The sequence below is a fragment of the Cognaticolwellia beringensis genome, from assembly GCF_002076895.1.
Taxonomy (GTDB): domain Bacteria; phylum Pseudomonadota; class Gammaproteobacteria; order Enterobacterales; family Alteromonadaceae; genus Cognaticolwellia; species Cognaticolwellia beringensis.
In genome coordinates, this window is record NZ_CP020465.1 from 3575633 (window position 1) to 3690975 (window position 115343).

The window sequence follows — 115343 nt, forward strand, 5'->3', positions numbered from 1 at the left end:
ATCTGTTTTGCGGATGATCAATAATCGCTGACCAAGCAAGCCCTGCATTATGGGTTTAGCTATTAAAATTTTGTTTTCTGCATTGAGTTTTGGGTTGCCTTGTACCGTGGCAAAAACATCAAATAATTGCTTGCTAAAAACGCTTGCTTCTTCACTAATTGATAGATTACGTTCATCGATATCAATACTTGTCTTCACTCCTGCAGCGCTGAGGGCAGCTTGCAGTACTTGTTGTTCGTAAAGTTGTCTTGAGGGCGTTTTATTGCCGTTCCAGAATGATACTTGATGAGCCTGCGCCGTCAGGGGGGCCAAGAGTGTAAGACAAATCAGATAATGACGAGTCAAACAAAATAAATTTTTCAAAGGCAAACCTCTCAACAATGGATGGAAAAATTAAGGCGAGTCAAGGTTGATTTGAACAATGCCCAATGCAGATTAATCTCTTATATTATAATAAATTATTTTGCTTTCTAAAGACAACATATAAGCTTTAACTTTTAAACTTAGGCAAACCTGACGATTTCTTATTTTTTCTTTTTCAGTCGGGGAGTTTTATCAAGAATACATGTTTAAAAATGACTGTTTTCTTACCAAAGCTCAAGCTTTAAGAACCTCTGCTTGACAGTAAATTTCCGGTACATTCTATTTTTATTTCTATTTCTTGTTTGCGCACTTCGAAGTCATGCCGTTAAAATATTTTGAACGGCGGCAATGTTGGCTTACTCGTCTATCAATATAAAATAAGGTTAACGTCTTTTAAATACCAAAAGTACCTCAACATGTAATCGTTCCTAACGACCGCCGTGACGGATAAAACGATAAAAATCATTAGGTCAGTTTGAAGCTTATAGCTGCCGATGATCTTTCATTGTAAACGCTAACTTTTACCACAAACCAGAATTACCACTTACGAATCAGGCTAAATTATAAGTAATTTTTGCTTCATAAAATCGATAAACACACGGTTTTTATTTGGTAGGTATTTACTTTGCACATACTGTAAACAAATATCGCCTTGGTAGCTCCCTTTTAGCTGCCAATCTTCCAATAATGGAATGAGTTTCCCCGTTTCAATGCCTTGTTGCGCGATATAATCTGGTAAAGCACCAACACCAAAACCCTGTTCAATAGCATCTCGGCGCATCTCACTGTGATTAATTAGATATGACCCTGAAACTTGTACGGTAGTTTGTTGATTTTTATTACTAAATTTCCAACGACCATCAGCCATATTTTCACCTAAGCATATGCATGCTAAATTTTTTAAATCATCGGGGTGTAATGGTAGGGTGTGTTTGGATAGAAAATCAGGGCTAGCACACACCACATTTTCAACATGTCCAAGTTTGACGTTTACCAAGGCTTCAATGGGGTTGTCATTAATATGAATCAAAAAATCTACACCGTCATGGATAGGATCTAAAATACGGTCGGATACCTTCAAATGCAGCTGAATGTCTGGGTAGCATTTCAAAAACTCAACAAAGAGTGGTCTTAATACTTTATTGGCTAGTGATTTTGGTGCTGCTACTCTCAATAATCCACTAACTGTCGATGTTGCAGAGTGGCTAGCATTAACAGCTTGATCAGCAGATTCTACCATTTGCTTACAATAATTAAATGTTATTGTCCCTGACTCCGTTAATGCCAGTTGCCGTGTAGTTCGCTGTAATAATTTGATGCCTAATGCATCTTCCAATCGGCCAATTTGACGACTTACTGCTGAAGGTGTAACTCCAAGCTTTTTTGCCGCCTTACTAAAATTTCCCTGCTCAACCACAGTGACAAAAATCGCCATATCAGATAATAAAGGGATTAATTTATTTGTGTCCATGAGGCACAAGTCCTTTGTCAGTTAAGTGTATTGTTTAAATTAACTCATATATTAACATAGTTGCGTTGTAATAAATGAGTTGCTCCGAGCATACTTAAAATTGTAAGAGGAAAATATGGAATTTTTAATAAATACTTATATGGCAGAAATTATAGCAGTGAGCACAATTGCTATTTTTATGGCTATATTACCAGGTGCTGATTTTGTCATGGTGACGCGCACGAGCATCTACAATGGCCGTTTTTCAGGCTTATATATGAGTTTAGGTATGTGTTTATCTGTTTGTATTCACGCTAGCTATTCTATTGCTGGATTAGCCGTAGTGGTAGCAAATTCTCCATGGTTATTTTCAGCAATAAAATATTTAGGTGCGGCTTATCTTATTTATATTTCTTGGCAGTTATTAACAACACGTGAGAGTTTAAATAAAGACAAAGGCAACCCTACGACTCAAATGTCACCTTTTATGGCATTACGTTTAGGCTTTACTTGCAATTTATTAAACCCCAAAACAGCTATTTTCTTCTTAAGTATTTTTACGCAAGTTGTGTCGATAGATACGCCGTTAATTATGCAAGTAAGTTATGGCCTGATCATAATGTTGGCACATTTTGTTTGGTACAGTGGTGTGGTTTTATTGTTATCACACCCCAGCATATTGCCTCGTTTCAATCGGCAAAAACAAAAAATTGATAAAGTAGCAGGATTTGTATTGATGCTAATTGCTATAAAGCTAAGTTTAGTTAGTTATGTTTAAGTAAAAAATGGCTTCGTTTTAATGTCGGATAAAACGACGAATATAATTAGGCTGGATTGAAGCTCATTGCTGCCTATGTGAGTCAACCTCCGTACGCTAATTGTCTCATTATTGACGGTTTTCAAATGTATCAAAGGCTGTTGTAACAAAAAACTAAATAGTAGGTTACTTGCCAATAGTCATTCTCTGTAAAGTTCAACCTATCTACAAGTTAACTTTTAGGTTTCTAGTTTTAAAATTAAACTAGGGTGGCGTTGGTTGGTAATTAACTCAATAGAGCATATGAATGACCTGGTCAACTAAATTCAGACACCCTAGTTAAGTTCGCTAAGCTACCTTTTTCAGTTCTCTTTCTTTACACTCAAATTCATTGGGGTTTTGATAACCAAGATATGAGTGCATTCTTTTGCTGTTGTACCACATCGCGATGTAGTTCAGCACATCTTGTTGAGCTGCATAACGTGTTCGATAGTTACGCCAATGCACGCGTTCTTGTTTTAAACTACCAAAGAAGCTCTCTGCTACCGCATTATCCCAGCAGCAACCTTTCTTACTCATACTACCAACAAAGCCATGTAACTTGAGTATTCGTCTATATTGATGACTCGCATATTGAACACCTTGATCTGAATGTACTATCAGTCCAGCCTTTGCTTTTCGTTGCCACATTGCCATGGTGAGAGCATCACAAACAAGTTGAGCTTTCATTCTTGAACCCATGCTCCAACCGACAACTTTACGAGAGTATAGGTCGATTACTATCGCCAAATATAGCCAGCCTTCTGAAGTCCATATGTAGGTAATATCTTGCACCCACGCTTGGTTAGGTTGTTGCACATCAAAGTCTTGCTCAAGTTCGTTCGCGTAAACGGGCTTGTTGTGTTCGCTGTTTGTCGTTGCTTTATATTTTTTCTTGTAACGTACCCAAACGTTTGCTTCTTTCATTAATTGCGCTGTTTTTCTACGGCTAACTGGGAAGCTGAGTGCATTCAACGCTTTCTGAATACGTCTTTCGCCATAAGTATTATCGCTAAATTTTGCAATATCTTTCACCCATTTCAGCATCTCTTGATGGGTTGTATCAATGGGTCTTTGAGCCTTTCTTTTCTGATAACTATAATAATTGTTACTTTTTATACCCAGTACTCGACACATCAGTATCACAGGCCAGATCTTCTTATGTTGGGTAACAAACGAGTATTTTACTTCGTTTCTTTTGCAAAGAAGACCGTCGCTTTTTTTAATATCTCACGCTCCATTTCTAGGCGCTTTACTTGAGCTTTAAGTTTACGGATTTCATCTTGCTCTGGCGTTAGCTTTCCATTTCCTCTAAAAGCATGACCATCATCATTTTCAGCTTCTTTGATCCATCGACCAAGCACTTGGGCACTGACGTCTAAATTTCTAGCGGCTTCTGCTACAGCGTAGTTTTGATCTCTAACGAGTGCAATTGCATCTAGTTTGAATTCTTTTGAATAAGTTTTACGGTTTTTCATTTGTATCTCCAGTTAAGTCTATTATGTCTTAACTGGGGTAGTCGTATCAATTAGACCACGTCAGAACTAACTAAAAGAATCATGAATTAGTCTAATAAATTAGGTATATTGAGAGTTTGTAATTATAATTTATTTTTCACTTCTCACCGAAGTTTGGGTTGAAAAAGTGAAAGTTAGCATGCTACTGGTTGGTATTTTAGTGGTATTAGATATGCACTATATTTAGTGATAACTTTCCATTTAGTCATGCTATTAATACCCACAGATAATGCCAAAATTGATAAATCATTTAAAACAGGAGTTGTATGAAATACACCTTATTTCTTCTTATTTATTTCACTGCATTTATATCGTATAGCGATGAAAAAATTGAAGTTATTTATTATAAATCTCACAATCCACCATTTCAGTTTGATAATAACGAACGTGAAACTGGTTTTATAACTCATATAATCAATTCATTATCGAACGTAGATGTTTTGTTTAAGCCAAAGAATTTATCATTTAATCGTATGATAAAGGAGATGAGTACTAGTAAAGAACATTGGATAAGTTATGGATCTGATTCATGGGTTGGGGCTCAATCTACTTCCTTGTCTGAAATATCAGTATGGAAAGTTAAGCATGTATTTTTTACATTAAAATCAAATGATTTTGATGGTATGCGAAGTTTATTTGATCAAACCTTAGTGTTAATTGATGGCTTTGATTATCCAGGATTAGATTCTTATATTAACAAAGGTTTAATTAAAAAAGTTATACGCGTTAAATCACCAGAGTCAGCTATTTTATCAGTTTTGGAAGGAGATGCTGATGTTTATCCAGAGATGCGAGTCAGAATTCAATATTTTTTAAACAAAATGCAGGTCAATAAAAACGACGTAACCCTACATGATAAAATCAATATTATCCCAGAATATGAAATAAAACTTTGCTTCTCTAAACACTTTCCTCAATCGTTAAAAGCTGACATAGAAATAAAACTAAGAAACATGAAACGCTTAAATGAGTTTGAAAATATTATGAAAAACCTAATAGAATAAATTAAGTTGCTATAGTAAATTCTACTAGCAACAATAAAATCAATTACTTAATCTATTAACTCTATACTTCCTAACGTGCAACGTGAATTTTCCTATCAAATTGTAGTGTTCGATAAGTCACCATTATGTAGTTTTACAGAACAGGTTTGGCGTTCTAGCTTAATAGTGAATGACCGTTATGGCTTAGTTGTCTATCAAGATGAAATATGGTCAACGACTTTAGCATACCCAAAGCAGCTTAAAGTGTGATTTCACCCTATGACAATAATGTCGGATAAATGACAAAGATGATTAGGTCGGATTGAGCGTGTAGAAGTATTAGCAAACTAAAAACACATTAATTCAATTAAAAAATTTATATAGTGCATTGCTCATACAAGGCTTTAATAAGTGCACGTTACCCTAGAAACTCCCTTAACTAACCCATACTAACCTGTAGGTGAATCAGCACCTTAAATTATGCTTATATATAGGTGTAACAGTGTCTTAAACTATGTTGGCTGTAATTTACGGGTCAATTTCAAATATAAAAATTCTCAACCTGCCTCGAATTCTCAACTTAAGTGGCACTCGCCACATTTGACTAGCGCCACTTAAATCGAGAATCTGAGGCACGTGGCACTCATAATAATCAATAACTTAAATAATATGAAAAACAGCGGAGTGCCACTTAAGTTGAGAATTATCTCTATTAGTGGCACTTATTTCGAGAATTATTTTGTGCGAATATTATACACTTTTTGTCGGTTTGATATTAGGTGTATAACAAATGTTCTCAGTGTTATTCATCCAGCCGAACTTGATCACATAACATATATTATTAGAATTCAATCTGCAAACATTCCTAATATTTTTGCGTGTGACTATTTCTATTTCTTTGAATATAAATAGGTGGTTGAAAGGGGTGTTATTGGACAGTAATAATTAATTGAATAAAAAGGAGTGGATTATTTGATATATCGCAATGTACAGTACTTCTAATTAAGTACAAAGTGACGTGGTCTAATTGATACGACTACCCCAGTTAAGACATAATAGACTTAACTGGAGATACAGTAAGCGCACAATTAAGCAGTGCGCTTAGCTATAATCGAAGTCTAGATGCACATTCCATGGCATTAGATCGGTAAAATCATCATCGTCACTTTGACGTGCGGGCAATGTTTTGAATAAATGCTGGAAGTAATAATATGGATTGATGTCATTGGCCCTGCACGTCATGACAATACTATAAAGTATCGCACTTGCTTGTGCACCATTGACTGATTTTGAGAATAACCAGTTTTTTCTACCTGTTGTAAACGGCCGAATATCTCGTTCAGTGATATTATTATCAATCCCTAAATGACCATCTTCAACGTACCTAATCAGTTTATGCCACTGGTTGAGATTGTATTTTATTGCTTTGCCAATATAACTCCCCGCGATCACTTTATCACTGGCTTCATCAAGCCATGCTTTGAATTGTGTTAAAATCGGCAGGGCTTTTTCTTGTCGTAATTGATACCGTGCTTGTGGTGATAACTTTTTGTTCTTCGCTTGAGTTTCTATTTTATATAATTGACTGATAAAGCTGATCGCTTTATGCGCACGGCCTTTATTTTTCGACTCTGCTTTTAAGGCTTCATCATATTTACGTCTAGCGTGCGCCCAACATCCCACAGGAATAACGCCTTCAATACCGTCATAAACACTGTAACCATCGCATTGTAAATATCCTTGATAATCTCTGAGGAACGCTTCTGCGCAAGCACGACTACGACCCGCTTGATAGTCGTAAATAACCACTGGCTGTTTACTGACTTCATTACTGCGATAAACCCACATTTGTGAATTGCTACTTGGATTATCACCTTCATCAAGGACTTGTACACGCGTTTCATCCGCACATAAACTATGCTCACCAAGTAAGTGGCGCTGCATTGCTTTGACTAATGGCTTAATGAGTACGCCGACCTTAATGCACCAGTTGGCTAGGGTTCCTCTGGATATTTTTAAACCGCCGCGCTCAAAGATATCAACTAAACGATACAGCGGCAGTGCATCACAGTATTTAGCAGTAACTACTGCGGCTAAGGCCTCAGGACTCGCGATACTACCAGGAATAGGTTGAGCTGGTTTAGGCGCAGTTATTATTTTACAGCTTAGCTCTTCATGCTCACAGTGCCTGCAAGCGTATTTAAATTGTTTATGTTTTATCACACTGATTTTGGCGGGGATAATTTTCACTTGTTCGCTATCTTCACTGCCACAGTGATGCATTTGTTCACCGCAACACGTACAAGCTAACTCGGTTAAGGTGTGCTCAACGTCTTCTCGCTCAAAGTGTTTAGCTAGCGATTGTTTACCTTTTTTATGATGTTTGGGAGGCTCACTCGTTTTATGCTGCTCGGCTTCGTTGAAGGTACCTCGGGGGGCTTTTTCACTTTTTCGACCGTACTTTTGTGATTTGCTTAGCTTTAATTCGGCGAGTAGATGGTCAATACGCGTTTGCATTTCAACTTTATCTTCTTGCCATACCGCCTTATCTTTTTTCAAGGCATCAATCTGTACTTGCATCTGGGCAAGTTGATTTTGTAAGGTGAGGAGTTGTGTGTCATCTGTCATTTTTATAGCATGACACACTGGCAAGATCGTACAAGAGGGTAACAATGATCGTAATGGATTACATCACAGACAAGCCTGATAATGTGGGATGTCGAGTCTGGCTCGTCACCGCCAAACCGGATAATAACCATTGAAGTTGGCGCTGTTCAATGCTCATTGCAGCACATGCTTCGCCGTATTTTGGCCATTGAAATCGTCCTTGCTCTAAACGACGATAATAAAGCCAAAAACCATTAGTATCCCAAAATAATATTTTTAATTTATCGCGCTGTTTATTACAAAAAACAAACCAAGCTTGACTCAAAGGATCGAGTAATAAGGTTTCGCTGACTATAATGCTAAGACCATTGATTGATTTTCTCATGTCAGTGAAGCCGGTAACCAAATAAACTTGGCTTGGGGAATGCATTACAGCGCACTCAATAGTTGCGTTAAGGCTTGATGGCTTAAGGTCGACTCAAAATCTACTTGGTAGCCACTGGGCGTGGAGAGTTTAATCATGGAAGGTTGTGTCAAAGACTGCTCATGAATAACAAAGGGGATCACCTGTTGCGGTTCAATTGGTTGGGTTTTATCAGAAAGGCGTTTACGCCAACCATAGAAGGTAGACACGTTAATATTGTTGTCGCGACAAAATTGAATGATAGTTAAATCACTATCTTGCTGCTGTTCAAAGATGTTTTGCCAGTGTTTTATTTTTTGTTGATTATTCATAATGACCTCATGTTAATTTGCTAAGATAATTATGCGCAGACTGGATTAATATTAGTATGTGGGGCTAATTACGCGCTTACGAGATACAAATGAAAAACCGTAAAACTTATTCAAAAGAATTCAAACTAGATGCAATTGCACTCGTTAGAGATCAAAACTACGCTGTAGCAGAAGCCGCTAGAAATTTAGACGTCAGTGCCCAAGTGCTTGGTCGATGGATCAAAGAAGCTGAAAATGATGATGGTCATGCTTTTAGAGGAAATGGAAAGCTAACGCCAGAGCAAGATGAAATCCGTAAACTTAAAGCTCAAGTAAAGCGCCTAGAAATGGAGCGTGAGATATTAAAAAAAGCGACGGTCTTCTTTGCAAAAGAAACGAAGTAAAATACTCGTTTGTTACCCAACATAAGAAGATCTGGCCTGTGATACTGATGTGTCGAGTACTGGGTATAAAAAGTAACAATTATTATAGTTATCAGAAAAGAAAGGCTCAAAGACCCATTGATACAACCCATCAAGAGATGCTGAAATGGGTGAAAGATATTGCAAAATTTAGCGATAATACTTATGGCGAAAGACGTATTCAGAAAGCGTTGAATGCACTCAGCTTCCCAGTTAGCCGTAGAAAAACAGCGCAATTAATGAAAGAAGCAAACGTTTGGGTACGTTACAAGAAAAAATATAAAGCAACGACAAACAGCGAACACAACAAGCCCGTTTACGCGAACGAACTTGAGCAAGACTTTGATGTGCAACAACCTAACCAAGCGTGGGTGCAAGATATTACCTACATATGGACTTCAGAAGGCTGGCTATATTTGGCGATAGTAATCGACCTATACTCTCGTAAAGTTGTCGGTTGGAGCATGGGTTCAAGAATGAAAGCTCAACTTGTTTGTGATGCTCTCACCATGGCAATGTGGCAACGAAAAGCAAAGGCTGGACTGATAGTACATTCAGATCAAGGTGTTCAATATGCGAGTCATCAATATAGACGAATACTCAAGTTACATGGCTTTGTTGGTAGTATGAGTAAGAAAGGTTGCTGCTGGGATAATGCGGTAGCAGAGAGCTTCTTTGGTAGTTTAAAACAAGAACGCGTGCATTGGCGTAACTATCGAACACGTTATGCAGCTCAACAAGATGTGCTGAACTACATCGCGATGTGGTACAACAGCAAAAGAATGCACTCATATCTTGGTTATCAAAACCCCAATGAATTTGAGTGTAAAGAAAGAGAACTGAAAAAGGTAGCTTAGCGAACTTAACTAGGGTGTCTGAATTTAGTTGACCAGGTCATCCCCTTAATTCTTCATTACAATTAAGGTCCGCAATACAACATTAAGCTGACTGTAAATAATTCTGACATTTGAAATTGTTAATGTCTTCTAAGCGCACAAAGTTAGCATTAATAATTTGATGATGAACGACCGCTTTGGTGGCATTGTTGACTGTCATTATGAAGGTAGCTCAATGCTTAATGAACACTAAAAATAGCTCAGAAAACTATTGATGCTAACGTCCGCAATCGTATCTTAATGATCCATTGCTGGGGTGATTCAGAAGGGTCTATAATGACCGCTTTGAGATATTAGTAGAAGGAAGTGTCCATTCTTCCTGATTTTTTTATAGTTTAGATATCTATAGACTCAGATAATTCAAGGGCATCATCGACCTCAATACCAAGATAACGTACAGTGCTTTCCAGTTTTGTATGACCAAGTAATATTTGGACAGCACGTAAATTTTTAGTTTTTTTATAGATCAAAGATGCTTTGGTTCTTCTCATCGAATGAGTACCATACGATGTAATGTCTAGACCAATACTTGCAACCCATGTTTTGACAATCCTTGCGTATTGACGGGTTGTTAGATGGCATCCCTTTTTCATCCGACTACCAAACAAATAATCATTAGAACGAAGAGATTTTAATGTGATCCACTCTTTAAGTGACTCTTGGGTCTTTTTAGTTATTTCAAATCGAACAGGAGTACCTGTTTTTTGTTGGATCAATATTGCTCTAGATTGAATACTTTTCCCATGAGCGATATCCATGACTTTAAGTTTAATAAAATCACACGCTCGTAATTTACAATCTAATGCTAAATTGAACATAGTGAGTTCGCGAAGGTTATTTGCTAAATCAAGTCTTGTTCTTATAGACCATACCTCCTCAAGCTTAAGAGGAAGTTTTTGACCAACTAATTTACCTTTATTCCAGCTAGGTTTTGGGGTGTAAGGAATGATGTTATACATAATAGTGCTCCTTTGGTTAAAGAAGCTATAAGTATGGCTCAACGATTTTGGTAATTTGGAACTATCTGGTTGAGATAGAAAGGTTAGCTAAAACCCAAAGCAGACGACTTAACTTGTCAACAATCAGGCCACCTAGTGGTCACTAAGATACGTTAGCGGACGTTAGCCTAGGCTTATCTATCGATGAATAATCTAACGTAAAACAGCCATGCGTTAGATAATAGAATTGCTCTAAATTTCATCAGAAATCTATAAAGTCAAAAATTCTAATTTGATTAGAAAACACCAAAACGGACATTAGATTAATACGATTTTAGGTATTAAATTCTATGGAGCTTCGGGGCACATAGCGCCATAGGTTTTGTCTTCACTCTTTACGTGATGCTATTTTATAATAAATTTAAAAACCTCTCTTAAGCTTACCTTAAGCATGCTCTTTTATAGTTACCTCATAGACAACGAATGAGGTTCTATTATGTTAAATCTAGTATCCAATAACACTGTTACTGCAACATCATCGTTTTCCAAGTCACAAACATTGAGTATGGATGTTTATTCAGAAAATGAAGAAGGAAGAGCAGAGGTAGAAGCTTTCATTAAACATGGTTTTCAAAAGTCATATGAAGCCAATATTCCAATCACGATGCCTTTCTTATTGTCTGTCAGCGAAGGAAAGCTTAAGGCAGCTTTGGGTATCAGATCAGCATCATCTCAATTGTTCATTGAGCAATATTTAGATGTACCAATTAATGAATTAGATTTGTTTAAATCCCAACAAGTTCAACGTGGCGATATTGTAGAGATTGGGAGCTTATATAGTAATTCAAACCGATTTACAGTCCCTTTATTTCTTGTCACCGCTATTTCTTTATTTTGTTTAGGTTTTAAATATATGACCTTTGCCGGAACAAGCAAAGTGATTGGGATTATTTCTAAAGCAGGCATTAAATGCGACTATATTTGTGATGCAAATGCTGAACTGCTGAATGAATCAGATGACGAATGGGGAAGTTACTATGAAACATCTCCTAAAGTCGTAGCAGTTTCTTTATCTGATGTTGCTCAAGTAGTTGATAGTCATAGCTATTATCACAAGTTATTCCAAGGTTTAGCTAATGAAATAGCAAAAACATGTAAGAATTTAGGAGCATGTTAATGATTATGGAAATGATAGAGCAACATCCTAAGCATAATATAGCTATAAGAACAGAGGAAGATTCATTTACTTATGAAGAACTTATTTTCAAAGTAGAGCAATTTTCGCAATGGCTAAACAACAACAAAATACATTCAGTTGCTTTGTATTGTGGTAACCAAGCTGAATGGATTTTTGTTGATTTAGCTTGTCAACAAGCTAATGTTGTATTTACGCCTGTGCCCCCATTCTTTTCAGATCTACAAATAGATGAATTAATAAGTACCGTAAGACCAGATGTTATTATTTCAAATGAGGTACTTTCTTTTTATGAGAAAGAGCAAACGCCATTTCCGTCTTTATCTGCATACTTTCTCAAATTAGAGAAATCTCCTAAATTACCTAAAGGAACCAGCAAAGTGACTTTCACTTCTGGAACTACAGGTAAACCTAAAGGAGTTTGCTTAAGTACCGAAAACCAAATGAATGTGGCCCGTTCAATAGTAGAAGCTGTAGATATTCAATCTCCTACTCATCTTTGTTTACTTTCACTATCCACATTACTTGAGAACGTAGCTGGAATTTATGCCCCACTGATGGCAGGTGGAACAGTATGGTTGTTAGATAGCGAAGAACTAGGGTTTGATGGTGCAGAATTATTTAATATGGATAGTTTTCTCAGTGCCATTTCACGCGTAAAACCTCAAAGTTTAATTCTTGTACCTGAATTACTTCAAGTGCTTATCATCGGACTTAACAATGGTTGGTTAGCTCCTGAGGAGTTAGAGTTTATTGCTGTAGGCGGAAGCAAAGTATCTGAACGACTCATATTACAAGCTAGAGAGGTAGGTCTGCCTGTTTATCAGGGCTATGGTTTATCTGAATGCGGCTCAGTAGTCAGTATTAACAAACGAAACAATAATACTATTTATTCCTGCGGAGAAGTGCTTCCGCATGTTTCTATTTCAATAATTGATGGTGAATTAGTTGTAGAAGGTAATGTTTTCTTAGGTTATATCAACGATGAAAAATCCTGGTATCCCAAGAAAGTAAATACAGGAGATATTGCAAAACTTGTCAACAACTCTATTGAAATCAACGGTCGTAAAAAGAATGTCATTATCAATTCATATGGTCGGAATATGTCACCTGAGTGGATTGAGTCTGAAATTATGTCATCAGGAATGTTTCAACAAGCAGTTGTACTAGGAGATGGCAGACCATTTTGTATCGCTATTCTTGTTCCTTTAAATCGTAATTTACCTGAACGTGATGTCGAACAGGCAATGGCAAAAGTAAACAATGTATTGCCTGGTTATGCTCAAGTCCAATACCAAGTGAGCTTAAAGTCACCAATGAATTTTGAAGATGGACTATTCACGACAAATGGGCGACCCAAACGTCATGCAATAGAAAATCACTTTCATAAAGAAATTTCAAATATCTATAAACAATCTAAAACTAATTTGGAGATGTCATGAACTTATACCAACGCTTATTAAATGAAACAGAATCAGAAAAAGAGTATTTACTTTCATCCCCTATTATTAGCAGATGTTTTAAAGGAGAAATTGAGTTAGACGATTATGTTGAGTTCCTATCTCAGGCTTATCATCATGTTAAACATACGGTGCCATTACTAATGTTAGTTGGTGCAAGGTTACCTGAAAGTAAAGAGTGGTTACGTGAGGCTGTAGCCGAATATATCGAAGAAGAGCTTGGTCATCAAGAATGGATATTAAATGATATTGCAGCTTGTAGTTCAGATAAGGAAGCCGTAAGAGAGAGTAAACCATCATACGCAACTGAACTAATGGTGTCATACGCATATGACTCTATTCAACGGGTTAATCCTCTATGCTTTTTTGGCATGGTTCATGTGCTTGAAGGAACGAGTATTGCTATGGCGGATAATGCTGCCTCTGCTATAGGAAGTGCTTTGTCTTTACCTGACAAAGCTTTTAGCTACCTTAAATCTCATGGTTCTCTTGATATTGAGCATGTTCAATTTTTTGAGGGACTGATGTCAAAAATTACAGATAAAGATGAACAAGATCTTATCGTTGAAAGTGCCAAGAAATTTTACTTACTTTATGGAAATATTTTCCGCGCATTAGATAACAGGAATTCTATACCGCAATTTCCAAGGAGGGATCATGAAAAAGTTGCCTAAATGTATCTTAACGGGAGCAACAGGCGGAATTGGTCAAGCCATTGCTAAGCAATTATCAGAGAAAGGCTATTCACTGATCTTAGTGGGGAGAAATATAGAAAATCTAGTGATGTTAGTTAATAAACTGCAAGGAAAGCATGAAGTGGTTATTGGAGATATAACCAATGAAACGGATAGAGCAAACATGATTGCTAAATCTTTTAATAATGTTGAGCCTAGTGTTCTTATTAATAATGCTGGAATATCAAATTTTTCCACATTTAACGAAGTATCTGATACCGATATTAATAACGTATTAACGACTAATCTTACGAGTACAATTCAATTAACTCATGAATTTTTAAAGAAAAGAGGAGGACAAAAATCGACAGTGATTAATGTTGGATCAACTCTCGGTTCAATAGGTTTTCCTGGGTATAGTTTATATTGTGCAAGTAAGTTTGGTCTTAAAGGTTTTTCTGAAGCCCTAAGTAGAGAAATGGCAAACACGGATGTCCGAATTAGTTATTTGGCACCGAGAGCAACAGACACAAATATAAATACCAGTAATGTCATAGATATGAATAAAGCGTTAGGCAGTAAAGTAGATCCCCCAGAAATGGTCGCAAAGGAGTTGGTTTATCTACTCGAAGGAAAGAAAAATAGCCGTTTTATTGGGTGGCCTGAAAAATTTTTTGCACGCTTAAATGGTGCATTTCCTGAGTTGGTCGATTTATCTATGAAAAAAAGTCTACCGACAATATTAAAGTTTACAGAGGGGAAATAGTCATGAAGTTAATTAAATATATTTCAATATTAGGAATCTTCTTAGTTTCAATAAGTAGCAATGCTCAATCAAAAGAGAGTTTCGAAAAACAATTGCTTTTAGTTCAACATAGCTGGGCAAAAATTTATTATGAATCATCGGGTGATGCTCAAGAAGATGGTTTTGAACAATTGGAAAATGAAATAGCCTCATTAGCTAAATCGTTTCCTAACAAAGCAGAAGCCTGGATTTGGCATGGCATTGTTCAATCGAGTTATGCTGGAGCTAAAGGTGGTCTAGGTGCTCTGTCTTTAGCCAAAGCAGCAAAAAAATCATTTGAAAAAGCAATTGAAATCGATGGTGCAGCTATGCTCGGTTCTGCTTATACAAGTTTAGGTAATTTGTATCATCAAGTACCGGGTTGGCCAATAGGATTTGGTGATGATGATGATGCCAAAAGATTTTTAGAGAAGTCATTGAAATTGAATCCCGATGGTCTCGACTCAAATTATTTTTACGGGCAGTTTATGTATGATGAAAGAAATTACAAACTAGCTAACGAGTATTTATTGAAAGCGAGAAGTGCTCCAGAACGAGAGTCAAGACCATTAGCTGACCAATATAGGCAAGAGGAAGTTTTGACTTTATTGGCAAAAGTTGACAAAAAATTAAGAAAATAAAAGTTAGGTTTAAGTATGTAAAAGAGTTTTCTTAAGGGTTCCTTAAGGAAACTTTTTTACATTATCCAATAAATAATTCTATCTAAGGCCGTTAATGAAAATAATAACGAGCGCTCTAATAATTTTAACTTTATGTATCAATGTAGTAAGCGCTAATGAAGTGCCTCAATTACATTATAAAGATATCGTAGAAAAAAATGTTGGCAATGTGATTTATCTAGATTTCTGGGCATCATGGTGTACTCCTTGTCGAAGGTCATTTCCTTGGATGAATGAGTTGCAAAAAAAATATGGAAATAAAAACTTTAAGGTAATCAGCATTAATGTTGACTCTGAAAGAGAGCTTGCTGAAGAATTCCTTGCTAATACCCCTGCAAAATTTTCCGTCTTATATGATCCAGACGGAGCGCTTGCATCTGAAATGAAGCTAAAAGGTATGCCAAGTAGTTTTATTATTAATGCTGATGGTGTTGTTGTTAGTGCTCATGTTGGCTTTACTGATAAAAAGAAATCAATTTACGAACAAGAAATAAAACAGCTAATTCAAGGGAATTAATATGCACAAATATAAAATATTATTTACTTTAAGTATCACATTGCTAAGCGGCTGCTCTAGCCTTGGGGTTCAACCTTGGGAGAGAGATTTATTAGCAAAAAAAGAAATGGCGTTGACAAGCTCTCCTATTGATTCTGCACTTGACGATCATATTTACTTCAGTAAAGAAGCATCAAGTGGTGGTAAAGGCTTTGGTGGAGGTGGCTGCGGATGCAACTAACAAACAAAAGTAAACCAAACTTAAAGGCACTATTAACTACAGCCACCTGTGCTCTGTTAGGTAGTACTGCACAAGCTGCTACAGAAGAAAGTTGGGAGTTTGATACGGCTATAATGCAATATGCAGAAGTAGATCGTGTTATGGCTACTGAAGCGATAATCGCTGGGAAAAAAACATTTAGCAATGATGAGGTGCTTAGCCTAAAGTTAACCATTGACGCTTTAACAGGAGCATCTCCTAATGGCGCGACTGCACAACCAACCCCTCAAACGTTTACAAGACCATCAGGCAAGGGACAATATACTGTTGATGCGGGTGATACTCCTTTAGATGATACTTTTCATGATACACGTGTTCAATTAACTGGACAGTGGACACAGCCCTTGTTGAAAGATTATACCGTTAGCGTAGGAGGAAATTTCTCTAAAGAATATGATTATATGTCAGCTTCTCTTAACGGCAATCTTGCAAGAGATTTTAATCAAAAGAATACAACATTATCAGCAGGGATGGCTTACGCATATGATGTAATTGAGCCAGAAGGTGGAATACCAAATCCATTTTCTGCAATGGTTATTGGTGATTCAAGTGATCCTGGTTTTGAGGATGAGTTTAATAAAACACGCATTGGAAGCGATGAAACAAAGTCCACACTTGATTTGTTGTTTGGTCTCACTCAAGTCATTAACCGAAATATGATTGTTCAATTGAATTATTCGTATTCAACGGCAAGTGGTTATTTAACCGACCCGTTTAAAGTTATCAGCTCAGTCGATACAAATGGGGAAGCTCAGGAATACTTACATGAGCATCGTCCAGATGAGCGAACTAAGCATTCATTTTTTGGGCAGACTAAATATCACTTTGATACAGGTATATTAGATGCTAGTTATCGGTTTATGACTGATGATTGGGATATAGACTCTCATACGTTTGATATTCGTTATTTAATACCGTTTGAGAATGGTTACTTTATTGAGCCACATGTCCGAATGTACACACAGAGTGCGGCTGAATTTTATCAACCATTTATGAATCATGGCGATGCTGTACCTGATTATGTCAGTGCTGATTACCGTATAGGTGAATTAGATACTTACACTATTGGGATTAAATATGGCTTACCTGTTGGTAATGGAAATGATTTAGCGTTTAGATTGGAGTACTACCATCAAACACCCAAAAGTAATGGAACAGAGGCGATTGGGGTCTTAAAAGATATGGAGTTATATGAACAAGTAGATGCTATAATTGCACAGGTAACTTATTCATTTTAACCGTATTTTATGTCAAAATTAATAAAGCCTAAAAGAGTAGTGAAGTGTAAACCTCGAAGTGAGGGGTTTACGCTTACCTTTTTTGCTATGGCGAGCCTATGTGAGATATTAATTGATACACATGATAAAACTCTCGCTATAAAAATGGGTAATGTTGCTGCCAAGGAAGCTTGGCGGATTGAAAATAAATACTCTCGATATGACAAAAACAGTTTATGCAGTCAAATCAATTTCAACGCTGGTGAGCAATTTCAAATAGATGAAGAAACTTATAATCTATTTGAATTCTCTCAGCAATGTTTTGAGATGAGTGAAGGTGCTTTTGATATCACTTCGGGGATTCTACGAAATGCCTGGCATTTTGATGGCAGCGATAATCTACCCAGCAAAGAAGATGTTAACAAACTTCTTCAATTTGTTGGTTGGGATAAAGTCATTTATTCTCCAAGCCATATTACATTGAAAGAAGGCATGGAATTGGATTTTGGTGGGTTAGGAAAAGAGTATGCAGTTGACCGGGCTATTTTACTGTTAAGTAAAATAGCCAATATCCCATTTTTAGTAAACTACGGTGGAGATTTAGCCGTAAATGGGACAAGAAAAAACAATGGATCTTGGCAAGTAGGTATTGAACATCCCTCTTTTAAAGCGAGCAGTTCGCCTCTAGTAACCTTAAATACAGGTGCAATAGCGACAAGTGGCGATGCAAATAGGTTTCTGTTAAAAGATGGTCATCGATATAGTCATATTCTTAATGTTGCTAGTGGTTGGCCTGTTGAACAACCTCCTAATTCAATCACGGTGGCTGCACCCAAATGTATTCAGGCCGGATTTTTAGCAACATTAGCATTACTGCAAGGAGTCAATGCGGAAAGTTTTCTAAAAGACCAGGATATATTACATTGGTCAATTCGGTAGAATATACCTACACATACATAGGAATTTATTAAGCCATGAGATTGTTACTTATTGAAGATGATGTTCATCTTGCTAATGGTTTACGAGAGTCACTAAGAAACGATGGTCATAGTGTAGATATTGTTTTTAATGGCAAAGAAGGGATTTTGGCTATTAAAAGTGGCGACTTTGATGTTGTGATACTCGATTTAGGATTGCCTGATATTGATGGTCTAGATGTTTTAAAGCAAACTAAAAAATTAAATAAAAGTCTTCCTGTTTTAATCTTAACGGCAAGAGATGGTATTGAAAATAAAGTGAAAGGGCTTGATTTAGGAGCTGATGATTACCTAGCAAAACCTTTTAGTATTGAAGAGCTGTTTGCTAGATTAAGGGTAATAGAAAGAAGGTTGGGTACGCATACATCATCAATAATAGCTCATAATAGTGTAGCACTTGATACTCAGGCTCATGCTATTTTTGTGAATGATATCGTGGAAAAATTCTCTCGACGTGAGTATATGCTAATAAAGGCGTTATTAGAAAATTTAGGTCGTATTCAATCAAAAGAGCAATTAGAAACTAAACTTTATGAGTGGGGGGAAGAAGTAGCATCAAACACGATTGAAGTGCACATTAGTAACATCAGAAAAAAATTACCACACAACTATATTAAAAATGTCAGGGGTGTGGGGTACGTTGTGAGTAAAGTATAAATGAGTATCCAACGATATTTGCTGATCGTTATTATATCTGTTGTTACCTTGGCTTCTTTTGGAGCTGCTTTACAGGGATATAAAGCCAGTAAGGAGAAGCTAAATCAAATTTTCGATGAAGAAATGAGATCGTTTGCCATCGCCTTGATAAATAGCCCGATTAAGAAATCATCAACCAAAGTCATTTTACATTCTATTTTTGCATATCAAATTTGGGTAGATAATGAGCTAAAATTAAAAAGCGATAATGCTCCTGAAAAATATATTACAAAAAAACATCAAGGCTTTAGTGATAATAGTTTTTTAGGAACAAGGTGGCGAGTTTTCGTATTAGTTGATGATGAAGCAAAAGTGATTGTCGCACAGCCATTAGGGCAACGATTTGAATCTGTTGAAGAAGTATTACTGGAAGCTATATTACCCATCGTTTATGCAATACCATTGATAGGTTTATTGGTGTTTTTTGCAATAAATAGGAGTTTAAAACCTCTTCATGTTTTATCAACTCAGCTACAAAGAAAAAGTGCCAATGACTTATCTCCGGTTAAAGTGAGAGATAATTCCGCTGAATTAATGCCAATCCAGAATGTACTGAATAGTTTACTTGAAAGGTTGAGTAACGCTTTTGATCGAGAAAAAAGGCTTTCAGGTGATGCGGCTCATGAATTGAGAACACCAATCAGTGTACTTAAAATAACCGCTCATAATATCAAAATAGCCTTTGAAGATGACAACATTCAACGGCATCATATTGACGAACTGAATAATAATACAATCAGAATGGCACATGTTATTGAACAAATCATTGCTCTAAACAGAACGACACCAGAAAATTTTGAAGAGAGCAAAGCCAGATTAGAATTAAGAGAAATTTTACAAAACATAATTACAGATAACTATGAGAAAATGGAGTTTTTACATCAAACTGTGTCACTAGAAGCTGAGTCTACTTCACTGTTAGGAGATAAATTTTCACTTGAAATTCTTTTCGATAATTTACTTAAAAACGCAATAAAATACAGTGGTAGGGGAACTGAAATACATATATCGATTGAAGAACAAGTAAATAATTTTCAAATCGTGGTTGAAGATTCAGGCGTTGGTATAACAAAAGAACATTTAGATAAAGTATTCCTGCGATTTTATAGGGTTAAGCAACACTCTGAAACTGGTAGTGGTTTAGGCTTATCGATAGTAAAGCATATTGTTGACTTGCATGAAGGGAATATTCAATTAATGACTTCAAATTTAGGAGGGCTTAAGGTGGTGATTACTTTGCCTAAGTCTACTAAATCGGCTTCTATCAATGAGTAAATATACTCACTTACATGGTTTATTGGGCATAATGTTGTTTTTTGTGTCTCATAATACTTGGTCTAAAACACAAGAATTTCACTTAACCTTAGAAAACCATGTTTTTATCCCTTCAGAATTAAAAATTCCAAAAAATGAGAAAGTTAAACTGATAATTCATAATAAAGACAATACGGCTGAGGAATTCGATAGTTTTGATTTAAATAGAGAAAAAGTCTTATTTCCTAATAAAAAAACGACCATTTTTATTGGTCCTCTTTCCTCAGGTAAATACGAATATTTTGGTGAATATAATCCCAACTCTGCAAGGGGTGTTATCATTGTTGAGGTGACCAATGTTAATTATTATCGTTATTTTGTTCATTAAAGACTTGTTGCCTATTTTTATTTTGCTTTGTTTAATTAGCACGAGTATCGCACCTAATATTGTATCTACTCATAGGTTAATTATCACCTTAACGATGAGTTTTATCGGTATTTTTACAACGTTCAATTTTTTACCAAATATGAGTGAATTATTTGATGGCGTAGGGATAGAAATAATACAAACAACTGAGTTGTTAACCACATATTTTTGCTTGTTATATGGTAGCTCTTATCTAGTAACTCAAAAAAAATTAAGTACATTGCAAAGTAACTTGATCATCATTGCAATTGTATTATTTAATGTAATTAATGCCAGTCAATTCATTGTTTTCCTCGATAGCTATTTGGCTAACAGTGAATCTATTCGAAATATAATTGTAGGTTTGGCTATCGGTTTTGGGATCTGCTTAAGTTTTAGTGCTTTATTATATTTTTCAATTAATTGGCTTGTAAAAAAAGAATCTTATTATTTTATTTACTTTATTTGGGCTTTATTTTTATCTGGGTATGTCAGCCAGATAATTAACTTGTTACAGCAAGTGGATATAATTCAAAGCAGCGGAGCGCTTTGGGATAGCTCTAATATTGTCAAAGATAGCTCTGAATATGGTCACCTGTTACACACTCTTTTTGGGTATGAGGCTAGCCCTTCACACGAGTTAATTCTTTTCTATGTGACAAGCTTACTTATATGTTTAGTCTATTTTGTTATAATTTCATCATTAAAGCGTCAACGTACAATTGATGGTACTGAGGAGAAATCACATGTGCTCTAGGGTACTGTTTATTGTATTAGTTATTTTCTCAACTAATGTGTTAGCGGATGGTATGGTTGTTGACAAAGTTTATCACCCCTATGTTTTGCCTAATGAACGAGAGTTTGAATGGAGATTAATGTCGAGGCAAACAGATGATAATAGTTTAATTGGTCAGCGTATCGCTTATGGTCAGTCGATAAATGAAACGGTTATGGTTGAAGGCTATTTAATTGGAGAAAAAACAGCGACTGAAGACTTTGGTTTACAAGCATATGAATTAGAAGTGCGTTGGATGATGACCGAACAAGGTGAATACTGGGCAGACTGGGGAATGCTATTTGAAGTTGAAAAGCAGCATGGTAGTAATGACTGGGAAGTAACTTCAGGCATTATATTCGAGAAAGAATTCGGTCGTACTAGTCTTACCGTGAACCTGTTTGGTATTTATGAATGGGGAGAAAACTTGCAAGATGAGTTTGAAACAGAGTTCAGACTTAAATATCGTTACCGCTGGTTACCTCAAGTACAACCCGCAATTGAGCTATATACCGGAGAAGGTTATTTTGGTATCGGCCCTGCTGTTATGGGGATTCAGCGTTTTGATGGTCAAAAGCAGCTTAAATGGGAAGCTGGATTCATCACTGAGCTATCAAGTTATGGTAAAGATCATAGTTTAAGAATTTCTTTGGAATATGAGTTTTAATTTAATGGTATTTCACTGATTATTAGCTTTGATTTACTAGGGGTCATTGCTCGTTAAATAGGGCATATGAGTTAAAAGGGATGATTCTAGGCAATTGTCTCATGATTTTATGTTTTAAAAACAATAGTGTAATTACAACAATTTATATTAATTTATATTTTGGAATAATTATGAGTGATCACTATTCTCATCCGATATACGCAAAATTTATTCATTTAGGAATGGCATCTTTTGGTATCTTTGCTTTCCTTACAAGTGAATTTTCAGACGATGGCATTACATCAAATGGCTACTTATTACATAGCTATTTAGGTGTAGTGGCAGAGTTAATTTGGCCACCTAACTAGAGGTTTATTATGCACCTCATCAAACTTTAGGTGACATCAACTCAAAAAACTCTTTGATTTAGTGATTCAAATATTCGTTCATGACTGTCTATTAGATTGAATATAAAAGATTACAATTAATGTCGGCTTTGAGGCTTAAACCCGTCTCACAGCCGAGCAGAAAACCTAGGCTAATATTGCCCTAAATATGTTCTTGAATGTACAAAAGCTAATGTCGGCTTTTGGCTAAAAGAAGTCACAAGGTTATTTTCGATGCTAATGACCGCTTTGGTGGCATTTTTGCCAGTCAGGTTATTCGATTAATTGGTAATATTTATAGTCTAACCTTGCGTATTTATATTTGTGGGGAATGTCCGTATCAAAGTGAACATAAACCATAGATGGCTTGACCAGTGAACTAGCTCCGCTTTGTGGCAATTACAGTCTGTAAATCTACTATCCTAATGACCGATTTGTCGGAGTTACTTGCCGTTTTAGTATAAAAATTCAATGAACGTTTTATTGGGATTTTCGACGGTCAGTTTAGATTTAATAAAATGATATTTACTCAGAGTATGTGTGTTTTTGCACGTACTCATGACCTTTAAGGTAAAATGTTTAATATGGCCAATGACTTTAGCATGCCAAAGCTGCGCAAAATGTAATTGCACCTCATGACTATAATGTCGGGCTAACGACAAAGATGTTTAAGTTGGATTGAGTATGTAGAAGTCTTAGTAAACCCCAAAAATATGCATTGAATTAAAAAGTTTATATAGTGCATTGCTCATATAAGGCTTTAATAAGTGTACTCCACCTTAGAAACCCCCTTAACTAACCACATACTTACATGTAGGTGAATCAGCACCTTTAATTATGCTTATATGTAGGTGTAACAGTGCCTTTAACCATGTTGGCTGTAATTTTCTTGTCAATTTCAAAAATAAAAATTCTCAACCTGCCTCGAATTCTCAACTTAAGTGGCACTCGCCACATTAAAACCTGTGCTTTATTGCGCTTGTGTCAATTGATTGTTCTGGTACAATCAGTTTCAATTACAGTTTACTCTAAGTGATGTGGAGCCCCATGGTTATAAAAGCGCACAGTCCAGCAGGATTTGCCGAACAATATATTGTTGAATCTATTTGGAATGGTGGTTTTCCACCGGGTACTATTTTACCCGCTGAACGTGAATTATCGGAACTTATCGGCGTCACAAGAACGACATTAAGAGAAGTGTTACAACGGTTAGCGCGCGATGGTTGGCTAACGATAAAACATGGTAAGCCGACAAAAGTTAATAACTTTTGGGAAACATCTAGCCTTAATATTCTTGAAACATTAGCACAGCTTGATCAAGAAGGTATTCCTGACTTAGTCGAAAATTTACTGTCGGCGCGAACTAATATTAGTGCAATATATGTTCGTGGTGCGATAAAAAATAACCCGGAAAAAACTATCGAATTATTGTCTGCAATTGCTGATGTTGAAGATAATGGTGAAGCTTTTGCTGAGTTTGATTATCAACTTAATAAAGAGCTAGTTGTTGCTTCAGAGAACTCTATTTACTTATTGATTCTTAACGGTTTTAGAGGTTTGTATTCGCGTTTAGGTAGTTTGTATTTTGCTCATCCTCGTGGTCGTGAAATAACACGTACATTTTATAAGAACCTTATTGAGTTGGCTAAAACGGGTCAATTTGACGAGTCAGTTTATGAAGTTAGAAGGTACGGTGTTGAATCTGGAAAACTTTGGATCGAGCTGAAAGACGAAGTGTTAAAAGAGCTTGCTGAATAAGCTAATAACCAAACGTTAAATCAATAATTACGCAAGAAAGGCAACTAGACAGTTGCCTTTTTTATTGCCTATTCATCGGGTTGTGGGCATTGTGCAATAATTTCGTCTACGCCTTGTTCATTTTCTTGTAATAGTTTTACATCAAATTTCCAAAGGTAATATAAGTGCTTTAATACTTCATCTTTTGAGTCTGCAAGCGATACATTTTGATGCGGAATATAGCGCAAAGTTAATGAGCGATCGCCGCTAATATCAGCATTAGTAATTTGAATGTTCGCTTCTAAATTACTTAAGTTGTATTGATCAGATAACATAGTGCGTATTTTTTGGTAGCCACTTTGATTATGAATAGCACCAACCTCAATATAGCTTTTATCGCTGTCATCGTGTAAATGAAATAGTTTAAAATCTCGCATTAACTTAGGCGATAAATACTGACTTATAAAGCTTTCGTCTTTAAAGTTTTCCATGGCAAAATGTACGGTATCTAGCCAATTACTGCCTGCTATGTCTGGAAACCATTGCTTGTCCTCTTCGCTTGGTTTTTCGCATATTCGTCTAATATCTATAAACATATTAAAACCTAGTGCGTAGGGATTTATGCCAGAATAGTAAGGGCTGTTATAGTCAACTTGTGCGACAACATTAGTATGATTATGTAAAAACTCTAACATGAATTTATCAGTCACTAAGCCTTCATCGTATAGGTGATTTAGAATGGTGTAGTGCCAAAAACAAGCCCAACCTTCATTCATCACTTGTGTTTGCTTTTGAGGGTAAAAATATTGTGATACTTTCCTTACAATACGCACTAACTCTCGTTGCCAAGGTTTTAAAAGTGGAGCATTTTTTTCGATAAAATAGAGAATATTTTCTTGTGGTTCGCTCGGAAATACCGCTTTAGATTTTTTACTGTCAGTTTCATTATCTGCAGTCGTTTTCCAAAGCATATTTACTTGTGACTGTAAGTAAGATTCACGTTCTTTTTGGCGTTTTAATTCTGCTTCTAATGATATTTTTTGTGGTCGTTTATAGCGATCAACTCCATGGTTCATTAGCGCATGACACGCGTCGAGGCAAGCTTCAACTTCGTCAATGCCATGTTTATGTTCGCAGTCAGCAATGTATTTTTTGGCGAAGACCAAGTAATCAATAATTGAACTAGCATCGGTCCACGACTTAAATAAATAATTACCTTTGAAAAATGAATTATGGCCATAGCAAGCGTGTGCCATAACAAGTGCTTGCATAGCCATGGAGTTTTCTTCCATTAAATATGAAATACAGGGGTCTGAGTTAATAACAATTTCATAGGCTAAGCCCATTTGCCCGCGCTTATAGGTTTGCTCTGTTTGAATGAACTTTTTACCAAAGGTCCAATGGTTGTAGCCAATGGGCATACCGACACTAGCGTAGGCGTCCATCATTTGCTCGGCAGTGATCACTTCAATTTGGTTAGTGTAGGTATCTAAACGATAATGTTGTGCAACACGCTCAATTTCACTTTGATATTGTTCGAGCTTAGGAAATGTCCAGTCACTGCTATCGTCGAGTGGTTTTCGCTTAGTCATAAAAACTCCTTATACCAATTGAAACGAATAATCGATCATTTTAAAGTGGTGTAAATATGAAATACCTTTGTGCTTGCATGGACGTTTTAGTTATCTCGTTATTGCTTTTGCATTACGCTAGTGACTGAGACCCATAAAAGAGCATGACTCCACGGCATTTTTAAATCATTATAAGTCAATGTAAGCATTTATGATTAGTCTGAAATAATAAACATCTACTATAAATGAAATTATCTATTGCTTGAAAAAATACTCATGAATATTTAGTTTTCTTATAAGTCATCACATAACATTACTAAGCGGCTTGTACACTTTTTTTCTTAAATAACGCTCTAAATACGGGGTAAATATCTTCAATTGTTCTAATATGTTCCATTGAAAAAGCATCATTGGTATCAGCAATTTGTGAATATTGTTGCCAAAGACTTTGATGCGAGCGTTGCGTGATTTCGATGTAACTAAAGTATCTGGCTTTAGGTAATATACTTTCGCGCATTAATTTCTGACAGTGTGGCGAGTCGTCAGCCCAATTATCGCCATCGGACGCTTGAGCACCATATACATTCCATTCTCTTTCATTATAGCGCTGTTCTATAATGTCGATCATTAGCTCTAAAGCGCTCGAGGCAATGGTGCCACCAGTTTCTTGCGAATAAAAAAATTCATGCTCGTCAACTTCTTTGGCTTGGGTATGGTGGCGAATATAAACCACGTCGATGGTTTCATAGGTCCGAGTCAAAAATAGGTATAAAAGAATATAAAAGCGCTTGGCAATATCTTTAGTGGCTTGATCCATAGAGCCAGAAACATCCATTAAACAAAACATCACAGCTTTTGACGTTGGGACAGCTTGTTTTGCATAATTGCGATAACGTAAGTCAAACGAGTCAATAAAAGGTACTTTTCTAATGCTAGCTTTAATGATTTCAATGGCTTTTATAAGCTTATTTTTAGCTCGAACGTTGTCGTGTTTATCTAGCTCTAGCAAGGCTAATTCTGCTTCGAGTACTTTAAGTTGGCGGCGTTTATCAGCCGTCATGGCAATTCTGCGCGCTATAGAGCCTTGTAAAGATTTTACAATATCAATATTTGAAGCTGCTCCTTCCGCGCAATAACCGGAGCGTACGGTTTTATAATCAATAATTGTATCTAATTGATTTTGCTCTAAATTGGGAAGTTCTAAATCTTCAAAAAGTAAATTTAGATATTCATCCTTAGAAATAGAGAAAACAAAGTCGTCACTACCTTCACCAGAATCACTTGCGTCGCCTTGACCGCTGCCTTGACCTTGGCCTTGTTGTTGCGGTGGTCGAGCAATTTGATCGCCAGTAGTAAACTGGTCATTACCAGGGTGAACACGGTCTTTAATGCCACCGCTGCCTTGATGAAAAACAGGTTCACTTAAATCTTTTTTAGTGATGGTAATGTTTTCACCACTGGTAATATCAGTAACGCCACGTTTATTTATCGCCTCAGATACAGACTTCTTAATTTGGCTTTTATAACGCCTGATAAAACGCTGGCGGTTAACCGTACTTTTATTTTTGCTATTTAACCGCCTATCGATAAAGTTTGTCATATATGCTCCTAACTTAGTCGTAATAGGACTAAGTACAGCCTAAGAAGATTTTCTTACGCGCAAATACCATTCAGAAAGTAATCTGACTTGTTTTTTTGTATACCCCTTAGCCATCATACGTTCAACAAAGTCGTCGTGCTTTTGTTGATCATCATTAGATGTTTTATTGTTAAATGAAATAACAGGTAATAAGTCTTCTGTGTTTGAGAACATTTTTTTCTCGATTACCGTGCGTAATTTTTCGTAGCTGGTCCATAACGGATTTGTGCCATTGTTGTTGGCTTTCGCGCGTAGGACGAAATTTACAATTTCATTTCTGAAATCTTTTGGGTTACTAATTCCTGCTGGCTTCTCTATTTTTTCTAATTCATTATTCAGTGCTTCACGGTCAAATAGTTGTCCAGTTTCAGCATCTCGGTACTCTTGATCTTGTATCCAAAAGTCAGCATACGTAACATAGCGGTCAAAAATGTTTTGTCCATATTCAGAATAAGACTCTAAATAAGCGGTTTGAATTTCCTTGCCGATAAACTCAATAAACTGAGGCGATAAGTAACCTTTGATAAACTCTAAATATCGCTCACTGGTTTCTTTCGGTAATTGCTCACGCTCTATTTGCTGTTCAAGTACGTAAAATAAATGCACAGGGTTTGCCGCAACTTCTAAATGATCAAAGTTGAAAACACGGGACAATATTTTAAAAGCAAAGCGTGTTGAGAGCCCTGACATGCCTTCATCGATGCCTGCGTACTCTCGGTATTCTTGATATGATTTTGCTTTTGGATCGGTATCTTTTAAGCTTTCACCGTCATACACGCGCATTTTAGAATAAATACTGGAGTTCTCTGGTTCTTTTAGGCGTGAAAGTACCGAAAATTGTGCTAAGGTTTCTAATGTATCTGGCGCACATTGTGCTGTATTTAATTCACTGTTTTCTAATAGTTTTTTATAGATTTTAACTTCTTCCGAAACCCGCATGCAGTAGGGCACTTTAACAATATAAACACGGTCTAAAAATGCCTCATTGTTTTTATTATTTCTAAAGGTGGTCCATTCCGACTCATTGGAATGCGCCAGTAAAATACCGTTAAAGGGTAGAGCAGAAAGACCTTCGGTTGGGTTGTAATTACCTTCTTGTGTCGCGGTTAAAAGTGGGTGTAGCACTTTAATTGGCGCCTTGAACATTTCAACAAATTCCATTAAACCCTGGTTGGCACGACATAAAGCACCCGAGTAGCTATAAGCATCAGGATCATTTTGTGCGAAGTGCTCTAATTGGCGAATATCAACTTTACCAACCAACGCTGATATATCTTGGTTGTTATCATCACCGGGCTCGGTTTTAGCGACGGCAATTTGATCAAGAATAGAAGGATAAATTTTTATCACTTCAAATTTTGCAATATCGCCCTTAAATTCGTGCAAACGTTTTGCAATCCAAGGTGACATGATCGTACTGAGATAGCGCTCAGGAATATTATATTCTTGTTGTAATATTTTACCGTCAGCATTGGCATCAAATAAACAAAATGGATGGTCATTTACTGGGCTGCGCTTTCCGTTTGCACTAAGCACATAAATAGGCTCTTGCTGCATTAGCGCCTTTAGTTTCTCAGCTAATGATGACTTACCGCCACCTACCGGTCCCAGCAAATAGAGAATTTGTTTCTGCTCTTCCAAGCCTTGAGAAGCGTGAGTTAAATAGGCAACAATTTGTTCTATCGCTTCTTCCATGCCATAAAAATCTTTAAAGGCGGGATAACGGGCAATAACCCGATTGGAGAATATTCTACTTAAACAAGGCTCATTTGAAGTGTCTATCATTTCGGGTTCGCCAATGGCTTTTAATAACCGTTGTGATGCACTTGCATATGCCATAGGGTCAGTACGACATAAGCTAAGGAAATCTTGAATTGAATAGCACTCTTCTTGTGCTTCGTCGTAGCGTGATTGGAAATGTTGAAATATACTCATAACCGCCTCCAGAAGATAAGTCGTTCATACTGGGCTGATAATTCGACCATACGAGCAATGTAACTTATCAAACCCTTCTAAATTATTAGACCGTACTTTTACCTTTCCTATTTTATTTACTTTAAGTCTAGGTGTTAATTTTTAAAGTGGTTAAAAAATAAAGAAAAAAATTGTAACCAGAAGCTATTTTCAATAAGGATATATTGTCTAAACTACACGCTTTCTACTTTAATATGAGTTGGTTTAATACCAATATAATCGACTAAGTGACCAACTTTAAGTGCTGATCAATATTTAAAGCACATGTTTATTGTTCCAGACTAAACATAAGTACCAGCATCCCTGCCGGCACATGTTTATTGTTCCAGACTAAACATAAGTACCAGCATCCCTGCCGGCACATGTTTATTGTTCCAGACTAAACATAAGTAGCAGTTTCTACGAAAAAGATTTATTCATGACGTTTGGTACTAAGTTCATATATGGGTAAGTTATTAGTATGCTGTAGCAGCGATTACCTAAATGGCTAGAAAAGACTGGAGAGGCAGCGCAGATGCTGACGATTTACATTAGCTTAGAATGAGCGATTATTTATTTTAATTAATGGTATAAATTAGCTAAAAAAAAGGCCAGCAAATAATGCTGACCTTTTAAAATTAGATTTAAATTATTGTCTTGTAGCGATTAAGCGTAGTTTGCAGATGCAAAATCCCAGTTCGCTAATGCCCAGAAACCTTCCATGTAGCTAGGACGAAGGTTACGGTAATCAATGTAGTATGCATGTTCCCATAAATCTACTGTGATAAGTGGTGTTACACCTTCATCAGTAAGTGGAGTTGCTGCATTAGACGTATTAACGATAGCTAAGCTTCCGTCAGCATTTTTAACTAACCAAGTCCAGCTTGAACCAAAGTTGTTGATTGCGCTGTCAGTGAATTTTGCTTTAAATTCAGCAAATGAACCAAAGCTTGCATTAATAGCAGTCGCTAATGCACCTGATGGCTCGCCGCCGCCGTTAGGGCTTAAGCTATTCCAGTAAAATGTATGGTTCCAAATTTGTGCAGCGTTATTGAAAACACCAGCAGAAGATGTTTTAACGATATCTTCTAATGACTTTCCTTCAAAATCAGTACCTTCGATAAGACCGTTTAACTTAACAACATAAGTGTTGTGGTGCTTACCATAGTGAAACTCTAACGTTTCTTGTGAAATATGTGGTGCAAGTGCATCCATTGCATATGGTAGTGCTGGTAATTCGATAGCCATTATATTCTCCAGTATGTGATTATAAAAAATTATTCTAATGCTAATTTAAAGAAGTAGTTTGTTTTTTTCTAAAACCTAGTAAACTACTCGGGTATTAAAGCTTTATATAGTCTACCCAAGTATATAGGTATTACCATAGGTTTTATCAAGGCTATTAAGTTTTAATATATAAGTTTTTTGCTTTAGTATTTATTGTTCTGTTTATATTCGTCAGTTTTACTTTAAGTATTGGGCACAATAATACCAAACTTAATACATATTGTTTCATTACGTGAAATGTTATTATTAGTTAAATTGGTATAAGTATTAATTTTTGAGGATATTATGGAAACAATCGAACGCATTAAAGAACAAATCAGTGAAAACACAATTCTCCTTTACATGAAGGGTTCACCAAAGTTACCAAGTTGTGGCTTTTCTTCACAGGCTTCTCAAGCGTTGATGGGCTGTGGTGAAAAATTCGCCTATGTTGATATCTTACAAAACCCTGATATTCGTGCTGAATTACCAAAGTATGCTGATTGGCCAACATTTCCACAACTATGGGTTGACGGTGAACTTGTCGGCGGTTGTGACATCATCATGGAAATGTATCAGCAAGGTGAATTACAAACCTTGATCACTGAATCTGCAGCTAAAAATAGTTCGGCAGAAAGTTCAGAGTAACTATTGAATTATCACTTAACGCCACCATACTAGGTGGAGTTAACATTAAATAACTTAAATTTATTTTAAAAAATTGGAGAATATAATGAGTGTATTAGTCGGTCGCGCAGCACCAGATTTTACAGCAGCAGCAGTTTTAGGTTCAGGCGAAATTGTAGATAGCTTTAACCTAGCAGAAGCGATTAAAGGTAAAAAAGCCGTCGTGTTTTTCTACCCACTTGATTTTACTTTTGTATGTCCTTCAGAGTTATTAGCTTTTGATCACCGTATGGAAGAATTCAAAAGCCGTGGTGTTGAAGTTATTGGTGTTTCAATCGATTCACAATTTTCTCATAACGCGTGGCGTAACACCGCAGTAAACGATGGTGGTATTGGTCAAGTTCAATACACTTTAGTTGCTGATGTAAAACATGAAATTTGTAAAGCATACGACGTAGAGCATCCAGAAGCTGGCGTTGCATTTCGTGCTTCATTCTTAATTGATGAAGAAGGCAGTGTACGTCATCAAGTGGTTAATGATTTACCACTTGGTCGTAACGTTGATGAAATGATCCGTATGATCGACGCTTTACAATTTCACCAAGATCACGGTGAAGTTTGTCCAGCAGGCTGGAACAAAGGCGATAAAGGCATGACCGCAACTACTGAAGGCGTTGCAGCTTACCTTACAGATAACGCTGATAAACTTTAACGCTTAAGTTAATTTATTAGTAAAAAGCCGCGTTTTAGCGGCTTTTTTGTGTCTGATTTTTAACTCTATACATTAAAAATCTTTGTAAAATAGTGTATTACAGTTACTATACTAAGCAGAGTTGGATTGCTTGCTGCTTATATTAATAAGCTATTATCAAAAAGGAATGTTGATGTATTATCCTAAGTTCATTTATGAAAATTTACCGTATGCTTATTTTTTAGTCTGTGCATATTTACTGGCTTTTTATGATACGTGGCCCGTTTATACGTCTGCTGGTTTACTCTATTGTGCCGGTTGTATTACGCTGGTCACTCGCTCAGAATATCGTCGTCTTGATCGCCGTAAAGACATTGAAAATAACCCCGCGAAGAAAAACAATTTACCTGAATGGCTTTACGAATACTTACCCTACGGATACTTTGCTGTTGCGATGGTTATTGTATTAAAAACAACGTCCGCGACCTTACAGTTTATAGCTTTTTGTTTAATGATATTAGCGTTAAGGAATTTGCTTTTCAGAATGAATAACCGCCGAAAAGCAAAATCACTATTTTAAACTTAGCAACATGGTATTAGATAAATGGTGAATAACTTCATCGTTTAATCTTCAGTTGTAGTTTCTTGTGTAGTATTTTCTGGCTCGATCAATGGCCAGCCACCCAACTGTTGCCATCTATTGACAATATAGCAATATAACTCAGCGGTTTTTTCCGTATCATATAATGCAGAATGCGCTTCACTGTTATTAAAATCAATTTGTGCGGCAGCACAGGCTTTTGCTAATACTGTTTGACCTAATGCTAAGCCTGACAATGTGGTGGTATCGAAACTAACGAAAGGGTGAAAAGGTGAGCGTTTAATTGAGCACCGTTCAGTAACCGCATTAACGAAGCCTAAATCAAATGATGCGTTGTGGGCTACTATAATGGCGCGTTGGCAACCGGCAGCTTTCATTTTTTTACGCACAAGTTTAAATATCTCAGTGATGGCTTTTTTCTCATCTACTGCGCCACGTAACGGATTAGTGGGGTCGATACCGGTAAATTCTAAAGCGGCTTTTTCGAGGTTTGCGCCTTCAAAAGGGTCAACGTTAAAATGAATCGTTTCATCTAAACTGAATTGGCCACTAGTTTCATCTAAAGTCAGTGTCGTTGCCGCAATTTCTAGTAAGGCATCAGTCTGAGCATTAAAACCGGCGGTTTCAACATCAATAACGACGGGGAAATAGCCTCGAAAGCGTTGAGCAAATAGTGATTTATCAGCATGAGTATTAGTTGCTGTTGTATTATCAGACATAAAGGCAATTGGTATTGGTTAGCATAAATATTGTTGGAGATTATCGCAGAAATAATCGCTTAAGGCATCACCGAAGATTAAAACCATAACATTTAATTTTGGGAATATTCCAATAAACTGTTAAAGTTATTCTTGATTTTGTCGATAGTAAAGATGTCGCTATTAAATCCACATTAATTGACATGAAAATTAATTTTATGAAAAAAATTATAACGCTAGTTACATTATCATTATTTATTTCCCAAACTAATGCGGGCATTAGGCAATATCGCGCAGATATTGAAAACTCAACTTAGCAGTTAACCGATGATTCTCGGCTGCAATGTACGCTATCACATCAAATTCCACGTTATGGTAAAGCTAAATTTTATAGTTCAGCAAACCGTAAAATGAATATGGAGTTTGAACTGGAAATGATGCGATTACCCGACAGTTATTCCCTAGCCGAAGTACGCTCTGAGGCACCTAATTGGCGACCAGGGGTTGCCGGAAGGGTGCTAGCAGATATGAAACTTCATAAACAATTCTCACCAAGTTTGCCGAAAAAAATTGCTTGGAACATGCTCAATGAGCTTGATCAAGGCATGAGCCCAACTTTCTATTATAATGACTGGTATAGCGCTAACGAAAAAATTACGGTTGGTTTATCAACCGCTCGTTTTCAAAAGGCCTATCAAGCTTTTGTTAGTTGTGTGAGTAATCTGCTAGATTTTAACTTTGATGATATCTCTTATACGGTACTCAACTATCAGTTTGGCTCTGATAAATTAACTAAAGCATCGCAAAAACGTATGAATATGATCGTTGAGTACTTGTCGCTTGACTCTCAGTTAGAGTTAGTTTTAATCGATGGATACTCTGATAGTTACGGCGGTCGAAATACCAATCTTAAAATGTCTGAACGGCGTGCAAATAAAGTGCGAGATCTGATTGTTAGTAGTGGCATTGATGCGAGTCGTATTGAAGCAAATGGTTATGGTGAAAAGCGTCACGTCGCCTCCAATGAAACAATTATCGGCCGCAGCAAAAATCGCCGAGTGGTAATACGTATGGAACAGCCTTAACGTTTAGCTGTAACATGCGAAATTGATATAATTATCACTTGAAGAGGCCTGTAGATTCACTGTAATCTACAGGCCTCTTTTGTTTTGGAAACATTATATGAAATTTTCTATTCGCCTTGTCGCCATCTTGTGTTGTGTAATACAACTCACTTGGATCCAATCAGCTTCTGCACAAGTTAGCGATGCGTTAACTTATGCTAACTATGATCAAGTCAAAATTAGTCACCTTTATCTAGATCTTGATGTTGATTTTGACAAAAAATCATTAAAAGGTTTTGCCGAATTAACGCTTAATTGGCTTAATGATGATATCGCCAATGTTACTTTAGACACTCGCGATCTAGAAATTCATCGAGTCATGGCAAAAAATGCAAATAATCAGTGGGTAAAATTAAATTACAAACTGGCTAAACGTGATGATGTCATGGGCTCAAAATTAACCATTAAAACGCCTTTTCAAACGCCTACCATAAGAGTTTATTACAACTCATTACCACAGGCTTCAGGCTTGCAATGGTTGTCTCCTGAGCAAACTGCAGGTAAAGACAAACCGTTTATGTTCAGTCAAAGCCAAGCCATTCATGCCCGTTCTTGGATACCAATTCAAGATACACCAAGCGTGCGCATGACATACAATGCCCGCATTACGACTTCTGATGATTTACTTGCGGTAATGAGTGCTGACAACGAACCTGATACAGCCCGTGATGGTGATTACTCGTTTTCAATGCCACAAGCTATTCCTGCTTATTTAATTGCCATTGCAGTGGGTGATTTGCAATTTAAAGCTATGAGTAAGCAAACCGGTATTTATGCTGAGCAATATATTTTAGAAAGAGCTGTCGCCGAATTTGATGATACACAACTGATGATTGATGAAACCGAAAAGCTTTTTGGTGCTTATCGTTGGGGCCGTTATGACTTACTAATATTGCCGCCAAGTTTTCCTTTTGGCGGTATGGAAAACCCACGATTATCATTTATTACCCCAACCGTGGTAGCAGGCGATAAAAGTTTAGTGAACCTAATAGCTCACGAGTTAGCACATTCTTGGTCAGGTAACTTAGTGACCAATGAAAGCTGGCGCGATTTATGGTTAAACGAAGGTTTTACCAGCTATGTTGAAAATCGCATTATGGAAGCTGTTTTTGGCGCCGATAGAGCCTTAATGGAACGAGCGTTAGATGCTCAAAACTTAAGTTATGAAATTGCTGAGCTACCGCCAGGCGACACACAATTGTATATTGACCTTAAAGGCCGTGATCCTGATGATGCTTTTTCTGGCGTACCTTATACCAAAGGGCAACTATTTTTAGTTTATTTAGAAGAAAAGTTTGGTCGTGAAAAGTTTGATACTTTTATCATGCAATACTTTGATGATCATGCATTTCAAAGTTTAGGCACCAAAAGTTTTGTGACATATTTAAAAGCTAATTTGACCGACAAATTTCCTAACATTGTCAGTGATGTTGAGCTAAATGAATGGATTTATGAACAAGGTTTACCCGTTTATACCCCTAAACCTCGCTCAAATGCTTTTATTAAGATTAATGAAATTATTGCAAAATGGACCAGCGATCAACTTGAATTAGCGCAAATACCAACGCAAAAATGGACCTTGCATGAATGGCTACACTTTATTAATAACTTGCCATTGAATATATCTCACGAGCGTATGACAAGTTTAGATAAAACATTTAACTTAACCAACAGTACAAATGCTGAAGTTGCTCATGCATGGTATTTACTGGCATTACGCTCTGGTTATAACGCTGTTTATCCAGCAATGGCAACATATTTAGAGTCAATAGGTCGTCGTAAGTTGATTGTTCCTTTGTATAAAGAGCTTGCAACATCTGCCAAAGGCAAAGAATGGGCACAAGCGGTTTATAAAAAAGCCCGCCCAGGTTACCACCCGCTAGCGCAAGGTACGGTTGACGCTATATTGTTAAACTAACGGCTGGCTTAACCTAGCTTTGCCTAGTTAAGCTTAGCTGTGTTTATTTGAGCAGCTTACAACTATAGTTAATCGTATTCGATAACATAAAAAAATCACAAAAAAAACATCGCCATAAGCGATGTTTTTTTATGTTCAATAAATTAAAAATTTTATGGTTTATTAAATGCAGCTACGGGCTTACTGTACGTTTATTTACAATAACGTCAACTTGACGCTGTTTATTTTGTTGTGAAATTACTACGCGTATTTGTTGTGACTCTTGTTGATAATTCAACGTTAAGCGGCCGCGTTTGCGTTCACGCTCTATTGGTTCACCGTAGCTTTTATTATAAAAATCTATCACGCTATCTTCTGAAACTGAGGTGAAATAATTAATCACCGCGGGTATGTTTTCATCAAATTTAGCAAATATACGCGCGTCTTCAAGTACCGGTATATCAACTTTATCTAAAATACTTTTTTCGGAATTAGTGGTTTCTGCGTTAATGCTAAAACTGACCATGAACAGTATTAAAGCATGAGATAAAAATGAACTCTTTGGTATAAAGCGCAATGCTGGCATCACCAGATCCTTTTAAGTTATCAATGTGATATAAATCATAAACGTAGTTACATTATTATGAGTGTGCACGTTGATCTTTTTGCTGTCAAATTTTAGTATTAATGCGACTTGCAATACGTGGCTAATATTTAAACGCACGATCAAACAAACACCAAAAAATGAATGATGCTTGAGCTGATTGTTTAATACTTGTCAACATGCTGATTATTATTTGATTTACTATGAACGGTCAACAAATTCATCACGATAATTATCTACCCATAGTGCTGTAGCACCACAAATAGCCACGGGCATTACTACCAAATTTACTAACGGGATCATAGAAAATACCGCCGTAGTTATACCAAAACTATAACTTAAACCTTGGCGTTGCTTTAATGTTCTGCGCATACGCGTAAAACTAATTTTGTGATTATCAAATGGATAATCTATATATTGTACGGCCATCATCCAGGCAAGAAATAAAAACCACAGTACTTGGCCAACAATCGGCAATAACCAATAAAGTAAAAAGAAGCCAGCAGCACGCGGTAAATAATAACCTAATTTGCTTACCTCGCGACTTAGCGTTCGGGGGATATCTTTTACCACATCCAAAGCACCACCGTCATGCAAGGGTTGATCTGTCAATAAAGCCTCAACTTTTTCTGAGAGTAAACCATTAAATGGGGCGGCCAACCAATTGGCTACTGAGCTGAAAATAAATGAAAAAATAATCAATACAAACAAAACTGCTAATGGCCAAATAAAACTACTTAGCCAAGAAAACGAATCACCAAGCCAATCTTCTAAGGTCAACATATAACTTTCTAGCTGCAAAAACATATAATAAAAAGCATAACTAAACAGTACCAAGTTTACCGATAATGGAATAAATACAAAGCGGCGAATTCCTGGTGTTCGGATCAACTCAAAGCCTTTGATAAAATATCCTGCACCGCCATTTGCTAAAGGGGGATTGTCATTATTGTTCATTGTTGTTTTATTAACCTAACTAGTTGATATTCATAGCCCGATTATAGGATCCTTAGCATGATATGAACAGTATTGTGATGTTACAAATTACATCAATTTCTGTTACAGTGGCGGCAGTTACTGATGTTTAATGTTAATTCTATTGTCTTACAAAATTTTAGCCAATAGATACTTTGATTAGGTTTTTCGATTTAATGCGACTCAAGCATATAAAATTGGCAGGTTTTAAATCCTTTGTCGATCCCACCAAAGTCCCCTTTGAACAACAAATGACCGCTATTGTTGGGCCAAATGGCTGTGGAAAATCGAATATTATTGACGCTGTACGTTGGGTCTTAGGCGAAAGCTCTGCGAAAAACTTGCGCGGCGAAGCCATGACCGATGTTATTTTTAATGGTGCAGCTAGTCGAAAGCCGATTGGTCAAGCCAGTGTCGAGCTAGTGTTTGATAATACCCAAGGCCGTATTCAAGGCAACATGGCTGATCGTACTGAAGTGTCGGTGCGTCGAGTAGTGAATCGAGAAAGCACTAATACTTACTATTTAAATGGTACAAAATGTCGCCGACGCGATATTACCGATATCTTTTTAGGAACCGGTTTAGGTCCTCGCAGTTACGCTATTATCGAACAAGGGACTATTTCTCGCTTAATTGAATCGAAACCACAAGAATTACGCGTATTTATTGAAGAAGCCGCTGGCATTTCAAAATATAAAGAACGCCGTAAAGAAACAGAAACCAGAATACGCCATACCAGAGAAAATCTTGCAAGATTAAACGATATTCGTCTTGAGCTTGATGTTCAAATTGATAAATTGCATCAACAAGCACAAGCGGCTAAACGCTTTCGTACCTTAAAACAACAAGAGCGTAAATATAAAGCCGAGCTGGCGGTATTACGCTGGCAAAAATTTGATCAGCAACGTCAACTGCATCAAACGCGCATCGTAGCGTTGGAAAATAAAGTGGCAAGCCAAAATGCAGAGCTTAGTCAAAACGACTTATTGATCATTGAATTAAAAGCAACCATGAATGGATGTAATGATAATAATCAAACATTACATCAGCAAAAACTCAATGTAACGCAAGATATTGCCCGCGCAGAACAGCAAGTTAAATACTTAAAAGAACAATCAGAAAAAACTCAAACCGATAATGAGCTAACACAGCAACAATTACTAAATGCACAGCAATTAATTTTAGCCGAGCAAGTGCAATTGCAATTGTGTATCACCCAGTTAGATGATCAGCAACCCGAGTTGAAGTCCCTCGAAGCGGCACTGGAAGCGTGTCAAACTGAACTAGCGCAACAACAGGCCCAACAGAAAAAGTTGCAAAGCCAGTGGCAGCAACAACAGCAAAAGCGTAATGTTAATCAGCAGAAAAAATTAACTTTGCATGCCAGTATTACTCAACAAGAAACTATTATTGAACAAGTTGCCCAACAAGTATTTAAGTTGCGTGAACAAATGGCCTTGCAGCCTTTAATAGATACTGCAGAAAGTGCTGATGAGCAATATCAGCAACAAAAAGATATCGCTTTAGCAACGTTAACAGAGCTGAAAAAGCAACATAGCGAGTTGACTAATAAAGAAATAAACCTGCAACAAGCGTCTCAGCAGCTAAATCAGCAATTAGCGGTAGCTGCAGGTCAGCATGCTGTTAAAAATCAAGTAATTGAAAATTTAGAGTTAAAGCTTGCAGATAAGTCGCCTTGGAGTGAAAAACAAGCCGCATGGTTTAACAAGCAAAGTATTACAGATTTTGTCTCGTTACAAAGTCAGCTAGATGTTACCGAAGGTTGGGAGCAGGCGACAGAGGTTGTGCTATCTCATTGGTTAGCGGGCCATCTTGTTGATACATTACCGAACGCCGATGCTAACGGAAACTTAACTGCCGACAACTTATGTTTTGTTTATCAGAATATCGCAGAGAGTATTGAAAAAAATCTTGAACAAAGCATTGAACAAAGCATTGAGCAAAGTAGGGTTGACAAAAGTAAAAGTGCTGCAGCTGTAAAAAGCAACACATTAGCGAGTAAAGTGAGCGGGGTCAGTGCATTAACTGGTTACTTTGATGCTATTTTTCTAGCTGAAAATTACCTTGAAGCCAAGCAAAAGTTACCGGGCTTAGCAAGTCATGAAAGCGTTATTTGTCCTGATGGCACATGGCTACAACATCATATGCTGACCAAGGGTAAACTTGAGCAAGGTTATGACTATATTAGTTTACAGCGTCAGCTTGAAAATGAACAAACTTCGCTTCAGCAAATACTGAAAAGCCAAGCAAATATCGAGCAGCAGCAAAATAAATATCTCGAGCTGTTGGCATTATTAAGCAATGAAAAAAGTCTGAATAGCGAAAGTGTCACGTTACAACAAACTAAACTTAATGAGCTCGATAATGTCATTTCATTAAAAGCTCAAGCGAATCAACAACAACAAAGCCAGCAGAAAAAATTAGCAGAACAAGTTGAAGAATTGTACAAAAGTGAAGTTATTGCCAAGCAAAAACTAGCTGATTTTCAAGCACAATTAGCACAAATATCTGATGACACTGAAGATGACGTAGACGGTTTTTCTGAGCAACAAGAGCTGTTGCAACAATCGATAGAAATAATACAAACGCGCAGTCAAACATTACACCAAAATCGGCATCAGCTGAGTTTAGTGGTTGAACAGCTCAAAAGTCAGCGTATGCAACGTGAGCAAAGTATTCGTTCAAATCAAGAAAATGTTAACTTATTGACCCAAAGATTAACCAGTAATAGCCAAGTTTTTACTGACAATAGTCAGCCAATACAAAAATTTGAGCAGCAGTTACCACAGTGGCTTGATAACCTAACGGCGATTAATGAAAAGTTGGAATTTAATCAGAAGACCTTAAATGACAGCCAAACACGTTTGGCAGAGCTAGAAATACAACAAAAAACCAGTCAAAATAAAATCAGTGGCTTTAATGAACAACTAGCGCGTTTACATTTAGACAGTGAAGGTTTTAAATTAAGGGCAGAAAGCACCTTAGAGGTATTAGCTGAACTTCAACAAAATATCGATAAAGTAGTTGAAGCCATGCCAGAAAACGCTAAAGAATCGCTCTGGCAAGCGCATTTAATTAAGTTGGCTAAAGACATTCAAATGTTAGGGGCAATAAATTTAGCAGCAATTGAAGAGTATGAAACTCAGTTTGAGCGTAAAAGTTATCTTGACCAACAAGATCAAGACCTTAATAATGCAATAACTACGTTAGAAGCGGCAATTGCAAAAATAGATAAAGAAAGTCGTCATAAGTTTAAACTAACCTTTGATCAGGTTAATAAAGACCTACAGGTGCTATTTCCTAAGGTCTTTGGTGGTGGTCAAGCTTACTTAACGTTAACCGGTGAAGACCTACTAGAAACAGGGGTCACCATCATGGCTAGACCGCCAGGTAAAAAAAATAGCACAATTCATCTATTATCTGGTGGAGAAAAAGCGCTGACCGCATTATCATTAGTGTTCGCGATTTTTCGATTGAATCCTGCTCCATTTTGTTTACTTGATGAAGTGGATGCACCTTTAGATGATGCAAATGTCAGTCGTTTTTGTAATCTAGTGCGAGAAATGTCGCAAACAGTGCAATTTATATATATAAGTCATAATAAAATAGCTATGGAGATGGCGTCACATTTAACCGGAGTTACCATGTTTGAACCAGGTGTTTCACGTATGGTAGCGGTTGATATAGACGAAGCAATCGCCATGGCAGAAGTATAAGAATAGGCTAGGTAATGGAAGATAATTTCAGAAATACATTAATTATTATCAGTGCTCTCGTAATAGCAGCCATTTTCATTCATGGTTATTGGACTATTAGAAAACATAAAAACCCATATAAATTAAAGACTAAAGTTGATCCTGTCGCGCCACAGTCACGTGGTTTTGATGGTTCAGGATTTGATCAAGATGGCGTAAGTAAACCTAAGGTTGTTGGTGCTAATGCCCAGCGCGATGATATTTCTGTAAAGTCTCATCTTGTTGAAGGTAGTAGAAATTTTCATAGTGATGAACCTATGCCATCTGAAGTTCCTCCAGGGGCGTTTGAGATTAAACCTCAAGGACAACGTGACGATTTTGGTGTACTACTTAATGATACCGAGGCAGTGCCTGAGCATTTAAAACAACAAGCTTTGTCGGATGCACCCGATTATGAAGGTGACTTCTTCCCTGAAGCTGAAGATACACCTTCGGTTGCAGATGAAGTCGTTATTAAAAAGCCAGTATATTCTGAACCTGTATATCAGCAACCCGTGACACAGGCAAAACCAGAAGTTCTAGTGAATAAACCTGTTGCCCGTAAAAAAAATGTTCATGCACCTAAAGTTAAACGTAATCAAATGGAAATAAACTTCGGTGATGAAGCTGTAAAGGATATGCCTAGTATGTCGGCCACGCAGGAAAATAAAAAACCTGCTGCTGTCGAGGTTGAGCCACAAGTTATTGTACTCTCGGTTGTTATGCCTCAAGGACTTTCTATGTCAGGTGCTGCGTTATTGCCGACACTACTGACTTTAGGGATGAAATACGGGGAAATGAATATATTTCATCGTCACCAAGATAATGCGGGTAATGGAAAAGTGACCTTCAGCCTTGCTAATATGATGAATCCGGGTACATTTGACCTTGATGATATCGAAAACTTTAGCACACAAGGTATTACGCTTTTTATGACCTTACCTAATCCTGGTGATGCATTTGAAGTGTTTGAGCAAATGCTAAATGCTGCGAAGCAACTTGCCGTAGAGTTTCGTGGGCAATTGTTGGATCACAAACGTAGCGTTATGACCAAGCAAACTGAGCAGCATTATATCGGTCTTATTCGCGAGTTTGAACGCAAGAGTCGTATCGGCTCACTGTAAATTTTCACCCCCGATAAACTTCATCGTCAATAATGTGTAAAACTACGGCACATTATTGACGGTAACTTACTCACTTTCTAAGTAAATAAATTATGTCTGAACTAAGTATTATTAAACGTATTGCTGAAATATGTCAGTTGATTAATCACTACAATCATCAATATTACGTGCTTGACGAGCCTAGTGTACCTGACGTCGAATACGACCGATTAATGCGGGAATTAAATACTTTAGAAACAGAACACCCACACTTAAAGACGGTTGATTCACCTAGCCAAAAGGTTGGTGGGACCGCGCTTAAGTCATTCAGCCAAGTTACACATCAACTCCCTATGTTGTCGTTAGACAATGTTTTTTCTGAACAAGAATGGCAAGCATTTGTTAAACGCTTACTCGATCGTTTAAATAGAGGTGGTGTTACATCAACGCTCGACTTTGCTATTTGTGCCGAACCAAAACTTGACGGTTTAGCGGTAAGTATACGTTATGAAAAAGGGATCTTTGTTCAAGCGGCAACGCGTGGTGACGGTATGGTTGGTGAAAATATCACCGAAAATGTTCGCACCATAAAGTCGATTCCATTGCGTTTACAAGGCACAAGCTTTCCCGATATTTTAGAAGTTCGTGGTGAAGTATTTATGCCAAAAGCAAGCTTTGATGCTTTAAACAAGCAAGCAATTAAAAAAGGCGAAAAAGGTTTTGCTAATCCACGAAATGCTGCCGCAGGTAGCCTACGTCAGCTAGATTCGAAAATTACCGCAAAACGTAATTTAGGATTTTATGCCTATGGTATTGGCTTTGTTGGCGCTTTGAATGAGCTTGACGATGACATAGAAAGTGAAGTTGAAAGTATTGACGAAAGTTGGTTGGCAAACTCTCATTATCAACGTTTATGCCAAATAAAAGCGTTAGGCTTACCAATGTGCCCTGAAGTCAAACTTCTGGAAAATGCCACGCAGGTAGAAGCTTTTTATCAAGACATATTACAACAACGCGAAGCGTTAAGTTACGAAATAGACGGTACAGTTTTTAAAGTAGATGACATTGAACTACAGAAAAAATTGGGCTTTGTAGCCCGCGCGCCACGTTGGGCCACGGCATATAAATTTCCCGCACAAGAAGAGCTAACCCTACTTGAGTCTGTAGACTTTCAAGTAGGTCGTACAGGCGCAATTACGCCCGTAGCACGCCTTAAACCGATATTTGTTGGCGGTGTTACAGTCAGTAATGCCACGTTACATAACCAAGACGAAATCGACCGTTTAGGTATACAGATAAATGATACTGTTATTATTCGCCGCGCGGGTGATGTTATTCCGCAAATCGTAAGTGTCGTACTTGAACGTCGACCTGACAATGCTCAGGTGATTGCTTTTCCAACCGAATGCCCTGTATGTCAGTCTGCAGTTTTAAAAGCAGAAGGAGAGGCTGTGTTGCGATGTACTGGCGGTTTGTATTGCCAGGCACAACGCAAAGAAGCTATTAAACACTTTGCTTCGCGCAAAGCACTTGATGTTGACGGTTTAGGCGATAAATTAGTTGAACAATTAGTCGACGAAGGCTTGATCAAAACCCCTGCAGATCTTTTTAAATTAACCGAACTTGATGTCAGTACTATGGAACGCATGGGGCAGAAGTCAGCGGCTAATTTAATTAAAGGTCTTGAGGCAGCCAGAACAACAACCTTAGCAAAATTTGTTTATGCTTTAGGCATCAGAGAAGTGGGTGAAACAACAGCTTCAAATTTAGCGCAATATTTTCTTAACTTTCCTGCTATTAAATCGGCGACTACAGAACAATTACAGCAAGTGCCAGATGTTGGCGTTATAGTGGCAAAAAATATTGTTAATTTCTTTGCTCAAGATCATAATATTGAGGTAGTTGAAGAACTAGAAAATATAATGTCATGGCCTGATATTGAGCGTAAAAGTGATGATGAATTGCCGTTAAAAGATCAAACTTTTGTGCTAACCGGCACCTTAAGTAAAATGGGCCGAAACGAAGCCAAAACAGCTTTACAAGCATTAGGAGCTAAAGTTTCGGGTAGCGTTTCAGCAAAAACAGATTATTTAGTCGCTGGTGAAAAAGCAGGCTCTAAATTAGTGAAAGCGCATGACCTGGGTGTTAGTGTGTTAACCGAAGATGAGATGATAACTCTGCTTAATAGCTAATCATTTTACTTGCTAAATAGCCAAGCGCACAAAGGCATATATAAACAAAACTATCGGTAAAGGCAGTAATATTGTAAAGAGTATTGTTTCACACCATTCAATGGTTCGGTAGAACTTAAACCAAGCGAGATTTTCTTCTCGCGTTGACGGTAGTACCTGAAAGAAAAACATAAACGCAGCAACGACTAAGCTTTCAATGGCAACAAACAATATCAGTATTGCTAACCAAACCAGCACGCTAGGGGTTTTTAGTTGAATTTGTGACTGTAAGCCTATAAAAAGCACAAAGAAGAATATACTCCAGGCTAAAAGTTGCCATTTAAAACGGGCGAATGTAATCGCGATATAATTAAAAAGTTCTGGACTGATTGAAGATAGCATTTAGTGAAAAGCAACTCCTGCTGATTGTTGATAAAGTAAATAAGAAAGAATTTGAAAAATCATGTTTATACCAAGTTGATTAATTAACTTAGTATAAATGCTATGTTTTAGATTCAGCATAACGTTAAATATTAACAATACTCAAGTATATCGACTAACGCGATGAAATGTCAGTGATACTATTACAGTACACAATAAAATTTAACTTGTGTGTATTGGTAGATGTAAACTTTTTTGACATACCGGCGCTTTAGTACAGAATAAAATAGATAACATTAATTTGAGAGCATCATGAAACTAGGTAGTCGAACGAATATTAATATAAAGTTTACAGCCATTACTTTTCTCTGCATTAGTAGTATAGCTTCAGCGACTACTGCATTGGATGAGCATACAAACAATCATCAAGATAAATCGTCCATCACGTCAGGGCATAAAGCGACTTTAATTACGGGTGGTAATATTGCTGAAAATAGCAATACTGAAGAACCACATAAACCGCTAACGGCAAAACAAAAAGCGACACCGTTAGCGAGAGTGTTAGCGCAATCGGATAATCAATTATTAGAAAGCCCGTTTAACGAAGATAGAACATTGAATTTAGAGATTAGTGAGCTTAGAGATAACAGCGGTTTAGTTTATTTAGGTGGTAAAGTTTCAATCGCTGAACTGAGTCGTTATTTAGAGCAATTAAAAACTGAGCTAGGTGAAGAGCAGTTTGCTATATATCGTCAGCACCAAGCGGCACGTGATCAGCAAACCTTTCATGTTACCTTGGTAAATCCATATGAATATCAAACTATTGATAAAGCTAAATTAACAACGCAGACACAATTTCGTGTCATTTTACATGGTTTAGGACGAGTCGAAAATGACGATAAAAAGAGTTACTTTGTTGTTGCCTCTTCGCCTGATGGCCAATTTATCCGTCAAAAATTATTGTTAAAAAATAAAGATTTTCATGTCACTTTAGGTTTTTTCCCTGATGACATTTATGGGGTGAGTAAAGGTCGTGACACGCTAATGAACAAATAAATTTCATTACTTTTAATTTATAAAATTGTGATACATTTGTGATAACTCCGTGAAAGTTTAGCCATGTTTGCTTTGCATACTAATTGTGAAATCATTTAGTCATCAAGGGAAACTTATGAAACTTATTAAAGCCGCATCGGCTATTGCACTAGCGTGTTCAAGCTCAGTGCTAATGGCGCAAACCATTGATATTCAAATTACCAACCTTACACATGCTCAACACTTTACGCCACGTTTAGTGATAGCGCATGATAATACCGTTGACGCTTTTGAGCCAGGCCTTGAGGCAACATCTGCTTTAGCTTGGCTTGCCGAAGCTGGGGTGATTGACGATGCTCAAAATGCAGCATCTTCTGGACAGAACTTTGAAGCACTTTTAGGCCCAACAGATACCGATAATAGCTCAAATACTTGGCATCGTATTGATGGTTTAAGCGCACCATCAAGCACTGAAAACTATTCATTTGATACTATGGATAAATCTCACCTTTCTATCTTAGCTATGCTCATACCAACCAATGATGCCTTTGTTGGCTTAGACAGCATTAAAATACCCACTACTCCTGGCACTTATACTTATATGGTGAACGCCTATGACGCAGGTACCGAGTTAAATGACGAATTAAATAGCATGCGTACTGACATCGTTGAACAAGGTGGTACACCGCTTGGTGGTTATGGTGCACCAGGTGTTGCGGGTGCAGGTGCCTCTCCAGTGCCATTAGGTGTTGGTGGAATGGGTGTTGCGGCCAAAGTAGGTTTTGCACAAGACGGCACGGCAATTGGCGCTAATGAAGTGGTAGATGGTACAGACGGCCCAGTGCATATTCATAGAAATGTTTTAGGTGATACCAGCCTTACTGATGGTGCTAGCGATTTACAGTCGACAGAGCATCGTTGGTTGAACCCTGTTGCGCGCGTAACTATTACTATCCCAGCACCTTAATTTAGGGAGGATTGATCATGAATATGAACAAACTAAGTTTAGCTTTACTGCCACTTATTGCTGTATTAGCAACGGGTTGTGGTGGCGATGATGGCGAGAATGGCGCTACAGGTCCAGCAGGTAGTGCTGGCGTTGACGGGACAAATGGCAGCGATGGCACAAATGGCGCTGACGGTACCAATGGCAACCTTGCGGTTTACACCGTACAGTTAACTAACTTAACTTATGGCCAACCATTTTCGCCGGCAGCTGTAGTGTTACATGAACCAGGCTTCAACACTTTTATAGATGGTGAAACGGCAAGTTTAGGGTTAGAACAACTTGCTGAAGGTGGTGATCCCACCGGGCTGATGTCGGAAGCTTTAGCGGCAACTCAATATTTAGATGCAGTAACTACGCCTGGAGCAACACCGCCAAGGTCTATAGGGGTAATGTCGACATTATTAGTGCCACTTTTAGATATTGATGACTTACGCATTAGTTTTACCACCATGTTGGTTGATACTAATGATGCGTTTACGGGCCTGAATTCGGCCAACATCAGTAACATGACGGTTGGCCAGACTATCAGCTTTATGGCGCCTACTTGGGATGCAGGCACTGAAGCAAATACGGAAACGGCAAGTACAATGCCGGGGCCAGCAGCAAGTGGTGCCGGTGGAGGTGGAGCAAGTGCAGGTTTTGATGCTACCCGTGACGATCTTTTTGATCTGGTTCACTTTCACCGTGGTGTTGTTACTAGTGCCAATGCAAGTGATGGCAGTAAAGAAGGTTTGAGCACCTCGGTACTAACTGAAGCTGACCGTTGGGATAACCCAACAGCCCGTATAGTTGTAACCCGAACACGATAAAAGGCTAAGTGTTTAGCGAGATGTTGAACACTTATATTTATTACAAAGTCTACATTTAATTGCTTTTGGATTAAATACGAGAGTCATTGGTAAAAACCACGAAAGTATTTCTGTGCTTACAAGTTCTTATAAACAGGGTACAGAAATTAATTGAGTTTATTACGCATAAATTACGCATAAATGATGCGTAATAAAGCATATAAAACTCTCTTAAGTGATTTTAAAATCTATTAAATCCACTCTGTGCCACGTTCTTGTCAAAAAGATAATAATAATGGAGCAGAGCATGGATACCATACTGGTTGTTGAAGACGATCAAGATATTGCTGATTTGGTTACTTTAACCTTAAAAGAAATCGGCGTAACGGTTGAACATTGTTTATCTGGCGAAGTAGCCTTAGAAAAACTAGCACATAATCAATATGACTTAGTGATGCTTGATGTCATGTTACCCGGTATATCTGGTTTAGATGTTTGTCGGCAATTACGTGAGCAAAAGCCCGAACAGGTGATTTTAATGGTAACCTCAAGAAACAGTGAAATTGATCGTGTATTAGGCCTTGAGTTAGGGGCTGACGACTACATGACTAAACCTTTTAGCGTCCGAGAACTTCAGGCTAGAGTACGAAGTCAGTTACGTCGAGTACATTTATTATCAAAAATTAGCCAGCAACAATTAGAGAAACAATCACCTGAGCAGTATTTGACTTTAGGTACATTGAAAATCGATTGCCTGTCTCATCTTGTAACACTGAACGGACAGAATGTTGAACTGACTTCAACTGAATTTGACTTACTTTTCTATTTAGCATCACATCCTGACCAAGTGTTTTCTCGTGAGCAGTTGTTAAGTTCAGTGTGGGGATATCACCATAGTGGTTATGAACATACAGTAAACTCACACATTAACCGTTTACGAAATAAAGTTGAAACCAATGCGACTAAGCCTGAAATAGTCCAAACCGTTTGGGGCGTAGGTTATAAACTTTGCCGCCATGGTGTTGCGGCGTGAGACTTTCTCTTTATCACCGTCTATCTCTGTCGTTATTAGTGGTATTTATAGTCATTATTAGTGTGTTTTTTGTCTGGGCAGAGCATTTAGAACAAACCACACGTTACGAGTCTGAACAACATTTACACCTCTCACTTGCAGCAAGTTTAGCCCGAGACAACCCACTACTGCAAAAAGGAGCTTATGATCATCAGGCCTTGAAAAACCTTTTTCATACTTTAATGGTTTTAGGGCCAGCATTTGAGTTTTATTTTGTTGATCCAAATGGTGTTATTTTAACCCATTCAATTACGCCTTCTTTAATCAAACGCAATCGTATTGACTTAAAACCGTTAATACAATTAACACAAAACCAAGCGAGTTTGCCTATATATGGCGATGATCCGCAACATGAAAATCGCAAAAAAATATTTTCAGCGGCACCGGTTTTTAATGGCAGCGAATTAATTGGTTACCTCTACGTTATTGTAACCGGCGAACGCTATGAGTCAGCGTATAGTCGTTTAGATTCAGACCGCCAAGCCGAGCTTTCAATGGTAATGTTAGTGGGCGCATTAGTTTTTCTTTTCATCGTAATGCTAGGTATTTTCTATTACTTTACGCGGCCACTTCGTTGCCTTATCCGAGATATTCAGTTATTAAAAAATGCTGGGTTTGATAAATCGTCTTTGAAATTAACGCCATGGATGCCAAACAGCAGTAATGAAGTGCATCAATTGGGTATCGCGTTTGAAGAAATGGTTAATCAAATTAATGGTCAATTAAATCTCTTACAACAAAGTGATGTAAAACGCAGAGAATTGCTCGCTGATATTTCACATGATTTACGTACTCCGTTGTCGTCTTTACAGGGCTATATTGAAATGATAGCCCATAAAGGCAATGAATTAACGGCACAAGAACGAGAAAAACACATTAATACTGTGCTAAAAAACACCCTGCAATTAAAGTTGTTAATTGATCAAATATTTGAGCTTACACATCTTGAAGGAGGGCAAGTAACGTTAAATTTCGAGACTTTTAATTTAGCCGAATTGCTCTACGATATTATGGCAAAATTTAACCTGCAAACCCGTGCGAAGAATATCGATATATCAATAAAGCCTAGTAGCTCTTACACTCAAGTTTATAGTGATATTGCGAAACTTGAACGCGTGATCAGTAACTTATTAGAAAACGCCATTCGCCACACCAGTGAAAATGGAAAAATCGATTTAATCATTGAAGAGCTTAACGATAATCAATGCCGACTGACGATTAAAGACAATGGTACCGGTATCAAAGCAGACGAGTTATCTTATATTTTTGACACCCGTTATCGTGCTAGTAATGCAATACAAGATAAAAATAAACACACTGGTCTAGGTTTAGCGATTACTAAAAAATTATTAGAGTTATTGAAATCTGATATCAAAGTGCAAAGCACGTTAGGTGAAGGTACAGCATTTTCATTTAACCTTAGACGGGTCATTCCTTAAAAATACTCAAAGTTAGCTTTATTCAATAAATAATAGATATTTATATTTTCATTACTTAGAATAAGATATTAAAGCATTTATTTTAAAGCAATTTTTTAAGGAAGTTACATGAACTTAAAGTTGGCAATATGCCTAGCAATAATAACGTTAACCGGTTGTACTAAATCTTCTACCGGTCGTTCGCAATTGATGATGATGTCAGAAAGCGACCTTAATAAAATGGGCAGTGCTTCTTTTGAAGAAATGAAAACTAAAGAAAAAATTAGTCAATCACCTGAAATCAACCGTTATGTGCAATGTGTTGCCAATGCTATTACCGTTAATGTGCCAAAATCGGCGCATGACGGCGCTTGGGAAGTGGTGGTATTTGATTCAGAGCAAGTGAATGCCTTTGCGTTGCCGGGTGGGAAAATTGGTGTTTATACTGGCATATTAAAAGTAGCGGAAAACCAAGACCAATTAGGCGCTATTATTGGTCATGAAGTAGGGCATGTAATCGAACATCACTCAAACGAGCGTTTATCGTCAAACCAAGTTAGTCAAATGGGCCTTTCAATTGTCAGCGTGGTACTTGAAAGCCAAAATATTGAAAGCCGTAATATGGTGATGGCAGGTTTAGGTTTAGGTGTGCAATACGGAGTTTTAATGCCATATGGTCGTAGTCATGAAAGTGAAGCCGATATAGTTGGCCAAGACTTAATGGCAAAGTCGGGTTTTGATCCAAAAGGTAGTATTAAGCTTTGGCAAAATATGGCGAAACAATCATCAGGTGCGCCACCTGAATTTATGTCTACTCATCCTTCAAATGCGACCCGCATTAAACAGTTAACTGAGCATTTGCCAAAATCAACGCCAATTTTTAAACAAGCTACGGCGCCTAAATGTGTTAAACCTGCTATTTAATTTAGCCGTGTAGTATTGTCATCGAGCATAAATTGCTGAAAAGCCCGTGAATACGGGCTTTTTTATGTAAGTTTAAAATGAATCAAACATTATTTTTTCGTGATACGCCAAAAAGCAAAGCTTGCAACAACGAATAAAATCATAGGGTAGTAGGCGTTTGCTACCACCTCTAATGGCGATATTTTTAAAGTGGCTCCGAGTAATAGCGCTTGTGCTCCGTAAGGTAATAACCCTTGGTTTATACAGGCATAAATATCTAATAAACTTGCTGATTGGGCTGGGCTTATTTTACCGTCAGTCGCTAAGTCTTTCGCCGTTTCACCGGTAACGATAATAGATACAGTATTGTTAGCGGTGAAAAAATTACAACAAAATGCTAAAGCGCCAATACCAATACCGGCAGCACGTTTTTTATTGTTAGGGCAAACCTTACGCGTTAAGCGCTCAATACTTGTGGTTAGGGCACTTAGGCCACCTTGACGTTTAATTAGCTCGCTTAAACCACCAATAAATAACGACAAAATAAAGATGTCTTGCATACTGGCAAAGCCTTGATTGATATCACTTACCCAAGTCGATAATTGATAGCCATTGTTCAACATGCCAATAGCTGCAGCTAAAACAATACCGATGATCAACACCATAAATACATTCACACCTGACAAGGCTAACGCCAAAATAACGATATAAGGTAAGAAACCGATAACATCTAGTTCTTGGCTAACTTCATGGGTAAGAGATACGCCATTAGCCGCAAGAATCGCTAAACAAATTAATGCAGCAGGAACGGCAAATTTAAAGTTGACCCTAAACTTGTCTTTCATGTGCGCGCCTTGGCTCCGGGTCGACGCTATGGTGGTATCAGAAATTATTGATAAATTATCACCAAAAATAGCACCAGATATAATACAGCCGGCAATTAGGCTAGCATCGATATCAGCAGACTCTACGAAGCCTAAGGCAATAGGAGCTATGGCAGCAATAGTACCCATGGACGTTCCCATAGCCGTGGCAAGAAATGCTGCGACTAAAAACAAGCCTGGCAACAGGAAATAATCAGGAAAGAGCGACAGTCCTAATTGCACGCTGGCATCAACGCTACCTGTCGCTTTAGCCACTGTCGCGAAAGCACCAGCTAAAAGGTAAATGATACACATGGTGATGATATTTTGATGGCCAGCACCGGCTATAAATTGGCTAATTTGCTCATTAACTGTTTCTCTACCCATGTAAATAGCCAGTAATATTGCCGGAATAATGGCAATACTGGCGGGCAGTTGATAAAAGGCAAAATCAACACCCTGCAAAGTTAGCACTATTCCTGTGCCAAGAAATATCCCAAGAAAAGCCCCAAAAGGAAGCAGGCTTTTTAAGCTTGGAGCTGAATTACTTTTGGGCAACGATGATGACGAAGGCTTTGGCGATATATTATTGGTCATGAATAGGATCTTTTTTAGTTATTATTTTATTCAAATTAAACAATAACTTTTTCTGAAGGAATGTCTATGTTGGATTGCATTATATGGTGTTAATTTTTTTTGTCAATCTAGACGTCTAGAAGTTTATTGTTAATGTTACTGGGTTTAATTTGGCTTCAAATAATGTCTTTATATAAAATGATCTCGCTAGTTATGCTGGCCTTATTATGTCTAAATAGGAGTAAGTAAGAGAACTCGCCATTAACATAGATTAAATCAGTACATAGATGAGCAGAAATGAGTCTTGAGCATGTTACTAAATCATTTATACTTAACTTCAAATTTGTGGTATTCCACTCAGTATTTTATTTGAACATAAAAGCAATTTTTTATATTAATTTACTATAAGGTTATTACCAATAATTTTTACATCATTTAAGTGGTAAGTTATTTTATGTCAGGTATTTAATCTTTTTTTATGCATTAACTTCTAGTGGTGTTAAAGTTTTTATATATTTTAGTTGCTGTTTTAAATAGTTTTACTTTTATTTTATGATTTATTTTTGCTAGAAAATATATAGTATTTAGAGTCCAATACAATTCATTGTGAAGCTGCTTTTATTTTTTTATGTTACCAATAAGTAGTGTTTTTAAATGACTATTGGTAATGATGAATTGTAATGTAAATGTAACCAATGTATAAGTATTCCCTATATTGAAAAAACTTGTATATTTCGACTATATTGATATAACGGCAGGTATGACTGAATTTGACGCGGAACAAGATGAAACGGCGAGTAATTTAGCAAAAAATAAGTTCGATATAAAATGAGTTCGACATTAAATACAATGGATATAAAAGCATAACGATAACTAACGGAGCTAACAGCATGACATCGATAAATACTAATATTGCCCCAGGCGTAATTACCGGAGACGAAGTTCAGCAACTTTTTGCTTATGCAAAAGCCAATGCCTTTGCTTTGCCAGCAGTTAATGTTACTGGCAGCAATACTATTAATGCTGTGCTAGAGACCGCTAGTGAGATTAACTCACCTGCGATCATTCAATTCTCAGGCAGTGGTGCAGCATTTTATGCAGGTAAGGGATTAAATAACGATAATTTACGTGCCTCTATTGCTGGCGCTGTTGCTGGCGCGAAACATGTTCATGAATTGGCTCCAGCTTATGGTGCGCGCGTGATGACTCATACCGATCATGCTGCTAGGAAATGGTTGCCTTGGATTGATGGCTTGCTTGACGCAGGCGAGGCGTATTACAAACAGTATGGGAAACCTTTATTTACTTCCCATATGATTGACTTGTCTGAAGAGCCTATCGAAGAAAATATTGAAACCTGTAAACGCTATCTTGAACGCATGAACCGTATTGGCATGACCTTAGAAATAGAGCTCGGCATCACAGGTGGTGAAGAAGACGGTGTCGATCATTCCGATGTTGATAGCTCGCGTTTATACACTCAGCCAGAAGAAGTTGCGTATGCTTACAAGGAACTTGGAGCCGTTAGCAATCGCTTTACCGTAGCGGCAGCCTTTGGCAACGTGCACGGTGTTTATAGTCCAGGTAATGTGGAATTACGTCCTACAATCCTAAAAGACTCACAACAACACATTCAGAAAACCTTCGCAACTGGTGCACAACCGGTCGATTTCGTTTTTCATGGCGGATCAGGCTCTAGTGCTGCAGATATTAAAGAGGCGATTGGTTACGGTGTCATCAAAATGAATGTCGATACTGATTTACAGTGGGCATTTTGGAACGGTGTAAGAGAATATTCTGCTGAAAAGCATGATTTTTTACAGCGTCAAATTGGTAATCCTGACGGCGAACATAAACCTAACAAGGGAAATTATGATCCTAGAGTTTGGCTTAGACACGCCGAGCAGTCTTTTAAAGAACGCTTAATTCTGATCTGTAAAGATTTAAACAATATCAATTCACTGGGTTGAGGTAACATAAATTGCATCAATTTATAATAAGTGTGCTACGCGTTAATAAGCAAAGCGAGATATTATTTTGAAAGCGAATGATGAAACTGAGTTGAGTTTACTGGCAGGAGTGTATCCCTCAATTGCAGCGGTTACTAGTGCAATAAAAGAGCTTGAAGACGAACTAAACTTGCCAAAGGGAACAGAACATTTTGTTTCAGACTTGCACGGTGAATATGAATCGTTCTGCCATGTCATTAAAAATGGCTCAGGTTCTATTTCGCAGGCAATTGACGAAACGTTTACCCAACAGTTGAGTGCAGCAGAAAAGCACCAATTGACGGCATTGATTTGTTATCCAGAAGAAGTATTCTCACACAAGGGAGACGGTGTTAACCTAGAAGCATTATGTTCAGTACAGTCACTTGTGCGTTTAGTTATAATTTGCCGGTTTTTTACTAAATTTAATGCGCGTTCGACAGTTAAAGAACTCATGCCAGCTAACTTTTCTCGGCCGTTAGCAACGCTTTTGTTCGATTTTCAGACTGGATCGGAGTTGTCATCACCTTGTCTTAATATCCTCGACAACCTAGTTGCATCTGGCAGTGTTAAAGAGTTTATCGTCGCTATAGCTGAATTAATTCAAAAGTTAGCTATTTCAAAGCTGCATGTTATTGGTGATATTTATGACAGGGGGCCTGGCGCTCACCAGATCATGGATATGCTGATGAAATACCATAGCGTTGATGTGCAGTGGGGTAATCATGACATATTATGGATGGGCGCTGCCGCGGGTAGTGAAGCATGTATTGCCACGGCGATACGTATCGCGCTGCGTTATACCGACCTTGATACACTACAAAGTGGTTATGGTATTAACTTGCTACCGCTTGCAGCCCTTGCTGTCGAGCTTTATGGCGACGATCCTTGTGAACAATTTCAGCCTAAAGTTCCCGCAGAGCAAATTCTGCCGAATCACGACCGCCGTTTGTTAGCGCAAATGCAGAAAGCGATCGCGATAATACAGCTGAAACTTGAAGGTCAAATTGTACAAAGGCGACCGCAATATCAAATGAACGATCGCTTGTTACTCGACAAGATAGATCTTGCCGCTGGTACGGTGAGTATTGACCAAGTTTCCTACCCATTAATCGATCAGCATTTCCCCACTATTTCTGCCGATTCGCCTTATACGCTTAGCGAAGATGAGCAGAGTGTTATAGAACAATTGAAACTGGCCTTTACGGCAAGTAAAAGCCTCCAGCAACATGTGCGTTTTCTTTATAGTCATGGCGCCATGTACCATGTGAGCAATGGACACTTGTTATATCACGGATGTGTAGCGATGAATGATGATGGTTCATTTAAAGCATTTAAAGTCGCAGGCAAAGAGTTCGCAGGCAAAGCATTTGTCGACAGGGTAGATGCGCTGGCACGACAAGGCTACTTTTCACCCGTCGGTTCAGAAGAGAAAGCCTATGGTGAAGATGCAATGTGGTATTTGTGGTGTGGCGAGCAATCGCCTTTGTTTGGTAAACAAAGAATGGCGACGTTTGAGCGTTATTTTATTGCTGACACAGCGACACATGCAGAAGGCCGCAATGCTTACTACGTGTTGCGTAACGAAGCGCAATCAGCAAGAAAAATATTACAGGAATTTGGGATTGCCCCAGATACGGGTCGTATTGTTAACGGGCATGTACCGGTTAAGGTGAAAAAAGGCGAAAGCCCAATCAAGGCTGATGGAAAGCTGCTAGTCATTGATGGCGGCTTTGCCAAGGCTTATCGCGGCGAAACAGGTATTGCAGGTTATACCTTGGTTGCCAACGCTGATTCATTATCACTTGTAGCGCATCCGCCTTTTGAGTCTGTTAAAGCCTATATAGAGCAAGGTCCACAAATGGAACCTGATGTTGAGTGTGTCGAAACCATGAGCCCAGCACTGCAAGTAAAAGATTGTGAAGAGGCACTGCAGATTAACGAGGGCATAGTTTCACTGAAGAGTTTGCTAAGTGCACATCAAATGGGACAGCTTAAACAGCAATAGCCAATTACGCGTGTTAGCGTGTATATTTTATTGGGCAGGGGGAAACCTTGCTCAGTCTACTCTTATCAATTAATGCTTCTGAAATCGGCTCGCTGAAAGGTTGTTAATTCAATTCAATTTTTACAACAAATTTATATAAGTAATTTGCATATAATGTCGTTAGACAAAAGCGCTGAAACGGACTAATCTGATAATTATAAAATTATTTATATGAGTATTTATTATTCGTTTAATATTGTTTTTTTTATTATTTTATAGTCTTTTGGCTACTAGCAAACCTCTTGAATTATCGACTATTTCTGATGAATTACTCATTAATGAACAGTTAAATATTTTACAGGACCCTAGTGCTAATTTGTCGTTTGAGCATGCGTTAGACCAATATAATACTGGTAAATTTACTAAAAACGCCAATGGGAAAGCCAGCTTTGGCTTTACTCATGATGTTATTTGGGCGTCAGTGCTAATAAATAACTCCTCCGTTAAAAGTATTAAGAAAGTGCTTTATCTTGACTCCGCTTGGTTAGACAGTGCCGACTTTTATTTTATTCGCCAAAATGAAGTGGTGGAGAAAGCTTTTATTGGCGATACGATACCGTTTAGTGCTAGAAAAAATCCAACCCGCATGTTGTCCCAGCAATATACTTTTAAAACAGGTACTACCCAGGTGCTTATGCGGTTTGAATCGAAAGACCCTTTACTGATCCCACTCTTTCTATCGTCAGAAGAAGTAATACAAAGTAATTTGATTGCATCAAGCTACTTTTATGGTTTTTTATATGGCGCATTTTTTATTTTATTGGTTTATAACATCGCACTTTCTATAAGTTTAAAAAATAGCAGTTATATATATTACTCTTTGTACTTATTGTCATTTTTAAGTTTTAATATTGCTTATACTGGGCATGGTTTTAAGTTTATTTGGCCAAGCAGTGTTTTAGTTCAGCAATGGGCAATGATATTTTTTTTGTATTGCTACTTTATTTTTGGTATTGCCTTTTGCTTTGAATTTCTTAAATTAAAGCTGTTTTTACCTAAAATCTATAACGTAAAAAAATGGATATATGCAGGGTTAATTGCTTTAGCGGGAACTCTATTTCTCAGTGGTGAACAATTGCTTATCACTAAAGTGGCCATAATACTTACGTCGTTTTTAGTGATTATTTTTTTATCCCTAGGCTTTTTAGCATTAAAAAATGGTCACGAAATGGTGAAATTTTTTATTCCTGCTGCTTTTATGGGGGCCGGTGGAGCCGCAATTTCTGCTGTAACCACTTGGGGCTATATTCCTTATAACACCCTTTTATTTCATAGTATTGAAGTAGGCATGTTAATTGAAATGTCTATTTTAGCGTTAGCATTGGCATTTAATTTAAAAGAAATGGACAACGCTCGCATTATTGCTGAAGTGAATGCCCAAGTAGATTACTTAACTCAGTTATATAATCGCCGCGCTTTTACCGACGTAACTATGCCTCAATGGCATTTAGGTATTAGAGAAAAGAAAAACTCTTCGCTCATACTTTTAGATATAGACTTCTTTAAAAAAATAAACGATGACTATGGTCATGCGGCAGGTGACGAAGTACTTAAAGGTATTGCTTTTACGTTAAAACAAAAAATAAGAAAAAGTGATGTTTTAGCGCGTTGGGGCGGGGAAGAGTTTATAATTTTTTTACCTAGTACGAATAAAGCTGCAGCGATTAAGCTTGCAAATGTTATGCGTAAAAAGATCGAAAAAATGCTTATTTTACATGATGGAAACTCACTGAAAATTACAGCAAGTTTTGGGGTGGCTGAATCAAATGAGCGCAGCAATAAACTTGAAGATTTGATCAAACTTGCTGATATTGCGTTGTATAAAGCAAAAAATAGTGGTCGAAATAGGGTTTGTGATATTCAAGAAACAACTGAAGTAAAAGCTGGGCAAGAGGAAAATAACATACACTCACTGCGTTAATACCCACGCTTAAATTTTGTTATCATATTCGTAATGCCTCTTAAATATATCGCATAGCCTATTAAAAAATAAGGTTTAATTCCTGTTTTTTAAATTCTCATCTGCATTTCAGCAAATTCTTGAGATTCAATTAATGCATCAGCTAAAGTTTTATCGCCTACTAAATCCCCTAACGCAGAAAATTCAAAAATATCAATACATTGTAGGCTCTTGTAAGGACTTTTCTTCATAGCGGTATCTTTAACGTTCGCACTGATATTCGTATTAAAACAAAGTCACTAATAGGTGCTTCATTGCTATAATTTGTGTTTTGATAGGGAGAATAACGAGTACCTGGAAGAATAGAAGTCCAACTATTAAATTTAGTAACTTCGTAGGGAGCTGCTGCAAAACCTACCTTATCAGAAACAGTAAATATTTTGGGGTATACAAAGTACCCGTTGCAACGGTTGCATCAACCCAAGTTACACATTTACCTTGAGTAAAAGATAATTAACTTTATGAACAACACCTTATCAACGTGTGCATGCAACGGTAATAGTTAGGTACTGATGGTGCTAGCTATCGAATTTTGCGTTGTATTGTGTCGAATTTCGATCAAGTGCCTTGTGTAAAAGCCTAGGCTTGGAAAACAATTTCAGTCGCCATTTGAACCGCATACATAGATATCATCGTGCTGAACGCGATAGCAAGCAAGCTTTCAAATACCATTAATTGAATTGAGTGATAGATCTTTTGCAAGTGAGGATAAATATCTCAGCTCACATGCTTACTTTACCAATCAAAACATACGCACCAACATCTTTGTAGGCGAGTCGGTTGATTGAAACTTATGTGTATCAAAGCCAGTAGCATTACAGGAACATAGGGTCCTGAACAACTCGTTATTAAAATAAAGACATTATATTTGGCCACTTTTCCTGAGTATAAAGTAAAACACTTAGATTAATAAAATTGATAAGGTTTTGACAGGGGATTTTTATACTAAGTTGAACCGTGAATTGACCAGATAAGTACTATGTTTCGTGAGGGAAGTCATGAGAAGCAATGCATGTAACTTAATTAGTCGTTGGTTTTTATATTGCCTGCTCAGCAGGCTTCTTTGCAATATAATAACGATAATAACCAATACAGCTACTGCCAACAAAAACAGTTTCTACAATTACCCCAATAGGTGAGCCTAGAATAAGGTTGTGAATAAACCATAATAAACCGCCTGATATCATCATTAAGCGTAAAAACTTATCATTATGACTAAAGGAACCTGTGGTGATCAAAATGGTTGCCATAAAGCCAATAATACTCAGCAGTCCATTATATGTCGATACTGTGATCAGTAAACTCAGGCACAGTGAAACTACCGAAATCCATTGGAATTTCCATTTTATAGATATTAAAAAACGAATACTAGAAAATAAAAATATATAGCCAGCGGTTGGTTGGTCAAGCAATAAGTAGTGATAACCATTAAACAAGCAGCTAACTGATAGCGCCGCTAAAATATAGTTTTTGTTTTTAAACTGCATAGCGCAGCACTCAATAATAAGTGTCACAGTGACGAGCAATTGCGAAAGTAGAAAGTCAGGCATAATTTTCGGTCAATGATAGTCGGTTAGTAAAAGGGAGGGGACTAAAGCCAATCAATTGTAGATTAATTTGATTGGCTTATCAGCTTAGTAGTTCTCTAGCAGAATATGTTTTTTTACTTGCGGTAATTTCCATATTGCATATACGGGAATGATAAGCAGCATTAATAGAGTTAATTGCTCGGCTTCGTTTAGGGGTAATAATTGTAATAAGTAAACAATAACCGCTGAACCGCTCATTTGCATAAAGCCTAAAAGTGCTGAAGCTGAACCTGCTTTTTCGCCAAAAGGTGCGAGTGCTTGTCCTGCACATGCGCCCATAAGGAACGAAAAACCTAGTGAACTGATCATTATCGGTATCATAAAAGCGCTAGGTGTTTGCCAAGGCAATAAAGCTAACATTAACAAACCGGCGATAATGAGTAAAACCATGCCAAAGCCTATTGTTATTCTGGCACCAAACTTTATTAAAACCTTAGGAGCGAGAAAACAAGCAACAATGTTAATCGCTGCATTGAAACTAAACCAATAAACAAAACTTTCTTGATTTAACCCTAAGCGTACCATTAACCAAGCTGGTGAACTGCTGACATAAGCAATAATAATTGCCATGGATAACATTACAAGTAAGGCATTAAACATAAATACCGGGTGTTTTAATACTGGCATAAAATTCGCCATAGAAATAAGGTTTTTATGTCTTTGTGTTTGTGCTGGTCTGGTTTCTTTAAGAGTGAAAAACAAAATTAAACCGGCAAAAACAGCGTAGCCTGCCATAAATTCAAAGTTACTACGCCAACCAAAATGCTCTGTTAATACATTACCTAGTAAGGGGGCTAGAGCCGGAATACAACATATGGCGCTATTTAAATAAGAGTACATCACGCCACTTTCAATCGCGTTATATTTATCTCGTACACTGGCAAAAGCTGAAACGACTATCGCACACGCACCAAAACCTTGCATTAAACGACTGACAAGAAAAAACGCTAAGCTGTCCGAATAAGCTGAGATGATAGAAGCCAAGCCGTAGATGAGTATGCCGCCCATCGCTACAGGTCTACGACCATAGCGATCAGCAAGTGGCCCACTGATAAGCTGACCAAAACCCAAACTTAAAATAAATATTGTTATGCTCCACTGAATTTCATTCATAGGAACGACGAATTCCGCTGCCATCACTGGCAAAGCAGGCAAAAAAATGTCTATAGCTAATGGGCTAAAAATAACCATTAAAATCAGAAGTGGTAATCGTTGTTTATTTGTCATTTAAGTCTCAATTATGATGACTGCGCATTATAAGATATTGGCGTGATGAGCAGAAGATAAATATCGCCAATTTAGTGACTTTTAGTTAATGCTTAATGATTAAAAATATGTATAAGAAAACTAACATTGATTTAATACCGAGGTAGCACCGTTAATAATAGTTAACTGATTACAGTATTTTCTTGTCGCATATTTTTAGCCGTGTAAAATAGCGCCATTATTTATTTCTTTTGTAATTAGTCAAATTTTATCTATGTTCGAATTAAAATATAAAACTCCAAAAAACTGGGCCGATGTTGTGCTTAATGACTTCGATGCATTTTTAACTGATCATGCTGCGGCAGAAAAAAAAGCTTCAGGTATGGCCATGTCAATGATCTCTCATTATCCAGACCGTAAATCAGTTGTGAAAGCGATGGCCGATTTAGCCATTGAAGAGCTTATCCACTTTAAGCAGGTGCTAAAGTTAATTTATGCCCGCGGTGGTCAATTAGGTGCTGATGAAAAAGATCCTTACATTAATCAAATTAGAAAAGTATTTCGTAATGGCAGCGATGTGTTTTTCATGGATCGATTAATAGTAGCTGGTGTTATTGAAGCTCGCGGACATGAACGATTTTCTTTAATTGCAGAAGCGCTGCCTGAAGGCAAAGATAAAGACTTTTATCAAGCCATCGCTAAGTCAGAAGAGAAGCATAAAAACCTATTTATTGAGTTAGCCTATGAGTATTTTGCCAAAAAAGATGTTGATCAACGTTTAACTGAAGTTTTAGACATTGAAGCAGATATTTGTGCGGCGCTGCCATTTCGTGCGGCTTTGCATTAATTGTCTTAAGCGATTGTGATAGCCAGTTACTTGATACTTGTCTTAAAGTAGTGTTGAGGTTGCCGGTTTTTAGTGAATTAAACTCTAGGTATTAAGCAATAATGACTAACGATAGCATTGCGCTAAATCGCCATAAAACATCAATTAAATACCTAGCTCATTATGCTGAGCCAGAAGTGTTATCGCTAGCGACATTCCCAGAACAAAGCCGCTATCGTCATGTCATTGTTATTCCTGCCTTTCAAGAGTCTGCGTTATTTATCGAGCGCTTTATTGACTCAAAGCTTGCTGAACAGCAGTGTTTAGTTATTGTGGTAATTAATCAACCCGATAATGACTTTGGCTTTGAGCATCAGCAAGATCAAATTGAATTAGCGCAGGAAGTTGTTAAACAGGGACAACAAGTTTGGCAGCAAGACAACTTACGCTTAATTGAGCTAAACCATGCTAGTCGAAATAAAAATGCTAATTCGGCCATCCTAATCGTTAATCGCTACACACAACCTATTCCAGCAGAGCAAGGAGTAGGCTTAGCAAGAAAAATTGGGGCAGACTTAGCGGTTAAACTCTTTATTACAGGGAATGTTTTATCCTCTTGGGTACATTCAACAGACGCTGACGCATACCTTCCAGACAACTATTTAACCGCTCATGCCGGCGATAGCACAAACCTTAAAAAAGCCGTTGCGACTTGTTGCAATTTTTATCACCACAGTAACCAGCAGGCAATTCATCAAGCAAATTTACGCTATGAAAACGCCTTACGCTATTATGTTGCAGGTTTGAAATACGCACAATCGCCTTATGCCTATTTTACTATTGGCAGTATTTTATCGTTTGATATGCTGGCCTATTGTCAGGCACGAGGTTTTCCGAAACGTAATGCAGGGGAAGACTTTTACCTATTAAATAAGCTCGCTAAACTTGGCGAAGTCGCTTACTTGGCGGATGTCACGATTAAACTTGATGCTCGACCTTCTCAGCGGGTACCTTTTGGCACTGGGCCGGCCGTGCAAAATATTATGCAACTGACTGAGCAAGGCCAGGATTATCTTTATTATCGACCCGCAATTTTCATGGCATTAAAAGCCTGTTTACAGGCATTTAATGGCTTATGGAAATATCGACAACAACCAGAACTTTGGTTCGAAAAGCTAACTAAAAACACTCAGCAGGCATTAACAAGCATTGGCTTATTGACGTTTATTGCCAAACAAAACATGGCGACACAAGCCCAATTTGATAAGCAGTTAATCGTATGGTTTGACAGCTTTAAAACCTTGAAATTTATTCACGCGCTACGCGATTTAGGTTTGGGGAATATACCACTTGAACAAGCGCTAGCTGATGCCCCATTTGCTATCAGCTAGCGGCGTCATATCTAATTTAAAAGCTAACGATTACAGATAATTGTTCACGTTGTTGACGACATAAAACAGACAATCTGAGCGAGCAATATTACTTTGATTTGACGCCATGAACATTTTTAAGTTGGTCGCACAGACTAATTTATTATCCACCATTTTAAAGTACTTTTCGATAACGTTAACCCCTTGATCGTTTAGCATCTCAAGATTTTCTAAACCGTGATCATCGAGCCAGCCTAAGAGCAGTCCATTACAGCAGCCGCCGTAATTAAATTGTTCAATATTTTTTCTTAAGGTTACGCCACTGTAGTTTTCATCATGTTCGCTAAATGAAAGTTTTCGCGCTGGCTTAATGACTAAACGCAAAGGTTTATATAGTATTTTCACGGCTTTATCTTGTGGTAAAGCACAATGACCATCGCATTGAGCAAACTGTTTAATGCCATTATAAGCGACATCGTGTGCTTGGACATCGCGACTACCACCGCATTCGATCGTGACCACAGGACAAGAAAAATTTAGCTCCATCAGTGCGCCGAGATGAATATCAGATAAGATCAAGGTATCACAAAAATAAGAGGTGATAGACAACACGTTAGGGGTAATTAGCGTACTGACAGCAAAAGCAGGGCCATTACCGGATGTGTTGTGTAAATCAATAATGGCATTCGGGTTAACCTCACTAATCGCACTTGCAATTAAATTAGCGCGTTGGATATAGCCATCAATATGTTTATTTTTCGCATATTCACCACTTCGGATACATTTATCGTTAAAGCAGCGATTTAAATCGATACCCCCTGGTAGATAGCGGTGACGAAATAAATGTTGATAAGTAGCAGCTTCAACCGACGAAATAATGATACGAATGTTAGTTTTAGGTCGAGGTAATGCGTTTTCCGTGGTGAGCCATCGATGTATAGCAATAAGACCTGACGGTTCATCTCCGTGCAATAATGTCGAAATAACGCGCCATTCATTGAAATTATCGCCACTGATGTCTATAACGGTAAGACCAATTAGCGATAACAGAAACTGCTGATAATCGGCATGTAACGTGCGACTACATGGATCAACTAAATAGGTTATTTCGCTAAAATCTATATCCATAACATACCTCAATACGCGATTACCCTCGCGCGTGTTGTTTGAATCAGTTGCTGCATATGAACAAGTTAAACTCGAAGGTCAAAGAGCAACTGGGCTACAATAACGAGACATCGATAGCCAATGGCGACTTATTTACTGTTTCGATGTACTCATTTCGCTAGCATGGCATAAAATCTGAAGGGTGTTCGTTGACTAAGGTCAAACAAAAAGCTTTTTTCAAGATCAATTCCTGTCTAATAAGTCGTTTTCTTGATTTCAACGATTTTTTAAGCTATTCCTGCTTGCTATATAACGTGATGATAATGTCCTAGTTATTTATTTTGCTTGGTATTCGTTAAAGAATTAATTATGCTGATGTTTCAACTATGAGGAGCGACAAATATGCAAACCGTGGTAGCTAATATTTTGGCTCAAATAGAATCAGTGGTCATTGGCAAGCCTCATCAAGTTAAATTAGCCTTGGCGTGTTTGTTAGCTAAAGGGCATATTTTAATTGAAGACTTACCCGGCATGGGCAAAACAACCTTAGCCAACACTTTGGCGTTAACCTTAGGTTTATCCTATCAACGCATTCAATTTACCTCAGATTTAATGCCTGCCGATGTTATTGGTATTGCTATTTTTGATGAAATGACCAAATCATTTCAACTGCATCCAGGCGCTATTTTTAATCAAGTGGTTTTAGCTGATGAAGTAAACCGTGCTAGCCCCAAAACCCAAAGTGCTTTGCTTGAAGCTATGGAAGAAGGGCGGGTGAGCGTCGACGGTGTTACTCATCAATTACCTGAGCCCTTTTTTGTTATTGCTACGCAAAACCCGATGTCACATGCGGGAACTTATCCGTTACCTGAATCACAATTAGACCGTTTTATGATGCGACTTTCACTTGGGTTTCCGAGTATAGATGCTGAACGTAAAATTCTACAGTCGACAGCGTCACATCGTGATGTTACTGAAATAAAAGCTTTTTTACAGGTTGAGCAATTACGAGAAATACAACAACATATTTCTACTGTTAGGGTTTCGCCGGCGATTATTGATTATGTTATTGCGCTATGTAGAGTTAGCCGTCAAAGTGAGTCACAAGCTAAAGCATTATCGCCGCGTGCAGGAAAATCATTACTAGCGGCTGCTAAATCATGGGCTTTTATGGAAAGTCGTGATTATGTTATACCCGAAGATATTCAAGCGGTATTCTCTCCTGTTTGTGAGCATAGATTAGCACCACAACAGCACCATATTTTTGATCAGGCAGATGAGATTTCACAGCAAATATTATCGAAAGTTGACCCGACCAATCCACTAGTTTAGCGGTGACTTTATACCTCTAACTTACGCTATAGCATTAAGTCATTGTTAACTGAGTTATTAACTGAGTTGTTAAAGTTCAAGTAAGCTAATACAGTCACTATAATCGAATGAAGAGGAGTATTAATTGTTAAGCAAGCGAAAAAACTCCATGTTTTCATCGATAAAGTCAGGGTTTAAAAGCTTACTGAATAAGCGTTTTAATGCCTGGCTAACACGTCGCATTCCACAACACAGCCAACAAGTGATTAATCATCGCAATATTTTTATCATACCAACGCGCTTTGGTGTTGGTTTGATGATGTTTATGTTGCTGCTATTTTTACTGGGCACTAATTATCAGAATAATGTCATTATCTTGATTAGCTACTTACTGGTAAGTTTTTTTATCGTTGTTTTACACCACAGTTTTTTTAACCTTTCTGGTTTACGGTTTCAAGCAACCAGTTCATTACAAGGCTTTGTTGATTCACCGCTGTATTTTCCGCTTGTTGTCACCAGTAAAAAAGTACGCTTCAATATACGCTTTTCTTTTGATCAAACTCCGGCAAAGCTTGAACAAGAGATTGATAATAAAGTAGGCGAAAATAACACGCTCAAAAATGAATTTGACCATGTAACACTTACAGAATTATCCGTAGGTGAAAACAACATTCGCATACCCTATTTTGTATGCAAACGCGGTGAATACTCATTAGGTAGGGTGTTAATTATTAGCGAATTTGGTTTTGGCTTATTTAGAACATGGACAAGATTAGATTTTGCTCAGCAAGTGACGGCTTATCCTAAACCTGTTGAAAATACTTGGACGGATAAGCAACAAAGTGTTGCAGGCGAAGAGGCGGAAAATAATGTTGAAAGTTATCAAGACAGTTTTCAACCGGGCCAAGATGAATTTCATCAATTACAACACTATCAATTGGGTGAGCCGCTGAGTCGTGTTGCATGGAAACAAGTCGCTCGCGGGCAAGGTTGGTTTACAAAACAATATCAACAAGCCTTATCAGGCAAACTAGAATTAGACTTTGAACACTTGCCCTCAGGCACATTGGAGCAGCGTTTAAGTTGGCTAAGTTATGCCATTAAAGACTGCAATGATAAACAGATTGCCTTTTCGCTGAAACTGCCTAATCAAGTGGTCGAATATGACCATAGTTCACAACATACTTTAAAATGCTTAACCGCATTGGCACGTTATTGAGCGCATAATGACCAAAATAACTCAACCAAGGATTAAAGAGAATATTCAGCCTAGTAAAAAAAAGCAGGCTAACAAAAATGATGATTTAAAGCTTAATAGCAAAATGTATTTTAGTTTATTAGCTTTTCAGTTGCTGAACCTTTTAACCTTGGTTTTGCAGTTTAATTTAATCTATTTGTTATTTGCCATTTCTGTATTAGTGCTACAGTTTATTGTACATTTTAAAATGTTTCGTAAAACCACTTCAATAAAACATCAGCCTGCGAACTTCTATGTAGCCCCCAAAATATTACCCTCTTGGTTAATTTTATTGTTGGCTATATCAGGTAGCGTCGGTATTGCGGTTGCAGGGCAAACACTTGGGCTTTTACTGAGTATGATCCATTTATTATGCTTTGCTTATAGTTTGAAAATGTTTGAGATACCCAGTCGTAAAGATTTATATCAATTGGTGGTATTAGGCATTTTTGTTGCTACCTCTTCATTGATTTTTATTCAGTCTATCTACTTTTCATTAGCCGTTATAATTTTAGTTTTAGGCAATTTTTTAATTTTAATTAATTTATTTGCCCCAACAATCGCGTTGTCTGCACAAGCTAAGTTATTAGCAAAACTCAGTTTATATTCAATACCGTTAGCGGTGATTTTATTTGTAGGCTTTCCCAAGTTAAGTCCATTTTGGCAGGTGCCCAATGTTGAGTCGGCTAAAGTTGGGCTTTCGGACAGCGTGAAAATTGGCGATATTGCTCAGTTAGCCTTGTCGGATGAATTGGCATTTAGGGTGAGTTTTCAAAACAGTAATCCCGAACATGCGCAGCTATATTGGCGCGCGATGGTTTTAGATGATTTCGATGGTGTGACTTGGCGACAAAGTATACGAGAAAAAGGCCAACAGAATAATCAGAGTTATGGTTCAGCAACCCTAGCGCATGCGAAAAGTACAGCAGGTATTGAGATAAGTGGCATAGGCTTAAGTTATCAAGTCATTGCTGAGCCTAGTTTTCAGTCTTGGTTGTTTGCACTTGATTTCGCTACCAGTGAGCAAGGCAATATTGGCCAGCGGAATGACTTTTCGCTGTTTTATCGCGGTATTATTAGTCAAACATTGAGTTATCAAGTCACTAGTTTTCCTAAGGCCATACTCGCGCCAACATTAACCGATGAAACACGCGCGATGAATCTGGTTTTAGCAACCGACAATAATCCTAAATTGTTAGCTAAAGGCCAGAAATTACGCAAGAAATATCGTAATGATAGCCAATTAATTAATCATGTATTAACTGATTTTAATCAAGAAAATTACTTTTACACCTTGCAACCACCACGCTTGAATAACAATAGTTTAGATGAGTTTTATTTCGACACACGGGCGGGTTTTTGTGAGCATTATGCCAGCACATTTACCTATTTGATGCGCGCTGCGGGCATTCCTGCTCGCATGGTGGTGGGGTATTTAGGTGGTGAGTTCAATCCTAATGGTAATTATTTAAGTGTGTATCAGCGCAATGCTCATGCTTGGTCCGAGGTATGGCTTCCTGGTAGAGGTTGGCAGCGAGTTGATCCCACCGCAGCGGTTGATCCTGAGCGTGTTGAGAGCGGTTTTTCGAGAAATTTAATACAGGAATATGACAATTTATCTTCTGGATTTTTTTCGATGCAACCGTTACGTGCAATGTGGTGGTATAAGCAACTTAAAATGCAAATTGACGCGATTGACTATCAATGGACACGATGGGTAATTGGTTACACCGGCCAAAAGCAGTCGCGTGTTATGGCCGAGCTGTTAGCAAGTTTAAAACAAGGTAAAAACCTTGTTTATTCTTTACTAATATTAATCGGTATCGCCTTGCTCGTTTATGTGTATAAATTAATGAAAGTGAAGGTAAAGCCTGATGATAAAATTAAAACACTTTATTTAAAAACCCTGACATTATTAGCACAGCATAAGCTCGTTAAAGTCAGGTCGATGACAGCGCAACAGTTTGCTGACTTTGTCGATACAACAAGACCTGAATTGTCTAAAAACTTTGCGATAATATCAAATGGTTTTACACAATTAGCCTATCAAAATTTTGATGAAATAAGTAAACAAGAACGCCATATTCAGTTAATTAAATTGCAAAGCAGTTTTCGGCATTTACGCATGCAGTTATGGTTAGCCAAGTTTGGTATTAGGTAATAGTCACAGTGGTAAATCAACGCTGTTTTGACTTTAACCAAACCACAATTCCGATAATAAAAAAGAAAAATATGGTGAAGAATAATATCACCACAACCTGGCGTTTTTGTTGGCTGGTTAAGTCTAAACGTTCAACCTTTATCGCTTTTGTACGCACAAAAGCCTGATAGTCTAGTTCGGCTAACCAATTGACAATATTTAGTCCCATTTGGGCATTACTGTATTGATTAATATATACATTGGTTAAGAAGTCAGCGTCGGTAAATACAATGATACGAGTGTCTGAACGAGGTGTGTTCGTTTTGTAGGGAAGGGGATTTGGCACAGTATTCTCAGCTTTGTGCTCTTCAAGCACAACATAAGAAATTGGCACTGGGCCCGGGGTATCTATGCCTTGGTCATATTGAATGGCTAAATTTCTGTTGGTTTCTGCCCAACTTTTTTCTTTTGATGCGGTAGACGCTATGACCGCTAACTTAATGCTTGGGCGTCGCTCCGCTAACATTTCAATGGAGCGTGGTCTAACATAAAAGGTATAATCTAAACCTTCGGTAATGGCTTTATGTTGTTGATAGTTTTTGGTGGCGGGACTGCCAACATCGTCGCCAACATGGTTAGTTAAGTCAACCACAATATCTGACTTAACGTTAAGCCCCCAGTGATTAATAATACTATTTAATGACGGGTTTTCTGCTAACTGCTCTGCCGTTAGGGGCTTATCAGGCGTGGTAACTGTGGTATGTTCAATTAGAAATAGCGCATCGCCACCTGTTGTTAAATAATCAACAATTAACTTATCTTCTTGTACGGTAAGCTCGGTACGCGCACCAGCAATAATCAGCACATCACAATCAGCAGGGATCGACTGGGTAATACCTAACATCAATGTTTTGCTTTCTATGTTGTTATCGGCCAATAATTGTTTAAAGGTTGATAAGCCGACATGGTCAGTATTTGTTATTGAATATTCGCCATGGCCAACAAGAAAGTAAACTTGCCTTGGTGGACTACTCGCACGGGCAATGGCATTAGTGAGTTTTTCTTCCGTTAGTGCGTCATCGCTAAAGTCTACGTCTTTACGGCCATTACTTGATTGCACAATAACCTTGCGCTCACGGCCACTAACCACATTACCAAACTTAGCAGCGAATGAAATATTATCTATTGGGTCTATTATTTGTGTGCTAATAAGCCCTGCAGATAACCTTTCATATTCATTAAATAAATCTTGTAAATATTTTGGCGGTAACCCGACATATAGTGCGGTTAATTCGACTTCTTCTTTAAGTGTGCTAATAAATTCTATGGTGTTTTTTGTTAAGGTATGTTGCTCATCTTTTGTAACATCCCATCGAGTCGTTATGCTATTGGCCGCATAATGGCTAATCGCAAGAAACGCTAAACTCGCCATTATCATAGAGAAAATACGTAAGGGTTTTTTCCATTGTTGGGCGATGGAAAGTCCACTAATAGCACTTTGGTTATTTTTTCCTAGCGTAGTCGTATCATTAAGCTTGTTGTTTAATATCAGCAAGACTATAAAAACGATGGCACCACCAAGTGTCAGACAACTGGCTAGGTTGAAGGACAGTAAGGAAAATTGTGCATCGATATAAAATAGCGACAAACCTAATATAAAGCTAAAAAGCGTTATACCGATTAACGCGGGCAATAGTTTTTTCAGTTGTAAAATATGATTGTTTTTAATGGTCATTTATTGCCACAACTTATGGTTGATGCTTAAAGTGGTTAATACCAAGCAAAGTACAATACCGGCTAAATAATAGATAACATCGCTGGCTGTGATAACACCAACTGCAAAGTTTTCAAGATGTGTACGAGTGCTTAATTGCATCAGAAAGCTTTCTGCAAATCCTGTAAAATACTTTGTAAAGCTTACTGAAAAGTAAAGTGAAAATAGAATAACGTAAGAGGTCATAGCGGCAATTATTTGATTACGCGTCCATGACGAGGTCAGTAAACCTATAGCGATAAAAAAGGCACCTTCTAACCAAATACCAATATAACCTGATAAAATACTATAAGGGTCCGGCTCACCATAATATTCAACAATAAAATAGTAAACACTGGTTACAGCAATTAATAACGAGTAAAAAATTAGCATACTGAAATATTTGCCTAAAACGATCATGCTCGGTGTCAAAGGCGCCGTAAGTAAAAACTCCATGGTGCCATTAGCCTTTTCTTCAGAAAATAACTTCATGGTTAATAAGGGGATAATGAAGATAAACATAAACTCCATGACTTGGAAAATATCGCGTAACGACACTTCTCTATTTTGCTCTATCAGCATAAAAAAAAGCACATTAAACAATGACAGGCATGCGATGAGGATGATGTAAGCGACAGGACTACTAAAATAGCCATGCAGCTCTTTTTTGGTCAGTGCAATAATTTTATTCATCATAAATTACTTAAATGTTGCGTCAACGTTGGCGCTGGGTGGTGGTTAATAAATACTTGCTCTAAGGTCATAGGGGAGGCTTTATTATCATGGGGCACTTTACCTTTGAGTAGGGTATCCAAGGGTTCATCTATAATAAGCTGACCAGATTTTATCATTAAAATGCGTCGCGCTATTTTTTCAATTTCAGGCAAGGTATGTGTGCTGAGCAATACTGTTCGTTGCTCGCGTTGTTGGTTAATTAACGCTAACACTTGTTGAACTTGCATGGGATCAAGACCACTGGTTGGTTCATCTAAAATAAGTAATTTAGGTTCGTGAATGATCGCTTGTGCAATACCCACTCTTTGTTTGTAGCCTTTAGATAACGTTGAAATGATTTTGTGTTTCACGTGCGCTAATTGGCATTCTTCTAATGTTTTTGCTATTTGATGCTTTTGATTTTTCGATGAAACGCCTTTTATTTCAGCGGCAAACTTTACATACTGCAACACCGTCATGTTGTTATACAAAGGCGGTGTTTCGGGTAGATAACCAATTTTCTGTCTAATGGCTAACGAGTGTTTAGTAATATCATCGCCATCAATGAAAACTCTGCCAGAAGATGGCGCCAGAAAAGCCGTAATAATGCGCATTAACGTCGATTTACCCGCGCCATTTTTCCCTAAAAAACCTACAATATCACCTTGGTTAATCTCAAAGCTGACATTATCGACAGCTTGTAATGCACCAAAGCTTTTACTGATATACTCAACCGTTAGAATACTCACGCTATAGCCTTTTATTGTTTGGGGATAATGCTTACTTGAAGGTTACTGTTAGCCACAGGTTTATTGTCTATTCCAAGCTAGCATTTATGGCTGTACTTATACAATTTGATACCGCTTCAATATTGCTCGTTGGCTTTAATCACAAGCAAGCTAGCTGTAATCAACAACTGATCCGGCAGTGTATCATGAACTAAGCGTTTTAGTGTTTTATAATCAATATGTTATTTTAATTGTTTAATTAATAGTTTAAAACAAAAATTGGCATGAGTGGCTTAACCCGCTAGCGTCTTTTAAAACATAATTAGGTTGGCGTTATCCGTTAAGAATAAGTATTCTATTGGCCACTTTATCGGCAAACTTTAAAGCGCTTTTTATATCGGTTTCTTCAACACTTTCATGCTCGCAAGTTATTAAAGTCGATCATTATTTCAATCCGTATTAATTTACAGTGAGGCAAAATGCAATTTCAACAATTAAACGCATTTAAGGCGGTTTATGAATTAGGTACGGTGACGGCAGCCGCAGATTTTATTCATATCACGCAACCGGCTGTTAGTCGCTTAATCGTCAGTTTAGAAAGAAATGTTGGTTTCCAACTGTTTCAACGTGTTAAAGGCCGGCTATTGCCAACAGATAAAGGTCAGGCATTTTATTTAGAGGTTTCTAAGGCGTATTCCGCGATAGAGTCATTGTCTGATTGTGCACAAGATATCAAAAATAGTCATCATGGTAGTTTGCATATTGCTGCCTTTCCGATGCTTTCGGCAAACTTTTTACCGAAAATTTTGGCTAAGTTTCTCAAGGAACATCTGGATATATCCACATCACTTAAAACCTATCGTTCAGAAGAAGTACAACGTCGTACCGCATTACAATCTTGTGATATCGGTTTTGCCTTGTTACCAGAAGTCACAGAGGGCGTTACCCGTATTGCTATTGAATGTAATTGTGTCTGTATACTTCCTCCGAATAGTCCATTAGCGCATTTATCGGTTATTACTCCTGAATTGTTGGCGGAACAGTCATTAATTAGTTGTGAAAAAGATGATACTCAGCAGTTAGTTGATAGCGCTTTTAGGAAGAAAAAAGTCAAACAAAAAGAAGTGGTTGAAGTCTCTCTAGCCAGTGCGATTGCCACGCTCGTTGGTGAAGGTATAGGGGCGTCTATTGTTGATCCTTTCTCCGCACAATATGCTGTCGACGTGCATCCCGGTGTAACAATTAAACCATTTAAACCTAATATACCTTTCCGATTTTTTATTTTATTGCCGTCATTGCGCACACGTTCTGAGGTGGTAGATAACTTTATAAGCTTGTTTTTCTTGCAAGCAGAACAAGCTGGGATCGTTCTCACTCGGTCTTAAATATAACAGCTGAACATTCTTTTGTGTTTTTTGTTATTAAATGTAAATCATTAACTCTTTGTTTATTAGTTTTATTTTTTAATTTTCACTTCTTGTCTATAACATTTGAACATAGCTAGGTTTCATAATGGCATTAGACAAGAACGTACTTGCCCAATAAAGTCTAAATCAAGTTTCTAGATTGATTTAACAAAAGTAGGCTTCAAACGTGGTTGAAAATCAAAGTAATAATAACGGGCAAGCTCGGGTTTCTGTTTTTGGTGCTGGTAATGCCGGGCTAACAGCAGCTTTTCATTTTACTCAGCATGGCGCTCAAGTTGCACTTTATGGCTCGAAAGGCTTCGATGAACAAATTCATGCTATTTCTGTCGAAGGCGGCATTAAATCATTAAATGAGTACGGTAGCACGACACTAGACTATAGCGGTTTTGAGCATATCGACCTTGTTACTACTGATGTGCAAGAAGCTGTTGAATATTCAGATGTGCTAGTGTTGCCTGTACCATCGTTTGCACAAGGGCCATTGTTTAGAGAACTCTTACCCTTCTTAACTTCGGGGCAAACCATCGTGCTTATGCCAGGTAATTATGGCTCTTTAGCATTAACGAAAATAAAAAATAGTGAAGGTTATGCGTCATTGGATATTACCTTTGTCGACGCTATTTCAATTCCATGGGCAACCCGTATTACCGGTAATGCTGAAATAGCTATTTTCGGTATGAAAGCATTTCTACCTGTTGCGGCGTTACCAGCGTCTCGCACTGCTGAGTGTATAAAAAAATTACAAGCCATTTTTCCCCTACAATTAACGCCGTTAGAAAATGTTATTGCTGCTGGCATGGAAAACATCAATTTTGGCGGTCACCCGTTGATGACTTTGCTCAATATCGGCTTACTTGAAAATTTTCCGGGCAAATTTAACTACTACACAGATTGTTGTTCAACCGCAACGGCGAATGCGTGTGAAATTTTAGATCAAGAGCGCTTAGCCGTTGGCCGTGCGCTAAAATTGAATCTAAAGTCAGAGTTAGAAGCCATGAATGAACTTTATGGTATGTCGGCGACCAGTGTTTATGAACTTAATAAAACCTCTACAACCCATAGTAGTGTAAACTCTGCGCCCGATTCATCGCGTAGTCGTTATATCACTGAAGATGCCCCTTATTTACTAGTGCCTTGTGCTGAATTTGCCAAACTGTTGAATGTAGAGGTACCTATTGTTAACTCTGTGTTGCACTTAACCAGTGCATTGAATAGTGATAATTACTTTGAAAGTGGTCGAACGCTTGAAAAAATGGGCCTGAGCAATATGTCAGCGTCTGAAGTCATCGCTCAAATAAGCTAAATAATCTTAATGAATAATGAACTAGGTACTTACTAACATGCTGAAATTTAAACTACCTTCTGTATATACAATATTGTTTTTATTGATAGTGTTAATTGCAGCGCTCACTTGGGTAGTACCTGCTGGCCAATATGATATGGCCAACAATGAATTATTAGGTAAATTAGTGCCTGTTTCTGGCTCATACCATCAAGTTGAGAGTAGCCCGCAAGGGATAAAAGCCGTTTTATTAGCGCCGATAAAAGGCTTCTATGACCCAAGTACAAATCAGGCAAGAGCGATAGATGTTGCGTTGTTTGTGTTAATCATTGGCGGCTTCTTTGGCGTCGTTAATCAAACCAAAAGTATTGATAGTGCCATTGGTCAAATTACCGTAAAACTGCAAGGTCGAGAAATCTGGCTGATCCCAACATTGATGGGCTTGTTTGCCTTAGGGGGCACGCTCATTGGTATGGCGGAAGAAACTTTACCTTTTTATACCTTAGTTATTCCAGTAATGATCGCGGCTGGTTATGACAGTATTACCGGTGTTGCTGTGGTAATGATTGGGGCTGGTATTGGCGCCTTGGGGTCAACGATAAACCCTTTTGCGACTATTATTGCCTCTAATGCCGCAGAAGTTAGCTTTACTGATGGCTTAGCGTTAAGAATTGTCATCTTAATTCTCGCATGGCTACTTTGTGTTGTTTATGTAATGAAGTACGCAAAAAAAGTTAAAAACAACCCAGAACTATCTTTGGTAGCTGACCAGAAAGTAGCGGACGAAAAGTATTTTCTGCATACCTCAACCGCCAGCCAAGACAAGTCTTTATCTCTTCAGCAAAAGCTGGTGTTAACCATTTTATTGTTAACCTTTGTCGCCATGGTAATTGGCGTTTCTTATTATGATTGGTGGATGGCGGAAATTTCAGCGCTCTTTATTGCTGCAACCCTAGTCGTAGGTGTAGTAGCGAGAATGAAAGAACAATTATTGACCTCAAGTTTTGTTGAAGGTGCGAAAGAGCTACTAGGTGTTGCCTTCATTATTACGCTAGCCCGTGGCTTAGTGGTGGTGATGGATGAAGGGAATATTACTCATACTTTTTTATATTATGCTGAAAGCTTTCTAAGTGACCTTTCACCGATTGTTTTTATTAATACCATTTATTGGGTTGAGTCGTTTCTATCATTATTAATCCCTTCATCATCAGGGCTAGCGGTATTGTCAATGCCGGTTTTGGCGCCACTTGCTGATTTCTCAAATGTGCCGCGCGAATTGGTTGTTACAGCCTATCAAGCCGCATCAGGTTTACCCAATTTAGTTACTCCAACTTCTGCCATTGTGATGGGCGGGCTGGCGATGGGCCGTGTTTCATATAGCACTTGGCTGAGATTTATTTTGCCTTTATTGGCGATGATAGTTTTGCTGGTAATGGCCATGCTAAGTGTTGGTGTTATTTTGAGCTAGACGTTCAAGGAATAAACTAAATATTGTGAAAAATAACACAATTTAATTTTTTTCTTACTAAATGAAAATATTTAACAACACATTAACGAAAAAATCTGTATAACACTAAAAAAAAATTGGCTAACAGCCAGATAAAAAACACTGAGGAGAGACCCCATGAATGTAAATAACTCGCAGATATTTAAAAAATCTGCCCTATGTTTGGCTCTTAGCTCTGCACTGGCTATACCAACTTATAGTTACGCAGCAGAAGCTGATAAAAAGACAGCTGTAGAAGGCATTGAGCGTATTCAAGTTACCGCATCGCGCCGTGCATCAACCGTGCAAGAAGCACCGTTAAACATTACCGCACTCGACGGTGATGTTATGAAAGATCAAAATATTACCCAGTTGTCTGACGTTGCACGTTGGGTACCGGGTTTAAGTGTTGCTGACCAAGGTGGTCGTGAAGGTTCACCTATTATTGTTCGCGGTTTAAATACTAACTCAGCAGGCCCAGCCTCTGACGGCGGCACAGTAGCGACTTACATTGGCGAAATTCCATTGGTTGTGGATATGAAGCTAATAGATGTTGAGCGCGTTGAAATATTAATTGGCCCACAAGGGACTTTGTATGGTGCAGGTACACTCGGTGGTGCTATTCGTTACTTACCGAACAAGCCGGTATTAGACGAAACATCAGGTTCGCTTTACGGTGATATTTTCTCGTTATCAGAAAGTGATGATAACGGCGCTGAAGCTGGCTTTGTTTTTAACACGCCATTAATCGATGATGAATTAGCCGTACGCTTTGCTTTTAATTATTTAAATGAACCGGGTTATGTTGATTATAATTATGTTGTGCGTGAAGGTGGAGTTTCATTGCCTGATCCAGATTGGACTGACGCTGATGCTGTAAGCACTAATCTAAAACAGATCAAAGACGCGAATGACGAGCAAACTACCACAGCTAAAGCGATGATTCGCTGGCAGCCAAATGACACTTTTGATGCGACGTTATCTTACTTCTACCAAAAGCAAAATGTTGGTGGTCGCTCTATCGTACATGGCAACAGCTTAAGTGCGACTAATCCATTATCTAACGTGATAGGCGATTATGAGTCAGCTTACCGTTACGATGAGCCGAGAGAAAAAGAAGATTCATTACTCAGCTTAGAATTAACGGTAGATTTAGGTTTCGCTGAATTAACCTCTGCAACGGGTTATTCAGAGTTTGAAGCAGATGGCCAACGTGACCAAACTGATTTATTAATCCGTTTAGATTACAGCTATGAAGAGTTTCCAGGTTTTTCAACATTTACTCGTGAAGTTGATGACGCAGAAAACTTCACCCAAGAAATACGTTTAGTTTCTACGGCTGATTCACCATTAACGTGGATTGTCGGTGGTTACTATAATAAGTTTGAAAAAACTGAAGACAGTCGTGAGTACACGCCTGGTTTTGCTCAATATGCGGTTGATAATTGGGGCGCAAATCAAAACCGTCCAGACGCACTAGAGTATATTTCGATAGTAAACGAAGAAGTTACCGAATCAGCCATTTTTGGTGAAATAACTTACAGCGTAACCGATAAGTTAACGGTAATGGCCGGTGCTCGTTTTTATGACTATGAAGTTAATTCATCTTCTGCCATTGATTTACCTTTGTATTACACTTTATTTGAAGACTATGCTGCAGATGAAGTTAACCTAGACTTTAAAAGCACACCAACGGCAGCTGATGACGGTAGTTTATTTAAGTTAAATGCTAGCTATCAATTTAGTGATGACGTAATGGCATACGCCACCATTAGTGAAGGTTTCAGAGTGGGTGGCGCTAACGGTGTTGCTGCTTGTCCAGATGATATAGCCGAGTCAGACATACAAAATGTTTGTGCATTAGCTGATGAAGCACTTTATGAAGCTGACACGACGACTAACTATGAATTAGGCTTTAAAAGTACTTGGTTTAGTAATAAATTCCATTTTAATGCTGCCTTGTTTAGAGTTGAATGGGACAATGCTCAAGTTGCAGGAGCTACTTTTTACGGTCAACAAATCATTACCAGTAATGCAGCAACGGCCGAATCTAGAGGTGTGGAAATATCAACCCGAGCCATGTTGTCAGACAGCTTGATAGCCTATGCAACCTATGCTTATACCAATGCAGAACTTACTAAAGATGCACCTTTTTTGTTTAAAGTATTAAACCAAGGTGAAATTGACGCCGGTGTTGAGCAAGATTATTACGACGGTAAAGATGGTGATCGCTTACCTGGTACGCCGGAGCACCAGTTCTCATTTGGCGCTACTTATTCAACTGAAGTATTTGATGATACGCTATTAGATATAAACTATGGTTTAACTTATCAAAGTGACGTGTACTCTAAAGTAGGTTTACGTGCTGATGGCGAAGCATTACCTGGCTATGCGTTAAGCAATATTTCGGCAAGATTCTCGAAAGATGAATGGTCGGTAACTTTATACGCTGATAACATGTTTGACAAATATGCGTTTAGTTCAGTGCGTAGAGACAAAGGTGATATTGGTTTAGCTAAGTATTCAGAAATGAACTCTAACGATGCCAGTTTACAGCGTAACTATGGTCATTACTTGATCACACCACGTACAGTTGGCGTGCGCTTTGAGTATATGTTTGACTTGTAAAGATTAAACGACTTACATCAGGTATTATTCTAATAAAGTGGGGTAATACCTTTTTTTTATTCAAAAAGTGTCATTAGCATGAATATTTCAAAACAAATTAGCACCGCACAAAAGTATATTGAAACTAAGCAATATAAGTTGGCGCACCAATGTATTATTGAACTATTGCAATTTGATAAATTCTACGCTGATGGCTACTTTTTATTAGCGATTATTGCCAGTGAACACAACAATTTTAAAAAAGCTATTGTGCTTATTGAACAAGCCATTGTACTAGCGCCTGAGCGTGCTGAATATATTGCACATTTAGCCAAACACTTCGTATTAACCAATGATTACGTAAAAGCTAAACAACAATGTGAAAAGGCAGAATTACTTGCTCAGTTAAGTGCCTTAGAATTAGATACAATTGGGGTGGTTTACAGCAAGATGGGTTTACACCATTGCGCGATTAAGAATTTCGAAAAAGCAGTTAAATTAGCACCCAACAATGCCAATTTTCATTTTAATTTGGCGGTATCGTTAAAGTTTACCGGTGATTTTGATGCAGCAAAACTCGCTTTTGAAAAAACCATCGATTTAGCGCCAACGTATTATAAAGCTTATTCATCACTTGCTAGCCTTGGCGATGTTGATACTAAATACCAAGATACCATACTTAATTTACAAACCAATACGTTACAACCCGATGATGCTTTGTATATTGGTCATGCTCAAGCGCGGATCCACGAAAAACAAAAAAATTATCAACAAGCTTATCAAGCGTTGAGCCAAGCTAAAAAGGCTAAGCTTGCGCAGTTAAATTACAGTATTGAAGATGACAAGAAAATTTTTACTCGCTTAAAGTCTGCTTTTAATCAACCACCGCAAGTAAACCCAATTGGCAATGAATCAGACGAAGCAATATTCGTCGTAGGCTTGCCACGCTCAGGCACCACATTAGTTGAGCGAATATTATCGAATCATCGAGATGTTACTAGTGCAGGTGAGTTGCAAAATTTTGGCCTTTTAGTCAAGGAATTATCAGCAACTCAATCGCCATATGTTATTGATCCAGACACTATAGATGCAGCCTGCAATATCGATTTCAAAACGCTTGCCCAACGCTATATTGACAGTACCCGAGTTATTACCGGCGATACTGCAAGGTTTGTTGATAAAATGCCGCTTAATTTTCTCTATGTTGGCTTTATAGTGTCGGCTTTTCCAAATGCGAAAATTGTTTGCTTAGACCGAAACCCTTTAGACTCAATTGTCAGCAACTTTAGACAGTTATTCTCAGTCAATTTTTCATATTACAACTATGCTTATGATCTGGAAACAACGGCAGAATACTATCTGCTTTTTAAAGATATTATTGCTTTTTGGCGTGAAAAGTTTCCACAGAATTTTTATGTGGTGAACTACCAAAGCTTAGTTAATTCACCGGTTGAAGAGGCTAAAAACTTGGTTAACTTTTGCCAATTATCATGGCACGACAGCTTAGTGGATATTGAAAATAACAGCTCACCCGTGGCAACTGCTAGTGCGGTTCAAGTTAGAAGTCCGATTAATAACCAGTCTGTTGGAAATTGGCAACGATACGACTTCTGTTTGGAAAATGTTAAATCAAGATTACAAGCTGCGGGTGTGTCACTCAAATAGTCGCTTGATAAACGCTCGACACTCACAGTGAAATTCGCTATAGAAACAGTCAATATTAGCGACTACTGATGAGATGATTTACATTATGCGTGATATGCTCCTAATGAGCTTACTTGCTATTACAGCGCTAAATTTATAAATTAGTTGAGTAAAAGGCAAAGATCACATTAAATTAAACTATATTTTAAGGCCAACTTTCACTTCTTTTTAGCTAATTCAATTGATTAGGGAGACTCAATGTCTAAAGACTCTAAAAACTTATTAGAACGTGGCTTGGACAACATTCAGCCACAACTTTCCAGCTTTATTCGTGCCCAAAAAACCTCCAGTTTGTTCCTTTTACTTTCTACAATTGTTGCTTTATGGTGGGCAAACTCAATATATTCAGCTAGCTATTTCAATTTAGTGCACACACCTGTTGGGCTGTTTTTTGGAGATTTAGAATTTAAAGCTTCACTTAAACACATTATCAATGATGGCTTGATGGTGATATTTTTCTTTTTACTCGGACTAGAAATTAAACGTGAAGTTTTAGTGGGCGATCTCGCGCAACCCGAAAATCGTCGCATGCTAATTCTTTGTGCTTTAGGAGGCATGATTTGTCCGGCATTAATCTACTCAATGTTCAATTACTCTCTTGATTCACAAATCGGTTGGGGTATACCCATGGCCACCGATACCGCTTTTGCCCTAGGTGTGCTCACCATTGTAAGAAAACACATACCTGCCAGTCTGTTAGCGTTTATTGTTGGGCTCGCTATCGTTGACGATGTTGGCGCGATATTGGTTATTGCTATATTTTACACCGAGCAGATATCTGTTATGCATTTGTCGAGTGCGTTTGCACTGATCGCTTTTTTAGGCCTGGCTAGTTATGCTGGTGTGCGACAACCGCTTTTTTATATCACCATCAGTATTTTAACTTGGTTGATGATGCTTAAGTCTGGCGTTCACCCTACGGTTGCTGGTGTCGCCATTGCCCTGACCGTACCTGCACGTCCAGAATTAGCATCAGGTAAGCTGCTAGATAAAGCAAAGTCGATTATAAATTCGATGGAGAAAAAGCCCAAATCGGTAGATGTGCTTGGCAGCAAGGAAGATCACGAAAAAGTATTAAAAGTACGCGATGTTGCCGAAGAGGCTAGTACGCCACTACGTAGATGGGAAGGGGCTTTGCACTTACCTGTATCATTATTTATTTTGCCGCTATTTGCGTTAACCAATGCAGGCGTAATATTTAGTTTCAGCTCACTTGCTGATAGTCTGCAACATCCGATTGGTTTAGGCATTATTTTTGGCTTGGTGCTGGGGAAATTTATCGGTATTTCTGGAGCTTGTTGGTTAGCGCTACGCTATAAGCTAGGAAGTTTACCTGATAAGATTAATTTTCAACACGTTGTTGGGGCTTCGCTAATAACAGGTATCGGCTTTACCATGTCTACTTTTATTGCCATGTTAGGTTTCGATGGTCAGCCAGAGCAACTGCAATATGCAAAAACAGCTATTTTGATAGGTTCAATACTTGCCGCAATGCTTGGTACTATATATCTCAGGGTTACTTCTACAAAGCAAAATAATGAATAATTTAACTTAGTTAAATAGGCTAAGGGCAGGGTAGTGTTTAACGTGGTAGTGGATATATGCAGCTACCCTGCTAATATAAAGCTAAATGTTTTTTTCATAATGCCAATTGAGTATCTATTCGAAAAATAATTAAGAAGAGTTGTTTTCATTTTAATAGCATTTAATGACTATGGTTCTATGCTGTTTTATCGTTTCCTGCCAAGTTTTAAAATGAGTTTAATTTTCTTATTTTGTCCCAAACTTAAATGAGTTTTTCAAGTATCAGACAGCAGTGGTAAAAACTACAAAGCGTTGTTATTGAATTGATTTAAGGAGCAATATGGATAGAATCGCAAATATTCATACATTAACTAAGCGATTGATCGTCATGACCGCTATTTCTTTGCTTGTATTTAGTGTCATTTTCGGTATTAGTTACTTTTTTAATGGAAGATTAATGATGACATGGCTCGGTTTTGTGTGTGGAATCATAGGGGGATTTGTAAGCATACAGCAGCGAATTAAAAACGTATCTGACGAAGAGCTTACGCTACTAACAAATTCTTGGTTTCAAATTCTATTAGTTCCTATCTTTGGCGGTGTATTTTCTTTAGTTTTGTACTGTATTTTTCTTGCCGGAATTATTTCAGGAAATATGTTTCCTAATTTTTATATTCCAAAACCTTCTGGCTCCGTCCCTGATGCTAACTTTATGATTGAGTTGTTCACCAAAACATATCCACTAACGGGGCAAGATTTTGCAAAGTTCCTATTTTGGTCATTTGTTGCCGGTTTCTCAGAAAGGTTTGTTCCTCAAATTGTTAATAATGTTGCAGATAAATCATCAGAAAAAGTAAACCCATCGGATCGTTAAAACGCTAAATCTACATGGCGTTGAGGTTCTAGGATAACTAAGTTAGTCGAAACTACTGAGTATACTTTGTTTTGGCTCGTGACGATTATCTCGATAATAATTAATGTATTTGATAATATTGTTCTAGGTTTTTTAATATACGAACTATTTACAAAGAGCTATTTGAATAGTAATACGCATCGATTGATATTAATGCACCATTCAAAGCAAAAGATCTTACTGGATATTATATTCAGGCAATAATTTGTTTTGTGCTGGCCAACCTTAAGTTACTGCGGATTAAACCAGAAACTCAGCAAAGTCATATAGCTGTTGGCTATGTTCCCCATTACAGCGCAATTTTAAACAAGCTTTATTTAGCCCGTTATTTAGGCTCATACATTCGCACCGAAGCAAGGAATTTCATGTTTGAATTTAAAACAATCGCTCTTTTTGCTATTACTGCGATAGCCGAGATTGTTGGGTGCTACTTACCCTACCTTTGGCTTAAGCAGGATAAGAGTATATTACTTTTAATACCAGCAGCGCTCAGCCTCGCTCTATTTGCCTGGCTACTAACGCTTCACCCAACTGCAACGGGTCGTGTTTATGCCGCATATGGAGGTGTATACATATTTATAGCCTTATTATGGCTTTGGGTAGTTGATGGTGTAAAACCAACAATGTGGGATATTGTCGGTGGTGTAGTCGCTTTGGTTGGTATGGCGATTATTATGTTTGCACCAAAAAATGCCTAGCCCATTATAAGATATATCGGGCTGTCAGCTTATTCGATGTACAAGCTCGCAGTCTACTTTATAGCCATTGAATTAAGTCATTGTTCTATTATAAATGAGGTTTAAAAGTTAAGTGCTGCAATTGTCGTTGTCGCCGGCCTCATACTATACTGCTACATGGGGTTATCGTTTTATAGGAACAGGCGTTATGCTTTTATCAGGTGCTATTCTTTATATTAATGTTTGTTAATAACGATTAGGAGCAAAATATGGCCGGTGGTTGGGCGAAAGACGGCGCAGTGCAAGAACAAATAGATGCTAGTGTTGAAGACGCCGTTGAGCTAGCGAGAAGCCATATTAAATCTGGCGATAGTGCGCCGTTTTGCGAAGAATGTGGTGCGATTATTCCAGAGGCTAGACGTGTAGCTGTTCCAGGAGTGCAGTTTTGTGTGACCTGCCAATCTACATTTGAAAGCAAGGAAGCTGACACCGTTGGTATTAATCGTCGAGGCAGTAAAGATAGTCAACTAAGGTAATGTCATGAGTAAAGCTAGCTTATATATGTCTAGTGTTTCATGTGTTAACACGCTTTTTTTGGTTTCTTGTTATGTTCAGTCTCGTTGAATTGTCATATTTAATAATGGTTAAGTATTTTTCTATCTCACTTTCAAAAGCACGCACCTAAGTTAATCTATACAACTATATGAGCCAAAACATTAGCCAAAACAAAATCAGTATTGAGCGCGCGTACTATTATTAGCGCTGAATGAGGAGAATAAACTTCACCCATAATGTAAACGTTTTTTATTGTTTAAAAAAATCAATGCAGTTAGAGTGTTACGATTAACAAAGAATACTAATTGAACAGGCTTGTTCCTATTTTACTACCATTGGAGAACTATGATGACCAAGACGTCTTATAAGCTATTGACAGTTCCAACAATTACCATTGTTGGATTGCTTTTTTTCGGTGGGTCTATTTCTGCCCTCGCATCGCCAAGTTGCGAGAAAATGAAAGGTTGTGATAAGAAGATCTGTGAACTAGAAAAAAAGCTTGTTATTGCAGGTAATCAGGATAATAAGCCTAAAGCTACTAGATTAACAAAAGCGCTTGAAAAGGTAAAAGAGCATTGTACCAACGATGGGCTTAAGGATGAGCTAATTGAAGATATTGCCAAGGCCAAAGCAGAAGTCACTGAATATGAGGCTGATCTCAATAAAGCTGTAAAACAGAAAAAAAGCGATAAAGTTTTCAAATATAAAGCAAAAATTAAAGATAAAAAAAGAAAAATAAAACAGCTTGAAAAGAAGTTATCTATTTTAAATTAGATAGTTAATGCGTTAACAAAAGGGCGGAAAATATGTTTAATTGTATTTCTTAAATACAAAAAATTGCCAATTTATTTTTCGCCGCTTTTGCAATTAATACAGTTATGAAGTTAATACAAAGGATATGTATGAAGTTATTAATCATCTTAGCAGCACTATTACTGAGTAGTTGTTCAACAAGGGATGTTGGACACTTTTTTCTTGAGGACGTTACCAATAGTAACATTGGCTATAATGCCGCATCTTGTAATCAAATAAAAAATAGTTGTGAAATAGCTAATATCAATAATCCCAACGCTTTTCGTCAGTATTCCCAGTGGAATAATAATGATGAAAGTATCGGTTGTTCATGTAGTAATAAGTAAATTTTATATTAAGTCGTTTAATAAAGTTATAACTGAACTTATTTAGCTATTACTGAAATGGCAGATGCTGATTAAAGCCAAAATTAAGCGGTGAAGGCGCAACACTTCATTGCTCGTCTGACGCCATAAATCAGCCCCCTCTAGCTATTATTTATCTTTTTATTATAGAAATTAATGTTATTCGTTTGTTACTTTGAATAAATAATAAAACTAATTTATAACGTATCGTTAGGGTACATTTTACCTTCTTTATATGTTCAGGGAGTGGAAATGATTAAGTTTATATTTTTGTGTTTAATTCTACTATCCAATATAGCCTTAGCTGCTAGTGATGAGGTTTATAACACCAGTACAATTCAAGCGGTAAATTCTATTTATTGGTTAAACCAGCAACAAGATAGTGCCATTATGTATGCTAGGTGGGAAAACTTTAATTCAATAAAGCACTTTATTGATAACGCGGTATTAACGGGGAGAACAAGCCAAAAGCCAGTTAATATTGAGATTGCTGATGTATTATTATTATCGTCTTCAAAACAGAATAAAATGTTAAAAGTTTACTTTACTGAAGACGCCATAACGCTAAACGGCCAATCTTACTTTGCAAATTCAGCGATGTTAACTAAATTTAGAGAGATAAATATGCGTAGGATTGCTAAAGGGGATTTAATATCACCTAAGGTTTTACGTCGAGTATATAAAGCAAATAATTAGTTGGGAGGCTATATTAACTTGTTTCCCTTAATATATTAGAAACCAGTTAGCTTTTTTCCTTTTTCCACACTTTTAGCTAACTTTTTTACTTTAAGGTTTTAGTGTCAACATTAAACGAGGAGTTTAAGATGGAATTAGGTGCTTTTTCAGTAAGTCTATCAGTGAAAAATATTGAAAAATCAAAAGTATTTTATCAAAAATTAGGCTTCGACGTTGTAGGCGGAGAGCAATCACAAAACTGGCTAATATTGCGAAACGGCGACCATACCCTTGGTATATTTCAAGGAATGTTTGAAGGTAATATTATGACATTCAATCCAGGTTGGGATGAAAATTGCAAAACACTTGAGTCATTTACTGATGTTAGAGAGCTATTAAAAACGTTTGAAGCCCAAGGCGTCGATATAATACAAAAATCCATTAATGGTGAAAGTGGTCCTTCGAGTTTTTCTCTTGTAGACCCTGATGGTAATTCAATTCTTATTGATCAGCATGTTTAACATATATTGGCTCAGACGATATTTTATGTCTCACTTTGAAAAGTTGAGCGTGCATATAAGCAAGCCACTCATTAAGGCTAAGCGCTGATTTAACGTAAATAAAAAATGCATGGTAGTTCCTATTCGTGCTGAGAAATATCTTACGGAGAAAAATAAATGCCTCGTACTCCACTTTTAGTTATTACTTTATTCTTTCTCACGGGTGGTATAGCGCACTTTGTTGTAGCTGACTTTTTTATGATGGCGATGCCCGATTATTTGGGGTATCACAAAGAATTTGTGCTTGTTAGTGGCGTGTTAGAGATTTTAGGTGCCATCGGAATTTTAATTCCTCAAACACGTTTGCTTGCTGGCTATGGGTTAATCGCATTAATTATTGCGGTTTATCCGGCTAATATACATATGGCTTTGCACCCCGAAAAGTATAAAAACTTATCAGAGTTGTTTTTATATATTCGTCTACCATTTCAATTTATATTCGTTTGGTTTGTATGGTGGGCAATAGCACCAGAGAGGCTAGAAAATAAAAATATAAACGGGTAGTAGGGTTATATTTTTTATAGCGTGAGCTAAATGCTATGTTCCGTTCAAAATTAGGAAAATATAATGCATGAAATATTTGCCTGATGTTATGAGGTATATCCGAATAAAAATATGGAGAATGTAGTGAAAACGGCAATTATATTGGCTTCGTCAAGAGAGCATGGAAATACTCAGCAATTAGCTAATTTGTATATGGAACATCAACCCTGTGATTTATTTAACTTAACGGATTATTCAATATCGGTATTTGACTACCAACATAGAAATCAGCACGATGATTTTCTAGGATTGATTAATACCTTGGTAGAATATGATCATTTAGTGTTTGCAACACCGGTCTACTGGTATTCAATGAGTGCGCAATTGAAAATATTTATCGACCGTTTATCAGACCTGCTAACCATTGAAAAAAAACTAGGTAGAACTCTCAAAGGAAAGAGTTGTTCTATACTTGCTACCGGTGCTGATAACGAAGTACCGGAATGTTTCGTCGCCGCTTTTAAATTGACGGCTAATTATTTTGGGATTAAATTTACCTCTACTTTTTATTGCAGTTGTGAAGACGATTTTATTGTTCAAGAGCATGTTAATAACTTAACAACATATTTGGCGATGGAGTGTTCAAATGGCGCAAGGCAAACACAAAAAATTATTGAGTAAAAAGCTTCGAAAAGGTGACAAAGGTTATCCCATAGCAACGATCGCATTTTATGGTGCCGATAATAAAATGGCATCAAAAGCTGTTTGCGCAATCATCGCTTTTGATGGTGCGGAAGCAGAGCCAATGAAAAAGTGGTTTTCATCCTCTGAACTAAGAAAATCAGAGCACGTTTTTAGCGAAATACTAACGTTTATAGATGAAAATGGTGTGAAATCCGTCAGTATGATTGAAGGAATATTTGGCTGTCCACATGAAGAGGGAATTGATTACCCTGATGGTAATTATTGCCCTGAATGCACTTATTGGCAAGGCAGGGATAGATTCAGTGGCGACCTTGTGCATTAACGTTTGTGTACAAATGCTAATGCGCTATAGTAAGTGTAATAAGCGAGCGCAATAACGTTCAGATTTAGTGATAAATATTTGGAGATACCTATGCATGAAATAAGTCACCGAGTTGGTATTAAAACATCCGTAGATAAAATTTATCAAGCATTAACCACTAATGAAGGCTTAACGAAATGGTGGACGAACGATATATCAGGGGCTGGAGATGTCGATTCAATTATCAAATTTCGCTTTAATGGCGGTGGCCCCGACTTTAAAGTTATCGAACTATTACCAAATAAAACAGTGCGTTGGCAGCATTCAGGCAATATGCCAGAGGCTTGGGTAGGCACCGAAATCAGTTTTCAATTACATGTTGATGGCGAACAAACATTTGTGCGCTTTACCCATGGAAATTGGCAAGAGTCTTCAGATTTTATGGCGCATTGTAGTACGAAGTGGGCGGTGTTTTTACTGAGCCTTAAAGATGCAATGGAAACTAATCAAGGTCGTCCATTTCCAAATGATATACCAATAGATCATTCTTAAGTTCTAAAAACGCTTTTCTACAATAAAATACCATGCTTACGGCACAACAACCACTAGTGTTATCGGACTTGATGTGGTTAAATTTAGCTATAAGAAAAATGGCTAAAAAGGCGCACATTTGTTCTATCTTTATCCCGCTAATAAAATGGAAAATTTGTTAGTATTGCTAGATAAAATCCAGCAACTTTCCCCACTTCCTGTTTTCGCTCAAGACACCGTAATCGTGCAAAATGCTGGCATGCAACATTGGCTTAATATGTCGCTAGCTGAGCAGCGGGGTATTAGCATGAATATGCGTTATGCCTTACCATCGCAATTTTTATGGAATTTAATTCGAAATTTAGCCAGCGATGAAGATGTGCCTGAGCAGTCGCCTTATTCTCGGGAAGTACTCGCTTGGCGTATTGATACTTTATTAGCTGCTAATGAAGTCATTGATGATGACGCGTTTAAAGTAGCGAGTGATTATTGGCAAGCTGATTCAAAAAATAGTGGTAATAATTCATATAGCGAAGCTGAGCAGTTAAAACGTTATCAGTTGGCGTGTCAGCTTGCTGATTTATACGAACAATATCTAATATTTCGACCTGAATGGATCCACGCTTGGCATCAAGGTGAATTTACTGCATTTGATCACCAAGCGAGCGCATCTTCATCAGATACTATTGAAGAAGGTAAACAAACTGAAGCAAGCAATGCAATTTGGCAGGGTAAACTTTGGCATTTATTGGTACGAGATCAACCTTATGATCCCCGTGAACTTGTCGCGCTGGCAATAAAGAACTTAAACAATGTCGATAGATTAAAAGCACAAGCTTTACCGCATCGTTTATCGTTTTTTGGCATCAATGCTATGGCACCACTTTGGCTTGAATTCATTAATGCCTTAAGTGAACAAATAGATGTACACTTCTTCCATTTAAACCCTTGCTATGCTTACTGGGGCGATGTTGTTACGGAAAAAAATGCCATTGAAGCTTGGCTCAAAGGTACTGATTTTTCCGCGGGACAAAAAACTGCAGATGAAAATAACAGCGAGAACGATCAACAATTAGGCCTATTCACTGACGTTGAAAGTAATGATTTCGAAAGTAAGGACTTAGCGGATATAAACCAGCAAGTGGGTAATCCTCTATTAGCTAACTTAGGCCAGCAAGGTCGAGAATTCATGGCTTTGCTATATCAATACAGTACTATCAATATTGACGTATTCGAGTCGGCAGTGGCTGACTTGGCGAGTGAGAACTCAAAAAGTGCAGACCAAGCTAATCCAAGCGCAGAAGCTATAGCACAAGCCAGTGTTTTAGCGAGTGTTCAGCAAGATATTTTATCGCTCACCGATGCGCGCTCACCCAAGTCGACAAAAACACTTCAATCGCCTAAAGTTGATGGCTCAATTTTAATTACCAGTGCGCACAGTGCCTTGCGAGAAGTGCAGGGCTTACACGATTGGTTATTACATCAATTTAATCAAGATAAAAGTTTAACGCCAAAAGACGTTTTAGTCATGTGTCCGCAAGTTGAGCAATACGCGCCTTATGTGAATGCGGTATTTACCCGCGGTTGGCAAGATATTGCAGACGAAGTACCACCGTTACCGTGTTCAATTGCCGATCGCATCAGTAAAGACGCCGAACCGTTAGTTGCGGCTTTTGCTCAGTTGTTAACGCTGCCAGATAGTCGCTTTCAGGTTTCAAGCCTAATTGCTTTGTTGCGTTTACCTGCCATGCAAGCTCGCTTTGGCATTAACCTTGACGACATTGAAAAAATCACCCATTGGCTTGAGGTTTCATGTGTGCACTGGGGCTTAGATAAAGCCCATAAACAACAAGTGTTAGCGCAAAGCGAAGCTCAAGAAACAGAAACCCTTAGCGGCACTAGCGATAGCTTCACCTGGCAACAAGGTTTTAGCCGCTTAATGCGGGGATTTGCCTTTGCTGACCATAGCGTTATTTATCAAAATCAGATGCTATTGCCCACTATTGAAGGCAGCGACAGTGAGTTACTTGGCAAGTTAATGCTCATTATTGAGCAGTTACAGCTCACCGCTATTAACATGTCAAAAGCGCGTACAGCCTCGCAATGGCAGCAGTTTTTGTTTGATTTATTACAGCAATTATTCGACGATGAAAACGATAATGGTCTCAATGTAGTGCGCAGCGCAGTGGAGTCGTTAGTCGAATATTGCCAGCATGCGGCTTATACCAGCGATATTAGTTTGGCGGTTATTCGTGATTTTTTGAACAGTCATTTCAGTCAGCCTGATCCCGGACGACAGTTTATGATCGGGCAAGTCACATTTTGCTCTATGTTACCAATGCGCAGTATTCCGTTTAAAATTATTGCAGTATTAGGTTTGAACGATGGAGAATTTCCACGTCAACGCCAACCGTTAAGTTTTGATTTAATGACCACAACACCAGCGCAGTTAGGTGACAGATCTCGACGAGGTGACGACCGATACTTATTTCTAGAGGCGATAATTTCTGCTCGCCAAGCTTTGTATTTAAGCTATCAAGGTAAAAATATTAGAAATAATAAAGACCGGCAGCCGTCGTTAGTATTAAAAGAGCTGATGGAATATCTGGCCCGCGGTTATGGTTGGCAATTACTGGGTTTAAATGCTGAAACTGAAACTGGAGCTCAGACCAATACACTAAGCCAAGTTAGACAATTACCGATGCAGGCATTTAGCGAGAAAAATTATCTGGGTAGGTTCGGCAGTTTTGATGCTAACTGGCTCAATTTACGTCGAACAAAAGTAACTGACAGTTCAGTTCACAATCAGACAGAGAATAGCAACTCACAAACAATTGATAACAGCATGGCAATTATTGACGACAGCTTATCAGTCACGGATGTTATTCGATTTTATCAGCATCCTTCTCGCTATTATGGTCAACACACGCTTTATTTATATTTGGATAATAGCCATACGGTAATTAATGATGTAGAGCCGTTTGTGCCTAACCATCTCGATAGTTATTTACTGAGGCAAGAATTACTCAACTATTACTTAGCTCCAGCACAAAGCAAGCAAAGTTGTGACGATATATTACTCAGCGCTAAACTTTCAGGTAACTTACCCGACTTACCCAACACCGATGAGTTGATAAAAGGCTGGCAAAAAGACAGTGAAGACTTCAGTCAGTTTATTATCGCGGAATTAACGCAAAATGACGCCTTAACTATTGCTCCTATCGATTGCAGCGTTACGCTTGATTTAGCCAATATATTAACCAACCAAACCTTGCTTGCTAATGGCTTGTATTCAAAGAGTGACTTAGAAATATTAAAAACGGTATTACCTCAACATTTAACGCTAAATTGTAAACTGACGATTGTTGATAACAAAGCATTGTTTTATCGCAGCAGTAGCGCAAAAGCGAAAGATTTATTTACCTTATATTTACATCAGTTAATTATTCAAATAGCCCAAGCGGATGAAGCACAAGAAAACGCTGACATATTTGCCAATATTAGTGCTACACATGGTTACTATTTTGACACTAAAAGCCAGAAACCAAGCCAATTTTACTTCAGTGATATTGAAGATGCCAAAGGGCTGTTATTAGGTCTAATTGTGACGTTTTATTTAGGGCAACATCAGCCACTATTACTTAATGGCGATATTGGTGAAAAAATACGTAAGAGCAAAGTATTTGAGCAGGCGCAGTTTGAACAGTTTTGGTCTGACAGTAACAGTTTTCAAGCTTTTGGCGATGACGCCTATGTACAGTATTTTTGGCCGCAGTGTCCTGATTATGAAGAAATTTCGCCAAGGTTATTGACCTTGTATCAACCGATGTTCGATGCCTTGCAGACAGTAAAGCAGGGAGCTAATAAATGAAAAATTTAAACGCAAATACTATCGCCCTGCAAGGTAAACACTTAATTGAAGCTAGTGCGGGTACAGGTAAAACTCACAATATCACCCGAATATTTCTCCGCTTATTATTAGAGCGAGAATTACCGATTGAACAAATTTTGGTGATGACATTTACCAAGGATGCTACTGAAGAAATTCGCGGCCGTATCGATGATTTTATTCGAGAAAGTTTACATAGCTGGGACAGTTTAATTGTTAGCGATGACTACTTTAAAACCTTAAGTGTGAATCTGGCTAACAAGAATATTGGCAGTCGAGAAGCAAAAGCTCGGTTAAGCCAAGCCTTGTTGTATATTGACGAAGCCGCTATTTTTACCATTCATGGTTTTTGTAAACGAGTGTTGAACCAATATGCTTTTGCTAGTGGTATTAGTTTTAATGCCCAAATGGAAACAGACACCCAAGATATTACCTTAGAAGCCTGTCAAGACTGGTATCGGGTAGTGGCATTAAACACCGAAAATAACAGCCAAGCCTTTAAGTTAGTGACTGAGTTTTGGCCAGAGCCGGGCACTTTTATTAATCAGTTTTCAAAAGCCTTATCGACGAACAATCAGTTGAACGTGCAAGACCCTGCAAACATTAGTATTGAATTTAAAGCTTTAGTTGAACAAGCCATTGCAAGTTTGAACGAACATAAAGCTATGTTAACTGAGTCGCTAATTGATGTTAAAAAGGGGGCTGAGCGAGAAAAGCGTCAGCAAGAGTTAGATTTATTATTAAATTGGTTAGCTGCGCTGTCAGCCGATGTAACGGGCCAGCATGGCAAAATGCCAGATGCTTTTATTGATGGCAGGCGTTATGCCCGCTCAAAAGTTAAAAGTGAGTTAGTTGAGATTTTTACTGCCGTTAATACCGTTAAAAAACAACATCCTGAACTATCTAAACAACTTAATCGCGCACATGCCTTACTCGTGGTAAGAAAGGGTATTTATCATATTCGAGCTGAAATCAGCCGTAAAAAGTTACAAGCCAATGTTATGGGTTTTGACGATTTAATTAGTACGCTAAATGATTGTCTAACCCATGAGCAAGCACATGAGTCAGGACTTGAGCTTGAAAATAAGCCCACACAGGTTTTAGCCAATAGCATATTTTCTCAGTTTCCAGTCGCGCTTATTGATGAGTTTCAAGATACTGACCCACAACAGTTCTCGATCTTAAAAGCGATTTACTATCATCAGCCAAACGCAGCGCTGTATATGATAGGCGATCCAAAGCAAGCCATTTATGGTTTTCGAGGTGGCGATATTTTTGCTTATCTTTCCGCACGAAACGATTGTGACTACCAATGGTTAATGGATACCAATTGGCGCTCAAGTGCTGCCATGATCACCGGCTATAATCGTTTATTCTACGGTAATAAATTATCAGACGATGCGGGGGATGTTTTTGGCTATCAAATTCCTTATTTACCGGTTAAAGCCTCGCCAAAAGCGCACGAGAAAGTGTTTTTAGACCGTGAGTTTAACGCACTGCAGTTTATTCATTTTAATGTTGAATCAGAATCTAAAGGCAAAAACGGTAAAGATAAAGCGGTTAAACAAAGCTATCGCGCGAATATGGCCGCTTGGTGCGCCAATGAAATCGTGCGTTTATTAGCTTGCTCAGATCTTAATATGGCTAGCGGTGATATTGCGCTACTAGTGCGCGATGGAACTGAAGCGGCAGATATTAAATTTGCCTTAAATGCCTGTGGTTTAGCCAGTGTATTTATGAGTAATCGTGCTAATTTATTGCAAAGCGACGAAACCAAACATTTACTGCAAGTGTTAAAAGGTATTCTATTTTTAGAAAATGATCGCTTATATACCGCCGCATTAGCGAGCCCGCTGATGGGCTTTAATCGTGAGAAGCTATTGCAGTTACAACACGATGAACAGCAATGGCAGCAATTAAAAGTTAGTTTTGAAAAACTGCGTAATGAATGGCAGTTTAAAGGCTTTATCAGTATGGCGTTGCAGTTAATGCATCAACACTTTCATATTGATGTTAGTGATGCCGATAGCCGTTCTGCCGATACGCGTTCCTCTAATGCTATTTCTTCCAAGAATAATGCTGATCGAATATTAACCAATTTATTGCATTTATTTGAATTATTGCAAGGGGCAAGTCAGCGACATCGCCAGCCACAAGAGTTGCTATTTTGGTTTGAACAACAAAGCCAAATAGACAACCCAGAAGTTGAAGCAGAGTTGCGTTTAGAAAGTGATGAAAACTTGATCCGGATTATCACGCAACATGGCTCTAAGGGCATGGAGTATCCGGTGGTTTTCGTGCCGTTCGCTACGCGCCACAAAGACCCACTCAAGTTCGGTAATCGTAATGTAACTTTTATTGAGCATCACGATGAAAGCGGTGCGCTACATCATAGTCTTGATGGTAGTGACGAGGCGAGAACGCGCATGGCAGCAGAAGCCTATGCCGAAGCAATTCGACTGCTTTACGTTGCTGTTACGCGTGCAGAAAAACGATGTTATATTCTCAGTACAGCTTTTGACAACTATGAAAAATCGCCCTTAGGTAAAACCCTGAAATGGTCAGCAGAAACTGACATAGCGACCAGTTTGCAACAATTAGCACAAGACAACCCCGAAGAGGTTGCGCTTGACGTGTTAGATAACTATTCACTCGAAGGAAAGTTACCCGAAGAAAAGTTACCTAAAGAAGCTTCAGTATCATCAAATATTGAAAGCACTTATGATGAAAGTAAAGTTAAAACTGAGCCAGAAGTGGCTAGGTTCAACGGCAGAATTGAACGTGACTGGTGGTTAAGTTCATTTTCTGCTTTGAGTAAAAACTTACGCCATAACGGTGTTTCAGCGCCAGATCGTGATACCGAAGAAACAATACATGTTGATGAGCAAACTGAACTGTTTAATACGTTATCTAAAACGGCCATTGAATTACGTTTCTCGCTCACCAAAGGCGCACAAACGGGTAACTTGCTACATGATATTTTAGAACAAACGGACTTTTCAGCACCTGATTGGCAAAAAAGTTGTCATTGGCCGCTAGTGAAATATGGCGCTGTAGATGACGTATTTGCAAGCTCGATTGAGCCTTCACTCGAAAGTGATGTAAGTCAGCTTTCTGGTCAAGCACAACAGGGAGATGGCCAAACATTATTGATAAAATGGTTAGAAGAAGTATTAAATACGCCACTTAACCAAGATAGTACGTTGTCGCTAAGCCAATTAACACCGCAAGCGACATTACGTGAAACAGAATTTTATTACCCAATGCGTTCAGCAAGCAGTAGCCAATTAACTCAACTGTTGTCCGAGCATAGAAATAACTATGTCGGTAGTGATGCCAGTATCATTACAAGTAGTAAAATAGTGCGACAACACCGAGTGCACTTACCCTTTTATCAACAACTTAAAGGCATGATGCATGGCTTTATCGATTTAATCTTTCAAGCCGATGGTAAATATTATGTTTGTGATTATAAATCTAGTCACTTGGGCGATGAGTATAGTGACTATAACGATGTCGCGATGCGCCATAATATTGAAAAAAATCATTATGATTTACAATATCTCATTTACGCTTTAGCACTACATCGACATTTAAAATATGCCTTGGCAGATTATGACCCAGAGCAGCATTTTGGCGGGATTTATTATTTGTATTTACGTGGCATGAGCGATCAAAGTGAACATCAAGGTTGTGGCGTTTATTATCGTCAAATTACGCTCGCAGAATTAGAGCAACTAGACAGTATTTTTGCCGGAGAAACCACTCATGTCTGAACTTGTTATTAGTAGCGAAAGTAAGGTGACCTGCCAAAAAGAAAGTATTTATGCCTCGTTCCAGCATGCCGCACGTCAATTAGGTGGACTGGTGGCTGTAGACTACTTTTTCGCGAAAGAAATTAGCCAATGTCTTGAACCTTCTGGAGTTAGCGTCTCTAGCCAAGTGACTGAACAGCAGCAATGGTTTCACTTATTAGTAGCCTTAAGTGCAAGCTTGCGAGACGGCCACAGTTGTTTGCCACTGGCGCAAGTCGCGGGCAAGCGCTTATTTACTGACCCTATTAATCAAAGCGAAACGAGCACTAAAGGCTTTTTATTTTCTGATCTAGATACACTCACCGCGCTGATGGCAGCACTACCCTTAGCGGACTCGGATAAAATAGCCCCCTCTGAGCAGCAACCGATAGTATTCAGTCATAACCGGTTGTACTTGCGCCGTTACTATCAATTTGAACAAGAATTAAAGCAGGTTGTGCGCGAACGACGAGTTGTTAGTACCAAGTTAGTTGAGTCATTGAGTAACAGTAATGAAACATTTGAAGATGTTGGCAATATTAGAAGCATTATAACGACCTTGTTTCCAGGTTTAGCGTCACTAAGCGATAAACAAAGCGATACACAAAATAGCGAAATTGATTGGCAAGCTGTTGCCGTTGCCAACGCCATTAATAAAGATTTTGCCATTATTGCGGGTGGACCAGGTACAGGTAAAACCTACACCGTAACTAAACTGCTGGCTGCGCTTATCATGCTAGCTCGCGCAAATATCGAAAGCCAAAAGGAGAGCCAGTTTACGGCACCAAAAATTTCCCTAGTTGCGCCTACAGGTAAAGCGGCGCAGCGTTTGTCCGAATCTATCACCAGTGCGGTTAAAGCGTTTCGCGGCACTATCAATGACGAAGTATTAGATCTTATTCCTGAGCAAGCAAAAACCATACATAGATTATTAGGCGTTATTCCTGAACAGGTTAACTTTCGCCATCACCAAGATAATTTACTCGATATAGATATTCTCCTTATCGATGAAGTGTCAATGGTCGACTTACCTATGATGGCGAGAATTTTTCGGGCTTTGCCGATCAACACTAAAGTGATTTTACTCGGTGATGCCGACCAATTACCGTCAGTGGCGATTGGCAGTGTTTTAGCTGATTTTGCGCCACGTCCTCACCTAGGTTATAGCGCTTTGAACCATCAATATTTAGCACAAGTAACGGGGTATCAGTCGCTTACTAAAGATCAAACTGCCGATGCAAATTCCGCACAATACAGCGCTGCCGATTGTGTAACTTTTCTAATGAAAAGTCGTCGATTTGATGGGGAAGGTGGCATAGGCCGAATCGCAAATTATGTAATCAATGGTCAATATCAAGAAAGTTGGCAGTTATTAAAGCAAAGTGAAGTACTTGATAGTTCTTTGCAAGACGAAAGCCTTAGCAACGACAAACAATTAACATTATTACCAGGTAACGTTGAAACTTGGCTAACACCACTTGTTGAGCAGTATTACTTGGGCTTGTCTCAATGTAGCAAGGTTGAAGATGCTTTCGCGTTATTGGCAAAGTTTAGAATTTTATCGTCTACTCGCAAAGGCCCACAAGGGGTTGAAAGCCTAAATGCTTTAGTTATTGATATTTTGCGTAACAAAGGTGTTATTCCTTTTAACCGTTTTGAGTCAAATACAAGCTTGTACGCCAGTCAGCCGATCATGATCAACGAAAATGACTACCGTTTAGGCGTTTATAATGGCGATATTGGCGTACTTTGGCGTAATAGCCAAGGGCATTTAATGGCGGTATTTGAAAATGCACAGGGCGGTTACGACTGGATCTTACCCTCGCGTTTACCTAAATTTGAAACAGTTTACGCGATGACCATCCATAAAACCCAAGGTAGCGAGTTTGAACATGTCGCTATGGTGTTGCCAGAGCAAAAAGACAATAGATTATTGTCGCGTGAATTATTATATACTGGCATCACCCGCGCGAAGCTAAAGTTGAGCATCGCCAGTAGTCAGTCTGTTTGGCAAAGTGGCGTGAGTCAGCAAGTTAAACGTCATTCTGGGCTCGCAATTGACTAGTTCGAGTTAGCGTAACCGTTATTATTTATTGAAAATATAGAAGTAAGTTGAGAAATGAAGTTAAAAGACATAGAAAAACCCGTTTACCGTAAACATTTGAATATTATTATTGTCGGCTTTATTGCCAGTTTACTCATTTTAGCTTTGGCATATGGGCAGGGTCTGATTATGTTATTTGCTGATAGCGCGGCAGTCATGGCTAACCCAACTAACGTGGCGGCGGGGGAAATAGCAAATGAGGTTGCGGCGACAGAAAGTAATTTTAAGTATAATTTTCTCGGTGTTTTACTCGCATTATTAACCTGTGTGTTTGTCTTACATCGATTACGTTTTAGTGCTTTTTTCAGTGAAGTGTATTATGTTTGGGAAATTAAGCAGCAGCAAAATGCGATATATCGTAAATTGAAAAAAATCAAAGTTGCTGCGAGTAATGACGACCCTGCTGCTGTAGACGTAAATGCCTTAGTTATTTTGAATTTTTATTATGCCAGTTTAAAGCAAATTTATTTATTAGATGACAATACGCTAACAATGTCTAAACTCAATACTGACATTAGTGAATTGAACACACGAATAGAAAATCTACAGTTAACTATATCAACCGACCAATTTGATAAATCAATGTTGGCTGATTATTAAAAAATTAATATGAGGGATTTGCCATGATAGGTTACGTTACTTTAGGTACCAATAATTTAGACCGAGCGGTAGCATTTTATGATGAGCTTTTTGCCACCATAGGCGCAGGCCGATTTCTAGAAACAGAACAATTTGTTGCTTGGTGCAAGTCACCAGAATCTCCTGGCGTTTCAGTCACTAAACCCTTTGATGGTCAGCCAGCAACGGTGGGCAACGGTGTTATGGTTGCCATCATGCTTGACTCAACTGATGAAGTCGATGCATTTTACCAAAAAGCACTAGAGCTAGGTGCTACATGTGAAGGCGCTCCTGGCCCACGCGGTGAAATGGACGGCTTCTATGCCGGTTACTTTAGAGATTTAGATGGCAATAAGCTAAACGCCTTTTATGTTGAAATGCCAGCAGCATAATTCTTTATATGGGTATTGTGTGCTTAAAACCGCTATATCTTGTTTGAAGTAAATGATCACTAAAGCTCAGGTTCAATCTTCTAACTGATACCTGAGCGAGTTATAAAAATACAATAGGAAAAAACACAACAAATGAAGAAGTTAAAAAATGAAGCAGAATTATTGAAAAAAGCCATTGTTATTGGTGAAGGCTACGCGAAAAATCGGGGTTATAAAGGCTTTGCAGCTACAAATGCAGCAAAGGAAAAAATTGAAAGTTTATATCGTTTACTCGTCAATGATAAACTTATACAGCCGTTGCCAAAAGATGGTGAAGACCTAGCAAGTATGAAGCATAAGTTAGCGTTATGGATCGCTAAACAACTACCAGCAGATCATCCTTTGCTTAAATAGTTAAATAGTTAAATAGTTAAATAGTTAAATAGCTCAACACCTGAGCAATTAACTAAACATAGAATTCACGACAACTAGCGAATTGAATTAGTCCGCAGTTTTAAGTAATCAACAGAAGAATAATCGTTATATGAACCGTAAAAAGAAAATTAACCAAACCTTAAAATCCAAAATTAAAAAAATGAATGCTAAATTGCAAAATTCGAGCAAGCCTAAATATGTTTCAAAGGCTGAACGTGCCGCTATAGCAGCAAAAGAAGCTGAAGCTAATTTAGCTATAGGATCAAATGAAAATACCTCGGCAAATGATATGGACAGTATTGCTGAAAGCGAAGAAAAATGAGGCCTAATATATTACTATGTTGGAAGCTAGTTGTGAGGTTAAAAGAATTGTAATTTTTGGCAATTCTGCATCAGGTAAGTCTAGCTTGGCAAAAATGCTCGCTGAACAACATCAACTTGCCCATTTAGATTTAGACACCTTAGCTTGGCTTCCAATAACAGAATATTCATCCATGCCACAGCGTCAAAGCGTCGATATTTCTGTCAGTGAAATAAACACCTTTATTAAGCAAAATAACCAGTGGGTGATAGAAGGCTGTTATAGTGATTTACTCAGCCATTCGCTAGAAAAGTGCAGCGAAGTCATATTCTTAAATCTACCGATTGAACTTTGTTTTAGCAATGCGAAAAACCGTCCTTGGGAAGCCCATAAATATAAAACTAAAGCCGATCAAGATAATAACTTACCTATGCTGCTTGATTGGATCTCCCAATATGAAAGCCGTACAGATACCTTTTCAAAAGCCGCCCATAAAAAGCTTTATGACGAGTTTATTGGTAAGAAAACACAGCACATTGATAATCAGTAACTTTCAACTATAAGTCGTAATATGTTGTCGTTTAATTATGACCTGGTCAACTAAATTCAGACACCCTAGTTAAGTTCGCTAAGCTACCTTTTTCAGTTCTCTTTCTTTACACTCAAATTCATTGGGGTTTTGATAACCAAGATATGAGTGCATTCTTTTGCTGTTGTACCACATCGTGATGTAGTTCAGCACATCTTGTTGAGCTGCATAACGTGTTCGATAGTTACGCCAATGCACGCGTTCTTGTTTTAAACTACCAAAGAAGCTCTCTGCTACCGCATTATCCCAGCAGCAACCTTTCTTACTCATACTACCAACAAAGCCATGTAACTTGAGTATTCGTCTATATTGATGACTCGCATATTGAACACCTTGATCTGAATGTACTATCAGTCCAGCCTTTGCTTTTCGTTGCCACATTGCCATGGTGAGAGCATCACAAACAAGTTGAGCTTTCATTCTTGAACCCATGCTCCAACCGACAACTTTACGAGAGTATAGGTCGATTACTATCGCCAAATAAAGCCAGCCTTCTGAAGTCCATATGTAGGTAATATCTTGCACCCACGCTTGGTTAGGTTGTTGCACATCAAAGTCTTGCTCAAGTTCGTTCGCGTACACGGGCTTGTTGTGTTCGCTGTTTGTCGTTGCTTTATATTTTTTCTTGTAACGTACCCAAACGTTTGCTTCTTTCATTAATTGCGCTGTTTTTCTACGGCTAACTGGGAAGCTGAGTGCATTCAACGCTTTCTGAATACGTCTTTCGCCATAAGTATTATCGCTAAATTTTGCAATATCTTTCACCCATTTCAGCATCTCTTGATGGGTTGTATCAATGGGTCTTTGAGCCTTTCTTTTCTGATAACTATAATAATTGTTACTTTTTATACCCAGTACTCGACACATCAGTATCACAGGCCAGATCTTCTTATGTTGGGTAACAAACGAGTATTTTACTTCGTTTCTTTTGCAAAGAAGACCGTCGCTTTTTTAATATCTCACGCTCCATTTCTAGGCGCTTTACTTGAGCTTTAAGTTTACGGATTTCATCTTGCTCTGGCGTTAGCTTTCCATTTCCTCTAAAAGCATGACCATCATCATTTTCAGCTTCTTTGATCCATCGACCAAGCACTTGAGCACTGACGTCTAAATTTCTAGCGGCTTCTGCTACAGCGTAGTTTTGATCTCTAACGAGTGCAATTGCATCTAGTTTGAATTCTTTTGAATAAGTTTTACGGTTTTTCATTTGTATCTCCAGTTAAGTCTATTATGTCTTAACTGGGGTAGTCGTATCAATTAGACCACGTCAAACGTTACTTAAATTTCTTATCAAATAACTCACCTGAAAATGGACTTGAGGCAGTTCTCCATATTTTTACAAAATTGAGGCAGTGGATGAAAGAATGCGCTCCCAATGGATGTATGTCGGTGTGTGCCCTTGGGGCATTTCCTGAACACGACCGTATTAAGCAAACTGTCAAAGCTCACAAACAAGATGTTAGAAATTTCTTGGGTAAACATAGCCTACGTATAGACTTAGCCACTCAGTTGTTTTTGCTTCATGAGGGGGTATCAAGCGCTTGGCCGGTATTTGGTGATGAAACTTTGAACTCCGCACAACAAACTATTTTAAGTTTATTAGGGGAAAGCTAATGATGAAAGCTATACCGAAAAAAAATGAAAGGCGCGCTACTAACCAGTCACGGAGGGCTAGATAAACTAGAATTACATCACGATATATCAACACCATCCCCCAAAGAAAGTGAAGTGTTGATTCGTGTTTCTGCTGCCGGTGTGAACAATACCGACATTAACACGCGAATTGGTTGGTATTCGAAGGACAACAATAGCAGCGACGATGCAAGCTGGAGTGGAAATTCGTTAGTTTTTCCACGTATTCAAGGTGCCGATGTTTGTGGTGAAATTGTCGCTGTTGGTAGTTTAGTTGAACCAAGCAGAGTGGGTGAACGGGTATTAATAGAGCCTTGTATAACTGTTAATTTGGTCACCTAAGTAGCAGTGTTATTATGTACCTCATCAAACTATATGGAAAATACCTTTATTTACTCTACAAATACCTTTCACCACTTTACGTTGAAATAATGACATTTTCGTCTCAATTCAGTGAATAAAGCCCAAAAAAAGCCCATATAAAATGGGCTTGTTCTTGCTACATTGTGTCTTACGTTGTTAATGACAAATTAAAAGTCGTATTTAAGCGTAATACTACTTGTTCTGCCGTTAATCGTTCTTGCTCTGATAATATCATTCGCAGGAATGTTACCTTCTTCAGCTTCTGTTATACCTGTAGTATCAAACAGGTTATTAACATTCAACGCAATGCTAAACGTGTCTGAAAGGTAATATTGAGCGAAGGCATTTACTTGCGTGTAGCCATCAAATTTAAGGATATCGTCTGCACTTTGATCACCACCATCTTGCGCATAAGCTTCTGAAGTACCTATTAAGCTAAGACCCGCAGAGCCTTGTTCAAAGTTATAGCGCGTAGTTAGTGAATAAACAAAGTCAGCTTGTCTTCTTGGGGTATTTCCCACTGAAGCTGAATTTACGCCATCTTTGGTAATTTCTGCATCAGTCCAAGTAACATTACCACGAATATCAAAATCACCAATGTAATAAGCGCTTTCTAGCTCAAGACCATATGATTCATATACACGGTCAAAGAACTTTTGGCTTGTTGCTTCAAAGTTTTGCTCTTGCGTTTCAGCAAAGAAAGCCGTCGCAAATACCGATAGTTTATCTTGGCGAAACTTAATACCAGCTTCGAATTGGTCAACTTCATCAACAGCATCTTCATCGGCTACTGAGCCATCAGCGGCAATTTTACCAAAAGCTAAACGGTCAGCATTAGCTGTACCACCACGGCTTAGTCGACCAAAAACAGCTAAATCGTCATTTACAATGTAGTTAGCACCAATTGAGTAAGATGTGTAACTCCAATCATAATTTACAATAGAAGGCGCACTATTATTTACTGAAGATACGCTCATTTCAGGCACTGAAATCTCGCCGTCTCTGTTCATGTCTATTTCAGATTGCACTGCACCAGCATATGTACCTGTGGCTTCACCGCTGTCATGACGAACACTTGCATCGATAGTAAAATCACCAAAAACTGAGTTAATGGCAATATAAGGTGCTGTTACGTCATATTGAAGGTCATAGTTACGTGTACAACAGTTGCCCCACGCTGGAACACCATAAGCAATTAAACCACTATCAGAAAAACTTGTACCGTCAGCCGCTGCAACATTAATAAGTGCTGCGTTGTCGCCTTTAACTTCTGATAAATAAGAATTCCAAAGCCATGATTGCTCGATATTTTGTAATGACTTGTAATAACCAAAAGTAATGTTGGTATCACCAATAGTTTTTAATATTTTTAAGTCATTAACCATGAAATCTAAGTTGCTCATTTCAACATCAAAGGTATGAATACGCATTAAGTTAGCGCCAGTATAAGCATTACCTTGTTGAGGACCATTTGCATAAGTCAATTGCGCGCCTGTACCCGCTAAACTACCAGCAAGCGTTTGACTATCTTGAATGCTTTCTGGAAATGGCGAGGTAAAACTGCCTTTCGTGCTTGACGTTCTAAATCTGTTTTCAATCGACCAGTCATTACCCAAGTCAAATACAGCCTCTAAACCAACAGAGTCAACCGTTGGGTTCATGCCATCACGCATGTCTGCACGGCGAAGGTTGCCATCACCGTCAGTGCTTAATATTGAGGTGAAATATGCTGAATGAGGCGTATCTGATGAAGGGTCGAAACTACCCACTGACTTGCCATTTGAACTGGCTGGCATGGGTAAGTAAGCAATGGTTTTATCATCCAAGTGCTTGTAATAAAGTCTCACGTAACCTTTATCAAATTCTTTGGTAATGTTGGCTTTAATTTGTCCGCCTTTATTACCTGTATAACCCGCTTCTCTTGGTCCTTCACCTTGACGATAAAAACCACCAAGATGAAAATACATGCTGTCGTTTAGCTCGCCGCCAAACTCAAAATCTGTACGAGTATGATCGTAATCTAAACCAATGGTTGTCGCTACGCTGCCAGAATCAGACTCACCTGTTTTACTGATGATATTAATGATGCCGCCTGGAGCATTTGTTGCTAAAGTAGAAGCCGAGCCACCACGAATTGATTCGATTGATGACATTGTGCTATCGAGTCTAAGGAAAATATCGGCATTACCAAAAGCTATATCACCAAATTGTAAAATGGGTAATCCATCTTCTTGTAATTGTAGAAATTTTGCGCCACCAGCAGCCACAGGAAGACCACGTACAGCAATATTTGCGTTACCTTCACCACCAGACGACTCAGAACGAATACCAGGGATGGATCTAAAAGCTTCGGCTGAACTTCTCGGTGTTGTTACTTCAATTTGATCAGCAGATAAGCTACTTACTGAAACACTTGATGCCATAACAGTAGAACCTTTACCTGCGGCACCTGTTACAACTATTCGTTCAAAGTCTAAGCCTTTTTTTTCTATTGCGGCTTCATCGGTTATTTCTGCGGCACTTAAGCTTGAGCATATAGCTAAAGTTAATGTGCTCAATAGTAATTTTTTATATGTGAACTGTTGCATTTGGTCACCCCATGTTGCTTTTATAATATGTTTTTAATTATTAAAATAGTTATGTTTGATACTGTAATCCAACTTAATCGATTAAGTAATTATTATTGAAAATATGATTACTTTGCAAGCACTTTTTAAATTTAATTTATTTATTTTTATTATTCATTGATAACTAAGATGATTTTTAGATAGAACAACTAACAGCTATTGTTAGTTTATTAACTGTAGATTAATTTTGTAGAGCTACACGCCTTAACTCAGTTATGCCTTGGGAGCTTATTCCTATGCAGCTCTTCTACTATACAAGCTTATTGATTGCTTAGACTGTTAACGAATAAAGGGCATATGTAAATTTTCACTTACGCCCTTTATATTACATAACCTTGCTAGCTCAGCTGCGACGTTCAGCTAAATCACATTCAATTTGTGTTAATTGAGCGCGGTCAATTTTGTAGAAAAGTATCAGCACGGCTCCCAACAAGAAGAATACCGCGGGCAATATATTAAACATATAACGAATACCTTCAATTGACTCAGGCGTTTGGGTTTGATTAGCAACAAAGCCGAATGCAGCAAGAATAAAACCCGGTAATGCACCACCTAAAGCAGAGCCAAACTTCAATGAGAACATAGAAGCTGACACCGTTAAACCTGCACTATTGTTACCTGTTTTCCATTCCCCGTACTCTACACAGTCGGTATACATGGTGAATAACAAGGTGATTGCAATACCAAAGGTAATAATCCCTAAGGTATGAACTATGGTTGTAAGTGCGACATTATCTGGGGAGATAGTAAAGCCGAAAAATAATAATATTGCATGGAAGAAATTAGTAACAAACATTAATTTATGTTTTTCAAAACGAGCAACCAACATGGGGGTAATCAGCGCACCGAATAGCTGGCCTAGCAAACCACATGAAATAATAAATGTTGTTTGGTCCATCCACAAAAATACATTACTTCCGTCGTCATTCATATAATATTTAGTGTAATAAGCGATTGACGCAAAACGTGCAACCAAGCCAACAACAATAAAAACCCCAGTGCCCACTAGTATCAACCATGACTTGTTCTTCAATAAAGTTGATAGATCATCTTTGATACTAGCCTCATGCTTTTTAGGCATGACTCTTTCTCTGGTAACTGCAAAGGTATACCAAAAAACGGCGACGGAAAGCACTGCAAATAAAATGATAGTTAAGCGAAAACCAAGTAGTTCATCGCCACCCCCTAAAAACTCAACTAAAGGCTTTGCGGAAGCCCCAACCACTAGCGAGCCTATTGAGGCAAAAATAAATCTAAATTGTGCCGCTTTAGTCCGCTCGCCTGATTCAGGATGAATAACTGCCATGAGCCCTGAATAAGGAACATTAATCGCGGTATAAGCTAGCATGACCAATGAATAAGATACGTAAGCAAAAATTAATTTACCGGTGTCACCAAATTCAGGACCTAAGAATAAAAGGTAACCAAGCAATGCATAAGGAATTGCCATCCAAAGCAAGTAAGGGCGATACTTGCCCCACTTAGTGGTTGTGCGGTCAGCAAGTAAGCCCATAGCAGGATCACTAATGGCATCAATAACTTTTGTCACCAATAACATGGTTGCTGCTGCAGCAGCAGAAATACCGTACACATCCGTGTAATAATAAAGCAGGAACAGCGCAAAGAACCCCATATAGAAGTTTGAAGCCATATCCCCCATGCCATAACCTACCTTTTCTTTAAAAGATAATGGCCCCGTATCAAATTTTGTTGTCATAATTATAATTCCCCAAACTACACCCTTAACACCACACTAAACAACACTCTAAACAAAGATTAACAACACAGTTAACACTTTGTAGTGTGTATATTTGACCATGTAATACAATTGATTTTTATTGTTGATGGTTTTTAAGCTAACTGAGCCAAAAATATAAAACGCTTTATCAAATAAAGAGGCAAATGCATATAGACTCGCTATATTCTATTTATTTAACAAAGGGTTTTTAGCAAAATAATAGCTAAAAAATTAACACCTTATTCAATGCGTATTCAATTCTTATCGTCTTAACAACTTAAAAAGTAAAAATTATTCTTGATTAAAGTTGCATAGTATATAAACATAAGCCTTAATCGATTAAGATGCAACTTGAAATTAAATGGTAAAGTTATGAAAAATAATGTTCAGCTAATCACCTACATTGATAGGTTAACCGGTTCAGATACTAAAACATTAAACAATATTTTAAATGATCAACTGGCAGATTTATTCTCTGGCATTCATTTATTGCCATTTTATTACCCTATTGATGGTAGCGACGCGGGTTTCGACCCGATAGATCACACCCAAGTTGACAGCCGATTAGGTAACTGGAACGATATAAAAGCATTAGGTGAAGGACATGAATTAATGGCCGATCTTATCGTTAATCATATGTCGGCTAAGTCTAAAGAATTTCAAAGTGTATTACAGTATGGTAAAGAATCTCCGTATTGGGATTTGTTTTTAACAAAAGATAAAGTGTTCCCTGGCGGCTTAAGTAAAAGTGATGCAGACAAAATATACCGCCCTAGGCCTGGCAGTTGCTTTACTAACTTCGCGTTACCTAATAATGAAAGTGCCGATTTTTGGACAACGTTTACTGATAATCAAATTGATATAGATATTACATCAGACAAAGGTAAAGAATATTTAATTCGTATTTTAAAAACATTTTCTGAAAATAATATTAAGATGATCCGCTTAGATGCGGCAGGCTATGCGCTTAAAAAAGCAGGCACTAGTTGCTTTATGCTAGATGAAACCTTTGAGTTCATTGATGAGCTAAGTAAGGCAGCAAATGATTTAGGCATTGAAACACTAGTAGAAATTCACTCTTATTATCAAACTCAAATTGAAATTGCACAGCGAGTTGACCGAGTTTATGACTTTGCTTTACCGCCTTTAGTGTTACACAGCATTTTTACTAAAGACTTTAGCGCGCTAACAAAGTGGTTAAATATTTCACCCAAAAATTGTATTACCGTGTTAGATACACACGATGGCATTGGTATCATTGATGTGGGCCCTATGAATGGTAAACCGGGCTTACTCAGTAATGATGAAATTGATAATCTCGTGAAAACTATTCATGTAAACAGCGCTGGTGAAAGCCAAAAAGCAACAGGAGCCGCCGCGAGTAATGTCGATTTATATCAAGTAAATTGTACTTATTACGATGCACTTGGCCAAAGTGATTTTGACTATTTAGTTGCCCGAGCTATTCAGTTTTTTGCACCAGGAACCCCGCAGGTATATTACGCAGGTTTGTTGGCGGAGAAAAATGCCATGGAATTATTATCTAAATCGAATGTTGGTAGGGATATTAATCGTCCGTACCTTGATAGTGCCGGTATTGAAGCAGCACTAAAGAAACCGTTTACCAAAGCGATGATCGAACTTATTCAATTACGTAATAATTGTACAGCTTTTAATGGTGAGTTTTCGATTGTCAGTGAAAAATCCACATTGAAAATGTCGTGGAAAAACAAGCAGCAGAGCATCAGGCTAATGGTTGATTTAGTCGAAAATATCGCACATATTGAAATAAATGAAGATAATAGTTCTCGTATTATCAGTTTAAATAACCTGTTAAATTTGTCTTAAGTAATGATGTATTACATATCATGCTAAATAGATATTAATACAGCGTTTTTTATATCGTAAAATCAGTAGTATAATAACCAGCAACTCTATAGTTGCTGGTTTTATATTAAAATAACGGTAAAAGGTAAACATGACTGACAAGAAAGTTTGGACGCTTAAAAGTGTTGCTAAAGAACTGAGGGTATCAAATGCCACCGTTTCAAATGCATTCAATAGACCTGACCAACTATCCAAAAATAAACGCATTGATATTCTTGAATCGTGCAAAAAATTAGGATATTCAGGTCCAAATAAAGCCGCCCAATCGTTAAGAAAAGGTCAGTCTAATATTGTGGCTTTAGTGCTGCCTGATAGCCTTGAATATATGGTAACAGACCCTGTAGCAAGTGACTTTGTGAAAGGGGTTTCGTCGGTTTTAGAGAAAAGTAAAGTCAACTTACTTTTGTTTTCAGGTATATCAGATAACATTAACTCTGTTGCTGATTTTGTTGATGGCTTTATTTGTTATGGCTCACCTAGAAATCCTGAATTAATAGAACAGTTAAGAGTGACTTCAAAAAAAGTCGTTACTGCCGATTTTGATATAGACCGCAATGCCTCTGTTGGAATAGATAATGAAAAAGCGGCTTATGAGATTGCAAAGCTTGCCATTAAATCAACCGATGATGAAGTTGCCATTTTAGGCTTAAGGCTACTAGAATCAGATCTGACTTGTCGTGTATATGAGTTACCCACATCTAGTAATGCCTTGTGTTCAATTTCTCATCAGCGTTTAAATGGCTATAGACAAGCACTTAAAGATTCGAATGTTAATTTAAGGTCTGATCGTGTTTGGAATCTTCCTAAAAGTAACCATCATTTTGCATTAATTGCGGCTAGGGAAGCGCTAACATCAACCCCTCGTCCTGATGTTTTACTTTGCATGAGTGATATTATTGCCTTGGCGGCAGTTAAAGAAATTCACGCAATGGGTCTTAAGATACCTGAAGATATTAGAGTGGTTGGCTTTGACGGCATTGATGAAGCTTTACGTTCAACCCCATCCATAACTACTGTGCATCAAAATAGTGAAGAAAAAGGCATTAAAGCTGCTGAGCTCTTTATTAATAGAGCCACTAACTCAGTTGTGATTTCTTATCACATAGAACATGGTAAAAGTTGTTAATCGGCGATTTATCGTAATATCTTTGATATTTAACATTAAGCTAAAGTCACAAAAATATAATTTAATCAAATGGTTACGGTTGTATTGTGATGAAGGTGATTGCATAGAAAGCTTATGTGGAAAAATGCCATTAATAGAATAATAATTGCTGTGTAGAAGGGCTTATTACCTATTTTCGTTTACATTTAGATATCGGTACAGAACTCAGAACGTCCGCTTGGACGTAATTAAGTGTTAAAGCGCTAAAGATCAATTACTGCAAACATTACAAGAACTTCTGGTATAGCTTCATATCAAGATAATGGTGTAAAACCAAACTCCTGTCCCGATTTTAAAATTAGATGTATGTCACCAATAGTGGCTTTGTTGTCTATCAAGGCAACGTTAGAGCTGCGTCTTATCAACACAATTGTTTTTTGTTTTTGCTGGCTACGGTCAGCCTATGAAGCTACTGTCTCCACATCAAGCTTGGCTTCAGCATATTACTGGTGCTGAAGTTTTTGTTATTCAGAGTGCTGAAAATTCAGAAAACTTTAAATTTGGCCTTGATTTTGTTTCACCTCTAATTACTGAAATTAAGCGACGAAATCCTGAAAAAGTACATTTTGTTGGTTTATCTATGGACGCTGTGCCTGCCCAAGCTTTAGCCCAAAGAGTAGAGGGGTCACACCTGCATTTAATCGCACCTATGACTAACTTTAGCCAATCGAGTAAAGCATTATGGGAGGACTTATACAGTAAGGTGTTTTACACTCAACTGATATCGATAGATACCATTGAGGAAGCCACTAAAATTATCTTTCGTGATTCTGAAATTTCCCCGGAAGATATTGATATTTTGTAAAAATTCAGCTGATAAAGTTCCCAAGCTATATATATACATCGACTAAAGACAGAGTAACACTTGCTTCTGATTAGACTGATATTGATAATAAGTATATTAAGATAAATAAATATGAAAATTAAACCATATTGAAATGGTGGCATTTTCCAGCCAGGATTTATTATCAGATTTTGTTTCCAACTTGTTAGGTAGAGAAGTCAATAAACGCGAAACAAAAACCCTTGGCATGATGTGTCAAAGTGATGATGAGGATTGTCTGAAGCAAATGAAATGCTATGAAACAGGTTGTGAAGCAGGTATTAAAAATTAATTTTTCCAATATATGGTTTTAATAACACATCTAAGGTCTGAGCGAGGAAGTTTGAAGTCATCCCAATTTGACTTCATGATTGGCGGTTTTGGTAGCTAAAGCTAGGCCTACGTTATTTGAACACGACAAAAAGACTAAGGAGCTATTAATTTTAAAGACCACTGTGTCGGATAAAGTGACTATTTAGGCAAGTAACAATTTTAGTCTTTTTTGAGTCTATTGTTGATATTAGCTTTTGAGAAAACAACAACATATTTAGGTTGATTCCAACCGAAATACGATGCTTTTGTTGGACTGGTTTAAGCTAACATAGCTGCCGTACACAATTTTCCTACAAAGAGCATATCTTTCGTAATTAGCCGAGATTAGCTTACATTTATAAAGTTAGTTCTCGCGTAAAGCCAAGGTAAACTCATCAAACGATTAAACCTATCTAACCAAAGCAATGAATCTACAACTAATCCTATTCTATAACTAGATTAACGTGTGCTGATACTCAAACCAGATCTACCAAAAGAATGGTTAAGTGGAACTGGAGTTACTCCTCATTTTCCAAAATTCGAATCACCACCACAGGGGAGCGTTACAGCATGGTTCACAATGGCTATCACCGCAATAGGTACTGACAAAGAGAAAGATTTTAATTTAGCTCTATTACCTGCAATTCAGGCGTATGAAAATCGTGATAAGGAGCGTACCCCCACATGGCTAGCTAAATACCAGTAGAGTTAGCCGAGTAGCTCTGTAATTGTGATAAACAACAAAACTATGTGCAACGAAAAAACATGAGAGAAATAGAGCATCAAGATGCCGAGGCCTGACATAAAAAATACAGGAGAATCTATTCTGAACTGCGATTCGTTGCGCAAACAAATAAAGGGGTCATAAGTTAAATGCGTACGCCCGTCATTGCTCATATCTAGCCTTGGGTTCTAAAAATACTGAATGACTATAAATTTGGATGTAACGACAAAATAGAGTTAGTCGAATTGGGGCTAAAGCAGACATTTTAGATTAATGAACTTGGAGTATACATTGAAGTATTATCGATCTAATTCTACACTTAGTTATTAATTATATTTTGCCTAATAATTAAAAATTTCACATAAAATAAGGATGTTAGACAGCATGTATTTTCCTAAAGAATTTTTATTGTTAACTCTTATAGTAAACTTAATGTCATGTGTTAACACAACGGATGACAACATAGAATATTCTGCTGGTGGGATGTCAGGTTATGATGAAAGCATTAAGGCAATAGAACCGTCTAGCGAAGGCGGTTCTATTAGTCTTGCTGGAGAACAACCGGTAGATATTTCTAGATTTTATACTGTTTTAAATCAGGCTCCAAGCGCCGCATCTTTGTCATATGATGGTAAAACCATAGCCTTTTTCTGGTCCATAACAGGTAAAAGACAACTTTGGACTATGCCTATTGACGGTGGACAGCCCAAACAATTGACTTTTGGTAATGGTGTAACTTTTTATCGATGGGCAAAGAATACAAATAATATAATTTACGGCGCAGATAATAATGGTGATGAACAAGAAGCCTATTACCTTATAAGTTCAAGCGGCAATCAAGAATCCCTTATTTTACCCTCGGTCTCTGGTGGCTTTCGAATGTTTGGTGGTTTTATGGGTGAAAACACCATAGTTTATGCATCGTCAGAAAGAAATAAGTTAGACTTCGACCTATATCAAGCTGACCTCACTGATGGAAAAAGTAAACTTTTACTGCAGGGTAAAATGGGGTTGTTTGCTCGTTCAGTTTCACCCGATGGTAAGCATATATTAGTAAGTGAATTAGTTGGCGAAGATTCAGATAACCTTTATTTATTAACTACAGGCACAAACCAATTAAAGCCACTTTCTGTACCAACACGCAGAGCAGCACATTCAAGTGGCGGTATTAGTTGGACAAACGATAGTAAAGGATTCTATTTATCGAGCAACCTTGATGCAAATTATTCATCGCTACGTTACTACCGTTTAGGTGAAGGTTTTAATACCTTAATAAAGGCTAAAGGTGATATTGAATATGTAAAATTGTGTGGTAAAAATAATAGGTTCTTACTTTGGAGTGTTAACCAAGGTGGATATAGCAAACTTTTTATAAAGGATAATGAGACTCAGGTAACTAAGGCACTCGCTGAAAATTCGAAAGGTGTTATCTATGTATCTTGTAATGCGAATGTCAATAAAGCAGTTGTATCTATAAATGAATGGAAAAATCCTGGCGAAATTATCGTTGTCGATTTAGAGAAACGCATTGAACAAACCGTGTTTGAAACTAATATGGCTGGAGTAGACTCTGAAAACTTAGTAGAACCTAAAAGTATTACCATGAATGCTAGAGACGGGGTTCAATTGCAAGGATTGCTTTATCTGCCAAAGCTAGAAACAGTTAAAGGTGAAGGCCTTCCTCCTGTAGTTTTCTCTGTACATGGTGGGCCAGCAGGTCAATCTCGTCCAGTGTTTAGTCCTCATGCCCAATATTTACTTGGACGTGGTATTGCCGTGTTTTATCCAAATGTTCGAGGCTCTACTGGCTTTGGACATAACTATGTAACTTTAGATGATCAACAAAATAGATTACATAGTATTCGTGATCTTGTTGATATGCTCGATTTTTTGAAAAAAGAAGGTAGTGTCGACACCGAACGTGCTGTTATTCGAGGTGGTTCGTATGGTGGATATGCTGTAAATGCTGCGTTGGCAAATTACCCCGGTAATTTTATTGCGGGTATATCACTTTTTGGCGTATCGGATTGGGTCACCGCATTGCAAGTCGCTTCTCCCTCGTTAAAAGCGAGTGACCGTATAGAGTATGGTGATATCACTGATGCTAAGTGGCTTGAATATTACAGCAAGAACTCTCCTATCAGGCAAGCGAATAAAATTGATGTGCCTGTACTATATTCTCACGGTGTTAGAGATCCTAGGGTTGATGTGTCAGAAACTGAAGTGATGGTGAAAACCTTAAGAAAAAATGGCGTTAGAGCGGATTATATTCGATTTTTAGATGAAGGACATGGTTGGCGTAAATTTGAAAATAGGTTGTTTTATGCTCGTGAAGAAGC

98 protein-coding genes and 1 pseudogene (2 of these 99 running past the window's edge) are annotated in these 115343 nt (G+C 37.9%); 73 read left to right on the plus strand and 26 right to left on the minus strand.

Going from position 1 to position 115343, the window contains the following annotated elements; all coding sequences use genetic code 11:
• Together B5D82_RS15020 and B5D82_RS15025 are read right to left on the minus strand one after the other, a co-directional pair.
• On the minus strand, positions 1-363 hold the start of the coding sequence (locus B5D82_RS15020) for a substrate-binding periplasmic protein (protein ID WP_081152658.1). It extends 471 nt beyond the left edge of the window; the window shows 363 of its 834 coding nt (coding positions 1-363); it begins with the start codon at positions 361-363; its stop codon lies beyond the left edge, outside the window.
• A gap of 556 nt (positions 364-919) precedes the next feature.
• The gene (locus tag B5D82_RS15025) at positions 920-1834 is read right to left on the minus strand and encodes a LysR family transcriptional regulator (RefSeq protein WP_081152660.1); all 915 of its coding nucleotides are present in this window, start codon (positions 1832-1834) and stop codon (positions 920-922) included.
• 115 nt (positions 1835-1949) lie between these two features.
• Here B5D82_RS15025 and B5D82_RS15030 point away from each other — a divergent pair, with 115 nt between their 5' ends.
• Complete coding sequence (locus B5D82_RS15030) at positions 1950-2591, plus strand: LysE family translocator (RefSeq protein WP_081152662.1); 642 nt, start codon at positions 1950-1952, stop codon at positions 2589-2591.
• 327 nt (positions 2592-2918) lie between these two features.
• Here B5D82_RS15030 and B5D82_RS15035 read toward each other — a convergent pair.
• Positions 2919-4087 (minus strand): IS3 family transposase gene (locus B5D82_RS15035; protein ID WP_094122814.1). Its coding sequence is split into 2 segments (ribosomal slippage): positions 2919-3838 and positions 3838-4087, totalling 1170 coding nucleotides; the frame shifts between segments, so codons are not numbered across the junction.
• A gap of 305 nt (positions 4088-4392) precedes the next feature.
• Between B5D82_RS15035 and B5D82_RS15040 the strand changes: the two genes are divergently transcribed.
• Positions 4393-5130 carry a type 2 periplasmic-binding domain-containing protein gene (locus B5D82_RS15040; protein ID WP_081152664.1) on the plus strand — a complete coding sequence of 246 codons (738 nt, stop codon included), beginning with the start codon at positions 4393-4395 and terminating at the stop codon, positions 5128-5130.
• A gap of 1080 nt (positions 5131-6210) precedes the next feature.
• Here the strand turns inward: B5D82_RS15040 and tnpC are convergent.
• From tnpC to tnpA, 3 genes are read right to left on the minus strand one after another with little or no spacing between them, the layout of a single operon-like run.
• On the minus strand, positions 6211-7737 hold the full coding sequence (tnpC, locus tag B5D82_RS15045) for an IS66 family transposase (protein WP_172820608.1): 1527 nt from the start codon (positions 7735-7737) through the stop codon (positions 6211-6213).
• A gap of 58 nt (positions 7738-7795) precedes the next feature.
• Positions 7796-8146, minus strand: coding sequence for an IS66 family insertion sequence element accessory protein TnpB (gene tnpB, locus B5D82_RS15050; RefSeq protein ID WP_157673808.1), 351 nt, complete (start codon positions 8144-8146; stop codon positions 7796-7798).
• Positions 8146-8451, minus strand: coding sequence for an IS66 family insertion sequence element accessory protein TnpA (tnpA, locus tag B5D82_RS15055; protein WP_081148179.1), 306 nt, complete (start codon positions 8449-8451; stop codon positions 8146-8148). The genes tnpB and tnpA overlap by 1 nt, the downstream gene beginning before the upstream one ends.
• A gap of 89 nt (positions 8452-8540) precedes the next feature.
• Between tnpA and B5D82_RS15060 the strand changes: the two genes are divergently transcribed.
• A protein-coding gene (locus B5D82_RS15060) for an IS3 family transposase (RefSeq protein WP_094122814.1) occupies positions 8541-9709 on the plus strand; the annotation gives its coding sequence in 2 pieces (ribosomal slippage) (positions 8541-8790 and positions 8790-9709; 1170 coding nt in all).
• A gap of 374 nt (positions 9710-10083) precedes the next feature.
• Here B5D82_RS15060 and B5D82_RS15065 read toward each other — a convergent pair.
• Positions 10084-10707 carry a tyrosine-type recombinase/integrase gene (locus B5D82_RS15065; protein ID WP_081152666.1) on the minus strand — a complete coding sequence of 208 codons (624 nt, stop codon included), beginning with the start codon at positions 10705-10707 and terminating at the stop codon, positions 10084-10086.
• A gap of 475 nt (positions 10708-11182) precedes the next feature.
• Between B5D82_RS15065 and B5D82_RS15070 the strand changes: the two genes are divergently transcribed.
• The 17 genes from B5D82_RS15070 (at position 11183) to fadR (ending at position 24370) form a co-directional block, all read left to right on the plus strand.
• Positions 11183-11863, plus strand: coding sequence for a thermostable hemolysin (locus B5D82_RS15070; protein ID WP_081152667.1), 681 nt, complete (start codon positions 11183-11185; stop codon positions 11861-11863).
• Positions 11863-13323 carry an AMP-binding protein gene (locus tag B5D82_RS15075; RefSeq protein WP_157673908.1) on the plus strand — a complete coding sequence of 487 codons (1461 nt, stop codon included), beginning with the start codon at positions 11863-11865 and terminating at the stop codon, positions 13321-13323. Before B5D82_RS15070 ends, B5D82_RS15075 begins: the two co-directional genes overlap by 1 nt.
• Positions 13320-14015: an iron-containing redox enzyme family protein gene (locus B5D82_RS15080; RefSeq protein ID WP_081152671.1), complete on the plus strand. Its 696-nt coding sequence runs from the start codon at positions 13320-13322 to the stop codon at positions 14013-14015. The genes B5D82_RS15075 and B5D82_RS15080 overlap by 4 nt, the downstream gene beginning before the upstream one ends.
• Positions 13999-14781, plus strand: a complete 783-nt coding sequence (locus B5D82_RS15085) for an SDR family oxidoreductase (RefSeq protein WP_081152673.1) — start codon at positions 13999-14001, stop codon at positions 14779-14781. Before B5D82_RS15080 ends, B5D82_RS15085 begins: the two co-directional genes overlap by 17 nt.
• A 2-nt stretch (positions 14782-14783) precedes the next feature.
• A complete protein-coding gene (locus B5D82_RS15090) occupies positions 14784-15440 on the plus strand; it encodes a tetratricopeptide repeat protein (RefSeq protein WP_081152675.1) in 657 nt (218 codons plus the stop codon).
• Positions 15441-15534: 94 nt separating this feature from the next.
• On the plus strand, positions 15535-15996 hold the full coding sequence (locus tag B5D82_RS15095; protein WP_081152677.1) for a TlpA family protein disulfide reductase: 462 nt from the start codon (positions 15535-15537) through the stop codon (positions 15994-15996).
• 1 nt (position 15997) lies between these two features.
• Complete coding sequence (locus tag B5D82_RS15100) at positions 15998-16216, plus strand: DUF4266 domain-containing protein (RefSeq protein ID WP_081152679.1); 219 nt, start codon at positions 15998-16000, stop codon at positions 16214-16216.
• Entirely contained in the window at positions 16207-17493 is a 1287-nt protein-coding gene (locus B5D82_RS15105) for a DUF3570 domain-containing protein (protein ID WP_081152680.1), read from the plus strand. Before B5D82_RS15100 ends, B5D82_RS15105 begins: the two co-directional genes overlap by 10 nt.
• Positions 17494-17502: 9 nt before the next feature.
• Entirely contained in the window at positions 17503-18411 is a 909-nt protein-coding gene (locus B5D82_RS15110; RefSeq protein ID WP_081152682.1) for an FAD:protein FMN transferase, read from the plus strand.
• A gap of 35 nt (positions 18412-18446) precedes the next feature.
• Complete coding sequence (locus B5D82_RS15115) at positions 18447-19106, plus strand: response regulator (RefSeq protein ID WP_081152684.1); 660 nt, start codon at positions 18447-18449, stop codon at positions 19104-19106.
• Positions 19107-20420, plus strand: coding sequence for an ATP-binding protein (locus B5D82_RS15120; protein ID WP_081152686.1), 1314 nt, complete (start codon positions 19107-19109; stop codon positions 20418-20420).
• Positions 20413-20787, plus strand: a complete 375-nt coding sequence (locus B5D82_RS15125) for a cupredoxin domain-containing protein (protein WP_081152688.1) — start codon at positions 20413-20415, stop codon at positions 20785-20787. Before B5D82_RS15120 ends, B5D82_RS15125 begins: the two co-directional genes overlap by 8 nt.
• Positions 20756-21562, plus strand: a complete 807-nt coding sequence (locus tag B5D82_RS15130) for an FTR1 family protein (RefSeq protein ID WP_081152689.1) — start codon at positions 20756-20758, stop codon at positions 21560-21562. The genes B5D82_RS15125 and B5D82_RS15130 overlap by 32 nt, the downstream gene beginning before the upstream one ends.
• Positions 21552-22247, plus strand: coding sequence for a hypothetical protein (locus B5D82_RS15135; RefSeq protein WP_081152691.1), 696 nt, complete (start codon positions 21552-21554; stop codon positions 22245-22247). The genes B5D82_RS15130 and B5D82_RS15135 overlap by 11 nt, the downstream gene beginning before the upstream one ends.
• 170 nt (positions 22248-22417) lie before the next feature.
• Positions 22418-22594, plus strand: coding sequence for a hypothetical protein (locus B5D82_RS15140; RefSeq protein WP_216628993.1), 177 nt, complete (start codon positions 22418-22420; stop codon positions 22592-22594).
• A gap of 221 nt (positions 22595-22815) precedes the next feature.
• Positions 22816-22974, plus strand: a complete 159-nt coding sequence (locus B5D82_RS20070; protein ID WP_216628994.1) for a hypothetical protein — start codon at positions 22816-22818, stop codon at positions 22972-22974.
• A 685-nt stretch (positions 22975-23659) separates the two neighbouring features.
• Entirely contained in the window at positions 23660-24370 is a 711-nt protein-coding gene (gene fadR, locus B5D82_RS15145) for a fatty acid metabolism transcriptional regulator FadR (protein WP_081152693.1), read from the plus strand.
• 68 nt (positions 24371-24438) lie between these two features.
• On the opposite strand, the gene B5D82_RS15150 is transcribed toward fadR, so the two are convergent.
• The 4 genes from B5D82_RS15150 to sodB all read right to left on the minus strand — a co-directional run bounded on the left by B5D82_RS15150 (position 24439) and on the right by sodB (position 30760).
• Entirely contained in the window at positions 24439-25941 is a 1503-nt protein-coding gene (locus tag B5D82_RS15150) for a SpoVR family protein (protein ID WP_081152695.1), read from the minus strand.
• A 295-nt stretch (positions 25942-26236) separates the two neighbouring features.
• Entirely contained in the window at positions 26237-27520 is a 1284-nt protein-coding gene (locus B5D82_RS15155; RefSeq protein WP_081152696.1) for a YeaH/YhbH family protein, read from the minus strand.
• 39 nt (positions 27521-27559) lie between these two features.
• Positions 27560-29494 (minus strand): PrkA family serine protein kinase, encoded by a 1935-nt coding sequence (locus B5D82_RS15160; RefSeq protein ID WP_081152698.1) that lies wholly within the window; start codon positions 29492-29494, stop codon positions 27560-27562.
• 684 nt (positions 29495-30178) lie between these two features.
• Positions 30179-30760: a superoxide dismutase [Fe] gene (sodB, locus tag B5D82_RS15165; protein ID WP_081152700.1), complete on the minus strand. Its 582-nt coding sequence runs from the start codon at positions 30758-30760 to the stop codon at positions 30179-30181.
• A gap of 324 nt (positions 30761-31084) precedes the next feature.
• Here sodB and B5D82_RS15170 point away from each other — a divergent pair, with 324 nt between their 5' ends.
• The 3 genes from B5D82_RS15170 (at position 31085) to B5D82_RS15180 (ending at position 32676) form a co-directional block, all read left to right on the plus strand.
• Positions 31085-31426 (plus strand): Grx4 family monothiol glutaredoxin, encoded by a 342-nt coding sequence (locus tag B5D82_RS15170; RefSeq protein WP_081152701.1) that lies wholly within the window; start codon positions 31085-31087, stop codon positions 31424-31426.
• Between the two features lie 85 nt (positions 31427-31511).
• On the plus strand, positions 31512-32117 hold the full coding sequence (locus tag B5D82_RS15175) for a peroxiredoxin (protein WP_081152703.1): 606 nt from the start codon (positions 31512-31514) through the stop codon (positions 32115-32117).
• Positions 32118-32289: 172 nt separating this feature from the next.
• Entirely contained in the window at positions 32290-32676 is a 387-nt protein-coding gene (locus tag B5D82_RS15180) for a hypothetical protein (protein WP_081152705.1), read from the plus strand.
• Between the two features lie 44 nt (positions 32677-32720).
• On the opposite strand, the gene rnt is transcribed toward B5D82_RS15180, so the two are convergent.
• Positions 32721-33416, minus strand: coding sequence for a ribonuclease T (rnt, locus tag B5D82_RS15185; RefSeq protein ID WP_081152706.1), 696 nt, complete (start codon positions 33414-33416; stop codon positions 32721-32723).
• Positions 33417-33733: 317 nt separating this feature from the next.
• Here rnt and B5D82_RS15190 point away from each other — a divergent pair, with 317 nt between their 5' ends.
• Entirely contained in the window at positions 33734-34480 is a 747-nt protein-coding gene (locus tag B5D82_RS15190) for an OmpA family protein (RefSeq protein ID WP_281255950.1), read from the plus strand.
• A gap of 97 nt (positions 34481-34577) precedes the next feature.
• Complete coding sequence (locus B5D82_RS15195; protein WP_081152708.1) at positions 34578-36437, plus strand: M1 family metallopeptidase; 1860 nt, start codon at positions 34578-34580, stop codon at positions 36435-36437.
• A gap of 172 nt (positions 36438-36609) precedes the next feature.
• Here B5D82_RS15195 and B5D82_RS15200 read toward each other — a convergent pair whose 3' ends face one another.
• Positions 36610-37002: a hypothetical protein gene (locus B5D82_RS15200; RefSeq protein WP_081152709.1), complete on the minus strand. Its 393-nt coding sequence runs from the start codon at positions 37000-37002 to the stop codon at positions 36610-36612.
• Positions 37003-37221: 219 nt separating this feature from the next.
• Positions 37222-37977 carry a sulfate transporter CysZ gene (cysZ, locus tag B5D82_RS15205; protein WP_081152711.1) on the minus strand — a complete coding sequence of 252 codons (756 nt, stop codon included), beginning with the start codon at positions 37975-37977 and terminating at the stop codon, positions 37222-37224.
• Positions 37978-38171: 194 nt separating this feature from the next.
• Between cysZ and smc the strand changes: the two genes are divergently transcribed.
• The 3 genes from smc to ligA all read left to right on the plus strand — a co-directional run bounded on the left by smc (position 38172) and on the right by ligA (position 45045).
• Complete coding sequence (gene smc, locus B5D82_RS15210; RefSeq protein WP_081152713.1) at positions 38172-41732, plus strand: chromosome segregation protein SMC; 3561 nt, start codon at positions 38172-38174, stop codon at positions 41730-41732.
• A 14-nt stretch (positions 41733-41746) separates the two neighbouring features.
• A complete protein-coding gene (gene zipA / locus B5D82_RS15215; RefSeq protein WP_081152714.1) occupies positions 41747-42874 on the plus strand; it encodes a cell division protein ZipA in 1128 nt (375 codons plus the stop codon).
• 89 nt (positions 42875-42963) lie between these two features.
• Positions 42964-45045 (plus strand): NAD-dependent DNA ligase LigA, encoded by a 2082-nt coding sequence (gene ligA / locus B5D82_RS15220; protein WP_216629054.1) that lies wholly within the window; start codon positions 42964-42966, stop codon positions 45043-45045.
• A 12-nt stretch (positions 45046-45057) separates the two neighbouring features.
• On the opposite strand, the gene B5D82_RS15225 is transcribed toward ligA, so the two are convergent.
• A complete protein-coding gene (locus B5D82_RS15225; protein ID WP_081152717.1) occupies positions 45058-45426 on the minus strand; it encodes a hypothetical protein in 369 nt (122 codons plus the stop codon).
• Positions 45427-45717: 291 nt separating this feature from the next.
• On the opposite strand from B5D82_RS15225, the gene B5D82_RS15230 reads away from it, so the two are divergent.
• The 6 genes from B5D82_RS15230 (at position 45718) to B5D82_RS15255 (ending at position 51651) form a co-directional block, all read left to right on the plus strand.
• Complete coding sequence (locus B5D82_RS15230) at positions 45718-46461, plus strand: hypothetical protein (protein WP_081152719.1); 744 nt, start codon at positions 45718-45720, stop codon at positions 46459-46461.
• A 115-nt stretch (positions 46462-46576) separates the two neighbouring features.
• Complete coding sequence (locus B5D82_RS15235) at positions 46577-47407, plus strand: spondin domain-containing protein (protein WP_081152720.1); 831 nt, start codon at positions 46577-46579, stop codon at positions 47405-47407.
• 17 nt (positions 47408-47424) lie between these two features.
• Positions 47425-48258, plus strand: coding sequence for a spondin domain-containing protein (locus tag B5D82_RS15240; protein ID WP_081152722.1), 834 nt, complete (start codon positions 47425-47427; stop codon positions 48256-48258).
• Between the two features lie 286 nt (positions 48259-48544).
• The gene (locus B5D82_RS15245) at positions 48545-49270 is read left to right on the plus strand and encodes a response regulator transcription factor (protein WP_081152723.1); all 726 of its coding nucleotides are present in this window, start codon (positions 48545-48547) and stop codon (positions 49268-49270) included.
• Positions 49267-50748, plus strand: coding sequence for a sensor histidine kinase (locus tag B5D82_RS15250; protein WP_081152725.1), 1482 nt, complete (start codon positions 49267-49269; stop codon positions 50746-50748). Before B5D82_RS15245 ends, B5D82_RS15250 begins: the two co-directional genes overlap by 4 nt.
• Before the next feature lie 108 nt (positions 50749-50856).
• Entirely contained in the window at positions 50857-51651 is a 795-nt protein-coding gene (locus tag B5D82_RS15255; RefSeq protein ID WP_081152726.1) for a M48 family metallopeptidase, read from the plus strand.
• A gap of 89 nt (positions 51652-51740) precedes the next feature.
• Here the strand turns inward: B5D82_RS15255 and B5D82_RS15260 are convergent, their stop codons facing one another.
• On the minus strand, positions 51741-53090 hold the full coding sequence (locus B5D82_RS15260; RefSeq protein ID WP_081152728.1) for a Na+/H+ antiporter NhaC family protein: 1350 nt from the start codon (positions 53088-53090) through the stop codon (positions 51741-51743).
• Positions 53091-53959: 869 nt separating this feature from the next.
• Here B5D82_RS15260 and fbaA point away from each other — a divergent pair.
• The 3 genes from fbaA to B5D82_RS15275 all read left to right on the plus strand — a co-directional run bounded on the left by fbaA (position 53960) and on the right by B5D82_RS15275 (position 59025).
• Positions 53960-55039: a class II fructose-bisphosphate aldolase gene (fbaA, locus tag B5D82_RS15265; RefSeq protein ID WP_216628995.1), complete on the plus strand. Its 1080-nt coding sequence runs from the start codon at positions 53960-53962 to the stop codon at positions 55037-55039.
• Positions 55040-55106: 67 nt separating this feature from the next.
• Positions 55107-57065: a fructose-1,6-bisphosphatase gene (locus B5D82_RS15270; RefSeq protein WP_216628996.1), complete on the plus strand. Its 1959-nt coding sequence runs from the start codon at positions 55107-55109 to the stop codon at positions 57063-57065.
• 262 nt (positions 57066-57327) lie between these two features.
• Positions 57328-59025, plus strand: coding sequence for a sensor domain-containing diguanylate cyclase (locus tag B5D82_RS15275; protein ID WP_157673909.1), 1698 nt, complete (start codon positions 57328-57330; stop codon positions 59023-59025).
• 89 nt (positions 59026-59114) lie between these two features.
• Here the strand turns inward: B5D82_RS15275 and B5D82_RS19920 are convergent, their stop codons facing one another.
• The 3 genes from B5D82_RS19920 to B5D82_RS15285 all read right to left on the minus strand — a co-directional run bounded on the left by B5D82_RS19920 (position 59115) and on the right by B5D82_RS15285 (position 61880).
• The gene (locus tag B5D82_RS19920) at positions 59115-59255 is read right to left on the minus strand and encodes a hypothetical protein (protein WP_157673910.1); all 141 of its coding nucleotides are present in this window, start codon (positions 59253-59255) and stop codon (positions 59115-59117) included.
• Between the two features lie 846 nt (positions 59256-60101).
• Complete coding sequence (locus tag B5D82_RS15280; RefSeq protein WP_081152733.1) at positions 60102-60614, minus strand: YgjV family protein; 513 nt, start codon at positions 60612-60614, stop codon at positions 60102-60104.
• 84 nt (positions 60615-60698) lie between these two features.
• Positions 60699-61880: a multidrug effflux MFS transporter gene (locus tag B5D82_RS15285; RefSeq protein ID WP_081152734.1), complete on the minus strand. Its 1182-nt coding sequence runs from the start codon at positions 61878-61880 to the stop codon at positions 60699-60701.
• 253 nt (positions 61881-62133) lie between these two features.
• Here B5D82_RS15285 and B5D82_RS15290 point away from each other — a divergent pair, with 253 nt between their 5' ends.
• Together B5D82_RS15290 and B5D82_RS15295 are read left to right on the plus strand one after the other, a co-directional pair.
• A complete protein-coding gene (locus tag B5D82_RS15290; RefSeq protein ID WP_081152736.1) occupies positions 62134-62706 on the plus strand; it encodes a tRNA-(ms[2]io[6]A)-hydroxylase in 573 nt (190 codons plus the stop codon).
• 101 nt (positions 62707-62807) lie between these two features.
• Complete coding sequence (locus B5D82_RS15295; protein WP_081152737.1) at positions 62808-64076, plus strand: hypothetical protein; 1269 nt, start codon at positions 62808-62810, stop codon at positions 64074-64076.
• Between the two features lie 30 nt (positions 64077-64106).
• On the opposite strand, the gene B5D82_RS15300 is transcribed toward B5D82_RS15295, so the two are convergent.
• On the minus strand, positions 64107-65183 hold the full coding sequence (locus tag B5D82_RS15300) for a M14 family metallopeptidase (RefSeq protein WP_081152739.1): 1077 nt from the start codon (positions 65181-65183) through the stop codon (positions 64107-64109).
• Positions 65184-65564: 381 nt separating this feature from the next.
• Here B5D82_RS15300 and B5D82_RS15305 point away from each other — a divergent pair, with 381 nt between their 5' ends.
• From B5D82_RS15305 to B5D82_RS15315, 3 genes are all read left to right on the plus strand, one after another.
• The gene (locus B5D82_RS15305; protein ID WP_081152740.1) at positions 65565-66494 is read left to right on the plus strand and encodes an AAA family ATPase; all 930 of its coding nucleotides are present in this window, start codon (positions 65565-65567) and stop codon (positions 66492-66494) included.
• Positions 66495-66618: 124 nt separating this feature from the next.
• The gene (locus B5D82_RS15310; RefSeq protein WP_157673911.1) at positions 66619-67692 is read left to right on the plus strand and encodes a DUF58 domain-containing protein; all 1074 of its coding nucleotides are present in this window, start codon (positions 66619-66621) and stop codon (positions 67690-67692) included.
• 7 nt (positions 67693-67699) lie between these two features.
• A complete protein-coding gene (locus B5D82_RS15315; protein WP_081152743.1) occupies positions 67700-69871 on the plus strand; it encodes a transglutaminase TgpA family protein in 2172 nt (723 codons plus the stop codon).
• A 16-nt stretch (positions 69872-69887) separates the two neighbouring features.
• Here the strand turns inward: B5D82_RS15315 and B5D82_RS15320 are convergent, their stop codons facing one another.
• The 3 genes from B5D82_RS15320 to B5D82_RS15330 are packed head-to-tail and all read right to left on the minus strand — an operon-like array spanning position 69888 to position 73066.
• Positions 69888-71585 (minus strand): GldG family protein, encoded by a 1698-nt coding sequence (locus tag B5D82_RS15320; protein WP_081152745.1) that lies wholly within the window; start codon positions 71583-71585, stop codon positions 69888-69890.
• Positions 71586-72299: an ABC transporter permease gene (locus tag B5D82_RS15325; RefSeq protein WP_245807485.1), complete on the minus strand. Its 714-nt coding sequence runs from the start codon at positions 72297-72299 to the stop codon at positions 71586-71588.
• Positions 72296-73066 carry an ABC transporter ATP-binding protein gene (locus B5D82_RS15330; protein WP_245807486.1) on the minus strand — a complete coding sequence of 257 codons (771 nt, stop codon included), beginning with the start codon at positions 73064-73066 and terminating at the stop codon, positions 72296-72298. Before B5D82_RS15330 ends, B5D82_RS15325 begins: the two co-directional genes overlap by 4 nt.
• Positions 73067-73524: 458 nt before the next feature.
• On the opposite strand from B5D82_RS15330, the gene B5D82_RS15335 reads away from it, so the two are divergent.
• From B5D82_RS15335 to B5D82_RS15450, 25 genes are all read left to right on the plus strand, one after another.
• Positions 73525-74430: a LysR substrate-binding domain-containing protein gene (locus tag B5D82_RS15335; RefSeq protein ID WP_081152748.1), complete on the plus strand. Its 906-nt coding sequence runs from the start codon at positions 73525-73527 to the stop codon at positions 74428-74430.
• Positions 74431-74638: 208 nt separating this feature from the next.
• Entirely contained in the window at positions 74639-75775 is a 1137-nt protein-coding gene (locus tag B5D82_RS15340) for an NAD/NADP octopine/nopaline dehydrogenase family protein (RefSeq protein WP_081152749.1), read from the plus strand.
• A 37-nt stretch (positions 75776-75812) separates the two neighbouring features.
• Positions 75813-77222: a YfcC family protein gene (locus tag B5D82_RS15345; protein WP_081152751.1), complete on the plus strand. Its 1410-nt coding sequence runs from the start codon at positions 75813-75815 to the stop codon at positions 77220-77222.
• A gap of 177 nt (positions 77223-77399) precedes the next feature.
• Positions 77400-79868 (plus strand): TonB-dependent receptor, encoded by a 2469-nt coding sequence (locus B5D82_RS15350; protein WP_081154540.1) that lies wholly within the window; start codon positions 77400-77402, stop codon positions 79866-79868.
• Positions 79869-79946: 78 nt separating this feature from the next.
• A complete protein-coding gene (locus B5D82_RS15355) occupies positions 79947-81512 on the plus strand; it encodes a tetratricopeptide repeat-containing sulfotransferase family protein (protein WP_081152752.1) in 1566 nt (521 codons plus the stop codon).
• A gap of 237 nt (positions 81513-81749) precedes the next feature.
• A complete protein-coding gene (gene nhaA, locus B5D82_RS15360; RefSeq protein ID WP_081152754.1) occupies positions 81750-83096 on the plus strand; it encodes a Na+/H+ antiporter NhaA in 1347 nt (448 codons plus the stop codon).
• Positions 83097-83415: 319 nt separating this feature from the next.
• A complete protein-coding gene (locus B5D82_RS15365) occupies positions 83416-83949 on the plus strand; it encodes a hypothetical protein (RefSeq protein WP_081152755.1) in 534 nt (177 codons plus the stop codon).
• A gap of 404 nt (positions 83950-84353) precedes the next feature.
• Complete coding sequence (locus B5D82_RS15370; protein WP_081154542.1) at positions 84354-84686, plus strand: YnfA family protein; 333 nt, start codon at positions 84354-84356, stop codon at positions 84684-84686.
• A 248-nt stretch (positions 84687-84934) separates the two neighbouring features.
• Positions 84935-85201: a DksA/TraR family C4-type zinc finger protein gene (locus tag B5D82_RS15375; RefSeq protein WP_081152757.1), complete on the plus strand. Its 267-nt coding sequence runs from the start codon at positions 84935-84937 to the stop codon at positions 85199-85201.
• 364 nt (positions 85202-85565) lie between these two features.
• Entirely contained in the window at positions 85566-85994 is a 429-nt protein-coding gene (locus B5D82_RS15380) for a DUF1090 domain-containing protein (RefSeq protein WP_081152758.1), read from the plus strand.
• 128 nt (positions 85995-86122) lie between these two features.
• Positions 86123-86359 (plus strand): hypothetical protein, encoded by a 237-nt coding sequence (locus B5D82_RS19925; RefSeq protein ID WP_157673912.1) that lies wholly within the window; start codon positions 86123-86125, stop codon positions 86357-86359.
• Positions 86360-86629: 270 nt separating this feature from the next.
• Positions 86630-87073: a hypothetical protein gene (locus tag B5D82_RS15385; RefSeq protein WP_081152760.1), complete on the plus strand. Its 444-nt coding sequence runs from the start codon at positions 86630-86632 to the stop codon at positions 87071-87073.
• Positions 87074-87201: 128 nt separating this feature from the next.
• Positions 87202-87573 (plus strand): VOC family protein, encoded by a 372-nt coding sequence (locus B5D82_RS15390; RefSeq protein ID WP_081152761.1) that lies wholly within the window; start codon positions 87202-87204, stop codon positions 87571-87573.
• Positions 87574-87729: 156 nt separating this feature from the next.
• A complete protein-coding gene (locus B5D82_RS15395) occupies positions 87730-88116 on the plus strand; it encodes a DoxX family protein (protein WP_081152763.1) in 387 nt (128 codons plus the stop codon).
• Positions 88117-88239: 123 nt separating this feature from the next.
• Positions 88240-88776, plus strand: coding sequence for a flavodoxin family protein (locus tag B5D82_RS15400; protein ID WP_081152764.1), 537 nt, complete (start codon positions 88240-88242; stop codon positions 88774-88776).
• Positions 88742-89122 (plus strand): hypothetical protein, encoded by a 381-nt coding sequence (locus tag B5D82_RS15405; RefSeq protein WP_081152766.1) that lies wholly within the window; start codon positions 88742-88744, stop codon positions 89120-89122. The genes B5D82_RS15400 and B5D82_RS15405 overlap by 35 nt, the downstream gene beginning before the upstream one ends.
• A 90-nt stretch (positions 89123-89212) precedes the next feature.
• A complete protein-coding gene (locus tag B5D82_RS15410; RefSeq protein ID WP_081152768.1) occupies positions 89213-89653 on the plus strand; it encodes an SRPBCC family protein in 441 nt (146 codons plus the stop codon).
• A gap of 118 nt (positions 89654-89771) precedes the next feature.
• Positions 89772-93503, plus strand: coding sequence for an exodeoxyribonuclease V subunit gamma (recC, locus tag B5D82_RS15415; RefSeq protein WP_081152769.1), 3732 nt, complete (start codon positions 89772-89774; stop codon positions 93501-93503).
• A complete protein-coding gene (gene recB / locus B5D82_RS15420) occupies positions 93500-97297 on the plus strand; it encodes an exodeoxyribonuclease V subunit beta (protein WP_081152771.1) in 3798 nt (1265 codons plus the stop codon). Before recC ends, recB begins: the two co-directional genes overlap by 4 nt.
• Positions 97290-99380, plus strand: a complete 2091-nt coding sequence (gene recD, locus B5D82_RS15425; protein WP_081152772.1) for an exodeoxyribonuclease V subunit alpha — start codon at positions 97290-97292, stop codon at positions 99378-99380. The genes recB and recD overlap by 8 nt, the downstream gene beginning before the upstream one ends.
• A gap of 54 nt (positions 99381-99434) precedes the next feature.
• Entirely contained in the window at positions 99435-100019 is a 585-nt protein-coding gene (locus tag B5D82_RS15430; protein ID WP_081152774.1) for a DUF3087 family protein, read from the plus strand.
• A gap of 23 nt (positions 100020-100042) precedes the next feature.
• On the plus strand, positions 100043-100429 hold the full coding sequence (locus tag B5D82_RS15435; protein WP_081152775.1) for a VOC family protein: 387 nt from the start codon (positions 100043-100045) through the stop codon (positions 100427-100429).
• Positions 100430-100561: 132 nt separating this feature from the next.
• Positions 100562-100822 carry a DUF5062 family protein gene (locus B5D82_RS15440; RefSeq protein WP_081152777.1) on the plus strand — a complete coding sequence of 87 codons (261 nt, stop codon included), beginning with the start codon at positions 100562-100564 and terminating at the stop codon, positions 100820-100822.
• 130 nt (positions 100823-100952) lie between these two features.
• Positions 100953-101165 carry a DUF2986 domain-containing protein gene (locus tag B5D82_RS15445; protein ID WP_081152779.1) on the plus strand — a complete coding sequence of 71 codons (213 nt, stop codon included), beginning with the start codon at positions 100953-100955 and terminating at the stop codon, positions 101163-101165.
• A 16-nt stretch (positions 101166-101181) separates the two neighbouring features.
• Positions 101182-101694 carry an AAA family ATPase gene (locus tag B5D82_RS15450; protein ID WP_081152780.1) on the plus strand — a complete coding sequence of 171 codons (513 nt, stop codon included), beginning with the start codon at positions 101182-101184 and terminating at the stop codon, positions 101692-101694.
• Positions 101695-101772: 78 nt separating this feature from the next.
• On the opposite strand, the gene B5D82_RS15455 is transcribed toward B5D82_RS15450, so the two are convergent.
• A protein-coding gene (locus B5D82_RS15455) for an IS3 family transposase (protein ID WP_094122816.1) occupies positions 101773-102940 on the minus strand; the annotation gives its coding sequence in 2 pieces (ribosomal slippage) (positions 101773-102682 and positions 102681-102940; 1170 coding nt in all).
• Between the two features lie 149 nt (positions 102941-103089).
• Between B5D82_RS15455 and B5D82_RS15460 the strand changes: the two genes are divergently transcribed.
• Positions 103090-103347, plus strand: coding sequence for a hypothetical protein (locus B5D82_RS15460; RefSeq protein WP_216628997.1), 258 nt, complete (start codon positions 103090-103092; stop codon positions 103345-103347).
• 24 nt (positions 103348-103371) lie between these two features.
• Positions 103372-103686 (plus strand): annotated as a pseudogene (locus B5D82_RS15465) (alcohol dehydrogenase catalytic domain-containing protein); the annotation flags it as partial.
• Between the two features lie 209 nt (positions 103687-103895).
• Here the strand turns inward: B5D82_RS15465 and B5D82_RS15470 are convergent.
• Positions 103896-106316, minus strand: coding sequence for a TonB-dependent receptor domain-containing protein (locus tag B5D82_RS15470; RefSeq protein WP_081152784.1), 2421 nt, complete (start codon positions 106314-106316; stop codon positions 103896-103898).
• Positions 106317-106698: 382 nt separating this feature from the next.
• Positions 106699-108072 carry an MFS transporter gene (locus B5D82_RS15475; protein ID WP_094122817.1) on the minus strand — a complete coding sequence of 458 codons (1374 nt, stop codon included), beginning with the start codon at positions 108070-108072 and terminating at the stop codon, positions 106699-106701.
• Positions 108073-108465: 393 nt separating this feature from the next.
• Here B5D82_RS15475 and gtfA point away from each other — a divergent pair, with 393 nt between their 5' ends.
• The 4 genes from gtfA to B5D82_RS15500 form a co-directional block, all read left to right on the plus strand.
• Positions 108466-109941, plus strand: a complete 1476-nt coding sequence (gene gtfA, locus B5D82_RS15480) for a sucrose phosphorylase (protein WP_081154543.1) — start codon at positions 108466-108468, stop codon at positions 109939-109941.
• 130 nt (positions 109942-110071) lie between these two features.
• Positions 110072-111106 carry a LacI family DNA-binding transcriptional regulator gene (locus B5D82_RS15485; RefSeq protein WP_081152787.1) on the plus strand — a complete coding sequence of 345 codons (1035 nt, stop codon included), beginning with the start codon at positions 110072-110074 and terminating at the stop codon, positions 111104-111106.
• A 442-nt stretch (positions 111107-111548) separates the two neighbouring features.
• Entirely contained in the window at positions 111549-111950 is a 402-nt protein-coding gene (locus tag B5D82_RS15490) for a hypothetical protein (RefSeq protein ID WP_157673913.1), read from the plus strand.
• A gap of 1486 nt (positions 111951-113436) precedes the next feature.
• A protein-coding gene (locus B5D82_RS15500) for a S9 family peptidase (protein WP_157673914.1) crosses the window boundary here: on the plus strand, positions 113437-115343 show its 5' portion. Its footprint extends 31 nt past the window's final position; only the first 1907 of its 1938 coding nucleotides appear in the window; the start codon lies at positions 113437-113439; its stop codon lies off the right edge, out of view.

Coding starts and splice junctions, on each gene's coding strand:
- B5D82_RS15025 (WP_081152660.1), bottom strand. CDS start 1,834: ATGGACACAAATAAATTAATCCCTTTATTATCTGATATGGCGATTTTT.
- B5D82_RS15030 (WP_081152662.1), top strand. CDS start 1,950: ATGGAATTTTTAATAAATACTTATATGGCAGAAATTATAGCAGTGAGC.
- B5D82_RS15040 (WP_081152664.1), top strand. CDS start 4,393: ATGAAATACACCTTATTTCTTCTTATTTATTTCACTGCATTTATATCG.
- tnpC (WP_172820608.1), bottom strand. CDS start 7,737: ATGACAGATGACACACAACTCCTCACCTTACAAAATCAACTTGCCCAG.
- tnpB (WP_157673808.1), bottom strand. CDS start 8,146: ATGCATTCCCCAAGCCAAGTTTATTTGGTTACCGGCTTCACTGACATG.
- tnpA (WP_081148179.1), bottom strand. CDS start 8,451: ATGAATAATCAACAAAAAATAAAACACTGGCAAAACATCTTTGAACAG.
- B5D82_RS15065 (WP_081152666.1), bottom strand. CDS start 10,707: ATGTATAACATCATTCCTTACACCCCAAAACCTAGCTGGAATAAAGGT.
- B5D82_RS15070 (WP_081152667.1), top strand. CDS start 11,183: ATGTTAAATCTAGTATCCAATAACACTGTTACTGCAACATCATCGTTT.
- B5D82_RS15075 (WP_157673908.1), top strand. CDS start 11,863: ATGATTATGGAAATGATAGAGCAACATCCTAAGCATAATATAGCTATA.
- B5D82_RS15080 (WP_081152671.1), top strand. CDS start 13,320: ATGAACTTATACCAACGCTTATTAAATGAAACAGAATCAGAAAAAGAG.
- B5D82_RS15085 (WP_081152673.1), top strand. CDS start 13,999: ATGAAAAAGTTGCCTAAATGTATCTTAACGGGAGCAACAGGCGGAATT.
- B5D82_RS15090 (WP_081152675.1), top strand. CDS start 14,784: ATGAAGTTAATTAAATATATTTCAATATTAGGAATCTTCTTAGTTTCA.
- B5D82_RS15095 (WP_081152677.1), top strand. CDS start 15,535: ATGAAAATAATAACGAGCGCTCTAATAATTTTAACTTTATGTATCAAT.
- B5D82_RS15100 (WP_081152679.1), top strand. CDS start 15,998: ATGCACAAATATAAAATATTATTTACTTTAAGTATCACATTGCTAAGC.
- B5D82_RS15105 (WP_081152680.1), top strand. CDS start 16,207: ATGCAACTAACAAACAAAAGTAAACCAAACTTAAAGGCACTATTAACT.
- B5D82_RS15110 (WP_081152682.1), top strand. CDS start 17,503: ATGTCAAAATTAATAAAGCCTAAAAGAGTAGTGAAGTGTAAACCTCGA.
- B5D82_RS15115 (WP_081152684.1), top strand. CDS start 18,447: ATGAGATTGTTACTTATTGAAGATGATGTTCATCTTGCTAATGGTTTA.
- B5D82_RS15120 (WP_081152686.1), top strand. CDS start 19,107: ATGAGTATCCAACGATATTTGCTGATCGTTATTATATCTGTTGTTACC.
- B5D82_RS15125 (WP_081152688.1), top strand. CDS start 20,413: ATGAGTAAATATACTCACTTACATGGTTTATTGGGCATAATGTTGTTT.
- B5D82_RS15130 (WP_081152689.1), top strand. CDS start 20,756: ATGTTAATTATTATCGTTATTTTGTTCATTAAAGACTTGTTGCCTATT.
- B5D82_RS15135 (WP_081152691.1), top strand. CDS start 21,552: ATGTGCTCTAGGGTACTGTTTATTGTATTAGTTATTTTCTCAACTAAT.
- B5D82_RS15140 (WP_216628993.1), top strand. CDS start 22,418: ATGAGTGATCACTATTCTCATCCGATATACGCAAAATTTATTCATTTA.
- fadR (WP_081152693.1), top strand. CDS start 23,660: ATGGTTATAAAAGCGCACAGTCCAGCAGGATTTGCCGAACAATATATT.
- B5D82_RS15150 (WP_081152695.1), bottom strand. CDS start 25,941: ATGACTAAGCGAAAACCACTCGACGATAGCAGTGACTGGACATTTCCT.
- B5D82_RS15155 (WP_081152696.1), bottom strand. CDS start 27,520: ATGACAAACTTTATCGATAGGCGGTTAAATAGCAAAAATAAAAGTACG.
- B5D82_RS15160 (WP_081152698.1), bottom strand. CDS start 29,494: ATGAGTATATTTCAACATTTCCAATCACGCTACGACGAAGCACAAGAA.
- sodB (WP_081152700.1), bottom strand. CDS start 30,760: ATGGCTATCGAATTACCAGCACTACCATATGCAATGGATGCACTTGCA.
- B5D82_RS15170 (WP_081152701.1), top strand. CDS start 31,085: ATGGAAACAATCGAACGCATTAAAGAACAAATCAGTGAAAACACAATT.
- B5D82_RS15175 (WP_081152703.1), top strand. CDS start 31,512: ATGAGTGTATTAGTCGGTCGCGCAGCACCAGATTTTACAGCAGCAGCA.
- B5D82_RS15180 (WP_081152705.1), top strand. CDS start 32,290: ATGTATTATCCTAAGTTCATTTATGAAAATTTACCGTATGCTTATTTT.
- rnt (WP_081152706.1), bottom strand. CDS start 33,416: ATGTCTGATAATACAACAGCAACTAATACTCATGCTGATAAATCACTA.
- B5D82_RS15195 (WP_081152708.1), top strand. CDS start 34,578: ATGAAATTTTCTATTCGCCTTGTCGCCATCTTGTGTTGTGTAATACAA.
- B5D82_RS15200 (WP_081152709.1), bottom strand. CDS start 37,002: ATGCCAGCATTGCGCTTTATACCAAAGAGTTCATTTTTATCTCATGCT.
- cysZ (WP_081152711.1), bottom strand. CDS start 37,977: ATGAACAATAATGACAATCCCCCTTTAGCAAATGGCGGTGCAGGATAT.
- smc (WP_081152713.1), top strand. CDS start 38,172: ATGCGACTCAAGCATATAAAATTGGCAGGTTTTAAATCCTTTGTCGAT.
- zipA (WP_081152714.1), top strand. CDS start 41,747: ATGGAAGATAATTTCAGAAATACATTAATTATTATCAGTGCTCTCGTA.
- B5D82_RS15225 (WP_081152717.1), bottom strand. CDS start 45,426: ATGCTATCTTCAATCAGTCCAGAACTTTTTAATTATATCGCGATTACA.
- B5D82_RS15230 (WP_081152719.1), top strand. CDS start 45,718: ATGAAACTAGGTAGTCGAACGAATATTAATATAAAGTTTACAGCCATT.
- B5D82_RS15235 (WP_081152720.1), top strand. CDS start 46,577: ATGAAACTTATTAAAGCCGCATCGGCTATTGCACTAGCGTGTTCAAGC.
- B5D82_RS15240 (WP_081152722.1), top strand. CDS start 47,425: ATGAATATGAACAAACTAAGTTTAGCTTTACTGCCACTTATTGCTGTA.
- B5D82_RS15245 (WP_081152723.1), top strand. CDS start 48,545: ATGGATACCATACTGGTTGTTGAAGACGATCAAGATATTGCTGATTTG.
- B5D82_RS15255 (WP_081152726.1), top strand. CDS start 50,857: ATGAACTTAAAGTTGGCAATATGCCTAGCAATAATAACGTTAACCGGT.
- B5D82_RS15260 (WP_081152728.1), bottom strand. CDS start 53,090: ATGACCAATAATATATCGCCAAAGCCTTCGTCATCATCGTTGCCCAAA.
- fbaA (WP_216628995.1), top strand. CDS start 53,960: ATGACATCGATAAATACTAATATTGCCCCAGGCGTAATTACCGGAGAC.
- B5D82_RS19920 (WP_157673910.1), bottom strand. CDS start 59,255: ATGAAGAAAAGTCCTTACAAGAGCCTACAATGTATTGATATTTTTGAA.
- B5D82_RS15280 (WP_081152733.1), bottom strand. CDS start 60,614: ATGCCTGACTTTCTACTTTCGCAATTGCTCGTCACTGTGACACTTATT.
- B5D82_RS15285 (WP_081152734.1), bottom strand. CDS start 61,880: ATGACAAATAAACAACGATTACCACTTCTGATTTTAATGGTTATTTTT.
- B5D82_RS15290 (WP_081152736.1), top strand. CDS start 62,134: ATGTTCGAATTAAAATATAAAACTCCAAAAAACTGGGCCGATGTTGTG.
- B5D82_RS15295 (WP_081152737.1), top strand. CDS start 62,808: ATGACTAACGATAGCATTGCGCTAAATCGCCATAAAACATCAATTAAA.
- B5D82_RS15300 (WP_081152739.1), bottom strand. CDS start 65,183: ATGGATATAGATTTTAGCGAAATAACCTATTTAGTTGATCCATGTAGT.
- B5D82_RS15305 (WP_081152740.1), top strand. CDS start 65,565: ATGCAAACCGTGGTAGCTAATATTTTGGCTCAAATAGAATCAGTGGTC.
- B5D82_RS15315 (WP_081152743.1), top strand. CDS start 67,700: ATGACCAAAATAACTCAACCAAGGATTAAAGAGAATATTCAGCCTAGT.
- B5D82_RS15320 (WP_081152745.1), bottom strand. CDS start 71,585: ATGACCATTAAAAACAATCATATTTTACAACTGAAAAAACTATTGCCC.
- B5D82_RS15325 (WP_245807485.1), bottom strand. CDS start 72,299: ATGATGAATAAAATTATTGCACTGACCAAAAAAGAGCTGCATGGCTAT.
- B5D82_RS15335 (WP_081152748.1), top strand. CDS start 73,525: ATGCAATTTCAACAATTAAACGCATTTAAGGCGGTTTATGAATTAGGT.
- B5D82_RS15345 (WP_081152751.1), top strand. CDS start 75,813: ATGCTGAAATTTAAACTACCTTCTGTATATACAATATTGTTTTTATTG.
- B5D82_RS15355 (WP_081152752.1), top strand. CDS start 79,947: ATGAATATTTCAAAACAAATTAGCACCGCACAAAAGTATATTGAAACT.
- nhaA (WP_081152754.1), top strand. CDS start 81,750: ATGTCTAAAGACTCTAAAAACTTATTAGAACGTGGCTTGGACAACATT.
- B5D82_RS15365 (WP_081152755.1), top strand. CDS start 83,416: ATGGATAGAATCGCAAATATTCATACATTAACTAAGCGATTGATCGTC.
- B5D82_RS15370 (WP_081154542.1), top strand. CDS start 84,354: ATGTTTGAATTTAAAACAATCGCTCTTTTTGCTATTACTGCGATAGCC.
- B5D82_RS15375 (WP_081152757.1), top strand. CDS start 84,935: ATGGCCGGTGGTTGGGCGAAAGACGGCGCAGTGCAAGAACAAATAGAT.
- B5D82_RS15380 (WP_081152758.1), top strand. CDS start 85,566: ATGATGACCAAGACGTCTTATAAGCTATTGACAGTTCCAACAATTACC.
- B5D82_RS19925 (WP_157673912.1), top strand. CDS start 86,123: ATGAAGTTATTAATCATCTTAGCAGCACTATTACTGAGTAGTTGTTCA.
- B5D82_RS15385 (WP_081152760.1), top strand. CDS start 86,630: ATGATTAAGTTTATATTTTTGTGTTTAATTCTACTATCCAATATAGCC.
- B5D82_RS15390 (WP_081152761.1), top strand. CDS start 87,202: ATGGAATTAGGTGCTTTTTCAGTAAGTCTATCAGTGAAAAATATTGAA.
- B5D82_RS15395 (WP_081152763.1), top strand. CDS start 87,730: ATGCCTCGTACTCCACTTTTAGTTATTACTTTATTCTTTCTCACGGGT.
- B5D82_RS15405 (WP_081152766.1), top strand. CDS start 88,742: ATGGCGCAAGGCAAACACAAAAAATTATTGAGTAAAAAGCTTCGAAAA.
- B5D82_RS15410 (WP_081152768.1), top strand. CDS start 89,213: ATGCATGAAATAAGTCACCGAGTTGGTATTAAAACATCCGTAGATAAA.
- recB (WP_081152771.1), top strand. CDS start 93,500: ATGAAAAATTTAAACGCAAATACTATCGCCCTGCAAGGTAAACACTTA.
- recD (WP_081152772.1), top strand. CDS start 97,290: ATGTCTGAACTTGTTATTAGTAGCGAAAGTAAGGTGACCTGCCAAAAA.
- B5D82_RS15430 (WP_081152774.1), top strand. CDS start 99,435: ATGAAGTTAAAAGACATAGAAAAACCCGTTTACCGTAAACATTTGAAT.
- B5D82_RS15435 (WP_081152775.1), top strand. CDS start 100,043: ATGATAGGTTACGTTACTTTAGGTACCAATAATTTAGACCGAGCGGTA.
- B5D82_RS15440 (WP_081152777.1), top strand. CDS start 100,562: ATGAAGAAGTTAAAAAATGAAGCAGAATTATTGAAAAAAGCCATTGTT.
- B5D82_RS15445 (WP_081152779.1), top strand. CDS start 100,953: ATGAACCGTAAAAAGAAAATTAACCAAACCTTAAAATCCAAAATTAAA.
- B5D82_RS15450 (WP_081152780.1), top strand. CDS start 101,182: ATGTTGGAAGCTAGTTGTGAGGTTAAAAGAATTGTAATTTTTGGCAAT.
- B5D82_RS15460 (WP_216628997.1), top strand. CDS start 103,090: ATGAAAGAATGCGCTCCCAATGGATGTATGTCGGTGTGTGCCCTTGGG.
- B5D82_RS15470 (WP_081152784.1), bottom strand. CDS start 106,316: ATGCAACAGTTCACATATAAAAAATTACTATTGAGCACATTAACTTTA.
- B5D82_RS15475 (WP_094122817.1), bottom strand. CDS start 108,072: ATGACAACAAAATTTGATACGGGGCCATTATCTTTTAAAGAAAAGGTA.
- gtfA (WP_081154543.1), top strand. CDS start 108,466: ATGAAAAATAATGTTCAGCTAATCACCTACATTGATAGGTTAACCGGT.
- B5D82_RS15485 (WP_081152787.1), top strand. CDS start 110,072: ATGACTGACAAGAAAGTTTGGACGCTTAAAAGTGTTGCTAAAGAACTG.
- B5D82_RS15490 (WP_157673913.1), top strand. CDS start 111,549: ATGAAGCTACTGTCTCCACATCAAGCTTGGCTTCAGCATATTACTGGT.